The following is a 115,343-nucleotide window of genomic DNA, read 5'->3' as shown; positions in this document are numbered from 1 at the left end:
TATTCGTCGTGTAGGTCAGGTTAAAGAAGGTGACGAAATTATTGGTTCAGAAACCAAAGTTAAAGTCGTAAAAAATAAAATGGCTCCTCCATTTAAAGAAGCGTTATTCCAAATTCTTTATGGTAAAGGCGTTAACCACTTGGGCGAGCTGGTCGATTTAGCCGTTCAACAAAATATCGTACAAAAAGCAGGTGCTTGGTATTCTTATCAAGGTGATAAAATTGGTCAAGGTAAAAACAACACCATTCGCCACCTTGAAGAGCATCCTGAGCTTGCAAAAGGCATTGAAGAGATTATTCGTGAACAACTGTTGACTACAGGTCAAGCTGCACCAGTAGAAGATAAAGACGAAGAAGAGTTTGACTTACTTGATGTTTAAGATGACCAACAAACCGATTTAAATAAAACGCTCTACGGGGCGTTTTATTGTATATGGATACCCCTTATTATGTCTGAGCCCAAATTCCCAAAACTGATTGATTATGCTGCGCTAAAACAACAATTTGGCGAAGATGAACTATCATGCAGCCAAACTAAGCAGGCATATTCAGAAACAACATCTGCCCTGCATTTTGCTTTAAATTCTACGCCTAACATCAATAAACAATACCCTGCTCATACAGAAGCCATTGATGATCAAGAATACAATGAAGACCCTGACGGACAGCAAAGCAAACGCCTAGGACTCACGGGTTCTCGTCTACGCAGCTACGCCTTTGCTGTCTTAACGCGTAAAGAATATTCTAAAAATGACTTAATTGAAAAACTGGCTTTATATGCAGAACATCGTGATGAAGTGATTGAATTAGTCAATGAACTGGCACGTGAAAATTATCAGAGTGATCAACGTCTTGCAGAAATGTTACTGGCTAGCCAAAAGCGGCAAGGTAAAGGGCCAAATCGTATTAAAATGGCACTCAAAAACAAAAAAGTGGATAGCAGTTTAATTTCAGAAGAACTTAAAGAAACTGATTGGACAGAACAAGCCTATCAACTAAAAGTAAAAAAATTCGGTACAGAAGTCGCAAATGAGCCAAAACTTAAAGCCAAACAAATTCGTTTTTTACAGTATCGAGGCTTTGATATGGATGCAATTATGAAAGCAATTCGTAGAAAAGAGCAAGATTTTTAAAATAATGGATATAAGATAAAAATAAGTAAAAGATAAATAGAATTATTATTTTAAAACTGGTGGCAACCCTACCAGCAAGCCTTCGGCACATCATAGTTCCACTACCGCTGCTACCTTCCGGTCCTGACGGGGTTCGTAGAGTACAATTGCGAAGTAACCAGCAGGGCTACCATTGCAAAAACAGAGTATAGAGATTTTTAACAAACTTGCAAGCGTTGTTCTGTATTTACTTTTACAAAGCTATCCAATTGATTATTTTAAAAACAATTGAAGACATTTATAAAATAACGTCACTTAAAACTAAAACTTGGCTATGCTGATATTTCTCAAATGGCTTGCGATGTAAGCTAAAACTTCTTCAGATTACGTTATGAGTCAGTCATATAGAATGACTAAATTTCCTGCCTCATGACTTATATCAGCTAAAAAATATGCGTTGTCGCAAACATAGACGAATGATCATCAGACTCTCAATCAACCATTGTAAAATTATTTTGAGATTCAAATCCTAGATTTACCCACATTGCGCTGTGATTGATGATAAGTTTGTAAAAGCTTATTGCAATTCCACGCGCGGACGTTTTAAATGTGGAAAATACCAAATCAACAGATTGAGTCTAAGACCCTTAAGGACTCAGCTACACAAGATTAAGATGGATATTCAATTATGCTAAAAAAGCATGCACTCTGTGCTCTTGCCCTACTGTGCGCAACGCCTGTATTTGCCAATATTCCAATTGAAAGCCATAACCTCAGCCAAAGCAGTGCTGGTTATGCTAATAGCCCTGCAATTGCAACGAGTAATATGGCACCTGCCAATGTATCGACCAATATCAATTGGCAATTGATGCAAAAAAACCAGCAACTCGAAAATGACATCCGTCAGTTACGTGGCAAAATTGAAGAACAAGACAATGAAATTGCACAGCTCAAACATGAATTGCAAAATCGTTATACCGATTTAGATCAACGTTTAGAACTGCTTCAACAAAAAATAGACCCTGAATCGGCTCCTGCCGCTGAGGAGGATAACCAAAAGGATACTGCACCCAGCGCCAGCAACAACCAGTTAAATAACAATACCCCGCAATCTGAGCAAAATACAACGCATGTTAGCCCAACAGCTCAAGGTTTAAATAACAATATTGAGCTAGAAAAAGCAGCCTATACCGTTGCATTAGATGCTTATAAACAAGGTGGTGCCAAAAAAGCGATTGCACCCATGCAAAACTTTATTAAAAACCACCCAAACAGTGTGTATATCAGCAATGCTTATTTTTGGTTAGCTGAGTTTAATTTAGCGATTGAACCGACCAATTACACCGAAGCCAAAAAAAATTTTGAAATTGTCGCAATGAAGTATCCTCAATCTGCAAAAGCATCAAGTGCCTTGTATCGCTTATATAGCATTGCGCAAGACGTAGATAAAAAACCTGCTTTGGCAACGCAATACAAAAGTAAAATTTTGAGCCAGTACCCAAAGTCTGAAGAAGCAACTTTCTTTAAATAAGTCAAAAAAAAGACATCCGAGGATGTCTTTTAATATTCTGATGCTAGAAACTCAAAACTTAACGCACAATACCACGTTCAGATTGTTCTAAAGAATCAATTAAACGCTGCGCTTCTGCCACATTTGGCAAAATATCACTGCGAATTTGCTGAATGGCTTGCTCAGTGGTTAATCCAGATTTGTAAATGAGTTTAAAGGCTTCACGAAGACCTTGAATCACATCCTTCGACCAACCTTTACGACGCATTCCTTCGACATTCATTGCAAATGCATGTGCAGGATTACCAGAAACCATGACATACGCAGGCACATCTTTAAGAATAAGCGATGCACCACCAATCATGCTATAAGAGTCAATTTTACAAAACTGGTGAATCCCTGAGTTTCCACCGACAACCACATAATCCCCAACGTGCACGTGACCTGCCACACCCACGTTATTGGCAAAAATATTGTGATCACCCACCATACAGTCATGCGCGATATGCGTATTGACCATAAGTAAGTTATGACTACCAATTTTGGTCAGACTATTATCTTGCACCGTACCACGATGCAAACTGCAGTGTTCACGAATTTTGTTGTGATCGCCAATTTCTAGCCAAGTTTCCTCACCTGCATATTTCAAGTCCTGACAGACCTCACCTACGCTAGCGAACTGGAAAATTTCATTGTGCTGACCAATACGGGTGTAACCACCAATCACTACATGCGAATGAAGTTTTGTACCCTCACCAATCGTTACATTTGGTCCAATAATACAATATGGACCGATCGTGACATCTGAAGCAATTACTGCAGATGAGTCAATAATAGCGGTTGGATGAATGAGTGGGTTATTGCTCATGCTTGCTCTGTTTTCTGATGCGAAACCATAATTTCCGCGGTTGCTGCGACGACGCCATCTACGGTGGCGATACAATTATATTTGTAAATGCCTCGTTTTTGCATAACTAATTCGGATTTTAATACAAGTTGATCGCCTGCAACGACTTGTTTTTTAAATCTAACTTTTTCTGCGCCTGCAAAAAGGAATAAAGAACCTGCGCTAGGTTTCTCATTATTCATGATAAAACCTAGAATACCCGACACTTGTGCCATCGCTTCAACGATTAAAACACCTGGCATGATCGGATAATTTGGGAAGTGTCCTTGCAAGAATTCTTCATTGATTGATACGTTTTTATAACCCACGATACCGTTATCAGTGACTTCTACAATGCGGTCAACCAATAAAAACGGATAACGATGGGGTAAATATTCACGAATGGTTTGAATGTGCATTGGCAATTCAGGTTTAGTGAAGGTGCTAGAATTCGACTCAGTCATCATAATTATTTACGCAATTTAAAAGTTGATTCAAGGGACTCAATTTGAGATTGCATATCATCAAGTCTTTTCACCAATTGGGTCAATGGCACATCTGCTAATTGTCTAAGCCGCACAACAGTACGTTTCCACTTTTGATTTTCAAACAAGCCAATACCAGAGGAATATTTTCCTGATTCAGAAATATTGTTTGTGACCATTGACATTCCGGTCAAAGTCACATTATCGGCAATATTCAAGTGCCCAGAAATCGCACTTCCACCACCAATGATACAGTTTTTGCCAATTGTCACACTTCCAGCCACGGCTGTTTTTGCTGCTATTGCCGTATGAGCACCTAATTTGACGTTATGCGCGATTTGCACAAGGTTATCAATAATGACACCATCTTCCAAAATTGTATCATTTAGCGCACCACGATCTACGCTGCAATTCGAGCCAATACGAACATCATTACCAATAATCACAGAACCCAATTGCGCAATTCTGTGCCATTTACCTTGATAAGGCGCAAAACCAAAGCCTTCACCACCAATTACAGTATTGGCATGTATACGCACGCGATTGCCAAGTTTAGCTTCGCCTGTTAAGGTCACGTGCGAATCAATAAAACACTGTTGACCAATTTCGACAAAGTCATCAATTTTACAGTGCGATTGCACAATCGTATTGTCACCCACCACGCAATTTTCACCAATCACCACATAATGACCAATATAAGCACTCTCCGCAATGATGGCTGAAGGATGGATTTGTGCTGTACTTTCTATACCGCGTTGCGTATGTTTACGCTCAAATACATGAGTCAGAATTGCAAAAGCCAGATACGGATTCTCAACCACAATAAAGTTGTGATGATTGTCTAACTCAGCTTGTAGTGAAGCGGTCACAATTAAAGCCCCCGCTTGGGAGCTACGTGCTTGTGCTAAATACTTATCGCCATTTACGAATGTAAGTTGATCTGCTTGAGCACACTCAAGGCTTGCCAAACCTCGCAAACGTAAATCGGCCTGTCCAATGTATTGACCTTGAACTAGAGCAGCAATGTCTTCTAAGCGATAATATTGAGAACTCATTGATTATTTAATTGCGTTAACCTTTTGAATCATTTTATCAGTTAAATCATACTTCGGGTCATAGGCAAGTGCTGAGTTTTTATTCAAAACCACATCCAAACCATTTTCTTTACGCAATTGTTCAGCAACTTGCTTTAAACGAGTTTCAAAACCGTCGTTAATTTTGTGCAATTCTGACTGGACACGGGTTTGTACAGTTTGTTGCAAACTATTAAATTCTTTCAATTTGGCTTGAAACTGTGTATTCATTTTTTGCTTTTGAGCGTCTGATAAATTCGTAGCCTGCTGCGCGCGTTGCTGCATGGTTTCTAATTCTTTTGTCAGTTGCTCAAGCTTAGTGGTTTGTGGTTTGACCGACTGCTGCAAAGCCAGATTTTGCTGTTTGAGATAACTGCTATTTTCTACAACACGCTCTAAACTTACCACACCATAGCCTGCAGCATGTGTCACTGTAGCCAGTGTAGATAAACCAAACAATGCCAAACTCAATATTGTTTTTTTCATATGCTACATCCTGTGTTTAAACGATCCAACACGGGTCGTACTTAAAAAGTACGACCAATTTCGAATTGGATATTTTTAGTGTCATCGCCATCTTTATCATTCAACGGATACGCATAGCTGAGTGACAATGGGCCAATCATGGTAATCCAAGTAAAGCCTACACCTACGCTATAACGCATTTCACCGAAGTCGAAGCCGTAATTGTCTTTACAGTACTTTCTTAAGTCAGCAGATGAAGAAATATCGCACTGAGTATCAAAGACTTGTGCGCCTTCTGCAAAAATCACTGGACGAACTTGACGTGTCCAATCCCCTTTAAATGGCACTGGTAACGCCAATTCTGTACCGAATTGGACTAAAGCATTACCGCCCACTTCTTCCAAATCGTAATTTTCCAATGAATTATGTTCTGCATAAACACTGTCATATTTAGGCCCAAGCGTGCTGTTGTCATAACCACGCACCGAACCATAACCACCCGCATAGAAGTTTTTATAGAACGGCAAATCATTACCAAAACCTAACTTACCATAGCCACGTAAGACAAAATCCTTGCCTAATGGGAAATAAGCCTGTGCATCATAAGTCACTTTTTGGAATTCTACATCACTACCAGGCAAAGCAATTTCAGCATTAACACGATGCGACATACCATTGGTTGGGAAAATTGGACGGTTTAAGGTGTTATACGACCATCCCAAGTTTAGATTGTAAGTTAAATAATCACCAGAAAAACGATCAGCTTTAAGTTCTGTTGTACAAGGATCATTATTATCTACACAATAATTTGATGAACCAATTTCTTTACCACCATTTTCCAATAAATAGTCACGAATATACGTTGAAACTCGATTACCCGTTGTAACTTCAGTCTGGTCAATGTTTAAACCTGCGCTAATACTTTGGTTTTCATCAATTGGGTAACCGAAGTTAATGCCACCACCAAAACTGTCTGTCACATAGTTATTAACGTTATAGTCATCATCTAGTTTGGTTTTACGGTAGTACATGTTGTAACCACGACGCACACCATCAATTGTGAAGTATGGGTCTGTCACACTGAGGTTATAGTAATCCTGCGTTTCAGAACGTGATAAATCAATCGAAACTGCGTTACCTGTACCCAAAAAGTTGGTTTGGCTTAAACCCGCTTGGAATGTCACACCACCGCTTTGCGAGAAACCTACCGCCAAAGTACTGGTACCTGAGTGCTGTTCTTCTACATTAACATTTAAGTCAATTTGGTCAGGCACGTTGGGAATACGCACTGGCTTAACATCAACAGTTTTAAAGAAACCTGTACGTTCTAAACGGACTTTAGATAAGTCGATTTTTTCATTACTTGCCAATGCGCCTTCCATTTGACGCATTTCACGACGGAGCACTTCATCGGCAGTTTTACTGTTACCTGCGAAGTTAATACGACGCACTGTAACTTGCTGACCTGGGTTAATGTAGTAGTTTAAATCGACCAGTTTCGTTTCTTTGTCAATTTGCGGCACAATATTAACTTCGGCATAGTAATAGCCTGCATTGCCATATTTACGTAGCAACAATTGTTTCACCGCATTCACTTTTTCTTGTGAATAGGTTTCACCATCTTTATAAATTTGCAGTGCGGTCAGTTCTTCAGGTTTGTATAAAGCATCACCCAAAAACTTGCTTTCGCCAAACTTGAATTGCTCGCCTTCATCCACCGAAACTTCAACAAAAATATGCTTTTTGTCTTCGCTCAAGTTCAAGCTAGAGTTAGTGATATTGAAGTTGATATAGCCTTTATTAAGATATAACGCACGTAATGCTTCCAAGCTTGCTGCCATTTTTTCGCGTGCGTAGCGGTCATTACGGGTAACAATCGAACTCCAGCTACTTTCTTTAACAGCAAATGCCTGCTTAATATCGCTTTCTTTAAATACCGTATTGCCAATAATGTTGATATCCACCACTTTGGCAGCTTTGCCTTCAACAAATTCTACGGTTAAATCTACACGGTTATTTGGGCGTGCTGTGGTAATGACGCGTACATCTGCATCATAACGACCTTGCTGCATATACTGCTGTTCAAGCTCAGATTCTAAAGTTTGTAGTGCAGACTTTTTCAGCACTTCACCTTCAGCAACCCCCATTTTCTTTAAACCATCTTCCAATGCTTCTTTTGGAATAAGTTTGTTGCCTTTAAATTCAACCTTAGAAATGATTGGGCGCTCAACCACTTTAAACACTAAAGTGTCCGCTTCGCGACTGGCCTGAATGTCATCAAACAAACCTGTGGCATAGAGTGAGCGAATCGCATTGGCCAACACTGCTTCATTGACACGATCACCACTATTGACTGGAATCATTCCATAGACATTGGCTGGCGTTAAACGAACAAGACCATCTATTTTTATATCTCGCGCAATAAATTCATCTGCTGCATATACTTGTTGTGTTGCCGCCATTGCACTAACCAGTGCCAAGGGCATAAATAAATGTGTGTGCTGCATGCCAGTCTTTTCCAGTGTTAAATTTATTTCGTTTCTACGTTGTTACAAACGCATAATGTCATTAAATAATGCGAGGAACATCATACTTCCAAGCAGTACCATACCAATTTTTAAACCAACTAATTGTATTTGTTCAGAAACAGGTTTTCCACGAATCAGCTCGATAAAATAATAAACTAAATGCCCGCCATCCAACATTGGAATGGGCAATAAATTTAGAATTCCTAAGCTTACGCTCATAAGTGCCATAAAGGAAATAAAAGTTTGCCACCCCATTTCCGCACTTTGCCCTGCGACTTTGGCAATAGTAATTGGGCCAGATAAGTTATCTAAACCAATTAAACCACGCACCATTTTGACAATAGAATTCAAAATCATGCTAGACAGCTGACCTGTTTTATCTACCGCCATCAATAAAGCTTCACTCGGGCTATATTGAATGGTTTGCTTATAATCTTCTGGAATAACAATTTTCCCAGGATCACTTTGCACACCCAACACCCCCGAAACATTGCCCATATTGTCACGTTTGCCTTGCGGCATAACTTCCAGTTGCTGCACTTGATTGTTACGCAGCACATCTACTTTCAATAGTTTTTCTGGCGATGCCTGAACCACTTGCACAACATCGTACCAGTCATTCATTTTGACGCCATCAATCGCGATAATTTGATCGCCGACTTGCATACCTTGACGAATGGCCGCACCATCTTCACTTAACTTACTAACAATTGCAGGAATTTGTGGGCGATACGGTGTAAAACCCAAGACATCTAAAGGTGATTGGGATTGATCATTTAAGAAATTTTGAATGGGTAAGCTAAATGTTTTGATTTCACCTGCGCGTTCCGCCTGTACCTGAATCTTGCCTGATTCACCTACACGATCTACCAAGGCAAAGTTCAGCTTTTCCCATGTCGTCACAGGCGTACCATCAATGGCGGTAATCTTATCACCTAATTGCATTTGCGCTGCCGCCGCAGGTGTATCTTCCAGTACCTTACCCACACGGGTATTCAACTGTTCTTGAGAGGGTAAAAATAATACCCAGAACAATAATATGGCAAAAATCAGGTTGATTAACGGACCTGCTGCCACAATCGCAATACGTTTCCACGGATGCTGACGATTAAAGGCATAAGGTAGGTCTGCTTCTGCAACGTTTTCTTCGCGTTCATCTAGCATTTTGACATAGCCACCCAAAGGCAGTGCCGAAAGCTGATATTGAATCCCCGATTTTTTAGACGTCCATTTTAAAATGGTTGGGCCAAAGCCTATGGAATACACCAAAACTTTGACGCCTAATTTACGTGCAACAAAGTAGTGCCCAAACTCATGAATTGCAATTAAAGGTCCTAGCAAAAGAATCGCTGCAACCACAATAAATAAGGCACTCATGCTTTACCTTCCTTTATTCAACACAAAATGCTGTGCAACAGTACGGGCATTTTGGTCTGCCTGCAAAATCAGTTCAATACTTTCTGCAGCTGAATTTTGTATTTGGTTCAAAGTATGCTCAACCACTGTCGCAATTTCGGTAAAACGAATTTTTTTCTGCAAGAATGCTGCAACTGCGATTTCATTTGCTGCATTTAAAATAGCAGGCGCCAGACCACCTTCTTGCATGGCTTGACGTGCCAGACTTAACGCAGGAAAACGTGTGGTATCAGGTGCTTGAAAATCAAGCCGATGATTGACAAACAAATCTAAAGGCGGAACATGCGTTTGGATACGCTGCGGCCATGCCAAAGCATGCGCAATTGGCGTACACATATCAGGATTACCCATTTGTGCCAAAGTTGAACCATCCACATATTGAACCATGGAATGAATAATACTCTGTGGATGAACCACAACTGTAACAAAGTGTTCTGAAATTGCAAAAAGATGACACGCTTCGATTAATTCCAAACCTTTATTCATTAAGGTCGCAGAATCTACCGAAATTTTTTGTCCCATAGACCAATTTGGATGTTTGCAGGCTTGTGCAGGGGTAACGTGTTGCAGTTCTTCTAGGCTATGATTTAAAAATGGACCGCCTGAAGCAGTCAGTAAAATTTGTGATACGCCTAGCTGAGGTTGTCCATTTCTTTCGGTTTGTAAATAATGTTCAGGCAAACATTGAAAAATCGCGTTATGTTCAGAATCTACAGGCAATAACAAAGCACGATGTTCACGTGCTGCCTGCATCATGATGTCGCCCGACATCACCAAAGCTTCTTTATTGGCCAATAACACGCGCTTACCCGCTTTAACCGCAGCCAGTGTAGGCAATAAACCTGCCGCACCGACAATGGCTGCCATCACCACATCCACTTCAGGATGTTCGGCAACTGCGATTAAACCCGCCTCATCACTTAAAATTTCAATCCCTGAAATGTGTTGCTGTGCAAGTAACTGCTGCAATTCATCAACCTTTGCCGCAGGTACAACCACAATTTTAGGATGATACTGTTTGCATATTTGAACCAGTTCTTGAATTCGGCTATGTGCCGTCATGGCAAAAACTGAATACTGCTCAGGATGTTGTTGCAGTACTTTTAGGGTGCTTTGTCCAATTGAACCTGTCACACCCAAGATACAAACAGCTTGTGACATTTATAAATCTACGCCAATAAGTTTTAAAACATACATACCTGCAGCAAAAATTGGAGCTGCGGCAAGTAAAGAATCAATCCGATCTAGCACACCACCATGACCTGGCAAAACTCGCCCAGAGTCTTTAATACCTGCACGGCGCTTAATCATGGATTCAAATAAATCGCCCAATACTGAGCTAAATACCGTAAATACCGAAAGAATCAAAAATAAAATATGTTGTGCCAAAGTTAGGTCCAAATACACCACTTCGACAACAATCACAATTAGCATGGCAGTAAACACACCGCCATATAAGCCTTCTACTGACTTATTTGGACTGACATTTGGTGCAAGTTTTTTCTTGCCTAGTTTGCGCCCAACAAAATAAGCACCCGAGTCTGCACCCCAAACCAACAAGAACAGGTACATTAACCACCACGGTGAACTGTTCCATACGGAAAAAATTGCAGTTACTGCAGCAGAAATCAAAATAAAACCAATAAAGCTTAAGCTTGGGTTATACCATGCATCGTATTCTGGGTAAGACTTGACCCAATAAATGCTGAGTAACCATGTCAAAATAGAAGCTGCCCAAAGTAACAAGGCAATATCACTAAAATAAAGTGCCATTGCTGCCAAAGCGGCAGTCAATAGACCAAAACCCCAAGCCACAGGCTTGAGGACGTATTTCGTTTTTCTTGGCATGAGTTTAAACCACTCATAGCCTGCAACCCCTGCTGCAACAATCATCAGCATAAACATTGGATAGTGCGACTGAGTTGCAAACATGCAACTCAAAACCACAGCAACCAATACCAATGCGGTAATAATCCGCTCTAACATGTATTAATTCTCAATTTTCTCTTGTTGAATTTGCTCAGAAGTTTTACCAAAACGGCGTTCACGACCACCAAATACTGCTAGTGCATCGTCAAATTCTTCTATGCTAAATTCAGGCCACAAGGTTTGGGTAAAATACAATTCAGCATACGCAGCTTGCCAAAGTAAAAAGTTGGACAATCTAAAATCGCCACCTGTACGAATCAACAGATCGACAGGTGGTAGGTCTGCCAGACTGACATATTGACCAAAAAGTTGTGTATCTATTTGTTCAATATCAATTTTATGCGACACAACATCTGCTGCAATTTGTTTTGCAGCTTGTGCCATATCCCACATACCACCATAACTAATGGCAATTGTGAGTGTCATGCTGTTGAAATTAGCAGTCCTTTGTTCGGCATGCAACATTAACTCACGCAAATGCGGCGACAAACGCGAACGGTCACCAATAAAACGTAAGGCAATATTGAATTTTTCCATGCGTGGTAATTGCTCATGAATTGTGGTTTCCAGCAATTGCATGAGTAAATCCACTTCAAACTGCGGACGATTCCAGTTTTCACTCGAAAAAGCAAAAACGGTTAAAGCTTGAATGTGTTTTTTTCTACAATGTTCAACAATCGGGTCAAGTACATCTTTACCAGAGCGATGTCCTTCCCCTTTTTGCATTTGATTTTTTTTTGCAAAACGATTGTTGCCATCCATAATGATGGCAACATGTTTTGGCAAAGACGCGCTGTCTTCCGATGTGGTCATTGATTAGACCTTCATCAACTCAGCTTCTTTTGCAGCAAGACGCTTGTCAACTTCTGCAACGTATTTGTCTGTGATTTTTTGAATGTCATCTGCTGCACGACGTTCATCATCTTCAGAAATTTCTTTTTCTTTCAATAATGCTTTGATGTCGCCCAATACATCACGACGGATGTTACGAATGGCAACTTTGGCATTTTCTGCTTCAGAACGCGCAACTTTTTGCATGTCACGACGAGTTTCTTCAGTCAATGCTGCAAGCGGTACACGAATTGCATCGGCTGTAATTGGGTTTAAACCCAAATCTGACTCACGAATTGCTTTATCAATTGCAGACACCATTGAACGCTCAAATGGCTGAACTAATAAAGTCCGTGAGTCTTCTACACCAATGTTCGCTACTTGGTTAAGTGGCACATCGGAACCGTAGTAAGAAACCATCACACCATTTAAAATTGATGGATGTGCACGACCTGTACGTACTTTGGCAAAACCATGTTCTAAAGACTCTAAAGTCTTGCTCATACGTTCTTCGCTGTCTTTTTTAAGATCGTTAATCATAAGATCTTCCTTACTGTATTCTAAAATTTGAGTCAAAATATAGGGTTAAATTAGACCGTAGTATAAAGAGCTTTGTGGCTCACGTACATTAGTTCGTAACGTGAGTTCCTTCTTTTTCGCCCATCACTACAGAAAGCAAAGCACCTGCTTTATTCATATCAAAAACTTGCAACGGCACATTGTGGTCGCGGCATAAGCAAATTGCAGTTAAATCCATCACACCTAATTTTTCATCTAAAACTTGGTCAAAGCTAAGTGTGTCGTATTTCACCGCATCTTCGTATTTACTTGGATCTTTGTTATACACGCCATCAACTTTGGTCGCTTTTAAAATCAAGTTAGCTTCAATTTCGATACCACGTAAACACGCTGCAGTATCTGTGGTAAAGAATGGATTACCTGTACCCGCAACAAATACGCACACTTCACCTTGCGTCAGGTGGCGAATCGCATCACGGCTTGAGTATGACTCAACCACTGTACCAATAGGCAATGCCGACATTAAACGGGTCTTAATGTTACGGCGCACCAAAGCATCACGCATGGCTAAACCATTCATCACCGTTGCTAACATCCCCATTTGGTCGCCTGTTACACGGCCAACCAAACCATCTTTTTGTAATTGGCTGCCGCGGTATAAGTTACCACCACCGACAACAATACCCACTTGCACACCTAAACCAACCAAGTGTGCAATCGCCAAAGACATTTGATCGAGCACTTGCGCATCAATCCCCATGTCTTTATTACCCGCAAGCGCTTCACCCGATAATTTCAACAAGATACGTGCATAACGTGGCTTTTTTGAATCTAACATTGTTATTACTCCAATTCTAAATTCTAAACTTTAATTTTTTACAATCTGTATAGCTTGTAGCTTGCAAGCCAAATCTGCAAAGCATTATGCAGATTTGACCTGAATCAGCTTGGCAAATAAGTCGTATTCATCGGCATCGGTGATTTCAACCTCAAGCAAGTCACCTGCTTTAATCACGCTCTTGTCAATATCTTCTACAAAGACGTTGCCATCAATTTCTGGCGCATCTGCATAAGAACGTGCCACTGCGACTGGAAACTCTTCTTCCAAATCATCTACCAACACAGTCATGGTTTGACCAATACGTTTTTGCAGTTTGGCTGCCGAAATTTCTTGCTGCACCTGCATAAAACGCTCATAGCGTTCTTGCTTGACTTCTTCTGGAACATGATCAGGCAAATCATTTGCTGCCGCACCTTCAACAGGTGAGTATGTAAAACAACCCACGCGGTCTAATTGCGCTTCTTTAAGCCAATCAAGCAAAATTTGGAAATCTTCTTCTGTTTCGCCAGGAAAACCCACCACAAAGGTTGAACGAATTACCAGCTCAGGGCATTTTTCACGCCAGAGTTTTAAACGCTCTAAGGTGTTTTCGCTGTGTGCAGGTCGTTTCATCAACTTTAATACTTTTGGGCTGGCGTGCTGGAATGGAATATCCAAATAAGGCAAAATTTTGCCTTGTGCCATTAAATCAATTACAGCATCGACATGCGGATATGGATAAACATAGTGCAAACGCACCCAAATACCCAATTGGCCTAAGGCTTCACACATATCATAGAATTTGGTTTTAACAGGCTGACCATTCCAAAAGTCCAATTTGTATTTGGTATCTACGCCGTAGGCAGAAGTATCTTGCGAAATCACCAATACTTCTTTTACACCTGCACGCTTCAGAGCCGCAGCTTCTTCTAATACTGAACCCACAGGACGCGAAACCAAATCGCCACGCATGCTTGGAATGATGCAGAAAGTACAGCGATGGTTACAACCTTCTGAAATTTTAAGATAAGCATAATGTTTAGGCGTCAAACGAATGCCTTGTTCAGGTACCAAATCAATAAATGGATTATGCTTTGGTGGTTCAGGAACATATTGATGCACCGCTTCCATCACGTCCTGATAAGCCGCTGCACCAGTAACTTTGAGTACATTCGGATGCATTTGACGAATTTTATCTTCATCTTTACCCAAGCAACCCGTCACAATGACACGACCATTGGCATTCATGGCTTCGCCAATCGCATCTAAAGACTCTTGTACTGCAGATTCAATAAAACCACATGTATTGACAACAACTAAGTCGGCACCTTCATAATCAGATGCGACATCATAACCTTCAGTTTTTAACTGAGTTAAAATTCGTTCGGAATCTACCAATGCCTTAGGACAACCTAAAGAAACAAAACCGACTTTGGGGGATTTCATAGAATCTGCACTCCACTAGAATGCGCGTATTGTATGACTTTTCTTTGCATAAAAATAGAGAAATAGCCGACTCTTTGCATAATGCACCAAAATACAACCATTCAGGCTAAATGATGTAAGTATTGCACCATTTTAATGCATTTTTTATTTACAGTGTTTCAGTTATCCGTTATATCTTGAAAATTCAGTCCAGTTCCTGCGCATTTTTCTGATTCTTCGGTGATGAATGCACTAAAAATGAAAAGTTGGCGTGCATTTTGCTTAATTCGCCTCAATTCGATCCTAATTTGGAACATGGCTGACACATGACAATGCCCTTGCACAATATTTCATACAGGAAGCATTCACGAATGGATCAGACCCAGCGCATCGACTACCGTCTTTTGGTGGATAACCTTAGCACTGCAATTTTACTGGTTGATCGTGACCTGAATATTTTTTATTTAAACTCATCTTGTGAAGCTTTATTTGATATCAGTTTAATTCGGGCTTCAGGGCAACCTGTTTTAAATTTGCTGCACACGCCTGATGATGAGTTCAATACTCAAGAGGCGTTTCTAAATACCATTAAAACAGGTCAGCCCTACACTCGCCGTGAAGCAACCATTAACGTCAATTTTAAAGACATTCATGTCGATTATACTGCATCACAGTTAAATGCAGGCAAACCGTATCATCCACTTTTGCTAATTGAATTAAATCCGATTGATCGGATGCTCAAAATTTCCAAAGAAGAAAACTTTATTCAACAGCATCAAGTCGCGCGTCAACTAATTCGAGGTGTAGCCCATGAAATTAAAAACCCGCTTGCAGGAATTCGTGGTGCGACACAATTGTTAGCGCGAAGTTTAAATGACTCGAAGTATGATGAATTTACCGACATTATTATTAGCGAAGTGGATCGTTTAAGAAACTTAGCCGACACCATGCTCGGTTCACGCCAACTTCCAAGCTATGAACCGGTCAATATTCACGAGCCTTTAGAGCGGGTACGGAGCCTGATTGTCAATCAAACTAAAAACAAAATAAATATTATCCGCGACTATGACCTTTCTTTACCCGAAGTCATGGCAGACCGCGATCAATTGATTCAAGTCATGCTGAATATTTGTGCCAATGCAGTACAAGCCATGACCGAACAACCTGATTTCTTTGTAGAGCATCGACCTGAATTAATTTTAAGAACTCGTATTCAACGCTTGGTCACCATTAATGGTGTGCTGAATCGTTCCACCGTACGTGTTGATATTGAAGATAACGGCCCAGGCGTACCTGAAGACATTTTAGAGTCTGTGTTTTATCCGTTAGTGACTGGTCGCGCAAACGGTACAGGACTTGGTTTAAGCATCGCACAAAATATTATGCATCAACATAACGGAATGATTGAATGTCAATCTATTCCAGGAAAAACAGTATTTAGCTTATATTTACCTTGGGAGGCGAGTCATGTCGCGAAATAAAATTTGGGTGATTGATGATGACCGTGCAATGCGCTGGGTACTTGAAAAAACTTTTAGAGAAGAAGGATTTGAAGTTACCAGTTTTGAAGAAGCACAGTCTGCGCTAGATGAGTTAAACCAAGATGCACCCGATGTAATTTTGACTGACATTCGTATGCCTGGAATTGATGGTTTAACTTTTCTTGGCAAAGTCAAATCCAGTTATCCTGACTTACCTGTAATTATTATGACAGCACACTCCGATTTAGAATCGGCAGTATCAAGCTATCAAACTGGTGCATTTGAATACTTACCCAAGCCTTTTGATATTGATGAAGCACTTGCTTTAGTCAATCGTGCCATTTTACATATCACCAAATTACAACAGCAAGAATCTGCAAAATCGACAGTGCAGCCAATTCAATCGACAGAAATAATTGGTGAATCACCTGCCATGCAGGAAGTGTTTCGTGCAATTGGTCGTTTGTCGCAATCACACATTACTGTGCTCATTAATGGTGAATCAGGTACAGGGAAAGAATTGGTGGCGCATGCACTGCATCGCCACTCACCACGTAGCAGCAAACCTTTTATTGCGCTGAATATGGCTGCCATTCCTAAAGATTTGATTGAAACCGAACTTTTTGGACACGAAAAAGGTGCATTTACAGGTGCAAATACACAACGTCAGGGCCGTTTTGAACAAGCCAACGGCGGCACCCTGTTTTTAGATGAAATTGGCGATATGCCTTTTGAAACCCAAACCCGTTTATTGCGCGTATTGGCAGATGGTGAATTTTATCGGGTTGGTGGGCATATTCCTGTCAAAGTGGATGTGCGAATTGTCGCAGCAACGCATCAGGATTTGGAAAAACTGGTACAGGATGGACGTTTCCGTGAAGACTTATATCATCGTCTAAACGTTATTCGGATTCATATTCCTAAACTGGCGCATCGCAGTGAAGATATTCCAATGTTAGCACAGCACTTTTTGGCACGTGCAGGCAAAGAATTAGGCGTGAGTCCAAAAATATTGCGTCCTGAAACAGTTGAGTATATGCAGCAATTGCCATGGCAAGGTAACGTGCGCCAACTGGAAAACACCTGTCGCTGGCTTACAGTAATGATTACAGGACGTGAAGTCTATCCTGAAGATTTACCAACTGAACTCAAGCAAATTCCTATTGATAAATTAGCTGAACATTCTGCGCTTCATGTGGCAGATCGGGTATCTATACAGCATTGGGATGAGTTACTTGGACAATGGGCAGTACAAAAGCTAAAAAATGGCGAAATGAAACTTCTAGATATCGCCATTCCAATGTTTGAACGCACCTTGATTAATGCCGCACTGCAACAAACCCGTGGACGTAAACGTCATGCCGCCGAGCTACTCGGTTGGGGACGTAACACGTTGACGCGAAAACTCAAAGAGTTAGGAATGGACAGTGCTGAAGATGAAATTGAAGAAGATATTGAGGGCTAAGCGCGAACCAAATATCTAAAGTTTCTTGATAATTCATGATCACCATCTAGGGAAATTCAGTTGTTGAATTTCCCTCTTTTTTATATCTTTCATTCTCAAATGAAGTGTAATTAAGCACCGGTAAATCCGACATAACGTGATAAACCTTGCACGCCTAAATCCGTTTTATAAATCAGATATTGTGGATAGCGGCTTGAAGTCAGTTCTTGCCACATATCTAATTGATCATCATGTGCATGAATGTCATCGACGCTGCGTGGCATGCTTTGTTCAAACACATCCGAGGCATATTCAAAACCCAAATCCATTGCGACAAACAAAGTATGTTCACAAGGTTGAATATATTGTTCTTCTGCCCAGTCAATGACAGCATGTTGGCAATGCGGGCAAAGCAAATTTTCAGTTGCAGGCGTATTCAGTTCAATGAGTTGATATGGCATAGAGCAGCATCACCAATATAAAATAGATAAATAGAAAGTCTGTTTTGCATCATAACAAGCAATTTCTATATTTTGCGCTAGGCACAGCTTATAATTATAGAAAATTTTTTAATTGTACTTATGTCAACTCTAAAAAATGCAATTACACTTGCAGTACAACAACATGCAGGACAGCTAGATAAAGGTGATCAGCCATATATTTTGCATCCCTTACGGGTAATGTTGCAGTTACAGCAGCCTGATCAGCAAATTGTCGCCGTCCTGCACGACATTCTTGAAGATACCCACACCACAGCACAAGACCTTCAAAATTTAGGATTTCAAACGCATATTATTCAAGCGATTCAGGCGCTCACCAAACTGCCACATGAAACTCGTGTCCAAGCGGCTATGCGTACTGCACAAAACCGGCTTGCGTGTGCCGTAAAAATTGCAGATGTGAAAGACAACATGAATTTAGCGCGGATTCCCAATCCTACAGCACGTGATTTAGCTCGTTTAGAAGAATACCGACAAGTTTTAGATATTCTGCAAAAAGCACAGCAACAAAGCATGATTAAAGATTGACAACATGCAACGATAACACTTTAATTTAAGTATTGTTGCACAAATGGAATTTATTCATGCTTACAGATTTGGATGATTTTTATTGCTTTGCCCAAGTGGTCGAACACGGTGGATTTAGTGCAGCAGAACGCGCCACCGATATTCCAAAATCCAAACTTAGCCGACGCGTACACAACCTAGAAGAACGCTTAGGCGTACGCTTAATTCAACGCAGTTCACGTCATTTTGCAGTCACAGAAATTGGTATGAATGTGTATCGTCATGCGCAAGTGATGATGAATGCGGCCCAAGCCGCACACAATTTGGTCGATCATTTTAGCATTGAACCAAGGGGTGTGATTAAAGTCAGCTTACCTGTTTCAATTGCGCAAAATGAAATTGCCAAAATTTTGCCTGAATTTTTGAAAGCCTACCCTGAAATTAAAGTACAGCTAATTGTCAGCAACCGTCGTGTCGACATCGTCAACGAAGGGATTGATATTGCACTGCGTGTCCGCTCCAATCTAGATGACGATCCAAGTTTGGTGATTCGCAAATTCAGTAAAATCGAACAACATTTATTTGCCAGTCAAGCTTATTTAAACGAATTTGGTGATTTGAAAAAACCTGAAGATTTAAGTCAGCATAAAATTTTAAGCATGTCGGATGAGCATTTAGATCAATTCATGGTCGTACATAACCAACAACAGCAACCAAAAAAAATTAAGGTCAATCCTACGGTTATGGGTTCAGACTTAATGATGTTGGCGCAATTGGCACGACAAAATTGCGGCATTGTGCTATTGCCTGACACTATTGTTGAAGATTATGTTGCATCGGGTGAATTAGTTCGCGTTTTATCCGACTGGCATGCGCCTCACGGCATTTTCCATGCGGTCTACCCTTCACGCAGGGGTTTATTACCTGCTGTACGTGTATTTATTGACTATTTGGTCGAAAAACTGACCATTCGTTAGTACAAGACCTATAGGATTTCAGATACTCAACAGCAAAAAAAAAAAGCTTATCTAAGACAGATAAGCTTTGAAAATTACAATCTAAAATAAGAAAGTTGAAACAAAGAAACTACAGCAAGTATCTTTGATTTAAATTATAGCGATTGTTTATTTTCTAACAAGGCGTTTAAAACTAAAGTCTAATGTTTTATCTAGCAGTCTTAACTTGAAAGCATTCGCTTATCAAATTTCAGGATAACTCCCCGTACCTTCTGGCCAAGGTGATAACACTTCAAAACCAGTATCAGTCACGGCAACCATGTGTTCCCATTGTGCAGAAAGCGATTGATCAGTAGTCACCACCGTCCAGCCGTCTTTCAGCTCTTTCACACGTGCTTTACCCGCATTCACCATCGGCTCAATGGTAAATACCATACCTTTTTCAAGCACCAAACCTTGTCCAGGCTGACCATAGTGCAGCACACTTGGATGTTCATGATAAACCTTTCCAATACCATGTCCGCAATATTCACGCACAATGCTATATCCTTCACGATGCGCCACACTTTGAATGGCATAGCCGATATCCCCCAAAGTCGCACCTGGTTTCACCGCATGAATGCCTGCACGCATCGCCTCATAAGTGGTATCCACCAGTTTTTTGGCTTCTAGTTTCACCTGTCCCACGTAGTACATACGACTGGTATCACCATAAAAACCATCTTTAATCACCGCCACATCAATATTGATGATGTCACCATCTTTAAGGACAGTTTTGGTTGATGGAATACCATGACAGACCACTTCATTCGGTGAAATACAGGTGGTTTTGGTATAACCGTGATAACCCACATTGGCAGGAATTACTTTTAGGGTATTTACTATATAATCGTGACACAAATCATCTAAATATGCTGTTGTGACACCCGGTTTGACATGTTCACCAATCATCTGTAACACCTGAGCCGCCAAACGCCCCGAAATGCGTAATTTCTCGATATCTTGCTCTGATTTAATACTGACTCTAAGGGCGCGCATGATGAACTCCTAACCTGAAGCCTAAGATTATAGCCCTTTCAGCTTGTAAAATCCGCTTAATTTGCCAAACATGTATCCATCTTCATGTAACCAACAGTTTTTTGTTTAAAAACCAACCTTTTAAAATCGCAATTAAAACTCACACCAGATCAGCAAACCATATTATCGGGATCAGTTCTTTTTAAAAAGTATCTGAATAAACAGCAAGTTATCTAATTTTTTATATTGAAGATTACAACAGCAAAAACACACATACCATATAAACTATGAATACAACCCGTAAAATCAATTAGAAAATTAGAGCTCGATCTACTAAAATCGCTTTCTTTTGTTTACACCTCATTTTCTCTCCCATGACGAATTTACGCACACGGGATATTATTGCCTTGGGTTTTATGACCTTTGCACTGTTCATTGGTGCAGGTAATATTATTTTCCCACCTATCGTGGCACAACAAGCGGGCGAACACGTCTGGCTTGCTGCGTTCGGTTTCCTTATTACCGCCGTTGGCTTACCCGTCATTACCATCATGGCGTTGTCACGTGTTGAAGGTTCTATACAAATTTTAAGTTCGCCTTTGGGCAAAACCGCGAGCTTAATTTTAACAGTCATCTGTTATTTAGCAGTCGGTCCACTTTTCGCCACGCCACGTACAGCAACAGTATCTTATGAAATTGGTTTTTCAGCCTATTTTGGCGATTCCACCAGCGCCTTATTCATATATAGCTTCGTTTATTTTGCTTTGGTGATGCTGATTTCACTGTATCCACACAAAATTTTAGACACAGTGGGGTATGTGCTTTCCCCACTTAAAATTTTGTCACTACTCATTTTAGGCATCACTGCCTTTATTATTCCAACAGGTACAATTTCACCTGCAATTCACAATTATGTGAACAGTCCTGTATCTGAAGGATTTATTAATGGTTATCTCACCATGGATACTTTAGGTGCATTGGTATTCGGCATTGTTATCATTAATGCGATTCGCTCACGCGGGGTGACTGACAAAAAACTCGTCACCCGCTATGCCGTTTGGGCAAGTTTAATTTCAGGGGTGGGTTTAACTCTAGTTTATCTGAGTCTATTCAAACTGGGAATGGGCAGTCATGATGTTGCAGCCAATGCCAGTAATGGTGCGATAATTTTACACGCTTATGTACAACATGCCTTTGGCGGATTTGGCTCGGTATTTTTAGCTGCAATGATTTTTATTGCCTGCTTGGTTACTGCGATTGGACTAACATGCGCATGTGCAGGATATTTTGAACAAATTACTAAAATTCACTACCGCCGTTGGGTATTTATTTTAGTGGGCTTTGCTTTTGTCATTTCTAACCTTGGACTCACCAAGCTGATTGCAGTTTCAGTGCCCATTTTAAGTGCGATTTATCCACCAGCAATTGTAGTCATTTTACTCAGCTTTTTTTGGGGATTGTTCCGTATTCCAACCCGTGTGATTGCACCTACTGCGGCAGTTGCATTGCTCTTTGGTATCATTGATGCAATGAAGGCTGCAGACTTAGCCAGATTTTTGCCGACCTCACTGACCAATTTACCGCTGAGCGAACAAAACCTCGCTTGGTTGTTTCCTGCATTGCTGATTTTTATATTTGCTGCAATTCGTGATCGAATGAAAAAATAACCATTACGCATCTCGAGCTAGGCTATGTTTTCAAGTTGCGCTCTATTTTGAAGCTGCATTGTATTAAAGGCGTGTTTTATCCAAATACGAATTTAAGTTAGACAATAATTGTCAGGTTTTACCCAAACCCACACTTATTGTTTTTTTGACCAAAGCTGTTTTCTTTTTACAATTTATCAGCAAGGATCAGAACACATTCCATTAATCTTTAGGAATAATAAAGAATTGAAATTAAAATATTTTCAATAAAAAAATAAAACAAAATGAATCATTCACCAATCTTAAACACATCTCAAATTAACGCTAAAGTCGTATAGTCGCCTTCAAAAATAGCTGGCATAAAATATGCAAGTACCATTGTAATGTTATTTATATGACTTAAAAAACGCGCTAATTTTTATTATTTTTTATATAAATGATAGTAAATAGTGATATTTCTTACAGAAATGATGTTTTTTATCAAAATATGATTATAAGGACTTGAAATAGTTTCCAAAATAAGGTAGAACAATATAACCAATCTGACTAAAACGCTCTGATTTTAGTAATTTATAATAAGGAGGGATGGAGATGTTTTCACATTTCACTACGCAAGTCTTCATTAACGCTCTGAAGGCTAACCACAATCTAGTTACTTTTTTAAGCACAACTTTTGCACTAATGCTGACCCTATTGCTACAAGGCTCAATTCAAGGCAATTTGAAACCAACCTATTTTTTATATGCCTTATTGGTATGTATAGCCTTTGCGATTTGGACATCTATTGACCAAAAGTTTCGTAAACATAAAAACGTAGAAATTCATTAATTTTTACCCGAACACCCATTCATTTTAGCTTTTTTTCACTTTCACTTTGCGGCAGATGGATCACTCCTCTGCCGCCAAACTCATCAAATAGATTCTACTCACCACTTAACGGCAAACATCTGAAAATCTTCTCCCTCCCCTAAGAAAAATTAAACTGAGCAATTAGAATTACAACAATCCGTAGATTGCACCGAGCAATAACACACTCGTCCCGCCCAATTCAGCCATAATTAATAACAGCATTACCAAACTCATGCACCAACTTGGTAACGTCCATGCTGCAATTTGATGCGGTTGTTTAAATTGATTGGTGGTGTCTTTGAGCAATCCATGCAAGATATAACTCAGAATAGAAAAACTGAAAAATGCTAAATTTAGAATGACACAAATTAAAATAATAGTCGTATCCCAAATACAAAAATAAGCCAAGACCGCTAAAATTAAACTCGCAGGCGCATATAACAAGCTACTGCGATGTGCAATATCCACATAATAATGCGCACGCGCTTGGGCAGAAGCACGAATTTGCCAATATTTCCACACGCCTGTAAGTATCCCCACCCATAAAAATATGCCACTAAAGATAATCGCAAGGCGCACTGCCAAAGATAAACTTTCCATGCTGAACACTCTTTTTATTTTTCGTGCGGTTATTTAACTACACTCACAGACCACTCTGCTTGACTTTAGAGTCAGAATTAACGCAAGTCTCTTTTTAGAACTCGTGTAAATTAAATTTATTCTTATCATTTTTAAAAACATTATGAGCACTTTTGAAAGCTTAAATATTATTTGTGCAGATGGTTATACCCTAGCTGCCCGTTATTATCCAAATCAATATACGCAAGCACAGCGTCTACCTGTCTTGATTTGCCCCGCGACAGGCATTACCAAAAGTTTTTATCACGCTTTTGCCACATGGTTAAATGAACAAGGCTATGCTGTGCTGTGTTTTGATTTTCGTGGTATTGGTGATTCATTGCATGAACCATTAAAACAATGTCAAGCCAGCATTGTTGATTGGGGGCAGTTGGATATTCCTGCAGCAGTCAATACTTTACTGCAAAAAACACAAGCCGAACAGGTCGTTTTATTGGGACATAGTGCAGGCGGACAATTACTAGGGATTAATCCTGAATATCATAAAGTGGCAAAAGTGGTCGCTGTATCTGGCTCTACAGGCCACACAAAAGGTTTGAAAGGTCGTACTCGCCTACTAGCTCCAGTGATGTTTAATCTTATTTTCCCCCTTGCTAGAATTACACATGGTTATGGTCCAACCAATGCGATTGGTATGGGGGAAAACTTACCTAAAAATGTGGCTCGACAATGGGCACAATTTTGTAGCAAGCCTGGTTATGTGATCAATGCCGTTGGTAAAACAGTTACAGAGCATTATCACGATGATATTCGCTGCCCAATTACTTCTATTTGGAGTTCGGATGATGAAATTGCCACTAAAGCCAATGTACAAGATTTACTGCGTCTCTATCCTCAAGCACCGACCAGTATGATTGAACTCGAACCAGAGCGTTATCAACATAAAACCATTGGACACATGGCAATGTTTAAAAAATCACATCAAAATTTATGGGATGTGATTGCAAATCAATTGGAAGTTTAATTTTCAGTGATGACGTCACCTACAAATTAGACATTTTGTGGTTTTAGTTTCTCGCTTTTTGTTTTTTCACTGTTTAAGCAACCAAATTTGTAATCCTGTTTGGTTGCTTCTTTTTATACCATATTAAACGCTGCTCATGTTCAACTTTTAAAATCCAGATTTGTTGTTGATACAAATTTTCAGAATGGAATATCACCATCTTTTTATTGCGCCATAAAAAAAGCTCCACCATTTCAGCAGAGCTTTTTAAATGATAGATTTTTATGTTTAGCAATTAGCGTAATCGAATCAACACAGTTTTAATACGGTTGTCATCAAGTTCTGTCACTTCAAAGTGCACACCTTGATAATCCAACTGCGTACCTACCTGAACTTCGCCTTGGGTTTTATCTAAAATCAACCCTGCGACACTAATATAACCCGCATCTTCTTCAATCAGATCCATCATACCCAGTTCAAGTTCAAGCTGATATAAATCCAACATACCTGTTGCTTTCCATTCATTATCATTGATTTTAACCAAATCCAACTGCTCGTCTGCATCAGGGAATTCACCTGCAATCGCTTCAAACACATCCAGTGGTGAGATCAAACCTTGAACATTACCAAACTCATCACTGACTAAAACCAAAGAACCTTTAGAAGTACGCAACGTATTGATCGCATCAATCACTTTCATTTTTTCAAAAATGTAAATTGGACGCTGGCGTTTAATTAAAGCTTTGAGCTCTTCTTCTTCATCTAAGACATCCAACAGCTCTTTGGCACGTACAATGCTAATGACTTTATCCAAACTACCACGACACACTGGAAATAAGCTGTGTGGTACAGATAAAATCTGTTCACGAATTTGTTCAGGTGAATCTTCAATATTGACCCATGAAATTTGGCTACGTGGCGTCATAATTGATGCGACTGAACGTTCTGCCAATGTTAAGACACCACCAATCATGTAGCGCTCTTCATCCGCAAACGCTTCTTGGGCTTCGTTATGCATATCAGGGCTACTAGTTTCAACTCGACCACCCATCAATTTTAAAATTGAATCTGCAGTACGGTGACGTAACGGAATTTTTGCTTCATGCTTTGCAGCATTGCGCTGACCAAATTGGTTAAATGCTTCAATTGCAATCGCAACACCAATACCCGAATAGATATAACCTTTAGGAATATGAAAACCAAAACCTTCTGCAATCAAGCTAATACCAATTAACAATAAGAAGCTTAAACACAAAATCACCACTGTTGGATGACGGTTTACAAAAGCGGTTAATGGCTTAGATGCAAATAACATCACCAACATTGCAACCACCATCGCAACCATCATCACATAGATGTTGTCGACCATACCAATTGCGGTAATGACTGAGTCTAAAGAGAAAACTGCATCTAAAATAATAATTTGTACAACAACTGCCGTAAAACCTGCATAAACCACATTGGTCGTGACTTTGACTTCGGGTTTACCTTCCATCTTCTCATGCAGTTCTCCTACAGCCTTATAGACGAGGAACAAACCACCTCCCAAAAGAATAAGGTCACGCCCTGAGAAGGTTTTTTCAAATATGGTAATTAACGGTTCGGTTAAAGTAACCAACCAAGAGATTGCAAATAACAATCCTAAACGCATAAGCAACGCTAAAGATAAGCCGATGACACGGGCTTTATCACGCTGTTCTGGGGGTAATTTTTCTGCAAGAATTGCAATAAAGACTAGGTTATCAATACCTAATACGATTTCTAGAATAATAAGTGTAATTAAACCAACCCATATTCCCGGATCTAATAAAAACTCCATCAGTTCATATCTCCGAGATAGTTAGCAGAAATCGAAATATAAAGTAGACCTGCGCACGGCGACGGATCCATAAAAGTAACCTTTTTAGCAATAGATAGCTTAATTATGCACAATCTTGAACATTTGTAATTATATTTTTAATTTTTTTAAAAAAATAAACCATTTGATCTATAAGATGGTTTTTACTTTATTTTTCATATTCTTAATTTTTTTAGATCGATAACAGCAGCACAAAAATCCTGAGAATGGATTAAAAAATGTCAAATGAATTGTAATGTATTTTTAGACGCATTAGTCATAGATTAAAACCTCAAACCAATCTACACTTCAATACAAGTCTAACATAATGATAAACAAGAATTATTGATTATAAATTAGACCAAGGTTAATAAATTTTCCGTAAAATCCAGCGCAGTAGTCCGCACTTTCACCTAAAAGCCAAGTGTACAAATATATTTTTTTTAATAAAATGCAGCCTAAGCTGATGGTCAAATTGATAATTCAACTTACAAAACAGGATAATTCACTGATAATCCAAACTAAAACAATTCTATAGGATTAATTGATATGACACATGAATGTGGGTTGGACATAAACAAATGCCTACGCGCTTGGAAAAATAGCCATGGCAAAGCCAGCTTTTAAATCGATATTCATTATATTTCTTCAGATTTCAACCAAATTTAAGCCACTGAAAGCATCTTGCTAAGCACATGAGATTTCACATAAAATGTGAAACATCAAAAATACAATTAAAACAATGCAGGGAATATGCAATGTCCAAGAAATATTCAAAATTTCTACCATCAGCCGACCAATATGATATTGAACAGTTTCCGTATTATTGGGTCACACAAGTACATGCGCAATATGTACAAAATGTTGATCAGGCGCTTAAAAAGTATGGGTTAGATAATTCACGCCGTCGTATTTTATTGGCATTAAGGTCAAAAGCACATGCGAGTGTGTCTGATTTGTCAGACATGGTGGTGTCAAAAATGTCAACTACAACTAAAATTGTTTATCGTTTAAAAGATGAAGGTTTGGTTGAAACTTATTCTTGTGACGATGATGCGCGTATCACTCGTGTCGTGCTTACAGAAAAAGGCAATGAGATGACCAACAAAATTAATGATCTGACTAGCGTTGTTTTAGAGCAGTCTTTTGATGGTCTAACTCCCCTACAAATTGAAAAAATGATGGAAAGTTTACGTCATATTTTTAATAATTTAGCACGCTAAACATCGTATTATTTTTCTACTCTTTTCCAATTCCCAATTTAGGTTCAAAGTGCATTAAAAGATCGAAAACATTGAGCTGAAGGCGTCTTAATGTTTTCGATCTTTTTTTGTTTGTACATGCGAACACTCGAACTCATCTACAGGAAAGACCTGCACAAAGCAGTGTATGTGAGGTGGTTTCAGAGTCAGCACTTCATCTAAACGTGCAAGTAGAATAACAATAACACTGCGTTTAACAGACCTATGCACATGAAATTACTTCATCAAAACATGGTCAGAGGTATCCCTGCTAATGTAACTCGCAGATCCAATATTTTCTTCTTAACCCTGCCATCTCTTTAAACCGCAAATTTCATATATCGCTGAATACTTAATTTATCATCACCGCTAAAATCATAGTCGAAGCAGTTTTACACATATTTTCCTGTGCAAGTGATTTTAAATTTTGCTTTATTTGTCGTTTCGCAACATCTAAATTGGCTTTCATTCCACTCCTCAGCTTGACGTTTGGTGGCGTTTTCTAACAGAAAAAGTACATCCTGTACCCATGTAGCGATAAAATTATCACGAAAAATACTGCAAATACAGATAACAAAAAAGCCTCCGAAGAGGCTCATTTGTTTGGATTACACAATGAGTAAGTCAAATCCTTGGAGGATTAGTCACCTGTGTAACCTTTTAACTTTAAACGAGCTGCGTGTAAAAGTGGCTCTGTATAACCAGAAGGTTGCTCGCCACCTTTGAAGATCAAGTCAGAAGCAGCTTGGAACGCAATGCTGTTAGCAAAGTCTTTAGACATAGGCGTGTATAGTGGATCATCAGCATTTTGTTGATCTACAATTTTCGCCATGCGCTGCATCACTTCTTCAACCTGTGCACGTGTTACAATTCCGTGACGTAACCAGTTTGCTACATGTTGCGAAGAAATACGTAGAGTTGCACGGTCTTCCATTAAGCCTACATCGTTGATGTCTGGAACTTTTGAACAACCCACACCTAAGTCAACCCAACGAACCACATAACCCAAGATACCTTGACAGTTATTTTCCAGTTCTTTCAGTTTCTCTTCTTCAGTCCAGTTGGTGTCTGTTGCCAATGGTGGAGTCAATAGGTCATCTAGAGGTAGCGGCTCAGTTGCAAGTAATTCTTGCTGACGGTTTGCTACATTGATTTGATGGTAGTGAATCGCGTGAATCACTGCACCTGTTGGAGATGGTACCCATGCACAGCTTGCACCGGCTTCTGGATGCTCAGTCTTAGTTTTGTACATGTCTAACAGCATGTCTGGTTTAGGCCACATACCTTTACCAATCTGTGCCTTACCACGCAGACCAGTTTGCAGACCAATCATTACATTACGGTTTTCGTAAGCCGGGAACCATTTTTGGCCTTTAATTTCGCCTTTACGAACGAATGGACCTGCTTCCATGAAGGTATGGATTTCGTCACCGGTACGGTCCATGAAGCCTGTATTAATGAAAATAGTACGATCTTTCGCCTGAGCAATACAGTTCTTCAGGTTCACAGAGGTACGGCGCTCTTCATCCATGATCCCAATTTTGATTGATTTTGCTGGCAAGCCAAGCGCTTGTTCAGCACGCTCAAACAGTTCTACTGCAAATGCAACTTCTGCAGGACCGTGCATCTTCGGCTTCACGATGTACATAGAACCTTTACGAGAGTTCTTAATTGTATTTTCGCCACGAATATCAGCAATCGTAAGAAGCGGTGTTACCAACGCATCCATGATACCTTCATAGATTTCTTCGCCATCCACAAGGATTGCCGGGTTTGTCATCAAGTGACCCACGTTACGAAGAAGCATCAATGAACGGCCGTGAACTTTAGTTTCACCACCTTCCAAATTCTTGAAGGTACGGTCAGCATTTAGCTTACGAGTAATGGTCTTGCCATTTTTCTCGATAGACTCTTCAAGCGTACCGCGCATCAAGCCTAGCCAGTTACGGTAGCCTTCTACTTTTTCTTCAGCATCTACTGCTGCAACAGAGTCTTCCAAGTCTTGGATTGTTGTTACAGCGGCTTCAAGCACCACATCTTTCACGCCAGCTACATCAGTTTGACCAATCGGGCTGTTTGCATCGATTTGAATCAGCGCATGCAAGCCATTATTTTTCAGCACGATTTCAGTCGGTGCAGCAGCTTCGCCGTTATAGCCAACAAATTTAGATGCGTCAGCAAGAGTTGTAGTTGAGCCGTCCTTTAACGTTACAACCAGTGCATTGCCTTCAACTGCATATTGAGTGACATCGGCGTGTGAGCCTTGTGCCAATGGGAAAGTTTCGTCCAGGAAGTTTTTCGCGAATGCGATAACTTTTTCACCACGTTTCGGATTATAGCCTTTGCCTTTTTCCGCACCATCTTCTTCAGAGATGACATCGAAACCATAAAGTGCATCGTACAATGAACCCCAACGTGCGTTGGCTGCGTTCAAGCAGTAACGTGCGTTACGTACAGGTACTACGAGCTGTGGACCAGCCAATAATGCGATTTCTTCATCAACATTTTCGGTGGTAATTTGAAAATCTTCTACTTCTGGTAATAAGTAGCCAATTTCAGTCAAGAAAGCTTTGTAAGCTTCTAATTCAAATGTATTATTGCGGTGCCATTCATCAATTTTAGCCTGAAGCTCATCACGCTTTGCGAGTAATGTTTTGTTCTTAGGGCTAAGATCGACAACGACTTGCTCAAAGTTTTTCCAGTATGTATCACTGTCTAAACCAGAACCTGGTAATGCTTCATTTTCGATGAAATCGTAAAGTTCTTTAGCAATCGCTAACTTGCCTTTTTGAATACGTGCAGTCATTGTCTTTCCTGATATTGCTACTTTTTATACAAGAGATTCTAGTATACTGATTTATATTTAGCTGAATAGTATTATCACATTTCAAAATAACGATCATTTATTACAAGATGAATGCAACAATTATCATAAATCCTATTCAGAAACACGACACTATTACCAATCTAAATACACTTTTACAGTGTATAAAGTTTTTGAAATGTCGAAATTAGACTTAAGTTCAGATTTTGTTGTAAAAATCGGCGTCAGTCTTATTGCAACCTTTCAAGATTAAGCCATGTTTATGACAAAATGTCGATAAAACCAACATTCACATCTTTTCTATCATAAAAAAGCGCCTAGTTCTAGGCGCTTAAAAGATCAACTGATTTGATGTTTGGCTTCGGTGGCCTGTATCTGTCGATGTTCTTCATTTAAGTAATCATCAGACTGCATTTCCAATAAACGTGAACGCGTGCGTTCAATTTCAAATGCCAGTTTTTCGCCCTGATAAATTTCAATAATCGAATCTTCAGAAGTCAGTAATAACTTTACACCACGATCATAAAATTCATCGACCAAATAAATAAAACGACGTGTTCCTTCAGATAAGAAGTCGGTTAAATGTGGCACATTGCTCACCAAAACCGTATTGTAGATGTTGGCAATTTCAATAAAGTCTGCAGGACTACGCGGTTTAAAGCACAGTTCTGAAAATTCACACCACAAGACATCTTCAGTATGAGCAATTGTTTCAACAATACGCTGGTTGATAATAATTGGCTCAGAAGAATAATGTTGAGTATTACTCAAAGCACTGAAACGCTGTGCCATCCAGTTTTGATTATCGTGTGTTAAAGGCGATTTAAATAATTGCGCCTGTTTCAAAACACGTAAGCGATAATCTACACCAGCATCGACATTTAGCACTTGGCAATGTTTTTTGACCATTTCAATGGTTGGAATAAAACGATCTCGATGGATACCATTTTTATATAAACCGTCTGGCGCGATGTTAGAGGTTGCCACTAAAGTGATACCTCGATGGAATAATTTCTGGAACAATTCACTCAGAATCATCGCATCTGTCACGTTAGATACGAAAAATTCATCAAAACAAATCACCACAGCATCTTTATAAATTTGGTCTGCAACAGAATCGAGCGGATTACGCTGCCCTGAAAGTTTATTCAGTTCACGATGCACATGCTGCATAAAGTGATGAAAGTGCATACGTGTTTTACGTCTAAATGGAATCGAGTCGTAAAACTGATCCATAAGCCATGTTTTACCACGCCCCACACCACCCCACATATAAACACCCTGTGGTGCTGTCTGGCGGCGGAAACGTCGGAACGCTTTTTTTGATGCTTTATAGCGTTGAATTAATTCCTGCCACACACGCTCAAGTTCGTGTACAGCCTGTGCCTGCGCATCATCTGGCATAAATTGTCCAGAGGCTAAAGCTTGTGCATAACGCTCAGCAGGCGATAATGGAGTAAAGGCTGTAGTTTGTGGTGAATTAAAATCAGACATATTCATCAGTACTTATTGGGGCTTTTAGATTATAACGAAGATCGAATCGGGTGATATAGCACTTTCGCATAGTTTGCAAAATACTTAGGCTATTTCGTATATTGGCGTGGACTTTGTCCAAACCATCGCTTAAAGGCATGGTTAAATGCGGCGGGTTCTGAATAACCAAGTAACTCTGCAATCATTTCAATTGAATATTCCTGATATTCAATTAATCTCAATGCTTTATCTTTGATGAGATCTTCACGAATTTGTTTATAACTGGTGTTCTGTTGTTGCAGTTGATGGCGCAATGTCCGTTCCGGAATTTGCAAAGCATGAGCTGTTTCTGCCATGCTTGGCATACTGCCCTGTTGTAATTCCAAATAATCTTTTACGCGCTGTACCACCGAAGGCGTATCATCTTCAAGTTTAAGTCGCTCTAACTCAATTATACACTTGGCTTCATAACTGCTAAAAGTGACTGCATCGGCAGATGGAATACGTGCGGTGAGTACAGCATCATCAAACCAAAATGCTGCTTGTGGTTGATTAAAAACAATATCTTGACCGTAATAATCATAAAAAGTTTGTAAAACTTCACTTTGCTGCGGCTGTGCAAATGGCAATTCTATGCGAATACGTGGCGCACTCATCCCCATCATTTTATATAGGTCTTGAATAAATTTGAAGGTGCCTGAAATTTCACACTGTGCGCGCAACAAACCTAAATTATTGTGTAAATCATTGGGTTGATAACACAATGCCACGTGTGGCTTGCTATGTTGTAAACTCAGTTTACCGCTTAAATGCGTCAATCCCTGATATTGAATCCCTTTTTTTAGTGCAGTGGCAATATCTGGACTGGTTACCAATAACATCAATAAAGGGCCATAACCTGCCAAAGCATAATGCTGTCCAATAAACAGCCCCATTTCAGGTTCAACATCTGCACCAATAACGTTTAAAATATCCCACTCCAGACTTGGATGAATCACCGAACTGGTGTCAAGCGCATCTGCATGCAAGCCGATACTTTCCAATTTTGCATCGACATCAACGCCTGCTTTACGCATGCCTTGTATTAAATACATCAAGCCAAGTATGGATCTTTTCATAAAATGAACAGTGTGACACGGAATATCCTTTTTACCCGATTCGTCCACAGATAGAAATTGCCGAAAATATCAATTTTTATGTCAGCACGATCATGTTCGCGCATGCTGGCTTATTCTATCCTGACATTGACAAACCTAAGTTAAATAGACCTGAGTCAAACAAACTCAAGTCAAACAAAATAAATATAAGGATACCTTCATGCAGGATGCAGCAGCACATTATCAAGTCGCAATTATTGGTGCAGGCTTTGGTGGATTGGCCATGGCGATTCGACTATTACAACGCAATATTCATAACTTTGTGATTTTAGAAAAGACTAATGAAGTGGGTGGAACTTGGCGTGAAAATCAATACCCAGGTGCGGCTTGTGATGTACAGTCGCATCTGTATTCATTGTCCTTTGCACCCAAAACTGACTGGTCAAAACGTTATGCCGAAGCGCCAGAAATTTTTCAGTATATTCAAGATGTGGTGCAACAGTTTAATCTTCGTGAATATTGCCAATTTAACAGTGAAGTGGTGCATACCGAATACCATGAAAAAGACTGTGCGTGGCACATTGCTTTAAAAGATGGCAAACAATTAAGTTGCCAATATTTAATCTTTGCTTCTGGTCCACTGCATGTACCGCAAATCCCTCACATTCAAGGGATTGAAAAGTTTCAGGGCAAGGTTTTTCATTCTTCGCAATGGGATCATCAATACAACTTAAACGGCAAAGTGGTGGCCTCTATTGGCACAGGCGGTAGCGCCATTCAATATATTCCCGAAATTGCACCCACAGTCAAACAATTGTATGTGATGCAACGGACCGCAGCTTGGGTTATTCCAAGGGATGAACGTAAATATTTAGCTTTAGAGAAAAAAATCTTTCAACGACTGGACTGGTTTAGAAAGCTGCATCGCGCTCGTTTATATTGGTCAAATGAATCACGCGCAATTCCAATCATGCAACCTAGCGTGATGAAATATACCCAAAAACTGGCACAAGCATTTATTCGTTTTCAAGTCAAAGACAAGCAATTGGCACAAAAACTCACCCCTGACTACATTATGGGATGTAAACGTATTTTAGTGTCCAATAAATACTTCCCGACTTTTAACTGTGACAATGTCGAATTAGTGACTGATGCAATACAGGAATTGACCGCAGACAGTATCATCACCAAAGATGGTAAAATGCGAAAAATTGATTGTCTGATTTATGGCACAGGCTTTATTACCGATCCGCGTATCTATATACAGCCATTTAGCTGCATTGGTGAACATGGCGTTGAATTAAAACAGGCATGGAAAGATGGCGCAGAAAGCTATTACGGCATTAGCCACAAAGGTTTTCCGAACCTGTTTCAGTTGCTTGGGCCAAATACAGTTTTGGCGCATAACTCGGTTATTTTTATGATCGAATCGCAAGTCGATTACATTCTGCAAATGATGGATTTAGTGTCACAATCACAGAGCAATGCAATTGTAGTGAAAGATCAAGTACAAGATCAATTTAACCACGATGTGCAAGATATGCTGAATAACACAGTTTGGCAATCAGGATGTGTAAGTTGGTATCAACAAGAAGGTGGAAAAAACTTTGCCCTTTGGCCAACCTATACTTGGAAATATTGGCTAAAAACCAAGTCGCTGCATCCTAGTGATTTTAGATTAATCAGCAAAGCGGTATAAATTTCCGCTTTTAAAAGCAAACTGGCATAATCAACAGGTTTTTATCCTCCTCCTACCTGTTGATCTCATGCAATCTCTTTGGCTGATTTTTCAATTACTCTGCTGTTTATGCCTTGGCTTTGTACTGGCAAAACGCCTTCCACGAATAATCGAAAAAATTGCGTTTAAACTGCTTCCATATTTTAGCTATATCCTGCTGATTGCAATTGCGATGGAATTTTCGCACACGCTCAGTTCACTACAACAACCATCCTATATTCTCATGACCGCTTTACAGATTGCTTTTGCTACTTCAATCGGTGCTTTTCTGTGTTGCTATTTGCTTTACAAAGGTTTGGTGCTGCAAGCAACGAAAGGCAAAGTTTCATTACAATTGTTGATTCAATCATGCATCAATATCAGCTATGCATTTTTTGCACTATTAGCAGGCTACTTGCTCCATCTAGTTTTCAGTTTTATGGAGTTCCAAGTTCAGATCAACACTTGGTATTTGCTGTTGCTGTTTATGTGGATGATTGGACTCGATCTTGCTTATTCGCCTTTAGATCGATCTTGGCTGAATTGGAAAATTTTAATGGTGCCCGTAGGCTGTATTTTCGGTTCAGTTGCTGGGGTACTACTTTGCGCACTTTGGCTCCCCATCACTCTACAAGACTTGCTTATGCTCTCACAAGGTTATGGATTTTATTCCATGAGCGGGATTGTCGTGTCTGAACTACGCAATGCCGAACTGGGTAGTATCGCCTTGATGAATGATTTATTCAGAGAGATTTTTGCGATATTGCTGATGTATATCTTGGGATGGCGTTATCCACGTGCTGCAATTTCTGCTGCAGGCGCAACTGCAATGGATGTTACTTTGCCCATGGTCAAACAAGCCTGTGGCAACGATTATATTCCGCATGCCATGGTTAGTGGATTTGTATTGTCAATCCTTGCACCCATTGCTGTAAGTGTGTTGGCAGTGATTTAACAAGAATCAACAATTGTTCTGTTTCACTCTGAGAGAAAGTTAGTGAGAAGATTTACATAACTGTCCTCTCTCCCTCTGGCAGAGAGATTGAGAGGATTTATCTCCCTTTGAAAAGAGTTACAGATGTTAAATTTAAAGCGTCACTAAAATATCTTTCAAAGTCTGACGCGGATTTTCAGATTTTGTAATTGGCCGACCAATGACCAAATGCGTAGAACCATCTAGCATGGCTTGTTTTGGAGTCACAATACGTTTTTGATCATCAGCATTTGAACCTTCAGGACGAATCCCTGGGGTCACTAAGGCGAAATCTTGTCCTAAAGTTTCACGTAGCATTTTGGCTTCTTGTGCAGAACACACCACACCATCTAAACCACTTTCTTGAGTGAGTTTGGCTAAACGCTGAACTTGTTCAAACGGCTCAATATCTAAACCTAAATCTTTTAAATCCTCATGTCCCATAGAAGTGAGCACTGTCACCGCAATCAGTTGGGTCTGATAATTCCCTGCTTTTAAACGCTCCACACAGGTTTCCATCATTTTTCGACCACCTGAAGCATGCACGTTGACCATCCACACACCCAAGTCTGCTGCAGCACATACTGCCTGAGCTGTGGTGTTTGGAATATCGTGAAATTTCAAATCCAGAAAAACTTCAAAACCTTTGTCATGTAAGGCTTTCACGACGGTTGGACCTTCATGGGTAAATAACTCTTTACCAACTTTTACTCGACATAATTCAGGGTCTAATTGTTCTGCAATGGTTAAGGCGTCATATTGGCTTTTAGCATCGAGGGCAACAATGATACTCAAGAGAATTACCTATGGATTTGACAAAGAGTCACTATTATAAAGTGATTCGTGCCACGCAGATAGTCAAAAGAAAGCTTATCGCTCATCGCAACAATATGCTCAACGATACACATAAAAAAACACCCCAAAAAGAACCTTGAGGTGTTGATGATCAATTCGCTCAACAGAGTAATTTAAAGTGCATTAGAAGAACGATCCTCAGTATGCACATCTAATACCGTTTTTTCATGACGAGTATGCGCAGCAGCTTCAGCAGCAGCAAGTTGAGCTGCATGAATTTGCTCTTTACGCAGATATTCAATATCTTTACGTAGTCGCTTAATTTCCCAGCTATTTTGGAATACACGAAATACTTGCACGCCCAACAATAACCCTAGCACCAAACCGAGCGCCAATGTAATCAGAAGCAATAAACCCAAACGCATTGCAGGCACTTGAGTAAATAACAGGTCTACTGAAAGTTCAGTGCCGTTTTGCAAAACCAATGCCAGAGAATATCCAAACAGAATAACTAAAATAGCGACGAGAACGTAACGCATAAACACCCCTAGGAATTTTATTTATTTACAGACTCGTTTACTGCATCACGTAGTGCTTTACCTGGTTTAAAATGCGGTACAGCTTTAGCAGCAACCTCTACAGACTTACCTGTTTTTGGGTTACGACCTACACGTGGTTCACGGTGATGCAATGCAAAACTACCGAATCCACGAATTTCAATTCGGTTATCTGCCGATAGTGATGCAATCATTTGATCTATCATTATCTTAACAGCTTCTTCCACCAATGGCTCAGCCAGATGTGGATTTTTCAAAGCAATTCGTTCTATCAAGTCAGACTTATTAAGTGCTTCAATAGTCATCTGCGACCTCTTTAATTATCAAGCTACTTTTACCTAAAACTGATAATAACCTGTTTAAATACAAAACGGTAGCGTAATAATTGAATACTACGCTACCGTTTACAGTATTTGTGTAAAAAGTATTAGTTAATTTACATTAACAATACAGTTTACCCGCAACTTAGTTGCCCATTTGAGCTTTGATCAAATCACCAATAGTCTTAGGACCATTGTCTTGACCGCTAGCTGCTGTTTTCAAGTTAGCAACTGCTTCTTTCTCTTCAGCTTCGTCTTTCGCTTTGATAGACAAGTTGATAGAGCGAGATTTACGATCTACGTTGATGATTTTCGCTTCAACTTCTTGACCAACTTCTAAGAACTTAGTTGCATCTTCAACGCGATCACGGTTGATTTCAGATGCTTTAAGAGTTGCTTCAACTTCGTCAGCTAACTTAACAGTTGCGCCACGAGCGTCAACAGCAGTTACTGTACCTTTAACCAAAGCACCACGTTCGTTAGCAGCTAAGAAATCGTTGAATGGATCACTGTTCAATTGCTTGATACCAAGGCTGATACGGTTGCCTTCAGCGTCTACAGAAAGGATAACTGCTTCAACAGTGTCACCTTTCTTGTAACGACGGATAGCTTCTTCGCCTTGCTCGTTCCAAGAAATGTCAGACAAGTGAACTAGACCATCGATACCGCCTGGTAAACCGATGAAGATACCGAAGTCAGTGATTGACTTGATAGTACCTGAAACTTTTTCACCTTTGTCGTGGTTCTTAGCAAACTCTTCCCATGGGTTAGCACGAGTTTGTTTGATACCAAGAGAAATACGACGACGCTCTTCGTCAACTTCAAGAACCATAACATCAACTTCATCACCAATCTGAACAACTTTAGATGGGTGGATGTTTTTGTTTGTGTGGTCCATTTCTGAAACGTGAACTAAACCTTCAACGCCTTCAGCGATTTCTGCGAAACAGCCGTAGTCAGTTAAGTTAGTTACGCGAGCTTTAACGATAGAACCTTTAGGATAACGGCTCATGATCGCTAACCATGGATCTTCGCCTAATTGCTTAAGACCTAAAGATACGCGGTTACGCTCTTTGTCAAATTTAAGTACTTTAACAGTAACTTCTTGACCCACTTCAACCACTTCTGATGGATGCTTGATACGTTTCCAAGCCATGTCAGTGATGTGAAGAAGACCATCAATACCGCCAAGGTCAACGAATGCACCGTAGTCAGTAAGGTTCTTGATTGTACCAGTAACAGTTTGACCTTCTTCAAGCTGAGCAAGAAGTGCTTCACGGTCAGCTGAAGATTCAGCTTCCATCACTGCACGACGAGATACAACAACGTTGTTACGTTTAGCATCAAGTTTGATAACTTTGAACTCTAACTCTTTGCCTTCAAGGTGAGTTGTGTCACGGATAGGACGAGTGTCTACCAAAGAACCTGGTAAGAACGCACGAACTGGACCGATGTCTACAGTGAAACCGCCTTTAACTTTACCAGAGATAACACCAGTAACGATTTCGCCGTCTTCAAAGATTTTTTCAAGTTTAGTCCAAGTTTCAGCACGTTTTGCTTTTTCACGTGATAAAACAGTTTGGCCCATACCGTTGTCAAGTGCTTCAACAACAACATCAACGGTGTCACCAACTTGAACTTCAAGTTCGCGTTGTTCGTTTAAGAATTCAGCGCGGTCTACAACGCCTTCTGATTTAAGGCCAGTATCAACTGTTACCCAGTCAGAGTCGATGCTTACTACAACGCCTTGGATGACAGCACCCTTTTCAACGTTAAGGTTTAATTCGCTTTCTTCAAAGAGGGCTGCAAAAGATTCGGTCATGATATACCTGATAAAGTCAGCGGTCTTGGATCAGACAAGGCCGGTTTAGTTAAGCGTCTACATAGTCCGTATAAAACTGATCAAGCTATGCGTTCGCTGAATATATTGGGTTCGCGCCTATTAAGCGCGGCTAATACCAAGCTTCTGATCGACATAAGTCGTCATTAATGCAAATACTTCATCAATGTTCAGTTCAGAACTATCAATGATGTAAGCATCATCTGCCGGCTTAAGCGGAGCAACAGTGCGCTCCATGTCACGTTTATCGCGAGCTTGGATATTCGCTAAAATGTCGCTTATTTTAGCATCCAGCCCCATACCCTGCAACTGTTTTACACGTCTTTGTGCACGTGACTCTGCCGAAGCCGTTAAATAGATTTTGGCTTGCGCTGCAGGAAAAATACTGGTTGCCATATCTCGCCCATCTGCCACCAAGCCTGGCGCTTGGGCAAAAGCGTGCTGGCGGGCAAGCAATGCACTTCTTAGTTCTGGCACAGCTGCCACTTTAGAAGCATACTCACCTACACGTTCAGTACGAATAGTTTGGCTAACATCTTCACCATCTAGTAGCACTTGAGTTGCGTCTGATTGGGTTACGAATTGAATATTTAAGTGCGTTGCGATGTTAATGCACGCTTGCAACTCTGTATCTAAACGATCTAACAGATTTTGCTTATGCAAAGCCAAACCAAGCAAACGATACAAAGCGCCTGAATCAAGTAAATGAAATTGATAATGTGCTGCCAGTTTTGCAGCTAAGGTACCCTTACCTGAGCCACTTGGGCCATCTATGGTAATAATTTGAACGGTCATGATGTTTCCGTAATGATTTAGAGAGATTTGGCCAGTTTAGACAAGCCAATTTTAATTGCAGTTTTTAGCTGAGCCAAAATAGCCTTACTCACAAATGGCACACGAGTTTGCAACTCAATGCTGTAGGTCACCAAAGTTTTATTATCAGCCATATCCTGAAATTCAATTACCCCCAAATGATGTTTGATCAATGGGTTTTTAATGATTTTATATTCAATACGCTGATTCGGTTCGAGCAAAGTAATTTGCTCCTGCAAAGGCTTAATTGGCCCAATACCCATGCGACGTACAGAACCTACTCCATCAGGGCGCTCAGGATCAGCTGAATCTTTCACACGTACTACCTGCATAGGCGCAAAGGCAATGTTATATGTCGCATGTTTAGACAGTAATTCAAAAACCTGCGACACAGGCGCATTAAATTCTTTTTTGATTTGAATGGCATTCATGGTAAGACCTGAGAATAAATTATTAAATGATCTGTCATTCAGTTTAACGCAAATCAGCAGTAAAACTCAGGTTTGCTTTTGATCATCTAGGTCATTTATTAGCTGTTGCTGCTTTTGTTGTTTCTTTTGTGCACGACGCATTTTAAAAAAATCACTTAACTGACTCGAGCATTGTTGCTCTAAACAACCTGATTGATATTCAAAAATATGATTGTAATAACCCGATTCTAAAAGCTTTCTGGCACTGATTAATGAACCCGCTTTGGGTTCTGTCGCGCCAAACACTACCCGTTTAATTCGCGCATGAATCAATGCCCCCACACACATGGTGCAAGGCTCTAAGGTGACATATAAGGTTGCGTCTTCAGGTAAACGATAGTTTTTAATATTGGCGCAAGCAGCACGAATAGCCACAATTTCAGCATGTGCAGTTGCATCATGTAAAGAAATAGGTGCGTTATAGCCCGCACCGATTACTTGATTTTGACTCACAATCACTGCACCCACAGGAATTTCTCCCTGTGCCGCAGCCAATGCAGCCTGCGCATAAGCAAGCTGCATCCAATCTTCATCACTATAGTGTTGTTCTGACATTCAAAATAACAGCGAAATAGAATGAAAAATTAAATAATTTCGTATTGCTTTAACAATTCATTCCAGCTTTCAATAGTGGTCACAGGTGGATTATCTACAAAAATATTTTTGAGATTAATCTTGCCGTTTTGTTGCCATGCAGGTGCCAAGTCTTTATCAACTAAACGCGCACGCACACCTTCTACAAAATCTGCGTGACGGATTTTCCAGTCGGAAATTTGAGTTTCAAGTTCAAAAACTTCATTCCAAGAATGAACTTGCTTGCCCCATTGCCATAACAACCAAGTTAAAGCCGCTGTGGTTGGTGAACCTTTTTGTAGATTTTCGCTGGCTTGGCGCAACCAGTCACTACGCGCATCACTCAAACCAATAATCGACTCGTAATCACTTTCAAAACTCACACCACGGCACACGCTTTGAATCACATCCAAAGAGTTTTGTAACGGACCCGGCCCTACAGGACGATGCATACTGTTCAAGGTGTCATCAATGGCTCGAAAATCCCCTGCAGGGTAATGATTCCAATCAATATTAATGACTTTTTCTAAGACTGTAGCACGTGGTGCATCACAAATATGCGTTGCCCAACCAATACCATAAGCACCCGCTGCAGTCATGATTGAACCTGTTAAACCAGTGAACAAACCAATCGCACCACGGTCTGCCAAGAAACGGGTTGCACCTACATCTGGGTATAAACCAATATTAATTTCTGGCATAGCTAAACGCGAATAAGGTGTCACCAAACGAAATGGTGCAGCCATAAATAGACCTAAACCACCACCCATGACATAACCTTCACCCCACACTAAAACAGGCTTAGCATAGTTATGTAGCAACAAGTCCAACGCATATTCTTGTTCAAAGAACTTATTTGCAGTTGCAACTTCATCATTAATGACAAGCTGACGTAACTTGCGCACATCACCACCTGCACAAAATGCTTTTGGTGTGGTCGAATCAAGCCAAATAGCTTTTACGCTATCGTCTGTATGGAAGTCTTGGAATACTGCCAATAATGCAGAAACAATAGATTCATCTAAAGCATGTAAAGATTTTGGGCGATTCAAACGAACAATGCGCCAACCATTATTTGCTTCTTCGACAATTAAATCCGGATGATATTCTTTAGAAATGGGAGAATGTGTCATGCGTCCAGCTGCCAGTTTATAGGCTCAATGCCATTTTGTTTAAGATAATTATTAGATTTTGAAAATACTTTACATCCAAAGAAACCCCCACGGTTTGCTGCCAATGGTGATGGATGCGCTGCCTTCAAAATCAGATGTTTATTTGGATCTATACGTTGTCCTTTACGTTGTGCATATGCGCCCCACAAAATAAACACAATATGCTCACGTTGTTGATTTAACACATCAATCACATGATCTGTAAAATCTTCCCAACCCTGCTTTTGGTGCGAGGTCGGTTGTCCTGCCTCTACAGTTAACACGCTGTTGAGCAGCAATACCCCTTGCTCTGCCCAATGCGTTAAATCACCGTGTCTTGGAATAGGCACACCTAAATCTGTATGTAACTCATGGAAAATATTACGCAAAGATGGAGGTAATGCAACCCCTCTTTGTACAGAAAAGCTAAGTCCATGCGCCTGGTTAGGTCCGTGATAAGGATCTTGCCCAATAATCACGACTTTCACCTGGTTTAAAGGCGTGGTATTTAGAGCATTAAATATCAGTGAACTTGGTGGATAAATCACCTTATTCAGTTGTTTTTCTTGCAACAAAAAATCGCGTAGCGCATCCATTTTTGGACTCAATAAAAATTCGGTTAGATTATATTTCCAACTCTCATCTAACTGAATTTTATTTAAGCTCGCATATTGCTGCTCAGTAAAAGACATACCGCTATCAATCCTTGTTGATGTCTAATGATGTGATTTAAAGTTTAACTTGTAACTCAACATTCGGGTTTTGGAATGTCATCCCCTGTTTTAATTTTTCATACATCTGTGGATCTGACCACTCTATCTGTACTTGCTCAGAAAAATGAATTTGATCAAGACTCAGTAATCCCATCTGTGCATTTTCAATATCTTCCAAAAAGCTTTGTGCATAGCCTGTATCAGTTTCATGCACAATCACCGAATAAACCTCCACATCACCTTCCCCATTTTGTGTGATGGTCGATGCCAAAACTTGCTGCGCCAAATAAAAGAAAATACGTGAAAACTGCTCTGCCGATGGCGATACGGGTAAAGAAACCCAGCGTGCGCTGAATGTTTTGCAGGCTTGAATATATGCAGGATCGTCCTGATCCCAAAAACAAATGGCATGATCGAAGGCATCAAATAATTCTTTGATTACGCCTTTAAGCAAACCAAAGTCATACACCATTTGTCCATGATCAAGTTTTGAAGCTTTCAGTAATAATTCTACTTTATAGCTATGACCATGAATCGAGCGCTTACAGCGGTCTGAAGTACAATTACGCACAATATGCGCATTTTCAAACTTAAATAACTTTCGAATTAACATGGGTCTTAACGTCTTCAAAATATTTGGGGGATATTCTTTTTAATTATAATGCAAAACGTGAACAATAAGCCAATTTTAGCCCGCAGATTGCCAGACAAAAATCGTAATGATCAGTTTCAGTACAGACCTGCAAGGCATTTACATCCAAATGATAATAACTAAGTCAAGGTCGATGATAAATACTTAAAATGGCGCCAGACTTCGTCCACTAACATTGACAGATTTTTCGCTACGCACCAAATCACTGCTAAATTGACGTTTGCGCTCGCCCAAAACCACTTCAATTTTGGCTTTGAAATATTGTGATTGCACACCCAATAAACTTGTAAATTCATTGCGGAGCGCGCTATCGACAGTTTGAAAGCCATCTAGCTCCCACAAAGCATTTACATTGCTAAAGTGCTCCAAATTGGCATTCCGACGATCAAGTAGATTTTGCACTGTAACCACATCCAGTTTTTCATCTAAGCTCGCCAAAACCAAACCAGGTGCAGTATTAATATTGATAGTTGTATCCCGTTTTGGCAGGGCAGCTACATAAGGCGCAATTTGCTGATACTTCGCTCCTTCAAAGCCACGAACTTGTTTTAATTCTTCAACACTATGAAATAAGCTATTCGGCGGTAAATAAGGGGTTGGCAAACCTTGGTAATAACTCGACTCTGCCCCCATTGCGCCACTCGGTGCATCATCTGCATCTTGCCAGTCAATCACGGCTTCACTTAATTGCGCAGGTAGTCCGACACGCTGCAACAGTTTTTCAAAATATTTTTTTGCGTTTTCATTTACTTGGTCTTCGGTTGTCAGCAAACTATTTAAATTAAATTTCCCCGACTCATCTTGCAGCACACCCGATACATAACCATCTTCGACTGGAAATGGCGGCATTGGTTTTGCCCAGTTTTCTTGTAAGTAATCGACTTGGCCTGCATTTTCAGCATCATCTTGTAGTAATTCTGCAAAAAACACTTCGGCACTTTTGGCATATAACAATGCCTGATTTTGACGCATCAAATACGCGGTATTTTCACTGGTGTACATTTGCCGCTTGGCAATGGTCGCTGCCAAAATCGTGGCTAAAGCAACCAACATCAAAATCGTAATCAAGGCGATGCCTTGTTGTGATTTGATGATGCTACCTAAGCGCTGAGTCGATTTCGAATACATTGCCATTGTGCCTTTAATTGTCTTTCTTCTTTAAAAAATCAGTCTGCAATAAGCTAAATATCCATTCATATTGCACGTCACGCACGGTTAAATTTATTTTTATTCCTTTCGGAAGCAGTCTTAATTGTTCAGTTTGTTGCGAATCGACACTACTTTCAGGCCAACTACTTAATTCATTTGGATTCAATACCATAATCTCAAAGGCTTCGACTTCATCCAACATCACGCTCGACTCAGGCTGATCATTGCCCGTTTGATGCAAATTACGATATTTTAAACGATACAATTTTTTTTCATCGGCACGATATTGATATTCTACGCGCTCATGGGGTGAAATACCCTGCTGCAAGGGATCGGTCACACCAGTTTTACTGAAATTAAAACGTCCATTTTGTAAAACCAAAGCAGGTTGTTGCTGCCCTTTGACATTGGCCGTTAATGGAACAGCCTGCATCGTGTCACGTAATATTTGTTGATAGCTTTCTTGCAACTGTTCTAGATTGGCTTCATGCATCGCATTGCGATCTTTGACTTTGGCGAGATAATCAAATACTTTCCAACCCAAAGCAGACAGCACTGCAAAAATTGCAATAGCGACTAGCAACTCAACTAAAGTGAAGCCTTTCTTTGTACTCATGATTGCTGCTCACGGGCATTAAAAAACACCAAAGAAGTCACTCCTGCTTCAACTTGTCCTGTGTCTTGATTATATAAACTGATTTGAAGATCGACACGTTGCACATTCGGACTAATGGTTGGCTGTGTGGACTTGTCAATTTGCCATGTTTCGCCCTGTTGTGTCACTTGCTTTGACTCTGTTCCACTTAACCATTGCCGATTCATTTCCATCAATGCCACTTCATTCAAAGCCACAAATTGTGCTTTGGTTCTTAAAATTGCATTGGCGGTGGATTGGGTATATTGCATCGCCACTTTGGTCATTGCCATAGCTGCTGTTGCAAAAATTGCCAAAGCCACCATAACTTCAAGTAGTGTAAATCCTTTAGCTTTCATGGATTTTTCCTAAATGATCGACCTCTATTTCCGCACCTACAGGACGCTGTTCTAAATAGAACTGAATACGCACAGGTTTGGCTTCACCATTGCCCAGCCAAATCAGTGCGGGTGCATTACCTTGCAGCAACTCACTATTGTTAGCATTCGGATAGCTTTGTTCTAAAGATAAAATTTGGATAGAAACTTGTTCAGGCAACGTTCTGCTTTTAAATTCGCCATAGTTTTGCCATTTTTGATTATTTTGCAGGCTTAATTGTTGTTCTGTGGCATAAGGCTGATATTCCAACACATCATAACGCGCAGCTGAAACATCGGTTGCTTGATGCAAATTGAGTGCAAAAATACGCGCTTGATCATTGGCTTCACGATTCAGTTTACGCAAATCCAATAAAAACACTTCCCGCGCCTGCATGGCTTTACGCTGATCAACACCACCGATATTCATTAAAACCAGCGATGCCATAATCGCCATAATGACTATCACCACCATCAATTCAATGAGCGTAAAACCGCGAACCGAAGATAGTGGTGTGTTCATAGCGTATTAATTCAATTGCTCGAAAGATTGTGCTTGTTTGGGCATCGCCAACGCTTGGTCGATATAGGCGACGCGCAGAGTATCCCGTGAACCCAAATAACGCTGATAGAAACTTGAGTTTAAAATAGCCGCTGCACCATGCGTAAGTGCCCAAATTGAAGCCAGATAATCACGCACTTCCATCTTGCTGTGAATGGATTCTAAATATTGTTCAGTCATACGAATAATGATGCGTAATCGGCTTTTGCGGACTTGGTATAGTTCACTAAATAACAAACCAATGCCAACACCTGTTGTAGAAAGGCGTTCTTCAATTTGGTGAAAAAGTACGGTACGCTCAGGATGATGTAAGTGATGCAGCATAAAAAATGCTAGATGTTCAGAAAACTGTTTTTCAGCGTCTTTAATCATTTCTAGCAACATGCGCTCATTACGAATAATGAGCAACATATAGAGTTCATCTTTACTTTGAAAGTGTTTATATAGAGTACCTTTGGCCAAGTCCAGTTCTGCTGCCAAAGCATCAAGGGTCATTCCTGCTTCACCATTTTCCAAAAGCAACTGCTCTGCCACTTGAAAAATTAACGTTTCTCTTGCTCGAAACTGAGCCTGACGATCCATCTTCACCCGATAAACTCTCTTTACACGATTCAATCAATTGAAATTTTTAATATACCACCACAACATTCGGTATTTACTTTGCTCCACAATACAAATTAATGTCCTTTGAGCAGGTTTTCAAAGTTTTGTGTTGTTATGAAAGCAATTTCCTCTAAGGACTTATCATATACATCACATAGGGCTTTGGCTACATATGGAACGTATTTTGGCTCATTTGTCTTACCGCGATATGGCACAGGTGCCAAATATGGACTATCAGTTTCAATTAAGACACGATCTAAAGGCACTTGCCTGGCAACATCACGTAAATCTTGTGCATTTTTGAAGGAAATAATGCCTGAAAACGACACATAATAACCGCAATCTAACACCGCTTTTGCGGTTGCCCAGTCTTCTGTAAAGCAATGTAATATGCCATGCGTCGATTTTTCTGCACGGATAATATCCACTGTATCATGCTTAGCCGCACGAGTATGAACTACCACTGGTTTTTTTACGGCTTGTGACGCATGAATATGTCGTGCAAAACAGGCTTTTTGCTCTGCGACAAAATCGGTACTGTGAAAATAGTCCAGACCTGTTTCGCCCAAAGCCCAAACCTTGTCTGCTTGTGCCAAAGCAATCAGTTTTTCGGTAGTGGCGTGTGCCATATTTTCAGCGTTTTCACAAGGATGTACACCCACGCTATAACCGACATCGGCATGACGTGCTGCAATTTTTGACAATGCAATATGATCGTCTAAATCAACAGAGATACCCATAATTTTAGACACACCCGCTAGGCGTGCCTGTGCAATTGCTGCATCTAAGTCGCCATCATAAGGGCTTAAATCCAGCATCGTTAAATGACAATGTGTATCTACAAACACAGTTTCTTCCTAAAAGCAAACAACCTACATAGTGTAACTGTTACGATTGTCAGACTTAAGCCCCGCAAGGATTCTTTCGGCTTCAGATTTGTAATAAACGCCTTTTTCACCGCTCAGTTGAATGCCAAAGCCTTGCATTTTAATGCCATTTTGCTTTTGCGAAATCCAGATGACTTTTCCTGTGAGTGGAATTTTTTGTGATTGTTCGGGCAATGTTGCAAGCACGAAGATTTCTTCACCCATTTTCACAGGCTGTTTTGAGGGTACAAATAAGCCACCGCCCACAACATATGGCATATAACTTAAATATAGCGTTTCGACATCAGGAATATTGGCCTGAATAATACCGCCCATACGTGGTTGCATCATGTTCCCCCTTAAATATTCATTAACTTAATACAGAGCTGATCAAGCACTAGATTACTTTGCACGTTTTGCTCAAGCATTGGCTTGGCTTGCTGTAATTCTGCATATAAACCAAACAGACGTTCCAAGTCATATTGTTCAGCCAAATGCTGCAAAGCGGTGCTTAAATCCAAATTTTTAATGCTTTGGTTTAGCTTGACACAAATTAAATCACACAACAAGTATTCAAACATCTGACTAAAATCAGTAAAGCTCAACGCCTTGTTCCACTTGGTTGCAATTGCCATGGGCATATTTTTTTGCGTCACCAGTTTATACCAATCTTTCAGAAAATCTGTACGCTGCTCTAACCATTCTGCCTGTGCTAACTGCAGAGCCTGCAACGGCATTTGATTGGACAAATTCATCAATAATTGCTGTTTATTTACTTCTAAATCAGGCAAATGCTGCTGCAAATATGCCGTAACCTGTGCTGCATCAATACGGTCTAAAGCAAAGTGCTGTAAACGACTGCGAATGGTTGCAGGCAATTTAAGATAGTGATCTGCCAGCAAAATAATCACAATGCGATCACCCGGTTCTTCTAGGGTTTTCAGCAAGGCATTGGAAGATGCAATATTTAAGGCCTCAGCAGGTTCAATCACAACTACCCGCCACCCATCTACCGTTTGCTGGACAAAAGGTAATAAATCACGGATCTTCTCGATCTTAATTTTCGCGTTTTGCTTTTTATTCTCTTCATCGGTGCTGATATAGACATAATTCGGATGCGTATCTGATTTTAACCACTGACAACTGCTACATTCACCACAAGGCTGTGACTGCACATCACGCTGCTGGCATAAAATCCAAGCCACAAATTGCTGTGCAAAGGCTTCTTTACCACACCCCTCTTTGCCAAAAAACAATAAACCATGCCCCATTTTGGGAAATCGACCAGTTAGATTTTCCCAAACTTGTTGTTGCCATGGATACACTTGTCCAATTACATCACGTTGCATGGTAGGTGATTCACTTACTCAAAATGGGCAATATCCATTGCATTTAAACGGTCTAAGTCTGCTTGGGTGTCTACACCTGGGGGTAAATTGGCTTCTGCAACAGCAATAGCAATACGGTGTCCATTTTCTAAGACACGCAATTGCTCTAAGCTTTCTAGCTTTTCCAATGTTCCCATTTCCCAAGTCACATATTCTTGCAGCAATTCCACACGGTAAGCATACAACCCTAAATGACGATAAGCATGTTCATGCAATTGTGGTGTCGCTTCTTTCGCACCATCACGGTCATAAGGAATCGTAGCACGGCTGAAATACAAAGCCTGATTGTGTTTAGACATGACCACTTTAACAATGCTATCGCGGGTAAATTCATCTAGTTGTTGAATCGGCTCACACAGCGTAGACATCGAACATTCAGGTTGAGCTTCGAGCAACTGCGCCACTTGTTGTACCAATTGTGCAGGTAAAAGTGGTTCATCGCCCTGCACATTGACAATAATATCGTGTTTATCCCAACCTTTAATACGCGCCACTTCGCTTAATCGGTCTGTGCCAGAGGGGTGATCTGCCGAAGTCAAGACCACATCCACACCTTCAGCACGGCACAATGCTGCAATACGAGCATCATCGGTGGCCACACACAAATCATCAAAACCTGCCACTTTTTTTGCCTGATCAACCACACGTAAAATCATGGCGCGACCATGAATTTCCAGTAAAGGTTTGCATGGCAGGCGTGAACTGGCATAACGTGCAGGGATAACAATGTGCTTCATAATTTTCCTTATCATGTTTTTTCAGGCAGGTTTAAACCCAAGTGTTTCAATTGTTGATGTAAGGTGACGTAGCAGCCCGATGACAATACAGCATCTACAGGTACAACCCAAATTTCACGCTGAAAATCTGGATATTGCCTTAACAGTGGCAATAATTTGACGGCATCTTTCTCTGTGGTAATGATCGGTTGCGAGTCGTCAAACTGCAAATCGGTAATTTCATAGTCATGGTGATCTGGAAACTCATGGCATTGAAACTGGGTCACACCCATCGATTCTAACGTTTTATAAAACCGTTCAGGAAAGCCAATGCCCACGACAGCATAAAAAATTTGGGTCGGATCAAAAATTAATTCTTGTGCGGGATGCAATACATATGGCTCTGCAACAGCCAAATGCATATTTAGTTCAGAACTCGGGTGCGTTGCATGCTCAATCACCGTGGCATGCTCTAATCGAGATTTTGGTTCACGCAAATAACCTTCAGGTAATATTTTCTCATTGCCCAAACCACGATTATTATCTAAAACAATCCATTCCAATTGACGGTTTAAAGCCAAATGCTGCAAACCATCATCACTGATAATTAAATCCAATTCATGCTGTGAAAGCAGCAATTCAATACTTTTTTGACGATTTGGCCCCACTGCCATCGGCACACCCGTAGATTGCACAATTAGAGTCGGTTCATCGCCCACGACCTCTACATTCGCATCGATACTGACATAAACTGGAAATGGTCCTTTGCCGCCATAACCACGGCTAATCACGCCGACACGAATATCTAAACTTCGTAGATATTTAACCAAATGAATCAACAAAGGAGTTTTGCCACTGCCCCCAACGGTAATATTACCAATCACCATCACAGGTACGGGAGCGGTATAAGCGGTTTTAATCCCTGAACGATATAAGTTCTGATTGAGTAAGCTCACGCCACGGTACAATAAAGACAAGGGTCTAAGCACAACCAGCCATTTGGCTTGTTGCTGCCAAGCGTCCTGAATAAATTGTGCCAAAGACATGAATTAATGTTCCTCGAAGTTACGTTGATGCAACTGGAAGTACGCGCCTTTTTGCGCTATGAGTTCCTGATGGGTACCTTGCTCTAAAATACGCCCTTGATCCATCACCACAATACGGTCAGCATTTTCAATGGTAGATAGACGGTGTGCAATGACAATGGTGGTACGGTCTTGCATGGCCGCATCAAATGCACGTTGAATAAAGTATTCAGATTCATTGTCTAAAGCACTGGTGGCTTCATCTAAAATTAAAATTGGTGCATTTTTTAAAATAGCACGGGCAATCGCAATACGCTGGCGTTGACCGCCTGACAAATTCAAACCTTGCGCACCGAGTGGTGTATCGTAGCCTTGCGGTAAAGCCATAATAAAGTCATGAGCATAAGCTGCTTTGGCTGCAGCAATCACTGCTTCATCACTCGCACCTTCAAGCTGACCATAGGCAATATTTTCTCGTACCGTACGGTTAAATAACACCACTTGCTGATTAACCATGGCGATTTGTGAGCGTAAGCTATTTAACTCAATATCACGAATATCTTGCTGATCAAATAAAATTTGCCCCGAAGATACTTCTTGAAAACGTACTAACAGATTGACTAGAGAGGTTTTGCCCGCACCTGAACGTCCGACCAAAGCTACAGTTTCACCTGCTTTAACATCTAGATTGAAATCATGAATGGCATGGTGTCCATCGGAATATACTAAATTCACATTTTTAAATTGCAAATTACCTTTTAGCTCTGGTGTAAGCGTACCGTGATTGTCCTCTTCAGGCATATCTAGCAATTCAAAAACTGAATGCGCTGCTGCCAAACCTCGTTGTAATTTTTCATTAATATCAGTAAGAGCTTTAATTGGCTTACTCAACATACCTGCGGCAGTGATATACGCCACGAACTCACCTGCTGAAATATCACGTAGAATTTCTGGGCGTAAGGCAATCCAGATAATAATTGCCAAAGCAATGGACATAATGAACTGCACCACAGGGCTGTTCAATTGTTGCACTGCCACCATTTTTAGACCGCGACGTAGGTTTTCTAAAGAATTTTCTTTAAAACGGCTTTGTTCATAGGTCTGACCAACAAAACCTTTGACGACCAAATTACCATTCACAGTTTCTTGCACCACGTGGTTTACATCTCCCATGGTGTCTTGTACTTGAATAGATAAACGACGCATACGTTTCGCAGCTTTACGAATCAGCAAGCCAATTAATGGGCCAAATACCAAAATACATAAGGTCAAACGCCAGTTGGTATACAGCAAATAGCCCAGTAAGCCGAGTGTAATTAAACCCTGTTGTACCAATGTACGCAGCGATTCTGTAGATGCAGCGGTCAACTGCTCTACGTTATACATAATTTTGGCAGTAATGTGCCCACTGGTATTATCTAAGTAATACTGTGCAGGTAAACGCAGCAATTTAGCAAAGACTTCCTGACGGATATTGAATACCAAATTACGTGAAATCACTGCTGTATAGTAACCGCCAATAAAAGTTCCCAAACCACGGAAAAACATCAGTGCAATGACTAATAGCGGAAATAGTGTGGTGAAAGATTGGTCACGCTCCTGAATGGCATTAATAATTTTTTCCAAGAGTTTTGCCACAGATACTTCTGTAGCTGCATTAATGGCGAAACCGATAATCACCAAGATTGCCAAGCCCCAAAATGGGAGCAAATATCTCAGAAGACGGCGATAGACCTGTAAATCCTTCTTCACTAATAACCTCGAGTTGGGACTTTCGTACTGATATTGATGTTGACGAAACCAAGTTGTCCTGCGACATCCATCACTCGAATCACATCTTGATGAGTGGCTTTGGCATCTGCAGCAATAATAAACATTAAATCTCGTCGATCTTGAGAAATTTGTTTAATTGCTGTGCTTAAATCTGCCACTTCCTTAGTCGAAAGTGCCTGACCATTGACAGAATAATGCCCTGAAGAATCTACCACGACTTCAATTTTATGTTCATAAGATTTTGGTGGTACGCCTTGCGCATCTGGCAAAGTTAAATTCATACGGCTAAATTGGTTAAATGTGGTCGAAAGCAACAAAAACACCAAGATGAACAGTAAACAGTCAATCATTGGAGTCAGGTTAATATGAATATCTTCAACTTGCGAGCGTTTGAATTTCATAAACTCACCTTAGCTTACTTTTTTCACATCTTGCACATCCGCATCAAGCTGATGAGGTTGACTCTGATGAAATAATCCTGCGTGAAACAAAGTCGCTTGCTGCTCTAACTCAGCCGTATATTCTTGCACCAAACGCTGAAAATAACGATAGGCAAATAAGGCTGGAATTGCAATTAACATACCTGCAGCAGTGGTAATTAAGGCTTTAGAAATCCCTGGAATCATTAAGGTTGGATTACTTGCACCCACATCAATCACTAAAAATGATTCAATAATCCCAAGCACTGTACCCAATAAACCCAATAATGGCGCAACTGCACTGAGCGTACCCAAGAAGTTGATATTTTTTTCTAAATAAACAATTTCTTGTGAAGCTGTCGCTTCCATTTGTGCACGCGCATAGTGTTCTGATTGTTGTTTGTTACGCGCACCCGCCTCAAAAATACGGCCTAATGTACTGTTTTTTAAGTTGGCACTTTGATTCAGTTGTTGCAACACAGTCGCTAAACTTTGCCCGCGGTTGAGCAACAACGCATTGGGCAAAATACCTGCTCTCTTTAAACGCATAAAACGCTCAATGGTAATTGCAACGGTAAATACCGAGCACAATACCAACGGCAGCATCAGCCAGCCACCTGCTTTTACCAATTCCCACATTCGCTTTTCCCCAATAAAATACGAATTAAAATTAATCGGACAGGCAAATATTTAAAATACCATCCAGCTCTTCCAGAGAGTGATAACTGATGGTCAATTTACCCTTACCTTGCTTGTTATAATCAATTTTAACATCTGCACTAAAACGCTCAGAAAGACGTTGCGTGAGTTGTTGAATATCAGGTGCAATAACCGTTTTCGGCTTTTCTTGTTTTGGCGCATTAAAGTCACGTACCAACTGTTCGGTTTGACGTACCGATAAATTCTTTTCAATTACATGCTGCGCGACTTTGAGCTGATCTTTAGCTTTCAAAGTTAAAATAGCACGTGCATGACCCATATCTAGCAAGCCTTGCTGCATCAACTCTTTAACAGGCTCTGCCAAAGTGAGTAAACGCAATAAATTACTGACCGTGGTACGTGCTTTACCTACTGTTTCGGCAATTTCCTGATGACTCAAGCCAAACTCATCGTGAAAGCGTTGTAACGCCATTGCCTGATCAATTGGGTTGAGGTCTTGACGCTGAATGTTTTCAATTAATGCCAAAGCAATCGCGACCTGATCGGTCAAATCACGCACAATTGCAGGAATTTCAGTTAAACCTGCCAACTGTGCAGCACGCCAGCGACGCTCACCTGCAATAATTTCATAAGGATGTTGTTCGTCATCTATCGGACGAATCACAATCGGCTGCATTACACCATGTTTTTCAATAGATGCCGCCAGTTCCTGCAAATCTTGTTCTTGAATAAAACGACGCGGTTGATATTCACCACGTTTTAATAAATTGACATCAATTTGTTTGAGCTGACCATGATCTAAAGATTGCACTTCAAGTTGTAATTTTTCTTTCTGGATTGACCCCAATAAGGCATCCAAACCACGACCTTTGGCTAATCCGCGTTTTTTTGTGGTCATGCTTTACTTCCTTTTTTCACTTTGCTTTTTTTCAACATTTCAGCTGCTAAATTCAGGTAGGCAACTGCACCCTTTGAGCTTTTTTCAAAATAAATGACGGGTAAACCGTGTGCAGGCGCTTCTGCTAAGCGCACATTGCGCGGAATCACGGTATCGTATAATTTTTTACCAAAATAGTGTGATAATTCTTCAGACACGTCACGGGTTAAGGCATTACGCGCATCATACATGGTACGCAATACGCCAATAATTTCTAAATCAGGATTGAGTGCTTGTTGAATACGATCAATGGTTTGTGTCAGGTCTGCCAAACCTTCAAGTGCATAATATTCGCACTGCATTGGAATGATTACACTTTGCACTGCTGCTAAAGCGTTTACTGTAATTAAGCTTAAACTTGGTGCACAGTCGACAATAATATAATCAAAGTCTTTGTCAACTTCTTGCAAGGCATTGCGCAAAATAAACTCGCGCCCTTCTTGCTCAGCAATCACCAATTCAACCCCTGCCAAATCACGATTGGCACCCAAGACTTTATAACCAACTTCTGCCTTGCTAATTGCGGTTTCAATCGGCACTTCGCCCAACAATACATCGGTCACTGAATACAGCAAATCATTTTTTTGAATGCCTGAACCCATGGTCGCATTGCCTTGTGAGTCCATATCAACCAATAAAACGCGCTTTTTCAAAACAGCCAAAGATGCTGCCAAATTAACTGCGGTTGTGGTTTTCCCGACGCCACCTTTTTGGTTCGCAATCGCAATAATTTGTGCCATGATCACCCCAGTCCTTTGAAAATTAAATACGTTTTAATAAAAGTAAATGACGTTGTTCGTCTAAGCGCGGAACTTTAAGCTCGATAATTTCACAGCTGAATTCATCTTTCACTGCTTCCACTTCTTCGGCAGGAATCAAACCTTTCATTGATGCAATAATACTTTGCTCATGCATAAATGGTTTGGACGCGGCAACAAAGTCAGTTAAAGATGCAAAAGCACGGCTCGTAATCACATCAAAATGACCTAACTCACGGATGCTGTCTTCATTTTCAACACGAGTTTGAACGGCCACTACATTTTTCAGTTTTAAATCGGCAATAAACTGTTTTAAAAATCGAATCTTTTTACCATTTGAATCCAACAACACGCAATCGCGTTCAGGCTGACACAAGGCAATAATCATGCCTGGCATACCGCCGCCTGTCCCAATATCCAATAAACGACCTGCAGGTAAATCTTTGAGGATGCTCAGACTATCGAGCAAATGCTTAACCAGCATTTCTTTCGGGTCACGAATTGCAGTGAGGTTGAACGCTTTATTCCATAGCACCAGAGCATCTTGGTATTTGAGTAATAAATTTAAAGCCTCATCACTGAGCTCTAAACCTAAAGCCTGACTACCTTGCTTGAGTTCCTGAAAAAACGAATGCATCACAATTCACATCTCGAAAAAGTTAATGGAAGTATACCGATTTATAGTTACAGTCATAGGGGCGAACGCTTAGTGAATATGCACTTAAGCGTACACCCCCTGCTGAATTTGTTGATCTAACGCATTTAATCGTTCAGGAGTGCCAACATCCACCCAAACACCCTGTAATTTATGTGCTGAAATTTTTCCTTGCTGCATGGCTTGTTTAAGCAATGGTGCAAGCGGTCGTTTGCCCGATTCTAAACCGACGAACATTTGCGGATGGATCACCGCTACGCCACTATAAGTCAGATTTTCACCCGAGCGTGCTTGCTCAAAAGTATAGGCTTTGTTTGCAGCCAGAGTGAAATCACCTTGCGGATGCTGTAATGGATTTTCCACTAAAACCAAATGTGCCAAGTCGTTTTCAAGTTGCACATTTAATAGTGGCGCAAAATCCATGGTAGTCCAAACATCACCATTCACTAATATAAAAGGTTCATAGCCCAATAATGGCAAGGCTTTGATGATACCCCCTGCTGTTTCCAAACCTTCGCCTTCATGCGACCACAAAATTTTTACACCAAACTGAGAACCATCGCCCAAAGCTTCTGCGAGTTTTTCACCTAGCCATGCGGTATTAATAACAATTTCCTGCACACCAATCTTTTGTAATTTTTCGATGTGCCACACAATTAAAGGTTTGCCACCGACTTCCAATAAAGGTTTAGGCGTATGCAGCGTTAAAGGACGCATACGATTGCCCATTCCTGCGGCAAGAATCATAGCTTTCATTTAGGCAAGCACCTCATACTGACCATATTTTGCTGTAAATTTTGGCATTACTGTCGTGTGAATGAAGTGCATAAATGGTTGTAATTCTGGATAAGGCTTACTTTCTTCTAGTAAATACCACATCACGCGCGGTAAATCTTTGAGATAACCCGATTTGCCATCACGCTCAAATAAACGCACAAAAATACCTAAAATTTTGATATGACGCTGAATCGCCATCATGTCGGCATCTTTTTTAAATTGTTCAAAATCGCGTTCCTGTTTAGATGTTTCTGGCATTAAGTCATAAAATATTTTAAACCAACGATAGACACGATCCGCATTCCACTGTACATAAGCATCGCGGGTAATCGAAATTAAATCGTATGTATCTGCACCAATGACCGCATCCTGAAAATCAATCACACCAAGTTCTTTGTCATCGCCTACTTTCATTAAGTTTCGACTATGAAAATCACGATGCACAATCACTTGCGGCTGGGCCACGGCGGCATTGGCTAAAATAGCAAAAGTGCGTTTAATTAAGGCACTTTGTTCCGCACTTGGCTGAATTTGCAAGGCTGGCAATAACCAGTCAGTCAGCAGCTCCATTTCACTGATCAGTTTGTCATAGGAATATTCAGGGAAATGTGCGGTACCATCAATATCTTGCAATTGAATTAACTGTTTAAAACACTGCGCATAATAGTTATCTACAGTCTGATCATTCAGCAAGGTCGATAACAAAACATCGCCAAAATCTTCGAGCAACAAAAAGCCTTGTGTCAAGTCTTTGGCTATAATTTTTGGCACGCGCACGCCATGGGCAGCAAAAAATTCATCAATCGTCACAAAAGGACCACAATCTTCTTTTTCTGGTGGTGCATCCATGAGCATAAATGTTTTATTATTCAAATTGATTCGTGCGTAACGACGAAAACTTGCATCGCCTGCTAAAAAATGAGTTTCAAATTGATCTGAACCAAGTACAGATGTTATCCATGTTTGTATCAATTGTTCGCGTTGTGTATTCATTTGCAATAAATTCTAATACAGGCTGAGTTTTTAAAGTGCTAAGTGTAGCTACTTCTGCGCTTTTTCTCTATGATGCGACAATAATTAATTGCGATTAAGCACTCTTGGTTGATGAGATAAATGAAGCATCAGTTTAAATTTAATCCTTTAGCGACTGCGGTCTTAACTCTGTTATGTGGTCACTCTGTTTCCAGCTATGCGCAGACCACAGATCAGACTTCATCTGTCACAAATCTCAATAACCAGCAGCTTAAGCACACCATTCAAGAAGCTTATCCTGGGCAGCAGTTCTTTGAGCAATATTATGTTGATAAAGCCGCACCTGAAGCACAACAATTTGGTCACAGCCAAAGTTCTGCCTATTGTGAAGGCGCATGGCTAACGCCGATTAGCTCAGGTACTGTTGCGGTAGATGCTGCAAATGCAACTTCTACAGTGACTGCCGATTATGGTCACTATGATCCAAATGGCGATTCAGTCTTAGAAGGCAACGTGGTGATTGACCAAGAAGGTCGTCAAATTCGTGCCGATAAAATTACCATTGATCAAACTCAGACCTTTGCCAAAGCCGAAGGTCGGGTACAAATGGCGCAAGCGGGTTTACTGGCGCAAAGTGATGAAATTAATTACAACCTAAAAACCCAGCAAGGTGACTTAAACAACAGTTTTTATATTGCAGAAGAACAACATGCACACGGCATGGCAGAAAAAATTTCACGCACCTCAACCAATACGATGGTGCTGAATAATGCCACTTACAGTACTTGCCCGCCTGAACAAGCCCCGACTTGGAAAATTCAAGCCAATGAAATTAAGCTGAATCAGGAAACGGGACGCGGTGAAACACGCGGCACCAAATTGTATGTGAAAAATGTACCAGTTTTAGCTGTACCCTACTTCAATTTCCCAATTGATGACCGCCGCACCACAGGTATTTTGACACCTAGTTTTGGCTTTACCAATGATGGTGGGGTTGAGCTATCTGTACCTGTGTATTTGAACCTAGCACCTAATTACGATGCAACCGTTAGCCCGCGTTATATTGGCGATCGTGGTGCAATGCTAGAGGGTGAATTCCGTTATTTAACTGAAAATTTTGGTTCAGGCCAAATCTGGGGTGGTTATTTAGCTTCAGATGCCAAATATGATGATCAAGACCGTAAAGACTTGCACTTTTTACACAACTGGCAAATTAACAATCAGTTTTCGACTAATCTTGAATACAACTATGCTTCAGACAAAGATTACTTTGCCGATTTAAATAATAACCCGAACTCCAAAACCGATCTTAATTTACGTCGTGCTTGGGAGTTAAATTATCGTAACGGCATTCCGGGTTTAAAAGCACAGCTCAAAGTTGAAGATTTCCAAACCCTTGATTCATCTATTGAGTATGAAAAACGCCCTTATGCACGTTTACCACAATTTTTATTGAACTATAAAACAGGTAATCCTCAAGGTTTCCAAGTCGAGTTTAATAACGACACGGCTTACTTCAAAAAAGACATTGGTGCATTAGATGTAGGCGAACCAAGCGGCACCCGTATTTATAACGACTTTGCAGTGCGTTATAACTACCGCAATCCGTGGTCATTTGTTATTCCAGAAGTGTCTTTACGCAACATTAACACCTTCTATGACAAAGACACTCGAAATGCGTTGAATCAATATAACTCATCTAGTGAAAGTGAATCTGTCACTGTGCCACAATTTACATTGGACACAGGGATTACCTTTGAAAAAAATGGTCGCTTCCTACAAACGATTACGCCACGTGCATTCTATGCCTATGCACCGTATAAAAATCAAAATGATCACCCTAACTTTGATTCTGCAACAGCATCAATCAATTATGATCAATTATTCAGTCCAAACCGTTTCTATGGACATGACCGTTTAGAAGATAATAATTTCCTATCTTTAGGCTTAAGCTACAGCCTGTTTGATGAAATTGGTTTGGAACGTATTAAGGCAGGCATTGGTCAAAGTTTCTATTTTGAAGACCGCCGTGTCACACTAGAAAATACCAGCGATGATTTTGACACGCAAAGCCGTACAGGGCCAATTGTCAGCCTCACCAGCCAATTAAGCCAAAATCTCAGCATCGGTGCCAATGCTGCTTGGATGTCTAATGGCGACAATGCTCAGCGTAATGTAAATCTGCTTTACGCTGGCGATCAGGGTAACTTATATAACTTTGGCTATATTAACCGTCGTTATATTCCAAACCGCCAAGACCATTATGATCAAGTGGTTGCATCATTCATTCAACCCATTCACAACAACTGGCGTATTTTAGGTCATGCGCAATATGACCTAGACAATAGCGTAGCGCGTGAGTATTTACTGGGTGTAAATTACGAATCATGCTGCTGGGGTATTTCAGTCTATGGTCGCTCTTACTATAACGACTTGGACGATGTGACAGATACAGGTGTTAAACCAAAACGTGCCATTATGGCAGAGCTAAATTTAAAAGGTTTAGGCAGTTTCAATAATAAACTTGCTTCTTTGCTTGAAAACCGTATTTTAGGTTTTAATAAAATTAATCAATCTTGGACACAACGTTAATGAAGACAGTACAGTTAAAACGATTTTTAAAAGCATCTACCTTGGCACTGAGCATGGCTGTTAGCCTGCCTGCATTTGCCGCTGCGAATGATCAAATTGTGGCTGTAGTTGACAATAGTGTCATTTTAAAAAGTGATTTAGCGCAAAGCGTGGTTGAACTCAAACAACAACTGGAAATGCAAAAGCGTCCTGTTCCACCGCAACACATTTTAGAACAACAAGCTTTAGAGCAACTGATTGTACGCCAAGCACAATTAGAACAAGTCAAACGCTATAATATTAAAGCCGATGAAAAATCTTTAAATGAAGCAGTTTTAAAAGTTGCACAGCAAAATGGGGCAAACAGCCTAGAAGCTTTTCAGCAAAAATTAGATCAATCCGCGCCAGGCAGTTATGCATTTTTACGTAACCGTATTGCTGAAGATTTAGCAATCAATCGCCTACGTCAACAAGTCGTAATGTCACGTATTCAAATTAGCGACCAAGATGTTGATAATTTCCTGAAAACCCCGCAAGGTCAAGCAGCATTAGGCAATCAAGTACATATTTTGCATGTGCGTGTTTCAGGAACAGAAAATGCCGCACAAGTTGCGCAAAAAGTAAAAGCTGAATTAGCACAAAGCAATGATGTTCAAACCATTAGCAAAAAATACACAGGCAATGGTGTAACCGTACAGTCTGCAGACTTGGGTTTACGTAACCTAACAGATATTCCTGCAGAACTTGCTGCACGCATTACACCGTTAGATGTGGGTCAAACCAGTGAACTGATTGAAGTCCGTGATGGTATTCATGTGGTCAAGGTCTTAGAGCGTAAAAGCACTGAACAACGCGCATTGGTACCTCAATATCAAACCCGCCACATCCTCATTCAACCGACAGAAGTGGTTAGCCCTGAAAATGCCAAACACATGATTGAAAGCATTTACAACCGCTTAAAAGCAGGTGAAGATTTTGCAACCTTGGCAGCAACGTTCTCTAACGATGCAGGCTCTGCACGTGATGGTGGCAGCTTAGGTTGGGTCAACCCTGGGGTGATGGTACCTGAATTTGAAAACCAAATGAAAAACACCGCCAAAGGCGAAATTAGCGCACCATTCCAGACTCAGTTTGGCTGGCATGTATTGCAAGTCACCGATATCCGTCAACAAGATATGACACGTGAATACCAAGAACGTATGGCACGTCAAATTTTAGGTGAACGTCAATTTGATACTGAACTAGACAGCTGGTTACGTGAAACACGCAACAATGCTTTTGTAGAAATCAAAGACCCAAGCTTAGATCGTAAAAAGAACTCCTAAGCGCGTAGAGCTTTTAGATCTTTAGATCACAATCAAAACCAGTGCCACCGCACTGGTTTTTTACTTTCAAGCGTAGCTGCTCAAACTTATGTCTCATCCGTTCGACTTTCATCAAGAAAAGTTTTTATTATCTATTAGTTCCAATGGTAGCTGCAATTCTCCACACTCTTCTTCTGGCTCAGATGGGATGGTAATTTTGACTTGATTATTTAACTGCCATACTCCTTTTACAGGTTCAAATAACTTGTATTTTAGCTGAAAAATACGCTCTTCATCTGGCATTAATTCAACTTTTCTAATAATGGAACACTGCATCTCAGGAAATAATTGATCTTTTGTTTCAGTATTATAAAAATCTAAAGGCACATTGCAATCAGGATATTCTAATATCACTTTATCCGAATAATTATTAAGAAAAGATAATTTAATCTCTATAGGAATACCTTTATCTTTATCAACTTTTCGATCATATGATTTATCTTTACGTAAATCTGTTTTTTGGTTTAAATCCAAAAATTGAATTTCGCGAACGACTAGACCACACAAATCAGTTGCAGCCCCAGATAGTCTTAACGTATATTGATCCTGATTAAAGACATCATCAGTATTGCTGTCGTTAGCATTCCCAAGACCAGGTGGAGGTGGAAGCCCATTACCTGTACCTTCTAAACTAGCTCCCCCTACACTAAAATCCTGTCCGCAACCGATCATTGTTAAAAATAAAATATTAAAGCAAAATAGCTTAACCATTTTCTTCACGGTCATGTTGATAAACCCCAAATATAAAAGTTTTAGTACCATCTAGCTTGCCTTCATCCTCTGTACATTTTTCAGAAGCTAGCTTGAGTAGTTGTAGTGAATATTCGTGCCACAATTTTAGACTTTGATCACGTAAAAACTGAACAGATGCTTCTGTTAATCCATCCGCACACACAGCTTGTTCTAAAAAGTTTGTCTGATTATTTTCAAATAAATTATGTAAACCTGCAGCCAGATGGGATTGTAAATTTTTAATCAAAATTTTACGAGCTTCTTGTAAAGAAGGATCAGGAATAAACTGTCCTTTTTGCAAGAAAATATTACCGTCTTTTTCAAGTACTATGCCTAATCGGATCAACTCATTTAACACAGACCTAGGATGGCGTTCAGTAGATACTCTTTTTACCAGAATTTCGAAATTATTTTCTTCATCACTACTGAATGGTAAACACTCTCCCCAGCCTTCTGCTAACCACAAACCTATAACCCGAGAAGGAACACTAATTGGTTCAGAGATATTTGCTTCAGTCAAAGGCTTACCCGCCAGCTTTGTCTCTTTATATGCACTCACATCCTTACGGTGTAAACCAGATAATAAACTAATAGCAGAAATAGTAGGCTTTTGATCAATCCTTTCTAATTCTTGAAGAGCCTGTTGATAAAAAATTGGTTTTAAAGCAGCTGAAAATTCAGTATATCCAACACCAGAACGAATTAACCATTGGCTAAGATAATCCATGAGTGCAAGCACTTGCTTTAAATTAAACTCAGCATCATTAGTAGGAAGTTTAGTCATTACACCAACAGCAATAGAATTACAATTGAAATTTTCTCACTATTTTTAGTCTCTTACAAATTATATCAGATGAATTTTCGTATCTTGTAAATAAAAATACTCACAACCTGGCTCTCAATCTATGACTTTTTAATTTTTTACTATTTAACGTTCATCTATTTACAACTGTTAATTAAATATTCTATCATAAAAATGCGAAGTTTTCGCATTCTTTGATAAAGTATTAAATTTAAATAATCATCGTTAAGGTGTAAGTATGATGAAAATTTCACCCCTGATTCTTGTATTTACCATTTATGCTAGTTCAACGTCTTCTTATGCTGGCTTTGCAGACAGTTTAAGAGACCTAAGAGGAACCTTAAGTCAAATTAATGAAACGACCAAAGAAGTAGCAGGTACAGCCAAAGAAATGACTAAGTTTCGTGGTAATAATGAAACATCTAAAGATATTGAACGTACTATAGGACAAAAATTAACCCCAAAACTAAACAACTTACCGCTTTATGAAACGCCTAATAAATCAAGCAAAGTAAAAACTAAGCTTTCTAAAAATTCTGACATTATTTATGCAGGTAATGTCAGCTCAAATGGATTAATCGAAGTAACAACAGAATATGGAAATGGATGGGTAGAGTCTCATTTAATTCATTAATTCTTAAAATGGGGGCGATAGTGATAACATAGCTATCAGAATGTTGATGGCTATCTCTGAGAAAAATATTTCTAGCGAGTAGCTTATTATGAACAAGATAATTAAAAGTGGCTTTGTGACTGTAATAATTACTGCTTTGGTTGGTTGTAACAGTGACAGCTCAGATAATTCCAATACACCAACACCAACACCAACTCCAACTCCAACACCAACTCCAACTCCAACTCCAACTCCAACTCCAACACCAACTCCAACTCCAACTCCAACTCCAACTCCAACAACAGTAGCAGATAAATTGGCTGGAGAGTGGATTCAAGGCTCATCTAATTTAGGTATTTCTGATTGTAGTTTAGCTCAGATTGAAATTCTTAAAACTGGGGATAATTCAGTAGAAGGTAGTAATGAAGGGATCCAATATTCTCAATATAATTCATCATTAAAAACGTGTGGAGGTGAATTAGTTAGCAAGCGTTATCAATTACTTGGAGATCTAATACTAAAAGACATTCAAACTGGTATCAAATATGATAACTTCTTTTACTATCCTATTAAATATCAAAAATATAGCACAACCTCAGAAGAGAATAGAGTCTTAACTTTTTTAGATGATGACTCATTTTGTATTATTAATTCAACTAGTAATAATCCTGCTTACATTAAGTTAGAAAGGAATTCCATATCTAACCCCTACAAGGATAATCGCTGTTATGTAAAAAGTAATATCGGATTATTTACTGCAGAAAAACCTAAGATCCTTATTACAACAGCAAATTTTTTAAATGTAGATGCGGTTAATTCAACCAGTAGTACTGCATTCCTATCTCAGCTTAATGAAATGGGGAAAAATGGATATAAAATTGTCGCATACAATAATAAGGTGTATGGAAATCAGAGATGGTCCCACTTGTTTGAACAACTAAAAGCTTATTTATAAGTGATATTCTGCTCTAGTTAAGCTACCTTATTTTGTTGTGGTAGCTGGTCATAGTAAAACTCATCTGGAGTCATTTTGTCCAGACTCGAATGAGGTCGTTTCAAATTATAAAATTCAAAATAGGCATTTAATTGCTTTTTCGCATCAAAAACATTGCTGTAGGCTTTGAGATAAACCTCCTCGTATTTAACGCTCCGCCATAATCGTTCAATCATCACATTATCAACCCAACGACCTTTACCATCCATGCTGATTTGGATGTCATTTGATTTTAACACTTCAATAAATGCATCACTGGTAAATTGACTGCCTTGGTCTGTATTAAAGATTTCAGGTCGGCCATATTTTTCAATAGCTTCATTTAATGTTTCTATACAAAATGCAACCTCCATACTAATCGATACGCTATGGGCAAGCACCTTACGGCTGTGCCAATCAATCACAGCACATAAGTAGACAAAGCCTTTTGCCATAGGGATATACGTTATATCCGTTGCCCACACTTGATTACTCCGTTGAATATTCAATCCTTTGAGCAGATATGGATATTTACGGTGAGCTTGATTGGCCTGACTTAGATTTGGTTTACGATATAACGCATTAATGCCCATTTTCTTCATTAAAGTACGTGTATGACGTCGTCCTATATGATGTCCTTGACGGTTCAATAAATCACGCATCATACGGCTACCTGCAAAAGGGTATTGCATATGTAATTCATCAATACAGCGCATCAGCTTCAGATCTGATGCACTCACAGGTTTTGGGCGATAGTAATAACAACCACGGGAGACTTTCAGTAGCTTAGCTTGCTTAGATACTGAAATCTGAAGTGAGTCGTCGATTAACTTTTGTGGTTGAAGCGGCCCAGTTTCTTCAACACACCTTCTAAAAAATCAATTTCTAATGCCTGCTCACCGATTTTTGCATGTAGTTTCTTTAGATCAATGGGCGGTTCTGCTGGAGCTTTTGATTGATCGAAGGCTTGCGAGGAAGCTGAAAGCAATTGATTTTTCCAGTCGATAATTTGGTTTTGATGAACATCAAATTCAGCACTCAATTCAGCAAGTGTTTTTTCTGCTTTAATCGCAGCAAGCGCTACCTTAGCTTTAAAGTCATTTGAATGATTTCTTCTTGGTCTACGTGCCATAAAATACTCCATATATCGATGTTTATAACATCATTTGGGGAGCAAAATATCACTTATAGGAGTTGTTCAAATTTACGGAGCCATCTCTATCAAACTGTAAATAGCTATATGAAGTTAGCTAATCAGAATACTCGCTACTCTGCTATTGTGTCTGATCGAACTGCAAGCTCTATTAGCAATATCTATTTTTCATGGTTAAGTAATCTTAATGAGAATGGAAAATCTGGATACCAATTTCTTCATTCTGTAAGGCCTTCTACTGACTTAAATTTTAAAGACTATTTTTTAAAAAATGAAAATGATAATGCATCATACACTTACGATAGTGGTTATCTTTCCCCACTTGTTGACACTAATCAATTAATAAATGTACTTAATAAATTAGGTCAAGAAGGTTGTCGCATTATTCAATTTAAACAATACTTTACAGGAAATCATGTAGAAATTTTAGATAATAAAGAAAATCAACCTAAGATAGCAACTTGTATAAATAGTAGTAAACATAATGGTACCTACACATATCGATACAAAGACTATCCAACAGAGAGTACAAAACTTGAACGCGCTTTAGCATTGCAAAATATGATAAATGCTCAGGCTAAAGATGGGTATCGTTTAGTTAGTCGCTCTTTGTAAGCGTCCGCTGAATCCCATACCTATTTTTTAATTTTGGTCGGATTTCCAGCGGTGTGGCAGTAATTCTTCTATTTGGGTCACTTTATGTGTCGGCAACCTTTTCAGAACATCACTTAAATAGGCATACGGATCCAGCCCATTCAGCTTTGCTGACTGGATTAATGTCATGATATTGGCTGCTCGCTGACCGCTGCGCAGCGAACCTGCAAATAGCCAATTCTTACGTCCCAACGCCCAAGGTCGCATCTGGTTTTCCACCCAATTATTATCTATAGGTAGATTGCCATCATCCAGATAGCGGCTTAAAGCTGGCCAACGCTTCAGAGTGTAATTGATGGCCTTGGCGGTTGGAGAACTCGATGGCACAGTCAGTTGATGTTGGTTAAGCCATTCATACAGTTGTTGCATCACCGGTTGACTATGCTGTTGTCGGTATTCGCGGCGGTCTTCCGCTGTACCATCGGTCTTTTTCCTGAGTTCTGCTTCTATCGCATACAGTTTCTGAATCAGCACTAAGGCCTGTTCAGCGACCTGACTTTTCCCGGTCACATGCAGTTCATGGAATTTACGACGTGCATGGGCCATGCAGCCCACCTCTATGACCTGGCCTGATTTAAAGCGTGCTTTATAACCACTGTAATCATCACAGACCAGATGGCCCTGCCAGCCTTTCAAGAACTCTTCAGCATGCTGGCCTGAACGACTATCCTGAAAGTCATAGATCACCGCCTGAACTGGATTGTACTGTGTAGTGGCATAGGCCCAGACATAACCTTTCTTCGGTTTTTTATCATTCTCACCCATCCGCATGATGGTGACCGGTGTTTCATCTGCATGCAGCACCTGCTGTTGTAGTACCACCTCTTTTAAGGCATTGGCCAGAGGTTCCAGTTCTACACCGCAGCGACCTATCCAGTCAGATAAAGTTGATCTAGAAAGTTCGATTCCCGCCCGCTGATAGATCAGACGTTGACGGTACAGCGGCAAATGATCGGCATATTTCGATACCAAAACATGGCTGAGCAGTTCAGGTGAAGCAATGCCTTTATCAATCACATAGGCGGGCATCGCTTGCTGAGTCAGAGTGTCACACTGATCACAGACCCATTTACCACGCACATGCTGTTCCTTATAGAACTGTGCCGGTCTGAAATGCAGTTTTTCACTGACATCTTCGCCGATACGACGGAGTTGGCAGCCACAAGCACAACATTGGGTTGATGCAGGTTCATGCTCAATACGGATGGTGTGTAGATGATCTGGCAGTGGTCGACGTTTAGGTTTATTGGTTTTGGCTTTCTGTGTCACTGCATCGGTTTTATCTGCATTTAGCCGTTCCAGTTCTAGATCAACCGCGGCAATATCTTCTTCAACCGCTTCATCCCACAGGTGGATTTGTTTTGCAGTGAGATGTTCGTTTTTACTGCCGAATTTGTGCTGTTTAAATAGTGCGAGTTCATGCTCGTATTTTTGATTGAGAATAGAAAGATGTTGAACTTTAGAATCTAATTGCTGATTGGTGACTTCAAGATGTTGAACTCTGGCATCTAATTGCTGGTTTGATTTTTCTAATTCTTGATTTGATTGTGCCAGAGACTGATGCTGCATCGCCAACTGCCTGGTGAATTCCAGCAGTTGTTCATGGGTCAGTTGGCTTAAGTCAGGCAGCGTATTCATGACCGCAGTATGCCTGAGGTCATGAGAAGAATGAAATAGAACGTTTGGAGAATAGCAGAATGGAACAGCCTGGTTTAAAGCATCGTCACCACCTGCTGTCGTCCAATGCGCTGCCAAGGCAAACCCTGGATCAGTGCCTGTAACTGTTCCGGGCTGAGGGCTACGCTTTCACCCTGGTGAACTTTAGCCCAGTGAAATTTGCCCTGTTCCAACCGCCGGGCACACAGCCAGATGCCCAGTCCATCATGTACCAGCACTTTCATGCGATGGCCACGTTTATTACAGAACAGGTAGGCGCAATGCGGTTTAATGTAGCCAAAGGCTTTCATAATCTGCGCCATGACCGTATCCATCCCTGCTCGCATATCCAGAGGTTGGGTAGAAAGCCAGATTTCATCAATGCGGATCATGTTGCAAGTGCCTTGAGTAATTCTGCTAAAGCAGATATTTCTGATACTTGCCATTTCAAGCCAATTTCTGCTTTTGAGTGGGGTAAAGTAATTTGAACCGTTAACATGTCAGTAGGAGTAGGATCTAATGGTGCAGAGCAAGATAAGGCAATAAATGCAGGTTTATTCGGTAGTGGTGAGCGATCATTCCCTGGCTTAGCATCAATTAAGCGAATCCATTTGGATACAAGATTTGTATTCAATCCATGTTGCAAAGCGACTGAAGCAATTGAAACGTCCGGTGCTTTACAAGCCTGAACGATCTGCTGTTTAAATTCAGCACTGTATGTTCTTCGTTTTTTCGCAAGAGATGCGATGGATGTCTGGTGATTTGTAGTCATAAATTTTAGTCCCCACTTGTTTTTAAGTGGGGACTAAATTAAGGCTTATAGGATGAATTCATAAGGTGTGTTCAGCGGACGCTTACCGCTCTTTGTAAGCGTCCGCTGAATCCCATACCTATTTTTTAATTTTGGTCGGATTTCCAGCGGTGTGGCAGTAATTCTTCTATTTGGGTCACTTTATGTGTCGGCAACCTTTTCAGAACATCACTTAAATAGGCATACGGATCCAGCCCATTCAGCTTTGCTGACTGGATTAATGTCATGATATTGGCTGCTCGCTGACCGCTGCGCAGCGAACCTGCAAATAGCCAATTCTTACGTCCCAACGCCCAAGGTCGCATCTGGTTTTCCACCCAATTATTATCTATAGGTAGATTGCCATCATCCAGATAGCGGCTTAAAGCTGGCCAACGCTTCAGAGTGTAATTGATGGCCTTGGCGGTTGGAGAACTCGATGGCACAGTCAGTTGATGTTGGTTAAGCCATTCATACAGTTGTTGCATCACCGGTTGACTATGCTGTTGTCGGTATTCGCGGCGGTCTTCCGCTGTACCATCGGTCTTTTTCCTGAGTTCTGCTTCTATCGCATACAGTTTCTGAATCAGCACTAAGGCCTGTTCAGCGACCTGACTTTTCCCGGTCACATGCAGTTCATGGAATTTACGACGTGCATGGGCCATGCAGCCCACCTCTATGACCTGGCCTGATTTAAAGCGTGCTTTATAACCACTGTAATCATCACAGACCAGATGGCCCTGCCAGCCTTTCAAGAACTCTGCAGCATGCTGGCCTGAACGACTATCCTGAAAGTCATAGATCACCGCCTGAACTGGATTGTACTGTGTAGTGGCATAGGCCCAGACATAACCTTTTTTCGGTTTTTTCTCATTCTCACCCATCCGCATAATGGTGACTGGTGTTTCATCTGCATGCAGCACCTGCTGTTGCAGCACCACCTCTTTTAAGGCATTGGCCAGAGGTTCCAGTTCTACACCGCAGCGACCTATCCAGTCAGATAAAGTTGATCTAGAAAGTTCGATTCCCGCCCGCTGATAGATCAGACGTTGACGGTACAGCGGCAAATGATCGGCATATTTCGATACCAAAACATGGCTGAGCAGTTCAGGTGAAGCAATGCCTTTATCAATCACATAGGCGGGCATCGCTTGCTGAGTCAGGGTGTCACACTGATCACAGACCCATTTACCACGCACATGCTGTTCCTTATAGAACTGTGCCGGTCTGAAATGCAGTTTTTCACTGACATCTTCGCCGATACGACGAAGTTGGCAGCCACAAGCACATTGGGTTGATGCAGGTTCATGCTCAATACGGATGGTGTGTAGATGATCTGGCAGTGGTCGACGTTTAGGTTTATTGGTTTTGGCTTTGTGTGTCACTGCATCGGTTTTATCTGCATTCAGCCGTTCCAGTTCTAGATCAACCGCGGCAATATCTTCTTCAACCGCTTCATCCCACAGGTGGATTTGTTTTGCAGTGAGATGTTCGTTTTTACTGCCGAATTTGTGCTTTTTAAACAGCGCAAGTTCATGCTCGTATTTTTGATTGAGAATGGAAAGATGTTGAACTTGAGCATCTAATTGCTGATTGGATACTTCAAGATGCTGAACTTTGGTATCTAATTGTTGGTTTGATTTTTCTAATTCTTGATTTGATTGTGCCAGAGACTGATGCTGCATTGCCAACTGTCTGGTAAATTCCAGCAGTTGTTCATGGGTCAGTTGGCTTAAATCAGGCAGCGTATTCATGACCGCAGTATGCCTGAGGTCATGAGAAGAATGAAATACAACATTTGGAGAATAGCAGAATGGACCAAGCTAGTTTAGAGCATTGTGACCACTTGCTGTCGTCCAATGCGCTGCCAAGGCAAACCCTGGATCAGTGCCTGTAACTGTTCCGGGCTGAGGGCTACGCTTTCACCCTGGTGAACTTTAGCCCAGTGAAATTTGCCCTGTTCCAACCGCCGGGCACACAGCCAGATGCCCAGTCCATCATGTACCAGCACTTTCATGCGATGGCCACGTTTATTACAGAACAGGTAGGCGCAATGCGGTTTAATGTAGCCAAAGGCTTTCATAATCTGCGCCATGACCGTATCCATCCCTGCTCGCATATCCAGAGGTTGGGTAGAAAGCCAGATTTCATCAATGCGGATCATGTTGCAAGTGCCTTGAGTAATTCTGCTAAAGCAGATATTTCTGATACTTGCCATTTCAAGCCAATTTCTGCTTTTGAGTGGGGTAAAGTAATTTGAACCGTTAACATGTCAGTAGGAGTAGGATCTAATGGTGCAGAGCAAGATAAGGCAATAAATGCAGGTTTATTCGGTAGTGGTGAGCGATCATTCCCTGGCTTAGCATCAATTAAGCGAATCCATTTGGATACAAGATTTGTATTCAATCCATGTTGCAAAGCGACTGAAGCAATTGAAACGTCCGGTGCTTTACAAGCCTGAACGATCTGCTGTTTAAATTCAGCACTGTATGTTCTTCGTTTTTTCGCAAGAGATGCGATGGATGTCTGGTGATTTGTAGTCATAAATTTTAGTCCCCACTTGTTTTTAAGTGGGGACTAAATTAAGGCTTATAGGATGAATTCATAAGGTGTGTTCAGCGGACGCTTACCGCTCTTTAGATATATCTGCCACTAAAAAAAATGGCTTATTATTTATGAAAGATAGTGAAGCGCTAGATGTAGGAGAATTTAAAGTATTTTCAGAAGAGATTTTCTCAAATACTCCTATCCTTAAATATTTGAATAAACGCTTTAATCAGCAAGGTCAAATAGGCTGGTTGTATACAAATGCAGAATTTATATACGCAAATAATCCAAAATCTATTCAGGCAGATCTCAATGATTTTCAAATAATTGAATAATTTTAGATGGGCACTATTGCATAAAGAGACTATAAGCAGTAAGCATCCAGTGCCCCCCCACTTTCGCTAAAATGCAATGCCCCAATAGTGTCCACTTAAATTTTAGTGGGCACTTATTTATGGGAGGATTACCCTGCCACATCAGTGGCAACCCGATCAAAATCAAAAAATAGGTTTGAGGTTCAGCACACGCTTACACTTAAGCTTATAAATCATAGTATGTAAATTGACCAGGAAAAGAGTAAGACATAAAAAAGCCTCTCAGAATGAGAGGCTTTTTGTTCAGAAAATCAATTAACGATTGTTCTCGTCTTCTTGAGATTCTTCAAATTTAGAATCGTTGTCAAAGCCACCTGCAGATTGACCACCGAAGCCACCTTGACCACCGAAGCCGCCGCCTTGACCACCGAAGCCACCTTGACCGCCGAAGCCGCCGCCTTGACCACCGAAGCCACCTTGACCACCGAAGCCACCTTGACCGCCGAAACCGCCACCTTGACCACCGAAGCCACCTTGACCACCGAAGCCACCACTTTGACCACCGAAGCCACCACCTTGACCACTGAAGCCTGCGCTTTGACCGCCCGCTGGTGCACCCGCTGGACGTGGGTTACGTGCAGGAACAACTGTAGAAATTGCGTGTTTGTAAACCATTTGGCTTACTGTATTTTTCAATAAAACAACATATTGGTCAAAAGATTCAATATGACCTTGTAGTTTAATACCGTTCACAAGGAAGATGGAAACAGGAATACGTTCTTTACGGAGAGAATTTAAGAACGGATCTTGTAAAGTTTGACCTTTAGACATGTTATAACTCCAAAAATAATTAAAAATCAGCGCAAAAACTATCTTTATTTTTCAATTAAAAATTATAAAAAAGTCAGTGTGTAAATTGTGCTTTATCCGTACCAGTTTCGCAAGTCTTCTTGAGCCTGCTTTATCGTAAAATGTGTGTGAAATTTATGCGATTCTTGCAACGATCTAAGCCAAGTATATTGACGTTTCGCAAGTTGTCGTGTTGCGAATAGCGCCTTATCCTCCATTTCCTGCATTTTTTCGCGACTTTCATCACCTTTTTGCAAAAACTCTAAAGCTTGACGATAACCGACAGAGCGCATGGAAGGTAAATTTGCATCTAAATCGTATTTTTCAATAAGATGACGCACCTCATTCAAAAAACCCATTTCCCACATAATCTTTAAGCGTTTTTCAATACGCTGATGTAATTCTACCCGATCAGGCACTAAGGCGTGGTTATGAAAAGTGTAACGATATGGTACATTTTTAGGTTGTTCCGCTTGCAGTTGGGTAATTGGTGTACCTGTTAATTTGTAAACTTCCAAAGCGCGAATAATACGTTGCTTATCGGAAACTTTAAATTTTTGTCCCGCCAATTTATCTGCCGCACATAATTCTGCATAGACGGCTTCCCAACCTTCACGTGCAGCTTTTTCTTCAATTTCAGCACGCACTTGGTAATTTGCACTGGGTAAATTTGAAGATAAACCTTCAAGCAATGCCTTAAAATACAGCATGGTTCCGCCCACTAAAATTGGGGTTTTTCCTCTCGCATGCATATCGTCAATCAAAGCACAGGCATCTTCAACAAACTGCGCAGCAGAATACACTTCAAGCGGGCTGATAATATCAATCAAGTGGTGCGGATAGCGCGCCTGTTCCGCTTTGGTCGGTTTGGCTGTACCAATATCCATATCTCGATAAACTAGCGCAGAGTCGACTGAAATCAGCTCAAAATGCCCCAGTTCATACAACTCACATGCCAAAGCAGTTTTACCGCTTGCAGTTGGTCCCATTAAATTGATGACCGGCAATTGATTTGACATGTAACGCTACTCTCCTCGAGCAAAAAGTTTATCTAGTTGTGCCAGTGGAAAAGCACGCCAAGTCGGGCGACCATGATTACATTGACTGGCAAATTCGGTTTGTTCCATTTGACGCAATAAGGCATTCATTTCAGAAAGACTTAGCATCCGATGTGCCCGTACTGCGCTATGGCATGCCATTCCCGCCAAAATATGATCACGCTTTTGCAACAAGGCTTGCGCTTCATCATTCGGGTCTAAATCATCAAGGAGTTCAGGAATTAATTCAGCAAAATCTGCCTTATGCAAAATCGCAGGCACACCGCGCACGATGACCTGTTCATCGCCATATTGGTCTATTTCCAATCCCAGTCTTGCTAATTGATCTTTTAAATCATCCACTCGCATGGCTTGCATACGACTGATGCTGATAACTTTTGGTATTAGCAATTGCTGCGAAGTCCAAAACTCAGGTTTATCCCAAGCGGCTTTCATCTGTTGCAACACAATTCGTTCATGCGCGGCGTGCATATCTACAATAATCAAGCCTTCACTGTTTTGCGCCAAAATGTAGATACCATGCAGTTGCGCGATTGCGATGCCGAGTGGATGCTCATCCACCGCAGGTGATGTGGTTGTTTGCGCAAGATTAGCTGAGTCTTGATCCAGTTCACGTAAAGGGGCGAGATAGTTTTTTAAAGCATTGTTGAGCTGTTGCGAACCTTGATAATTACTCTGCACAGGTCTGTTATATTGAACTGTCTGCGGCTGGCTCTGATTAAAATCGGTAAGTAGATCAATTCCCGCTTGTAAGTCAGACTGCGTAGTGTGCGCATCTACTGAATATTCTGCGGAATTTTGAGGATTCGCCTCAACATGTTTATGCAGTAAAAATTGTTCCTGATAACGCGGTTGCACCACATAAGGCGCAGCTTGTTCGACGGGATCGGCTTTCATGGCAGTGGCTAAATCTGCAGTTGCAGTCTGAAATTGCGCCAAAGTTTCTTTAGCATAATGTCGTACAAACTCATGCACTTCCCGCTGATTTAAAAACCGAATTTCATGCTTGGTCGGATGCACATTGACATCAATATTTTCAGGCTCAACTTCTAAAAATAGCAAATACGCGGCATGTTGATGTCCATGCAAAATACCTTCGTATGCCATACGCAACGCATGTGAGATAGTCTTGTCTTTTACAATACGTCCATTTACATATACATACTGCAAGTCGGCTTGTGAACGTGCATCGGAAGGGTGACCCAACCAACCCGATAAGCGCATGGTGACACTGTCAGCATCAATCCAATAGGCATTTTCAACAAAGTTTCGCCCTAAAAGTTGCTGCACGCGCTGAAAACGCAATTCGCCACTATCTGCAATGGGTAGATTCAGTTTAATGCTGTCGTTGTGTTCTAGCACAAACCGAATATCAAAATGTGTCAGCGCCAAACGACGGACAATTTCTTCAATATGCCCAAATTCTGTACCTGCTTTTTTCAGAAACTTACGACGTGCAGGCACATTAAAAAATAAATCCTGTACCCGTATATGCGTGCCTTTTGGTGCAGCGACAGCTTGAATTTGTTGGTGATCAAAAGCAGTACCATTGACTTCAACCTGATAGCCTACACCATCTTCAGTTTGGCTACTGACCAAAGTCAAACGCGATACCGCTGCAATTGAAGCCAACGCCTCACCACGGAAGCCTAAACTAACGATGGCGTGTAAATCATCGGCCGTTTGAATTTTACTGGTCGCGTGACGAGTCACCGCCAAAGGTAGGTCTTCGGCATGAATGCCACGACCGTTATCAATAATTTCAATGAGTGTACTACCACCTTGAGCCACACGGATAATCAACTCGGTTGCCCCTGCGTCTATCGAGTTTTCGAGTAACTCTTTGACCACAGAGGCAGGACGCTCAATCACTTCACCCGCAGCAATTTGGTTGGCTAAGGCAGGTTCAAGCGTGTGGATCCGACGTAGTAACACATCATTAGGCATGATTAAATTTTTGCTCCATAGCTTGTTGTAATTCAGCCGAAGATGAAGTTAGGGTGGCGGTACGGCTGAGTTCATCTTCCGATTTTTTAATTGCAATGATCAGATCTGGAGGTGGAATTTCATCACCACCTTTTGATGGCCATTCAAATAAAAACAAGGCATTTGGGGTTTCTAAATAATCACGAATGCCCATCAGCTCTAATTCATAAGGATCATTCAAACGATATAAATCAAAATGAAAAATATCTTGTCCCTGAATTTGATAAGGTTCTACCAAAGTGTAAGTCGGGCTTTTAACCGCACCTTGATGCCCCAAATGCTGTAGAAAATAACGCGATAAAGTGGTTTTTCCTGCACCTAAATCACCAATTAAATAAATCACACCCGAACGAAAATGCGTTGCCAAAACCTGCGCCAAATTTTGGGTATCTTGCTCATTATTTAAAGCCAAATTAAATGAATACTGCATAACGCTCACGACATGATTCAAAAGACCAATTATGATAGCATCGCACTGCTTTAAAGCCTATGTACTGATGGATAAAACTGTGTAAATGTGGAAAATTTATAACAGGTTGAGACACGGCTATGACTCAATATTATTCAGCTTAGCACCCAAGCTGCTTAGGCTATTCACTATATGACGAAAAAGAAACTCTCCCACCTGAATATGAGCAATTTGTAGATGACGTCAACTTATTCCAACACCTTTGTTCCACCCATGCTCGATGGTGTGAGCGCCAGCAAATTGCATTTACCCAAATTAAGCACACAACCTGACTCAATTTTTCATTATTTATGTAGCCTGTTTGCCCATATTTCTATGCAGGAATGGCAACAACGCTTTGAGGATGGTTTAGTTTATGATGCCCAAGGTAAGCGTTTAGATTTAGATACACCATATAGCGCGCATCAGGATATTTATTATTATCGCTTTTTAGCATATGAATTTGCTGTACCTTTTCAGCATCAAATTTTATTTGAAAATGAACATTTATTGGTTGTAGATAAACCGCATTTTTTAACCATGAGCCCTACAGGGCAATATGTGCAAGAAACCCTGTTAGTACGCCTGAAAAAACAAACACAGAATGAACAACTCACGCCTATTCATCGTTTAGACCGTGAAACTGCGGGTGTGGTGCTCTTTTCCAAACAACCTGAAACTCGGGCAGTGTATCAGCAATTATTTGCAGCACGTCAGGTGCAAAAAACCTACCATGCAATTGCGCCTTATCAAGCAGATTTATCCCTACCATGTACCGTGCAATTACGCATGGAAAAAGGCGAACCTTTTTATTTGATGCAAGTCGTGGCAGGAACACCAAACAGCAAAACAGAAATTCGTTTGCTTGAACATAATCAGACTTGGGCAAAATATGAATTAAAGCCTACAACAGGCAAGCAACACCAACTACGTGTGCATTTAAATAGCTTAGGTATTGCGATTAAAAACGACCCGTTTTATCCCATTTTACAGCACAAACAAGCAGATGATTTTTCTGCACCGCTACAACTGCTTGCTAAGCATTTAAGTTTTTTTGACCCGATTAGCCAGCAACAATTTCACTTTAGCGCACAGCAAGAACTGACATTGTAATATATTTGTCATTACATATTAAGGATTTTCGTTGTAGTCATATTGAAATTACAAATGGATTGTTTACAATATTGCTAAAATTTAAATCTATTTCCTTATATTAAAAATTATGAGAAAAACTGAAGTCTACCAAGTACGCTTGGACTCTCAAGAGAAAAAACAGGCCTTTGCTGTGTTTAAACAGTTGGGGATTACGCCTGCACAAGCGGTGCGTTTGTTCTTTAAGCAAGTCGTGCTGACTAAATCAATCCCCTTTTCAATTGAAAATCAGAATATTAATCTGGAACAATTGATTAAGTTACGCAAATTAAAGCAAGAGCAAAAAGCAACGCTAGTGGATGTAAATCCAAATACTGAAGCAGCTGTAACTGGCAATAATAGTGTGGAAGATTTTGAACTTGATGATGAACATTTAGACTTGTTTGATGAACTCAATGCTATTTTGGGTGAAACTGACAAAAATTAACAGTGTTGCATTTTTAAACAATTCTTTAAAAATTTACTTTAAAAACTTAGCTATGCTTCATGCAAGGACAAAAAAAGCATGGAGTATCGTAATGATTGTAAAACGCGCCACTTTAGAAGACTTAGACCAACTTGCTGTATTGTTCGATGAGTATCGTCAGTTTTATGGTGCATCCTCGAATTTAAGCCTTTCAGCAGCATTCTTAAAACAGCGTTTTGAAAATCAGGAAAGTGTGATTTTCATTCATATCAAAGATCAAAAAATCACTGGATTTGTATTACTTTATTTAGGCTTTTCTTCGGTTGCCTGCTCGACCTACTATATTTTAGATGACGTTTATGTCACCCCTGTTTTTAGACGACAAGGTTCGGCCAAACAGCTCATTGATACTGCAATTTTATTTGCACGACATGAAAATGCGCTACGGATTAGCCTTGAAACACAAAAAAGTAATTACCAATCCCACCAATTGTATGAAAAGATGGGCTTTGTCAAAGATGATGAATTCCAGACTTATCACTGCTTTTTAAAATAGTCACCTGATCTGACGATTACGGCTTTAGGCAAAGGGTTTAAATTTAATCTGACGTAAGCCATTGATCATAAGCTATTGATGAAAGTTCAGCAGAACCTCATTTATTCCATACGGTTTTTTGCCAATTCGACTTGTTCAGGGCTTAAATACATCCATTCACCCACATCTAAAGCCAAATCAGTCAAGTTTAATGCACCAACTTGCTGACGATGTAATTGTTCTACTTTATTGCCCACTGCTGCCAGCATACGTTTAACTTGGTGATAAACACCTTGATGAATGGTCATCTGCAATTCATGTTCAGCAAGCTGTTTTACCTCTGTTGCAGCAAATGTCCCTGATTCATTGCGCAATGCGACACCCTGCTCAAGTTGCTGGATTTGTGTTGCATTAATCGGGTCTGCGGTGTGCATAGCATACACTTTTGCCACATGCTTTTTAGGATGGGTCAATGCTTGTAAAAACTGTCCATCATCCGCCAGCAATAACAGCCCTGTGGTGTCCTGATCTAAGCGTCCAACACACTGCAAACCACGATTCAGCAATACATCATCAAACAAGTCAAACACACTAAAATGATGGGTCGCCTGATGCGAACACTCATAGCCTTGTGGTTTATGTAAGGCGATATAGACCTTTTCACGATATTGATAATTTTGCCCATACACCGAAAATTGCAAAACCGTTTCAGGCGCAATTTTTATCGCGAATTTAGGATTGGTCTGGGTTTCGCCCATAATGGTGACTGCACCATTTTTAATGAGTTGTTGGCAATGTTTACGTGATCCAAAGCCTTGTGATTGCAACATTTTTTCCAACAACATGATGAGCGACCTAATGATAAAAAGTATAAATATATTTGCTGCTATTCTAAACCAAATACACCGTAAATTCTGAACACATTGCGTACCTTGCCCGCTTGTAGTTCAAAACAGTTACAATAACTGCTCTTTTCCAATTTATTTCCCCTTTTATGGATCACCATGCTCTCTCAATTAGACCTTAACCTGATGGTGCTGATCGTTCTACTCGCATGCGGTATTTTTAGCCAAAATACGGCTGTGACCATTGCCGCAGCAGTACTGATTGTTTTTAGAATTACGCCGCTAAGTGAATTTTTCCCACTATTGCAGCAGCATGGCTTAAATCTGGGCATTATCATTCTCACCATTGGCGTACTGACACCCATTGCCAGTGGCAAACTTCCAGGCGAAGCAATTCTAAAATCTTTCCTGAGTTGGAAATCTTTACTTGCGATTGCAATTGGTGTTTTTGTGGCATGGTTAGGCGGGCGTGGTGTCAAGCTCATGACCAATCAGCCTGATGTGGTCGCAGGCTTATTGATTGGTACAGTCGCAGGTGTTGCTGTGCTACGTGGCGTGCCTGTGGGACCACTGATTGCAGCAGGAATTCTCACCTTGTTTATTGGCTATTCTTAACATAGATTTAGGGACGCTTGGTTTAGATGATTATATTTAGATTAACCATCTTACATCACCCAATTTCAATAAATGCAGGGTCACTAAATGTAGTCAGGAAAAACCTGCTTGAACAAGACTAACTCCGAGTTCAGCACGTAGGATGGGCACAATCGGTGGCAATTTGCATTGCTGCCATAAAACCCTTAGCAACAATCCAAAATCCTTTGTCAGCCTACATACTAAACTCACTGCGCTCTACCATAATTGTCGCAAGGCAAGGTCAGCAAGAGCATCTCACTGGTTTTAATCAAGATTTAGATGAGCTGTGTGTTTTTAGTGATTCATTCGCAGCCACTTTACAATGCGGATATTAGTACATCTAACTCGAATAATACTGCGTACGTTTTTGGGAAAATTTCTCCAATTGCTTCAAAAAGCCTTCAAAATAACTCTTTTCTTTTTCTTCGCTACGATAACCCGCATACAAAGTACGACGTAATCCTCCCGCAGCAACACAGTCTAAACGACGTGAAGTCACCCAGCCTTTTTGCTCATATTCATTCACCACCCAATCTGGCAATGCACCAATACCCCGCCCACTCGCCACCAGTTGAATCAACATTTGGGTTAAATCTGTGGTGCGAATGGCTTTAGGCTGAATATTGGCTGGAATGAATAGTTTAGACATAATATCTAAACGATGCTTATCGACAGGATAAGTAATCAGGGTTTCTTCTGCCAACTCTTGTACGGTAATGCGCTCAGCACGTACGAGTGGATGAGTATTTGACAACACCAAACGCGACTCATATTCAAAAATTGGAAAATATTCGATACCTTTTAAAGCAATCGGATCTGCAGTAATCAATAAATCAAATTCTGCAGTTTGCAATAATTCATGCGGATTGGCTTCAAAACCTGAAGCAAAATCTAAGTCTACATCTGGGTATTGCTGTCGATATTGATTCAGTAGCGGCATCAACCAGTCAAAACAACTATGACATTCCGAAGAAAAAATAATCCGTCCCGTTTGCCCATGCACAATGCGGGTAATATCGGTTTGGGTAATTTGAATTTGTGGCAAGACGTCATCGGCCAGTTTCAATAAACGCTGCCCGACATTTGAAAATGTCACAGGGCGACTACGGCGATTCACCACTTCTACACCATACCAATGATCTAACTCTTTGAGTTGATGAGAAATGGCAGATGGCGTCAGACATAAATCATTGGCGGCAGCAACCAAAGAACCATGTTCACGCAGGGCTGACAGCGTTTTTAAGTGGCGAATTTCAAGCATTGCTTGTTCCTAGTTTTCAAGTTATTGAATGCATGTTTAGACCTAGGTCGTATTTTTATTTCCAAAATAAAAAAACAAAGCCAAACATGATTCAATTTAATAATGAATTAATTTAATCTTAGCATGTAAATAATGAGTTTTCTTCATCTTTATTTTTATTCGATGATATTTACTACGAAATCAATACAATTCCATAAAAATAGTATGGCTTTCAGCATGCAGATTAGTGAGTCAAACCGTAAATTTTTAGAATCATCACTCACATTGTCGAAATAGATGAATAAATAGTGAAATTAATTCGCTGTTGTATTATTTTTTTGTATTAAATCTCATTAAAAACAACCAGTAACACGCACTTGGCAGTAAGACCATTAGAATAGTAATGATATCACGATACATCTTCCACCACTCGCTCGAAACCGTACCTGTATGTGCCCATCCCAGTAACATAAAAAAGGGGGTGGCGAAAACAAAAGCACTGATACAAATCGTCAATAAATTCAAAGCGTGGTAACGGTTTAAAAGTAGCGAAAGTAAAAAAGTGAATGGCACAATTAAAATGCAATACACTAAATACACAAGCAAATGCCCCAAAAAAACCACCGAAATAGCGTATAAGCTATATTCACGGTTCACCACGATGAAAAACAGCGCCATACAAAAAAGTAATGGCAAAGGGGCAAGAAATAAAGCTTTCGCTATCGTATTTTTTGAATATTGCATACACCCTCCCTTTGCTTGCCTAGTTCAGATATTAGCTTACTCCGACAATTTCTCTCCGCAATGCGGGCAGTATTTATAAGGCTCTTGTTCTAAACGCAGCTCTTCTTCACGACGTTCACGAATTAACTGCAATAAAATATCTTGGGTTTGTTCAGTGGTTAAACCGACTTGTTTGCGTAAATCTTCAATTTTTTCCTGATCATTTAACAAATCAATCTCACTATTTTGCAATAGCTCTCTAAATTTCAACCCTAAATGCTGCTTGCGTTGTTCAAGTTCGTTGGCTAAACCTGTGGCTAAAATACCTGCAGGCAATGCTGCCAAACCGACACCCAATACCGTAATTAACGCACCTAAAATTCTGCCCCAAGGCGTAATTGGTGTGACATCGCCATAACCAACAGTGGTTAAGGTCACTACTGCCCACCACATCGAAGCAGGAATCGAGCTAAAGGCTTCAGGCTGTGCCTTACTTTCCACGACATAGACACCTGCAGCAGACATCACAATCATAATAGAGAGAATAAAAATGACTGCCTGGAATGACCCTTTTTCGCGCTCGATCACTCTTAATAGAATTTGCAATGATACAAAGTAACGTGTCAGTTTTAACAAACGAAGTAAACGTAAGATTCTTAGGAAACGTAAATCTAGATGTACAAAGAAGTTAATATAAGCAGGTAAAATTGCCAATAAATCTATAATTGCACCACCACTGGTCAGCCATTTTAGCCGCTGTTTCCATGGCGAAATAAAAGGATCTTTTTCGGCAATACTCCAAATCCGCAGCAAATATTCAAGCGTAAACACTGCAATGGAAAAGTTTTCAAAATGGTCAAAAAATACCTGATAGGCAAGATAGACATCATTCACTGACTCTAAAATAACCGCACTGGCGTTGCCTAAAATCAGTAAAATTAAAAAATAGTTAATGCAACGACTAAACCATGTTTCATAATCATCGTCGTGTAAGTTGTTATAGACAAATTTTCGTAAGGTGTACCACGGTGTAAATGCCATACCGAATATTATATTTAAGGCTTACAGTAATGGCAGTTTAACCGAAGTTTTTCTCAAAACGATAATATTTTATGTGACGTTAAGCGAGCATTTTTAATGCAAAATTGCAATATAAGTCATCATTATCCAAGTAAATAAATTACTGAATAAACAGCAATGCTAAACGCACTTGATCATAGCCCATGCGTGGGCTGGTCGCTTCAACAATCGGACGCAATTTAATTGCACCATCATCGCTAAAGTGCTCGGCATTTTGACGTTTCATTAAACGCTTATAAATTTTACGAACTTCTTCCACCACTTCTTCACCTGGATGTGCCACTGAAATATCCAGATTTTGTTCTTTTTGCAAACGTGCCAAATGGTTGATAATGGTTGCAGGAGTTAAACCACGCTCTACTGCAATATCCTGAATATCATAGCCTTCTTCAAATAGAGCACGGGTTTCATCCAATGTAGCAGTTGCATAGTTGGTTTTGCCACCTTTGGCAATTTTCTTTTCATTGCGCAAAATTTCGGTTTCGTTCAACGTGCCACCACAATGACGAATAAATGCATTATGTTGTGGTGTTAAATCCATCAGCTCATAGTGCGTTTCAGCTTCTTCAGACAATTCCTGAAAACGGCGGTCAGCCTTAATCGCCAAACTGTCCAATTCTAAAGCTTGGCTATTAAAGCCCAATAAACGCAAACCGCTTAACGATTTTAAACGTGACAAAGCCACATAACCCTGCCCTTTTTCAAAAGTATGGCTAAGATTAATTTCAGCAGCTTCTAAAGTCATGCCTTGTGATTTGTGAATGGTAATCGCCCATGCCAAACGCAGTGGAATCTGCTGAAAACTGGCAATGGTTTTACCTGCATCATTCTCCACCGACCAAGTTTCAGGCTCGACCAGTAATACCGTACCATCCGTCAATTTTACTTTAGGCAAAATACCGTGATCGTCATCATCTTCAAAGCCAATCACCTCGCCCAAGCTGCCGTTGATATACCCCATATCGAAGTTGTTTTTAACAAACATCACTTTGGCATGTTTTTTTAGATTTAAAATTTCAGGCGCACGTACCGATGATTTTAGAGTCTCAATCAACTTTTGATTGCCATCACACACGGCATCAAACTGCTTGCTCTCAGTTTCAATTTCATTCAGATGCTTAAAATTAATATTGTCTACGTCCATATTGTGCGTATATAGACGTGTAAAAGTATCACCTATATCTTGATGGCGGGTATGTTCCAAAGCCTGAATATGTTGATGATCAATACTTTGTGCACGAATTGCATTGAGAATGTCATTTAAATAGTCATCGCCCTGACGGTGCTGCTCGGTTAAATAACAAACGCGAAATTTAGCTTCAACCCACGCATCTGACATAAAACAGAACTTGTCACGATTGCGCTCATCGTTTTTACCTACAGGCGGTAGCTGGAAAAAATCTCCCGCGACAATCACCTGAATACCACCAAAAGCGTCATCACTGTCTTTAAAATATTTTAAAACCTGATTGACCAAATTGAGTTGCTTGGCATGCAACATCGAAATTTCATCAATAATCAGCACTTGTGCATTTTCTAAATGTTCTTTGAGATATTTGCGCTCTTTCATGTTTTTTAGGTCGGCATCGGACAAAAAATCTTTAATGCCTATGCCTGCCCATGTATGAATGGTCATGCCATTCATGTGCGTTGCAGCAATACCTGTAGATGCAGTGATGGCTACAGGTACTTTACGTGCTTTTAAATAATTGATGTATTGATTCAGGGTATAGGTTTTACCCGCACCAGCAGAGCCTGTTAAAAAGACATTTTCGCCTGCTTTTAAAAGTTTAAGTGCAGTTTCCTGTTTCATAAGACCTATACCATTGCTGAACGGCTATAGCCTAACGAGTTTTTGCCCAAAAGTTAAGGCTCAAGTCTGCGAATACGACAACTGTTGTCTTATGCTTTAGCTTGCAATTGTGGATTCACCCATGCAATAAACTGCTCTGCAATGGTCACCAATAACTGTTCCGCTTTTTGATTATTCGGATATTCCAACTGATCAAATTCAAGCTGTCCTTGCCGAAAATGACACCCCAAGGTCAATTGCTGCGCATAATGTGGCGATGCCATGTGAAAAGCCACATATTGCCCTTCACTCATTAGCTTGGCATAGCTAAGTGCCAAACAGTGTTTAAAGTTTTGTGATTCTTCAATAATACGATCTAGATGAGTCATTTCCTCAAAGCACCAGCCTGAAAATTTTAGCGTCGGCAGAGGGCTTTTGGCCTGCCATGCACTGCACAGAATTTCCTTTTTTAATTTAGCCATCAGCTCTGCTTTGTAGACCTGTTGATGCCAACGCACCGCCTGATGAAATAATCCCAACCAACTCAGACTCTTAGGAATATGTGTATGCGCTGCAAAATATTCCAGTAAATAGTCACGTACATAACTGTCAAACACTGAAACTCGCGTATGCTGCGCCCGTAAATAAAAACGCTGCCGAAAATCATCGGGTTGAAGCTGATAACACTGCAACACCGTATAAAAGTCACGCTGCTGCTGACTCTCGGGCTGAATATAATCCAACAAAGCGAGCGGTAAATCCTGTGTGATTTGCTGCAAATAAGTCATATAACTTTGCATGACACGACTTAAACGCCGAAATACATGCTTGACCAAATGCTCATCATGTTGTGCCACGGTTTTCAGCAAAGTCATCCACTCATCCAAATACAAAATAGAAGGACTAATGGCAACTCGCGGATCATCCAACGATTGTTTTTCGCCATGCGGCATTAAACTGACATTATGCGCATGTGCGAACCACGCTTGCTGTGTCGCATATACATTACAGCTTTGAATGAACATACGTGCGGCTGAATATTGAAAATATTGCAAAGTTGCCAAAATAATCCGTGGATGTGCCTGACTACAATCGACAAAACTGAGCGCAGTCACTGCCACCCGCACACTGGTATGATGAATATTTAAACTAAGCCAATCCAACACTTGTGCAGACTGTTTAAACAGCCAATTCACCGCACGTGGATAATCAAATAACGGCAGTTTGGCGACTTTCTTTTGCCAAATTAAAGGGCAAGATTTTAAAAAATGCGGTTTCGCCAAAGCATCGGAACGCTGCCACACCTCACGGTGCATTAAACGCGCAAAACCCAATAAATGCCCATGTTCTTCGGCATGTCGATACAACAACCGAATATCATCCTGATGATCGATTAAATCCTGCAAATTAAATCGTTCAGGAAATGAAATACTTAAAATACGATGCATGGCTTTAGGTAAAAATTCTGCCGCACTAAAACAAAAATCATCATAACTTTGCATCAGTGCTTGCACTGGTAAAAAGGTTTCACCCTCTACAAATTCCAAAGCACACAGCATCGATAAGTTAGTTAAAACATCTTCAGGAATGTGCTGCCCTTGCTGCACAAATTTGGTCAATACTGGTTGATACTGATCGTCTGCCTGCATTAATGCCTGATCTAAAATTTGTGCCTGCATTGCATCTAAATGCAATAACAATTGCTTAACCCTTGCTGCACCATCTACCCACAGGTAAACTTGCTGCAGAATCAATTGTCGCAATTGCTGCGCCTGATTACGCAAAAATAAAGAATGCTGCGGTTTTAAATCCCCAGTCAAAAAATGCAGATCATGTAAGAAAAAATCTTCAAATGCTTCTTGCTGTTTCCCCGCAAATTCGAAGTGAGTTTCTATTAAATTTGTATGCGATTTTGGCGGATAAAATTCAAGACTAAACAGACCATTCAGCAATTCGACCCGATGCTGCAAAGGATCGATCCGAAACAAATTTTGTGCTGTAAAATGTCCAACCAAATCCATTTGATCTTGATAGATTTCTGCGGCCACACTGGAAATACGAAACAATTGCTGTGCAACGGCATGCAACTGGCTATGCTGGCAAATTGGCTGCATATACGCTCCTCATGCTTAAGTGCGGTCTATCTAAGTGTCATCTTATTTTTATTTGATTGCACCGACTAGACCCATCACGTGATACATCCCTATTTTTTGTTTTTTATTTCCATCTGCAAAAAGTGGACAATTCTTCAATCGAGCTTAAGCCACTTATTAATTGAATTACACCTGAAATTTATGTGAACGGTATCTACACCTTAAAATTAGAGATACAAAAACACTATAAACAAGATTTAAGCCCTTGCCTATAGCCTGCGCACAACTTCAGAAAAAATAAAAACCCATTAAAAAACAGATAAATTTCAATTGATTAGTTTGCATTATTTACTCAGAAAATAGGGTTGGTGTTTGGTAGGTAGGATTTCACCACAAAGCATTGTATAAATTGTATACTCAAATCACGGTTCAACACCGCGATAACAACACATTATTCCAATACCCAATGCAAGAAGGAATCTGAGCATGGCTTTTAAAAATATTGCAGATCAAACCAACGGTTTTTATATTCCTTGTGTGTCTCTCTTCGGCCCTGGTTGTGCCAAAGAAATTGGCGTAAGAGCACAAAATTTAGGCGCTAAAAAAGCCCTGATTGTGACAGATGAAGGACTGTTTAAATTTGGCGTAGCCGATACCATTGCAGGCTATCTCACCGAAGCAGGCGTTGCCAGTCATATCTTTGCAGGTGCAGAGCCAAATCCAACCGACATTAACGTACATAAAGGTGTCGATGCCTACAATGCCAATCAATGCGACTTTATTGTGTCTTTAGGTGGTGGTTCTTCACATGACTGCGCCAAAGGCATTGGCTTAGTTACCGCAGGTGGTGGGCATATTCGTGATTATGAAGGCATTGATAAAAGTACCGTGCCAATGACCCCGCTAATTGCCATTAACACCACAGCAGGTACAGCATCGGAAATGACCCGTTTCTGTATCATTACCAACACTGACACGCACGTTAAAATGGCAATTGTCGATTGGCGCTGTACACCACTCATCGCCATTGATGATCCAAAACTCATGATTGCCAAACCTGCAGGTTTAACCGCAGCAACAGGCATGGATGCCTTAACTCATGCTGTAGAAGCCTACGTTTCAACTGCAGCCAATCCTATTACGGATGCTTGTGCTGAAAAAGCTATTCGTATGATTAGTCAATGGCTGAGTCCTGCAGTGGCAAATGGTGAAAATATTGAAGCACGTGATGCCATGAGCTATGCGCAGTACTTGGCCGGTATGGCATTCAATAATGCATCATTAGGCTATGTACATGCGATGGCGCATCAATTGGGTGGTTTTTATAACTTGCCACACGGTGTCTGTAATGCAATTTTACTGCCGCATGTTTGCGAATTTAACCTGATTGCCTGCCCTGAGCGTTATGCAGATATTGCAGAATTGATGGGAGTCAATACTGACGGATTAACCACCACAGAAGCCGCCTATGCCGCGATTGATGCTATTCGTGAACTATCTAGCTCGATTGGTATTCCAACAGGTTTAGCAGAGTTAGGCGTGAAAGAAGATGACTTGGCGATTATGGCTGAAAATGCACAAAAAGATGCCTGCATGCTCACCAACCCACGTAAAGCCAATCATGCACAAGTGGTCGAAATTTTTAAAGCCGCGATGTAATTTGAATCTCCTGCTGAGTGAATCAAGATTTGCTCAGCATCTCCCATCCTTTTTTTTCAATTTTCCTCTTTTGCTGTTTTATTTTTATCCTTCCCTTTGGTAGAACCATCTCAGATGCGTTCTGCTTTTTTTTGCTGTTCAGAACAAAATGAACTCGCAGCATAAAACTAAAGCGATGTAGATGCAGAGGGTTTGCATAATTCAATTTGACAAATGCGCACAGCTCATCAAGGATATAGTCAAAATAAAATGGATGACGAACACCTTATGCTGTTAAGTAAAAAACAAAAAACAACACCAAGCTATCAACCCGATATTTTGGGTGCCGATTACCAACAAATGACGCTGGATTTTCCTTCGGATTATGAAGGCAAAGTCATTGCTACCTTGGTACGCAAAAAAGCCGAACAGAAAACCCGTAAAGCCGTACTTTATATTCATGGTTTTATTGACTATTTTTTTCAAACAAAAATGGCAGACCAGTTTAATCAGAACGGTTATGACTTTTATGCCCTAGATTTACGTAAATATGGGCGTTCGCATTTGTCACATCAACATTGGTACAATGTGCGCAGCTTGTCTGAATATGATGCAGACATTTCCGCTGCACTTGAGCAAATTGCCACAGAAGAACATGACTCAGTGATTTTGGCGGGACATTCAACAGGTGGATTAATCACCACGTTATATGTGGCACATCATCCCAATCATCCACTGATTCGTGGTTTATGGTGCAACAGCCCTTTTTATGATTTCAATATGAGCGAGATTGAGAAAAAATTCGGCATTCCTCGTTTAAGCCAATTGGGCAAATTGCTGCCAGAAATGAAATTTCCAAGCCGCCTTAATCCATTTTATGTACCAAGTCTACACAAACAATATCATGGTGAATGGTTATTTAATTTGGAATGGAAGAAACCGCGCTATCCTAAAGTGCGATTAAGTTTTGTACGTGCAATTCATGAAGCACAAAAAGAAATTCATGCCAGTGTGCATTTGGGTGTACCAACCTTAATTATGCATGCGAGTCAAAGTAGTTATCCACGCCAATGGAATGAGATTGCGCAACGTACTGACGTAATTTTAGATGTTGCGGATATGCAAAAATATGGGCATCACATGCATGGTGATATTCAGCTTTGCCAAATTGAAGATGGCGTGCATGATTTGGTGCTTTCTGCGCCAGAAGTCCGTGCGGAAGTGTATCAGTCCTTGTTTGACTGGTTAAACCGCAAGGGGCTATAAAACTAAAAACTAGAACTAAAGGAAGTGAATTAACGGCTAAATGACTTGATGCATCCCTTAAGCTGTGTATTTTAATAAAATTTGATGTGCAGGATGCCCCTTTGGCATCAATTCAATTAAACGCTCCACTGCGTCAATCGCTTCAGGGCTGCGTGCCAAATGTTTTAGTAATACATCGGTATCTTGTGCATTAAAAATGGCATCACTCAGGCGTGATTCTAAGCAATCTCGCCATGCACATAAAAATGGACTTTCAGTTTTCGCCAAAAATACCCCTGCACACGTTTGCAAGGCAGACTGCACATAACCTGCATCTAAAGCCTGCTCAGCTTGTAAAAAATCGGCTTCAATATGCGCCAAAATTCGGTAAGGACGCGAGCCGAGCATCCCCCCTAAAATATCGCGTAATTGAGACATCTCAGCTTTAAGCGTGCCCATACTGACTTTACGCTCACCATATAGAGCTTGGTGTAAAGTATCTAAACTCATGCCTTGTGGACAAAGTGCTAAAATCACCAATATTTCAATTTGACGCGGTGTCATCACCACCACTTTGCCATTAAATAACACTTGTGGCACGCGAAACGCGCGAATATAAAGCTGCTGTTTTTGCTGATCAAGCAGTGCATTTTGAATCAAAGAAGCACAGCGCTCTGCTGCCAACACCCCCAAACTGTTATGGTTTTTCCAAGTAGTCGATAAATCAATTACGCCCAATACTTGTTTGGAATAAGGGTCTAAAATAGGCGCTGCATAACAAACCCAGTCATGTAATGATGACATAAAATGTTCACTGGAAAACACACAACTTGCTTGCTGAGTTTTAAGTGACAAAGCCAAAGCATTGGTACCTACCAACTCCTCACGCCACTGCCCGCCTTCTACAAAATGCACCTGTTCCGCCACATTACGCATTTGCGCGCTCGCTGCCGTCCAAATAATTGTACTGCCCACATCGCCCACGGCTGCCACCATGTCGGACTGCTGTGCGATATGTCTTAAATCTTCTGCACAGTTTTGCACAGCACGTTGTAAGGCCGAACCACCATGTGTATGCGTTAGACTATAATTTAACGGGGCTGCCAACCGATCAACAGGAATTTCAGCAATTTGAGAGCGTTGCCAAGATTTTAAAATACTCTGCTGAATTTGCTCAGCATGCAGCGGCGATAAACTGCTGCTTTGTCTAAACTGTTCAATATGCTGCCTTTTTTCCAATAGGTCTTGTTTTTTCATCATGACTGATTCTCACAATCCTGTGGGCATTACATCCATTGTACCGCTTACTTTTGTAAGGATTTGTTCGCTGCTTGTAAACCTGCAACTTTCCAACCTTTTTCCAACCTTATATTGGTATGCTAAACAAATAACGTACTAAAGTACCTTATACCTTAGCCGTAAATTTAACCTGATTTTAGACACAGGATTGTGCTAAAAGGTAAAGATGACGGCAGATTATAAAAAACCATCAAAGGAAGAGAATTATGCGTTACGTAGATCCCAATCAACCCGGTTCAAAAGTTCAATTTAAAGCACAATACGAAAACTTTATTGGTGGCGAGTGGGTCGCCCCTGTAAAAGGCGAATACTTTGAAAATATCTCTCCTGTAGATGGCAAAGTATTTACCAAAGTCCCACGTTCATCGGTAGAAGACATTGAACTGGCTTTAGATGCAGCCCATAAAGCCAAAGCACAATGGAACAGCTCATCTCCAACCACACGCTCCAACATTCTGCTTAAAATTGCAGATCGTTTAGAACAAAATCTGGAATTATTGGCAGTAGCCGAAACTTGGGATAATGGTAAGCCTGTCCGTGAAACATTGGCTGCCGACATTCCATTGGCAATTGACCATTTCCGTTATTTCGCAGGCTGTATTCGTGCCCAAGAAGGCGGAATTTCTGAAATTGATGAAGATACCATTGCCTATCACTTTCATGAGCCGTTGGGCGTTGTGGGACAAATTATTCCATGGAACTTCCCAATTTTAATGGCAACATGGAAACTTGCACCTGCTTTGGCTGCGGGTAACTGTATTGTACTTAAACCTGCGGAGCAAACCCCTGCTAGTATTTTAGTTTTGGTCGAGCTGATTCAAGATTTATTGCCTGCAGGCGTACTAAACGTAGTCAATGGTTACGGCGTAGAAGTCGGTCGCCCATTGGCAACTAATCCACGTATTGCCAAAATTGCATTCACAGGTTCGACTCAAGTCGGTCAATTGATCATGCAATATGCCACTGAAAACATCATTCCAGTGACTTTGGAACTTGGTGGTAAATCTCCAAATATTTTCTTTGAAGATATTATGGCGCAAGATGACGACTACCTAGATAAAGCGCTTGAGGGCTTTGCCATGTTCGCGCTGAATCAGGGTGAAATTTGTACTTGTCCATCACGTGCGCTCGTGCAGGAAAGTATTGCTGACCGTTTCCTTGAAAAAGCTATCGAACGTGTTAAACGTATTAAAACAGGTCACCCGCTTGATACTGAAACGATGATTGGTGCGCAGGCGTCACAAGAACAACAAGACAAAATCTTGGGTTGTATTGCGACAGGTCGTGCCGAGGGCGCGCAAGTCTTAACGGGTGGCGGTGAACGTCATGAAGTTGGCAGTGGTTTCTATATTGAGCCGACAATTTTCAAAGGCACCAATGACATGAAAATTTTCCAAGAAGAAATTTTCGGCCCAGTGCTTTCTGTGACTACATTTAAAGACTTTGATGAAGCCATTAAAATTGCCAATGACACCATTTACGGTTTAGGTGCAGGTGTTTGGTCACGTTCTGCGCACACTTCTTACCGTGCAGGTCGTGCTATTCAATCTGGTCGCGTTTGGACGAACTGTTACCACATCTACCCTGCGCATGCCGCTTTCGGTGGTTATAAAAAATCAGGTATTGGCCGTGAAAACCACAAGATGATGTTAGAACATTATCAACAAACCAAAAACTTGTTGGTGAGCTACTCAACTAAACCTGCTGGATTCTTCTAAAGACTCGTCTTTAGAATTCCAACAGCGTTGAAGTTACCGTTTCAAGCTGCGCCCGATGTATTTGCATCGGGCGTTTTTATTGCGACATAAAATGCTATGACTTTCGCAGCACGCTCTTTCAGCGTGGTATAAACCGGAAGATCAAATTAAAAATCTATCCTTTATTTAAGTATTACACTTTAGTTAAGAATTATTTCACGTTACATTAAATCTCCCTTTCAGCCTGAAGTATCTGCCATGTTCGATTTACCCGACACTGTCTATGCCATTCAACATCTTGCATTTGAAGACCTCGGCGCGTGGGAAGATGTCCTGTATGAACAAGGTTTACGGGTACGGTATTTTGAAGCTGGTGTGGAAAATCTAGAAAAGACGTTTGCACATGAAGGATTAGTGATTATTTTAGGTGGCCCAATTGGCGTTTATGAAATCACAGACTATCCTTTCTTACAACAAGAAATAGACTTACTAAAAGTACGTTTAGAAAAGAATTTACCAACCATTGGTATTTGTTTGGGTGCACAGCTCATTGCTCATGCCTTGGGTGCCAAAGTCTATGCCGGCCATACCAAAGAAATTGGCTGGAGTACGCTCAGTCTGGCAGATGCCGTCCATCATCCACTGGCGGCATTAGCCGATACACCGGTTTTGCATTGGCACGGCGATACTTTTGATTTACCAGCACAGGCTGAATTACTGGCCAGCTCCGACCTGTATCCGAATCAGGCCTTTCGGGTCGGACCACATATTCTGGCGTTACAATTTCACGCTGAAGTTGCTGCAGACAGTTTAGAAAAATGGCTGATTGGCCATACCTGTGAATTACGTCAGGCCCAGATTGATATTCCCGCCTTACGCGCCAATCATCAGCAATACGCGCCGCAACTGCAACAGGTCAGCGCGACGATTCTGAGTCAGTTTCTGGCCGGCTTAAAATCTCAAAGCTGACCGGAAGCTTTAGATTGCCCTTACATTTATCATCGTCATAAAAAAAGCACCCTGAAGCGGGTGCTTTTTTAGCTGTTCTTGCGATTATTTTTTCGCAGCAACAGAAGCTTCAGTCGTGATGTTTACAGTAATTTTATCACCTACATTAGGTACAAAACCAGCGATACCAAATGCTGAACGGTCAAATGACGTGGTAGCATTAAAACCAACCGTTGCCGCTTTGGTCATTGGATGTGGACCTTGTTTGTTCAGTACCGCATCCAGAACTACAGGTTTCGTTACACCTTTCACGGTTAAATCACCTGTGATTTTAAAGTTCTTTTTGTCCTGAGTTTCAACTTTGGTACTTTTAAAAGTAATGGTTGGATATTTTGCTGCATCAAACCAATCTGCTGCCATTAAGTGCTCATCTAAAGCTTTTACGTTGGTGTTGATGCTGCTTAATGGAATCGTCACATTCACAGATGAGTTAGCTGGTTTTTTCTCATCAATGTTGATGGTACCTTGAATGTTTGAGAAGTTCCCTGATGGCGTAGAAAAACCGAAGTGATCCCAAGTAAACACAGTAGCAGTATGCGTTGGGTCAATTTGATAAGCCACTGGTTTAGCCATTGTCATGGTTGCTGCAGATGCAATAGCCAAACCTAAAGCAAGTGATTTCATGTTCATATTGTTCATCTCTAAAAGTGTTGATACGTTTTAATGAAGTTTAGTTTATAGATTTTTGCTGCAAATACAGGATTAAAGATAAAACGATATGTTGCATGACTGAAACGATAAATTTGTAAAAATATGCGTGTGTGTTTTATATCGCAGTTAGATGACTATGATATTGAATAAAAAAGCTTTACCCTACGCATAGAATAAAGCTATTTTGGATGATACATCCACTAAGGGCCCGAATGCATCGCAATAGATTAAAGCTTCTCAATCAAAATGCGGTCAACCTGCTTTAAACCTGATTGCTTTTCATGGTTCTTACGGCGAATTTTGATTTGCTGATCTTCAGCTAAATCCTGTAATAACAACTCTACTGCCACCATAGCTTCAAGTGGTAAGTCTTGTCCAATCCACTTTTGCTCACCCGCATCCATTAAAGTGACTTCATCATTAATTTGCTCGTACAAACTCATTTCTCATCTCACTCAATTACACAGAGGTTTATTCACAAACCTGACTACACTGACAAAATTTGTTGGATCATCGCATTGAACACCAAACAAATTTGCAAAATAAAAGACGTCCCTTTGCAGGAACGCCTTTAGAAACACTTAAATTAAAAAATTAAGCTGTTAATTCTTTTACTGCAGCAACAACCGCGTCAGTGGTAATACCAAAGTACTGATACAAGTCTTTTGCAGGTGCAGATTCACCATAAGTTGTCATACCAATGACTTTACCGTCTAAGCCAACAAACTTCCACCAGTAGTCTACATGTGCTGCTTCAACCGCAACACGTGCACGAATTTGGGATGGCAATACTGCTTCACGATACGCTGTATCTTGCTTCACAAATTCTTCTGCACACGGCATAGACACGACACGTACACCTTCAAGCTGTGCGTATGCTTCCATTGCCAAGCCCACTTCTGAACCTGTTGCAATAATAATTGCTTTCAATTCACCTTTTTCTTCAGCCAAGACATAACCACCTTTCGCCACGTTCTCAATTTGTGCTTGAGTACGGGTCTGGAATGGCAGGTTTTGACGTGAGAAAATTAATGCCGTTGGGCCTTCTGAACGCATTAAAGCAGATTTCCAGGAAATAGCCGCTTCAACGGTGTCTGCAGGACGCCATGTATTTAAGTTTGGCGTACCACGTAAAGATGCAATTTGCTCAATCGGTTGGTGTGTTGGACCATCTTCACCCAAACCAATTGAGTCGTGAGTATACACATGAATTACGCGTTGCTTCATTAATGCAGACATACGTACTGCATTACGTGCGTATTCCATAAACATTAAGAAAGTTGCCACGTATGGAATAAAGCCACCGTGAAGGGCCACACCATTTGCAATAGCAGTCATACCAAACTCACGTACACCGTAATGCACATAGTTGCCTGCTGCATTGTCCTGAACGCCTTGGCACCCTTTCCAAAGAGTTAGGTTTGAACCTGCCAAGTCTGCAGAACCACCCAACAATTCAGGCAATAATGGACCAAATGCCTGTAAAGTATTTTGGCTGGCTTTACGGGTTGCAATCGTTTCTGCTTTAGCATTGGTTTCTGCAATAAATGCATCTGCTTGCGCAACAAATTCTGCTGGCAATTCACCGCTTAAACGACGTTTAAGTTCAGCAGCTTCAGTTGGATATTTTGCTGCATAAGCCTCAAAAGTCGTATTCCATGCTGCTTCTGATTCTGCACCTTTAGCTTTCGCATCCCAAGCGGCATATACATCTTCAGGAATTACAAACGCTTCATCTGTCCAACCTAATGCTTCACGAGTCAATGCAATTTCGTCATGACCTAATGGCGCACCGTGACAGTCTTCTTTACCTTGTTTGTTTGGCGAACCTAAACCAATCACTGTTTTACAAATAATAATGGTTGGCTTTTGCGTTTCAGCTTTTGCTTCAACTGTTGCCGCACGAATTGCATCTGCATCGTGACCATCAACTTTTAGTACTTGCCAGCCATAAGACAAGAAACGTTGTTCTGTATCATCAGAGAACCAGCCTTCTACTTCACCATCAATAGAAATGCCGTTGTCATCATAATAAACAACCAGTTTGCCTAAACCTAAAGTACCTGCCAATGAACATGCTTCGTGTGAAACACCTTCCATTAAACAGCCATCACCCAAGAAACAGTAAGTGAAATGGTCTACAACTTGAATATCTTCTTTATTAAATTGTGCTGCCAAAGTTTTTTCAGCCAAGGCAAAACCTACGGCATTGGCAATACCCTGACCCAAAGGACCAGTGGTGGTTTCAATTCCTGGTGCATAGCCCAATTCTGGGTGACCTGGAGTTTTTGAATGTAACTGACGGAATGCTTTTAAATCTTCAATCGAAAGATCATAACCTGTTAAATGTAACAACGCATATTGCAACATTGAACCATGACCATTAGACAGTACAAAACGGTCGCGGTTTGCCCATTGTGGATTGGTTGGGTTGTGATTTAAAAATTCACGCCACACCACATCGGCAATATCTGCCATCCCCATCGGAGCACCTGGATGTCCTGAATTTGCTTTTTGCACAGCATCCATTGCCAATACACGAATTGCGTTTGCAATACGACGTTCGTTAAGCGGGGTCGTCATAGGTCAGAGTCCACAAAAAATCGTTAAATAGAAGAAGATGAATAAAATTCAAAACAGCCGCTATTCTCTCAAAAAAAAGCCTGAGGGGTAAAGCCTATGCAAAAATATTTCCGCATTAATTCCCATTCAGCGTACTTTTCGTGCAGATTCAGGACAGTTTCAGCATTTGTTTTAAGAGAAATGAGGCCAGCCATTCAGCAAAGCAAGTTTTAAGCCGCAGCTTTACAGATTTTAAAACATAGATATTTCAGTTTATAGAATTGCACATGATCGAAGAGCGAGTTTGATAGCCGACTCACACTTTAGATGCAATTCATCTCGTTTAACTACATATATCATCCAATCTTGATCTAACCAAATACTGAAATAATAGACAATTTTACAGCCACCCTGAATATTATTCACTTTTCACACAATAAATTGAATCACAGCCATCGTTCAAAACTTTAAAATAGCTTTTAAAAATGCAGAATTATGCAGATAAACTCAATTCAACGTCTTTAAAACATCCATCTAAAATATTGTTTTTAAATACAATTAACTATTTAAAAATAAAGTGTTTCTTAGTTTAAAATTATGACGGCATGCTTTAGCCAACATGAATATTTTTGAGTCAAAATATAGTCATACCGATACTTTATCTATTTTTTAGCAAAAGATATGCGATAAAAAGTCATTGAATTGAAATAAATTCAGCCATTTTAGTCGTAATGCGCTAGTCCTAAAGTCTAACTCGATGTAACATATTGCGTCTTTTGAATTTAACTGTGATAGGACTTATGCGCGAGTACGCTGTATTTACCTCGGAATCTGTAAGCGAAGGCCATCCAGATAAAATGGCTGACCAAATCAGTGATGCCATTTTGGATGCAATCTTAAAAGAAGACCCTTATGCGCGGGTTGCTTGTGAAACGCTTGTAAAAACGGGTGCGGTTGTACTGGCAGGAGAAATCACAACAACTGCAAATGTTGATTTTGAAGCCATTGTTCGTCAAACCGTAAACGGTATTGGTTATCATCATTCAGATCTTGGCTTTGATGGTTCTACCTGTGCGGTCATTAATATGATTGGTAAACAATCACCTGAAATTGCGCAAGGTGTAGACCGCCAAAAACCTGAAGATCAGGGTGCGGGTGACCAAGGTTTGATGTTTGGTTATGCCAGCCGTGAAACTGATGTATTAATGCCTGCCCCAATTTCTTACGCACACCGCTTAATGGAAAAGCAAGCTGAATTACGTCGCAGTGGTGCTTTACCATGGTTACGCCCAGATGCAAAAAGTCAGGTAACTTTTGCGTATGAAAATGGTGTGCCTGTACGTTTGGACGCAGTAGTTTTATCGACTCAGCATGATCCTGAAATTTCTCAAATTCAGCTCAAAGAAGCTGTAATTGAAGAAATTGTGAAAAAAGTGATTCCTGCCGAAATGTTCCATGCAGACACCAAATTCCACATCAACCCAACAGGGATGTTTGTAATTGGCGGCCCTGTAGGTGACTGCGGTCTAACAGGTCGTAAAATCATTGTCGATACTTACGGCGGTATGGCGCGTCATGGTGGCGGTGCATTCTCTGGTAAAGACCCATCTAAAGTTGACCGTTCTGCTGCTTATGCAGGGCGTTATGTTGCCAAAAATATTGTCGCAGCGGGTTTGGCAGACAAATGTGAAATTCAGGTGTCTTATGCTATTGGTGTGGCAGAGCCGACTTCAATTTCCATAAATACTTTCAATACTGCAAAAGTAGCAGATGAGTTGATTATTGCTTTGGTGCGTGAACACTTCGATTTACGCCCATACGGCATTACCAACATGCTGAACCTGTTACAGCCGATGTATAAACAAACTGCGGCTTATGGTCACTTTGGTCGTCAAGGTTCTGACACTGCATTTACATGGGAAAAAACTGATAAAGTCGAAGCATTAAAAGCTTCTGCGGGTCTGTAATGTAAAACTTTTCAGTGTGATCAAGCTCACTTCGGTGGGCTTTTTTTGTGGCTAAAATTTAGCTGCCAAACCACAATATCCAAAAAAATAATATGTTTTGGTAAATCACTCATGAAATTTTAAAATGCCAATCTAAGATAATGATGTAGAAGCTTAACATGGCGGTTATTCTTCAACTCGATTCCCTTATGGAGGCTCATTTAGCGAGAGCATGAGCGTAGCGTAGCGTGAAATTGCAGAAGGTATTAAGCTAGAAACTGGCATGCTTTGGAAAATTTCGACATTGAATAGTCAAGCTCTGGAAGCAAGCGCAATCTATCTATTGAATAATGGAACTAATGCTGAACGCTATTTAAAAATGCATCGCCCACGTTTATAAAGTTTTGGCGTGAAGAATAGACATGGCAAGATTTTTTGAGGTGAATGCTTCCCTGTCTGCCATTAACTAAGTTGACTTTTAAATTCGCTCATTTTTAAATTATTCATCTAGATTGAAAAATAAAAAAGTTAATTTTCTTAAATGATGAATTGAAAAAGCAGTTCAATAAATTCTGAGCCATTTTAAGACTCAGAATTTATTGAATCGTGTATAGACTAAATAAGCGTTAAGTTAGATGCAGGACTTATTGTGTACGAATCACTTCAAGCACCGTTTGTTGCACAGGCACTTCTTGATAATCTTGCAAATAAATATGCACCACTTTAAAGACAACGGCTGCCGCTAAACATGCCAAAATACACAATAACCAGAAACTAGACAGGCTGCGAATATTGTGTGAACCACAAGTACCACATACTTTTTTTGATGATTCCACCACCCGATTGCAACATGCGCAACGATACTGATGATATTGCATAGGTATTCTCCTACTTCACTGTAATTCTTGTTTTTATTGTTACACTATCTACCCTGATGCAGTGTAATTATGATTAAGCAACTGTGAATTGTAGCCTACATTTTTTAGATGATTTAGCCGACACAATTGTTTCTAAATTAGAATGTCAAAGTTCTGTTCTTCACGCAAATCGTATTTTTGAATAATCAGTCACTTTATCCATCTAAAATAAGTATGCCATACTAAAATTATGCATACTCGATTATTTGATGTTTAGACTCAAGCTTGGCTTTCAACGCATATTTTTTATCACGCGGAGTAAAATTAAAGTGATACAACTCATCAAAAAAGGCGGCTTGCGAGAACGTGCCAACCGTAGCCGTAAATACCAAGGTTCAGAAAATACAGAAGCAACTTTGCGATCAAACCGTATTTATCAACCCAATCATTTAGATAAAACTGAAAACACGACTGCAACTGAAATGCCGGACGAAAAATCATCAAATTTGGCTTTGGACGATATCAAAGTGTCTGATTAATTGGCATCAAAACTTATTTTTAAAACATACGCAGTGCATCTAAGCACAACCACACAGCAAATATTAAAAATAATGCACCCGTCACCATATCAATATAACTACCTGAATGCTGATATAACTTTTTCATTTTTGGTGTAGAAAGTAGCAACATAAATACTGCAAATGTCACAAAGGTTTGGATTGGAATAATCACTGCCAATTGGGCTTTTAAAGATGCACTTGCCGATGAACTCAGCGCCAAGGCGAATACACTACTAAAATAAATTAAGGTTTTCGGATTAGATAAATTGGTGAATAGACCCAATAAAAAGTAGTTTTTCGCAGCTGGAATTTGTACTTGAGTATCATCAAACTGTTTGCGCTGCTGCCAGCTTTGGCAACCACCCGACAACATGCCCCATCCCATTTTGGCAAGAAATAAACCGCCAATCAGCATTAAGACTTGCTGAATCCAAGGAAACTGCTGCACCAAAACCGTAAAACCCAACAGAGTCAGTATCACCCACACTACAATCCCAGATGAAATACCCGCAATAATCTGCAAGGTATTACGACGGGTAATGCTGGCTGCACTTTTGGCGATTAATAAAACATCGGGGCCTGGACTAAGCTGTGCCACAAAATGCAACGCACAAATGCTGAGTAACAAAGACATAAATACATCAGGAGAATTGAAAGTCTGATTATACCTTGTGCAGCAAGAGAATGAATAAAGCTTTAAATAGCCTCTCAATATTTGAACATTCACCAAAAACATTCATGAAAGCAACCATAAAAAAACCGAATCAGCGCGATTCGGTTTTATCTCAAGCGTCATCCATATTATTTAGGTGGATTAACATCTTTCATTTCAATTTTTTTCGCCTCAGGGGGAATTTCGCGAGCCTCACCATCAATAATACTGGAATCACGGCCACCGCTCTGCTGATTTTGCATGTCTTGCATTTGGCGCATTAGATCTGCAAACGGGTTTTGACCTGCTCTACCCGTGCTATTCATATCGCCCATCATGCCACCCATCATTTGATCCATCATGGCTTGCTGACGTTTCATCATGGCTTTCATCATTGCCGCTTTAAAGGCATTTTGTACGGCAGGAATCATCACCAGCAATGCTAAAACATCGCTAATTAATCCTGGAATCATCAATAAAAAACCCGCAAAAATTTTAGGTAAATTATTGCTCAGCGCAGGATCGGCACTCATCTGCCCCATTTGCATTTGCTGCATTTGTGGCATCACGCCTGCAGAATATTTACGAATCAAGTTCAAACCAATGAAGAAAGCAGCGACAAACCAAAAGAACACGTACCACATGCTCCCCACTAGGTCGCCCACACCAATCCAGACGAAGACTTCAAGAACTAAGCCAATTAGAACAATAAGAAATAATTTCATGAAAATTAATCTAATCTCAATAAAATAAATAAAATGCAGTAACCAAGTGCTTCATCGGGATCAAGCTTTTTTGATTCGCTGTTGTTTCAATATGGGCATTATTGTATTTTTAAAGGTTATATCTGTCATTAATATTTTCATCATTACCCAATAACAGACTTAATACGTCTATATATTTGAACGATAAAGATAAAAATACGCGGCATACGCTAACAGCAACCACAACGCAATAAAAACCGATGCTGCGATATAACTGCTGAGCTTTTAACTGATCGCATCTGCATGTAAACGACAGTGCTGGATTACTTCGGCAGGCACTAATACCAACATGATGCCGAATGGCACTAAAATCAGGTCATTTAAATAGCCCAAAACAGGTATAAAATCTGGAATCAAATCAATGGGAGAAATGGCATAAGCAGCGACCAACCATGCCAAAAGCTTTACAATGAAAGGCGTTTCAGGATCACGTGCTGCAAAGCAAACCGCATAAACATCTCGTTTGATTTACTTCACACACTGTTTAAACTAATGATCCGCTTCATGGCAGCTCTCATTTGCTACCGTATATAAAATATACGCCTCAAAACTTAAAATAAAATGAAGTCTAAAATTGAAAATGTGGCGAGGTAAACATTCTAATTGTTTAAATGGCATCTTACTGACCGAATGTTTTGAAATTACTCCACACAAAAGAGATTTAAACTCCTATAATTCAACTTGATGTAATTTTTAAGGCTTGGCATGTCACTTATTATTGGAATCGACCCTGGTTCTCGTCTAACGGGCTACGGCATTATTGAACGTGATGGTGCTAAATTACGTTTTGTAGATGCAGGAACCATTCGCACCGAAACCAGTGAAATGCCTGAGCGCTTAAAACGAATTTTTGCAGGGATTGAACGGATTGTGAAATTTCACGGCCCGACTGAAGCTGCAGTTGAACAAGTGTTTATGGCGCAAAACCCAGACTCAGCCTTGAAATTGGGACAGGCTCGTGGTGCAGCGATTGCCGCTTTAGTAAATTTAGATTTACAAGTGGCTGAATATACCGCACGCCAAATTAAACAGTCTGTCGTGGGTTATGGCGCTGCCGATAAAGAACAAGTGCAAATGATGGTCATGAAATTATTAAATCTAACCATCAAACCCCAACAAGATGCTGCCGATGCTTTGGCTGCTGCAATTTGTCATGCTCACGCATCGGGTAGCATGACCAAGTTCGCTGTGCTAAACGCCCTGGGCGGTATGGCACGTGGACGTAGTCGCTCAAATTCCAGACGTCGCTAAATCAGTGTCGTCATCGCTTATATTTTACTGATTTACAACTTGATAAATCGCTTGGCTCATGTGCTGTGCCTGCAAACCGCGCATGCCCTGCTGTGCCAACATATCCCCTGCCAAGGCATGTAACATGACAATTTCATGTAATTGAATTTGATTGTGAAACTGGGCTTTTAAACTGGCGATCATACCTGCCAACACATCCCCCATACCGCCTGTACCCATACCAGGATTGCCTGCAGTACAAATCCACAATGCGCTAGTTTGCGGTTCTGTAGATGCTGCTTGCAAAGTCAAACTGCCAGAACCTTTTAACACCCATTCGCCTGCATAGCGTTGCTGCAATTGCTGAATCGCGGCAATACGGTCTGCTTCAATGGCTGCAACCGTAGTATTCAGCAAAGTCGCAGCTTCACCTGAATGAGGTGTGGCATAACTATTTAGTTTTAATTGGGCTGGCTGATGCAATGAATGCGCTTGCTTGGCCAAAAACCATAAGGCATCTGCATCATAAACCACCTCAACATCTGACTGATTTAAAGCTGTAAACCAATTTGTATAATGTTGCTCCGCCCAAGCATCCCGACCAAGTCCCATGCCTAAACTTACGGCATCCACCTGTGAAATTAATTGCTGAATCTCTGCCTTAGACAGTGCATCAATATCACGCAGCATTAAATTTGGCGCACGGCTTAAAATCGCCACATGATGTTTAGCATGACAAACTACGGTCACTTTCCCTGCACCTGCGCTCGATGCGGCTTCTGCAGCCATCATTACAGCGCCCCCCATTTGTGCGTGCCCGCCCACAATCAACACATGCCCATAATTGCCCTTGTGTCCAAAAGCCTGCCGCGCGGGTAGTTGAATCGTCGTTGAAGTGAGTTTTGCCAAAGCTTTGAGTTCTGAATCGGCTGGAATCAAATCCAGCACATCGACTTGCCCCGTATATTCCTGTGCTTGCCCTGTAAATAGGCCTGCTTTCAAGCCTAAGGCTGTAAAGGTGTAATCAGCTTTAATCGCACACGGCAATGGCTGCCCCGTGTTGGAATTTAAACCGCTTGGAATATCAACGGCAATTTTTAAGCCTGCTTGTTGATTCATTGTGTGAATAATCGACTGCCATTCATCATTTAAAGGACGATCTAAACCAATCCCAAATAATGCATCAATGTAGCAGTCATATTTTTTCTGGAATACAAAACCTTGAATTATATTAACTTGTTCTGCCTCAGCTTCTAAAAAAGCCTGATGTAAATCTGACGATGTACCGCGCGTTATAGCATAAATATCGACTTGAAAACCTGCTTGTTTTAAATATTTTGCAGTTAAATAACCATCACCCGCGTTATTGCCTTGTCCACAACACACGGCAATTTTTTGTATTGTAGATGGCTGTGCGGCAAAAATTTTGCGAAGTTGTAAATGCAGTGTCCACGCTACTTGCTGCATTAAACCATAAGAACTGTTTTGGCGAGCAAACCAGCGTTGCTCCCATGCTTGAATACTTTGGCTATGATAAACAGGGCTATGGTACACTTGCTGCGGCATTTTCTTCCCTTCTATTTTGTTATGGCAAAATCCACCACTTCAGCACAAATTTCTCTGTATCAAGACGATCTAGTCGCCTTGAAAACGTGGATTAAAGCGCAAGCTTTGGCGCTTGGTTTTGCTGATTGTGTCATTGCCAAACCAGATGCTCAAGCAGAATTAGCACGTTTTCAGGAATATTTAAAACGTGGCTATCATGGCGATATGAAGTTTCTGGAAGAAAATTTAGACAAGCGCGCCAATCCCACACTATTAGTCCCGAATACCAAAAGCATTATTTGTGTGCGCATGAATTATTTGGTGGAAACACCACGTCCAAGGCATATTCCCGATGCACCTAACTCTGCAATTATAGCCCGTTATGCACGTGGACGCGATTATCACAAAGTCATGCGCGGACGCCTAAAAACCCTTGCGACACGTATTCGTGAAAAAGTGGGCGAGTTTGAATCACGCCCTTTTGCCGACTCAGCCCCAATTTTTGAAAAGCCGCTTGCAGAAAGTGCAGGCATGGGTTGGACAGGCAAACACACCTTACTAATTCATAAAAAATCTGGATCTTTTTTTGTATTGGGTGAGTTGTTTACTTCACTAGATTTACCTTTTGATGCACCTGCAACTTCGCATTGCGGTTCTTGCACAGCCTGCATCGACATTTGCCCAACACAGGCCATTGTTGAACCTTATATGTTGGATGCGCGCAAATGTATCGCTTATTTAACCATTGAATATCAAGGTGTGATTCCTGAAGAATTACGCCGTGGCATTGGTAATCGTGTGTTTGGTTGTGATGATTGCCAACTGATTTGCCCGTGGAATAGCTTTGCCCAAGTCACCACGGTGGATGATTTTCATCCTCGACATGCCTTAGATCAGGTCAGCTTGCTAGATTTATGGCAATGGGATGAAAGTACGTTTTTAGCCAAAACTGAAGGTAGTCCATTGCGTCGCACAGGCTATCAAAGTTTTATGCGTAATATTGCCATCGGGCTTGGAAATGCCCCTTTTTCAGCACAGATTTTGCAAACTTTGCAGCAAACGGGAGCACAGCATGATGAGATTGTGCAAATCCATATGGATTGGGCCATTCAGGAACAATTGCTTAAACAGCCTAAAATTTAAACAAAAATAACAACCAAAATAGTGCGATATTTTGAGTGCAGCTTTCTTGCCAATTTATGCAATTAACTAAATTTTAGCAACCAATTCATAGCAAAATAATAATCCATAAAAATAAATTTTGCAGCGAAATATCAGAAAAATTGCTTAAGTTTGCAACTAAATAGACTGCATGATTTTATTTTTATTCTGTTGAATATTTACTATGAAATTGGGAGATTATGCCTTTCTGATTCAAACTATTTGTGTATGATACAGACTATGAATAATAGGGATCATGGACTTTTACTTATGTCAGTACGCAATGATTGGACTCGAGAAGAAATTCAGCAGTTATACGAACAGCCTTTTCTGGATTTAGTCTTTGAAGCACAGCGTGTGCATCGCCAACATTTTGCTGCCAATACTGTACAAGTCAGTACCTTATTGTCGATTAAAACAGGTAAATGCCCTGAGGACTGCAAATATTGCTCGCAGTCTGCACATTATAATTCACAGCTTGAAGCTGAAAAACGCATTGCGGTTGATAAAGTCATTCAAGAGGCTAAAGAAGCTTTAGCATCAGGTTCTTCACGTTTTTGTATGGGCGCTGCATGGCGTAATCCGCATGAACGCGATATGCCGTATGTTTTAGAAATGGTGCGTGAAGTCAAAGCACTCGGCTTAGAAACTTGCATGACTTTGGGGATGTTAAACCAATCTCAGGCAGAACGTTTAAAAGATGCGGGCTTAGATTATTACAACCACAACCTAGACACCTCGCGTGAATATTATCCTAATGTCATCAGTACCCGCAGCTTTGATGACCGCCTAAATACGTTGGATATTGTCCGTCAAACAGGTATGAAAGTGTGCAGTGGCGGTATTGTTGGTTTAGGTGAAGACACTCAAGACCGTATTGGTTTATTGCATGAATTGGCAACTTTGCCGTTGCACCCTGAATCTGTGCCAATCAATATGTTGGTTCCAATTGAAGGCACACCACTGGCTAAAGTCGAAAAACTGGATGTCATTGAATGGATTCGTACTATTGCAGTGGCGCGTATTATTATGCCAAACAGTTATATTCGTTTATCTGCAGGACGTGAATCGTTGTCTGACTCAGATCAGGCACTGGCATTTATGGCAGGTGCGAACTCGTTATTCTCAGGTGAAAAACTGTTGACCACACCAAACGCAGGCGAAGGCAAAGACAAACAATTGTTCCAAAAACTAGGTTTAGTTCCTGAACGTGCCAAGCCAACGGTTTCGGAATTGTCGGTAGATGCGATGGCAATGGCTTAAAGTTCTTGGCTTCCATCCAAATATAAAAGTCCCGTAAAGGGACTTTGTTTTTTGTGTCACATTTAATCTTTATCCAGCAAAATAAGTCTGTTCGGCAATGCTTTTAAGAAGTGATTAAAATTCCGTAACTGGCATTCAAATACTGCCCTGCTTTAATGATATCTACCCCGTTGGCATGTTCTACCGTCAGTTGTTGCTGAATTGCATCATAATAAAACCGATCATAACAATCCTGATGATGCAGCAACCAAGTCAAAGTATCTGTCAGATTGTCATCTACAATATACGTTTTTTCTTGAAAGTTTTTAGTCATAGATACGGTCGGTTCAATATTTCTGATTACAAGATTTTAAGCGGAATACTTTGTCGGATAAAGTATGCAGAAGATAGAAAATTTAATCACGCTTGCATAAACCAAACCTCGCACAGGATAAAAAGTATCTCTAGCAAAAGCTGCAGGAATGATAAATCTAGTTTTAAGATGATTAAATGCAGGCAAGATTAAGCAAAATATTCAAGCTGTTAGCCTAAAATATAAAAGTGAGCCATAAAGACTCACTTGGTTTTAATACAGATTCAATACTTAAAATTATTGTGACTTAGAATCCCCACACTTGCGACACTCTAAATGCGCCCCGATTTCTTCCATTGCGTCATATTCATAAATATGGATACAGAAAATTTTCTTTAACAGTTTGATCATAAATGACATTCCTTTTGAAATTTATACATCACGTTTGCGATCTCATCCTGAGATACAAATGCCATCAAGGCTGATAGATATAAATTACTATTATCATAATTTAAAAAAATTGCAAATCTAATTTAGAAACTTTCCGACAAATGACAAATTCATCTACATGTTGGCTAAAATTGAGTGCATAAATACATGCAAATTCAATCACTTAATTTATATAAATTTTTAACGCTCTTGAAACAAGAAAAAAATGTTTAAAAGCTAATGTATTAAAAACCAAAGAATCGCAATAGCCAATAACATCATGCTTTCTGTTATTTCAATACTCGCGCCAACGGTATCGCCTGTAATTCCACCTAAACGCTGCATAAATTTATATCGCAAATACAAGGTGCTGAGAATAAAAGTCAGAACGGCTACCAAGCCCATCCATCCCCAAAACACAGTAGCAAACAAGGTCAATGCAATCACAATTTTTGTGCCTATTTTGGGTAAATTCGCCTGAATAGAAGTACCCAAACCGTTGGCACGCAAATAAGGCGTGCTTAAAAATAAAACCAAAGCACTTAATCGTCCCAATACAGGTACAAACAGCAAAAATGCTAAATACTGTTGCTCAAGCAATACATACACTGCAGACCATTTTAATAAGCAGCAGATCAGCAAACTCAATACCCCAATCGGGCCGCTGCTTGGGTCTTTCATGATGTCTAAGCTACGTTCAGGATCGCCAAAACCGCCGACCCATGCATCGGCAGTATCCGCCAGCCCATCTAAATGTAAACCGCCTGTTAGCCAAATCCATAGCACTAAAATTAAGCTGCTACTGAGCACCAAAGGCAGAAATTGCAATAAATGCGCCATTCCCCAAAGCACAGCCCCGATTAATAAGCCAACAAGCGGATAAAACAACAATGATTGTGCGTTTTGCGCTGCAGTTGGCATCTGTTTTAAAGAAACAGGAAAAGTGCTTAGAAATTGCAAAGCGATCCAAAAAGGTGTCATGTTTGTCCCTGCATAGCAATCTTTCCATTGGGATGTAATTGGAATGAACTCAATTGACCCAACGCTGCAGACATTTTTAAAATATCATCTAAGGGGCGTTTCTGCGCCAATACTTTGAGCAGTTTAATTACCCCGCCATGCGTGACCAATAGCACACGTTTAGGTTGTTGCTCAAGTTGTTGTAAATATTGGTTTAGATCGGACAAACCTTGCAAAACACGCTGCTGAAAATTGAGCAAAGATTCTGCTTGTGGTGGAACAAACTGAGTCGGTGTCATCCAAAATTTAGCTAAATCTTCAGGGTATTGTTCATATAAAGCTTGGGTGGAAATTGCTTCCCATTCACCAAAATGCATTTCCTGAAATTGTGCATCAATATACAGTGGTAATTGTTGTACTTGAGCAACGAACTGGGCAACCTGTAAGCAGCGCTGTAAAGGTGAACTCGCCACCATATCCCATCGTTGCCCTGTAGCTATTGCCGTGTCTAAAGTCCGCTGCATGTCTTGCCAACCTTCTAAAGTCAAAGCATCATCGGTTGAACCACGCAAAGTATGTCCCAACTCAGTTTCGCCATGTCTTAACAAATCCAACATGATCATGAAGATACTTTCTCACCTATAACCGCAGCTTCAGCAAAAGTCGCCATTTGATTATGCAAGGCGCAGGCCAGTTGGATGATGCCCAATGCAGCTCCCGCGCCACTCCCCTCACCTAAACGTAAATTTAGATGCAGCAAGGCTTGTGCATCTAAAGCTTCTAATAAACGACGATGTCCAAATTCAGCCGATTGGTGCCCAAATAACATCCATTCACGGACTTGAGGATTTAAACGCACGGCAACCAATGCAGCAGCACTACTGATAAAACCATCGACCACCATTGGCAAGCCCAACTGTGCACAGCGAATATACGCACCTACCATTGCAGCGATTTCCAATCCACCCACTGCACATAAAGCTTTAAAAGCATCATGTTGTACATAATTTTGATGCAGAGCTAAAGCAGCATCAATCACCTGTTTTTTATGTTGCAATTGCGCAGTGTCAATTCCTGTGCCTACTCCAGTCAAGGCTTCAGCAGGTTCTTGTAATAAAAAGCAAGATAAAGCTGATGCCGAACAAGTATTTCCGATGCCCATTTCACCTGCGACATAAATCGAGGCCTGCTGTGCAATGGCATCTTCCACACTTTGGCGTCCAAGTGCCATCGCATCTGCACACTCTTGTTCAGTCATGGCACAGGCTTTGGCAAAATTCGCTGTGCCTGCACGAATACAATGCCGTTCGACTCCTGCATATTCGTAGGCGTCCCCAACCGTACCGCAATCGACCACTTGCAAATGCGCCTGATATTGTCGGGCGATGACGCTGATACATGCCCCACCCGTAGCAAAATTTTGTAGCATCTGCCGAGTCACAGCTTGTGGATAGGCAGAAATATTTTCCTCCATCACGCCATGATCGCCCGCGAAAATACATATCCACAGACGTTCAATATTTGGCTGCGTTGTCCCTTGCAAAGCTGCCAATTGAATCGCAATATTTTCCAATGTTGCCAATGAACCTGTGGGTTTGGTCAATTGAAGTTGACGTGCAATTGCCTGCTGTTTCATGTGTTCGTTCGGCTTTTGACACGCTGCAAACCACCAAGTCATTAATTCTCTCCTTTTAAAAGCATTGGAAAACCTGCCACGCAAAACAGGACTTTGTCTGCAATTTTCCCCAATAGTTGATGTAATCTCCCTGTTTCATCGACAAATTTTCGGGTTATTTCGCCCATAGGCACAACGCCCAAACCTGTTTCATTACTCACTAAAATAATATCGGCTTGCAACTGAGGTAAAATTTCGAGCAATGCTGAAATTTGTTGTTCGGCAAAGTTTTCTGCAGATTGCATCAACAGATTACTCATCCACAAGGTTAGGCAATCCACTAAAATCACAGTATTAGGATGATCCAACACCTTTAATTGCTGCGCTAAATACAAAGGCTCTTCGCACAACTGCCAAGTCTGCGGACGCTGTTGTCGATGATGCTGAATCCGCGCCTGCATTTCTGCATCGCCCGCTTGGGCGGTTGCCACATAAATGACGGTTTTGCCAAGTTGCTGCGCGATTTGTTCAGCCAAACGGCTTTTACCTGAACGTGCACCACCCAAAATAAATTGAATCACATTTGCTCCAAAGGAAATTGATGCGTGCTAAATAACCGACCTTGTAAAGTGTGTGCCTGATAATAACCAAAATTTAAATACTGGATACCTAAATCGAAATAGTGAACAGGAAGATTTTGAATACGCTGCAAAATCAAATTAGTTGAACACGCTGTTTGATATAAGCCCAAAGTAATATGTGGATGATACTGCAAAGCTGCGATTTCAGCCCCGCCAACGCCAAGTGCCTGACGTATGTGTGCCAGTTGCTGTGATTGGTCCCGCACCTTTACAAATAAAGCACTATCAAAGCTATTAATGCCGCCCACTTTTAGTTGAAAAGGCTTGAGTTGCATCTGCCCTAAGGCCTGAACTTGTTGTTGAAACTGTGATTCGAGAAAGTCATCTTCCCAATATTTTTTTGCTGCATAAAATCCACAAATATATAAAGTGATATGAAACTGACGTGTATTGGGGCGAAATAACACGTCTGAAAATTGCTGTTTTAATTCTTGTAAATAGCACTCTAAAGCTAGATTTTGAACAGTCAAATACCAAAGTGCATAACGCTCACGCCCACGATGCCATTCAGGATAATCATGCTGCTGTGTTGGAATAACGTACTGATTGGCTTGAATAAACACGGAATAATTCAATGAATTTAAACGGCTTATGGTAAAACATTCACAACTGAATAGACATGAAAATCATGCAATTTATGGTGAATATTTTTCCAGTTTGGTATTTTTAACCATCAACGTTGTTTAAATAATTTTAGTTTTAATGAGATGAATAAAACTCAGAAGATAGCTGAAACAGGTCTGCAATGTTATGCTGAGATGTGGATGATATTTATCCATCTATATAAGACCCGAATCAATATGAAGTTTTACCTCATCAGAATTGGCTCAACTGGAGTTTATGATGCAACAAGAATTGATCTGTTATAAGCAACTTCCAATTTGGAATTATGACTCAATTCCACAAGGGTTCAAAAAACAACACAATACCCAAGTCGGCACATGGGCAAAGTTGACTATTTTAAAAGGTGAATTGCATTTTTCGATGCTGCAAGAATCTGGCGAAGTACAATCTGAGCATATTTTTTCTATGGAAAATCAACCACCTTTTATTGAACCACAAGTGTGGCATAAAATTGTATCTGCCAGTGATGATATTGAATGTCAGCTCAGTTTTTATTGTTTGCCTAAAGATTATTTTGTTAAAAAATACAAATTAAGCCCAACACATTCTGAAATTTTAGAGGCGCTTCCGCAGTTAAACGCGGGTAAAGCTTTGGATGTTGGCTGTGGTACAGGCCGAAATGCGCTGTATTTGAGCCAAAATGGTTTTCAAGTGGATGCTTGGGATGTGAACCCAGTGAGTATCCAAAAATTAAATGAAATTATTGCTGCAGAACAGATTTCATCTATTCAAACTGCTGTTCGGGACTTGAATCAGGATGCCACTATTACTGGTGAATATGACTTCATCAACTGTATAGTAGTAATGATGTTTTTGGCGCCTGAAACTATCCCTCCCCTTATTCAGCACATGCAGCAAGCGACCAAACCTCAAGGCTTTAACTTAATTGTTTGCGCAATGGATACTGAAGATTACCCCGTGCAACAGGACTTCCCTTTTAGTTTTAAAGCGGGTGAGTTAAGTGCTTATTATGCTGATTGGGATATTGTGAAATACAATGAAAATGTCGGTGAATTGCACCGTACGGATGCAGATGGTAATCGAATTAAACAGCGTTTTGCGACATTGTTGGCGAGGAAAAAGTAGAATTACAAAAGAAATTTGAAACAGATGATCTTTTTTAGCTGCTCGCAAACGAGGAGTTGTTTGTCCACGATACTGTCTAGGATCAAGGGTTCATATGTTATTATGTAGTGAGGTATACAATTATTAAGGTAACTTATGAAAATAGCGAATACGAAACTACTAGCTGGTGCTTGTATGGCTCTAACTTTAAGTATGCTTAACCCTGCCGTACTTGCAAATGATAACAATGATATACGAAAGACTGTTGTAGTTAAGTTTGCAAAAAAAGCTTATTCTGCAAATTATTACGGAAGGATAGATGGATACAAGTATGATTCCTACAAATTTTATGCTAAAAAAGGGCAAAAGTTAAAAGTGAAGTTGACTGGAGGAAATGTTGAAACTTACTTATGGGGTAATCAATTAAAAGACTCCATCAATCTTGGAGAATATTCTCCAGAGCTTGATGATAATGGTATTTATATTTTACCTGCGTCAGGTGAGTATGAAATTAGAGTATTTCAACCTAGATCACAAGCAAGAAAAGATAAAAAACCTCAATACTGGATGAGTATTAACATCAAATAAAGAATTGCTAGATTCGTTTAAGTTTTAATACAAGGATTCAAAAACTATTGCCAGTTAAACTGGGGCGTGATTTTTACATATATATGTTTATGTTAGTAAAATGATGTAGTTTACTTGTTTAATACTCCGAGGAATAATTTAATCTTGCTGGGTAATCCCCCCTAAAAATAATAGGATCTAAAAGTAGAATTTTCTCTTAAGATACGAGCAGGAGATTCTGCATGAAAACATCTAAATTTACTGACAGTCAGATCATGTCCATCTTGAAACAGGCAGAATCTGGCACACCTGTAGCGACCCTTTGCCGTGAACACGGCATGAGTAATGCTACCTTTTATAAATGGCGTGCCAAATATGGTGGTATGGATACATCATTAATGGCTCGACTGAAAGAGCTAGAAGCCGAAAATACCAGACTTAAAAAGATGTATGCGGAAGAGCGATTAAAATACCGAAATCATCCAGGAAGCGATGGCAATGAGCAGCACTGCTGCGCAAGGGTAAAGCCATCTTGCCGGCGTAAGATGGCACAACAGGCAGTTGCCCAGCATGCCATTAGTATTCGTTTGGCTTGTAAAGCATTTGGCATTAGTGAAACCTGCTACCGCTATCAAGCCAAACTCAGCGATGACAATGCACTCATTGCTGAACAGCTCATTGAACTCACTGAGGAAAATTCCGATTGGGGCTTTGGTTTGTGCTTCTCGTATTTACGGCATGTTGAGAGTTGCTGCTGGAATCACAAGCGGGTTTACCGCATTTACTGTGAGTTGGCACTGAATCTGCGTATTAAACCGAGAAGAAGACTAAAACGGCATGCGCCTGAACCATTGAAAGAACCAATCCGAGAAAATCAGGTTTGGTCATTAGATTTTATGCATGATCAGCTTTCCGATGGTCGCAAGTTTCGATTATTGAATGTGATTGATGATTACCGCCGCGAATTTATAGCCATTGACGCAGGGTTCTCATTGCCCACAATCAGGGTTATTCGTACGTTGAATCAATTGCTGGAGTGGAGAGAAAAACCGTTAGTGATCCGATGCGATAATGGTCCCGAATTTATCAGTCACGAATTTGTGCGCTGGGCTACTGAGCGCGGTATTCGTATTGAATATATTCAACCGGGTAAGCCACAGCAGAATGCGTATATTGAACGCTATAATCGGACCATACGTTATAGTTGGCTGAGCAAGCATTTATTTGATACTTTGGATGAAGTACAAGATTATGCAACAAACTGGTTGTGGCATTACAACCATGAAAGACCACATCAAGCTAACAAAGGAAAGCCACCTCTAATGGCTGCTTAACCTCTACTTTTAACTTCGGTTATTTATGGGAGGATTACCCTGCGATTCTAGAACGGGAATAGCATCTATTTTTGCTTTCATATAAGGAAGTTACCATAATTTTAAATATGCTTAACTTCCTAAGCCCCTATCAATATATGGCAGAGTGATATTTAATACATCGTGGTAAAGAAAGAATAATAGACTGAGTGCTCGTTTGTGGGTTGATTTGCTCACGCCGTTATTACTCACTAAATATGACAGATAACTTTTAATTTGTGTTTCGTTTAAAATACTTGGGTGTTGTTTGTTATGATAAAGGATGTAGCGTTTAATCCATTGGATATAAGCTCGTTCTGTTGATAGGCTTAAATGTCTGTATCGTCCTGTATAAGCGACTTTTTCTAATAATTTTGGTGGTTGCTTATGCGTGTAATTTTGGATTATCAC

Annotated in this window: 118 protein-coding genes and 1 other RNA gene (1 of these 119 running past the window's edge); 36 read left to right on the top strand and 83 right to left on the bottom strand. The window is 40.5% G+C overall.

Translation table 11 applies throughout. The annotated features are described in order from the left end of the window. Positions 1-379: the end of a recombinase RecA gene (gene recA, locus K1T76_RS06325; protein WP_230244732.1), read on the top strand. The gene continues 668 nt to the left of window position 1, outside the view; only the last 379 of its 1,047 coding nucleotides appear in the window; its start codon lies beyond the left edge, outside the window; its stop codon occupies positions 377-379. 69 nt (positions 380-448) lie between these two features. Beyond that, a complete protein-coding gene (locus K1T76_RS06320) occupies positions 449-1,132 on the top strand; it encodes a regulatory protein RecX (protein WP_230244724.1) in 684 nt (227 codons plus the stop codon). A gap of 66 nt (positions 1,133-1,198) precedes the next feature. Here the strand turns inward: K1T76_RS06320 and ffs are convergent. Continuing rightward, an RNA gene (gene ffs, locus K1T76_RS06315) (signal recognition particle sRNA small type) lies at positions 1,199-1,295 on the bottom strand. Between the two features lie 501 nt (positions 1,296-1,796). On the opposite strand from ffs, the gene K1T76_RS06310 reads away from it, so the two are divergent. Continuing rightward, positions 1,797-2,642, top strand: coding sequence for a YbgF trimerization domain-containing protein (locus K1T76_RS06310; RefSeq protein WP_230245634.1), 846 nt, complete (start codon positions 1,797-1,799; stop codon positions 2,640-2,642). A gap of 58 nt (positions 2,643-2,700) precedes the next feature. Here the strand turns inward: K1T76_RS06310 and lpxA are convergent, their stop codons facing one another. The 12 genes from lpxA to rimO form a co-directional block, all read right to left on the bottom strand. Further along, the gene (lpxA, locus tag K1T76_RS06305) at positions 2,701-3,489 is read right to left on the bottom strand and encodes an acyl-ACP--UDP-N-acetylglucosamine O-acyltransferase (RefSeq protein WP_019836491.1); all 789 of its coding nucleotides are present in this window, start codon (positions 3,487-3,489) and stop codon (positions 2,701-2,703) included. Continuing rightward, the gene (gene fabZ / locus K1T76_RS06300) at positions 3,486-3,974 is read right to left on the bottom strand and encodes a 3-hydroxyacyl-ACP dehydratase FabZ (protein WP_004976697.1); all 489 of its coding nucleotides are present in this window, start codon (positions 3,972-3,974) and stop codon (positions 3,486-3,488) included. The genes lpxA and fabZ overlap by 4 nt, the downstream gene beginning before the upstream one ends. Positions 3,975-3,976: 2 nt before the next feature. Beyond that, a complete protein-coding gene (gene lpxD / locus K1T76_RS06295) occupies positions 3,977-5,047 on the bottom strand; it encodes a UDP-3-O-(3-hydroxymyristoyl)glucosamine N-acyltransferase (protein WP_230244722.1) in 1,071 nt (356 codons plus the stop codon). A 3-nt stretch (positions 5,048-5,050) separates the two neighbouring features. Beyond that, positions 5,051-5,551 carry an OmpH family outer membrane protein gene (locus tag K1T76_RS06290; RefSeq protein WP_230244720.1) on the bottom strand — a complete coding sequence of 167 codons (501 nt, stop codon included), beginning with the start codon at positions 5,549-5,551 and terminating at the stop codon, positions 5,051-5,053. Positions 5,552-5,592: 41 nt separating this feature from the next. After that, a complete protein-coding gene (gene bamA, locus K1T76_RS06285) occupies positions 5,593-7,893 on the bottom strand; it encodes an outer membrane protein assembly factor BamA (RefSeq protein WP_442780696.1) in 2,301 nt (766 codons plus the stop codon). Positions 7,894-8,079: 186 nt separating this feature from the next. After that, positions 8,080-9,435, bottom strand: coding sequence for an RIP metalloprotease RseP (gene rseP / locus K1T76_RS06280; RefSeq protein WP_230244717.1), 1,356 nt, complete (start codon positions 9,433-9,435; stop codon positions 8,080-8,082). 3 nt (positions 9,436-9,438) lie between these two features. Then, the gene (gene ispC / locus K1T76_RS06275; RefSeq protein WP_230244715.1) at positions 9,439-10,635 is read right to left on the bottom strand and encodes a 1-deoxy-D-xylulose-5-phosphate reductoisomerase; all 1,197 of its coding nucleotides are present in this window, start codon (positions 10,633-10,635) and stop codon (positions 9,439-9,441) included. Then, a complete protein-coding gene (locus K1T76_RS06270; protein WP_230244706.1) occupies positions 10,636-11,460 on the bottom strand; it encodes a phosphatidate cytidylyltransferase in 825 nt (274 codons plus the stop codon). Between the two features lie 3 nt (positions 11,461-11,463). Continuing rightward, positions 11,464-12,216 carry a polyprenyl diphosphate synthase gene (gene uppS, locus K1T76_RS06265; RefSeq protein WP_230244699.1) on the bottom strand — a complete coding sequence of 251 codons (753 nt, stop codon included), beginning with the start codon at positions 12,214-12,216 and terminating at the stop codon, positions 11,464-11,466. Between the two features lie 3 nt (positions 12,217-12,219). Continuing rightward, entirely contained in the window at positions 12,220-12,774 is a 555-nt protein-coding gene (frr, locus tag K1T76_RS06260) for a ribosome recycling factor (protein ID WP_004976711.1), read from the bottom strand. 88 nt (positions 12,775-12,862) lie between these two features. Further along, positions 12,863-13,591: a UMP kinase gene (pyrH, locus tag K1T76_RS06255; protein WP_180169125.1), complete on the bottom strand. Its 729-nt coding sequence runs from the start codon at positions 13,589-13,591 to the stop codon at positions 12,863-12,865. Positions 13,592-13,675: 84 nt separating this feature from the next. After that, positions 13,676-15,019 carry a 30S ribosomal protein S12 methylthiotransferase RimO gene (rimO, locus tag K1T76_RS06250; protein ID WP_230244691.1) on the bottom strand — a complete coding sequence of 448 codons (1,344 nt, stop codon included), beginning with the start codon at positions 15,017-15,019 and terminating at the stop codon, positions 13,676-13,678. Positions 15,020-15,369: 350 nt separating this feature from the next. Here rimO and glnL point away from each other — a divergent pair, with 350 nt between their 5' ends. Both glnL and glnG read left to right on the top strand, forming a co-directional pair. Further along, entirely contained in the window at positions 15,370-16,479 is a 1,110-nt protein-coding gene (gene glnL, locus K1T76_RS06245) for a nitrogen regulation protein NR(II) (RefSeq protein ID WP_019836500.1), read from the top strand. Next, the gene (gene glnG / locus K1T76_RS06240) at positions 16,466-17,944 is read left to right on the top strand and encodes a nitrogen regulation protein NR(I) (RefSeq protein WP_230244689.1); all 1,479 of its coding nucleotides are present in this window, start codon (positions 16,466-16,468) and stop codon (positions 17,942-17,944) included. The genes glnL and glnG overlap by 14 nt, the downstream gene beginning before the upstream one ends. Positions 17,945-18,054: 110 nt before the next feature. Here the strand turns inward: glnG and K1T76_RS06235 are convergent, their stop codons facing one another. Beyond that, positions 18,055-18,384 carry a hypothetical protein gene (locus tag K1T76_RS06235; protein WP_230244687.1) on the bottom strand — a complete coding sequence of 110 codons (330 nt, stop codon included), beginning with the start codon at positions 18,382-18,384 and terminating at the stop codon, positions 18,055-18,057. A 120-nt stretch (positions 18,385-18,504) separates the two neighbouring features. Here K1T76_RS06235 and K1T76_RS06230 point away from each other — a divergent pair, with 120 nt between their 5' ends. Continuing rightward, positions 18,505-18,951, top strand: coding sequence for a guanosine-3',5'-bis(diphosphate) 3'-pyrophosphohydrolase (locus K1T76_RS06230; RefSeq protein WP_230244686.1), 447 nt, complete (start codon positions 18,505-18,507; stop codon positions 18,949-18,951). Between the two features lie 56 nt (positions 18,952-19,007). Continuing rightward, entirely contained in the window at positions 19,008-19,907 is a 900-nt protein-coding gene (locus K1T76_RS06225; protein WP_230244684.1) for a LysR substrate-binding domain-containing protein, read from the top strand. Between the two features lie 222 nt (positions 19,908-20,129). Here K1T76_RS06225 and map read toward each other — a convergent pair whose 3' ends face one another. Further along, positions 20,130-20,924: a type I methionyl aminopeptidase gene (map, locus tag K1T76_RS06220; protein WP_230244682.1), complete on the bottom strand. Its 795-nt coding sequence runs from the start codon at positions 20,922-20,924 to the stop codon at positions 20,130-20,132. Between the two features lie 353 nt (positions 20,925-21,277). On the opposite strand from map, the gene brnQ reads away from it, so the two are divergent. Both brnQ and K1T76_RS06210 read left to right on the top strand, forming a co-directional pair. Beyond that, positions 21,278-22,570, top strand: coding sequence for a branched-chain amino acid transport system II carrier protein (gene brnQ, locus K1T76_RS06215; RefSeq protein ID WP_230244680.1), 1,293 nt, complete (start codon positions 21,278-21,280; stop codon positions 22,568-22,570). Positions 22,571-23,140: 570 nt separating this feature from the next. Further along, positions 23,141-23,377: a hypothetical protein gene (locus K1T76_RS06210; protein WP_070154559.1), complete on the top strand. Its 237-nt coding sequence runs from the start codon at positions 23,141-23,143 to the stop codon at positions 23,375-23,377. A 168-nt stretch (positions 23,378-23,545) separates the two neighbouring features. Here K1T76_RS06210 and K1T76_RS06205 read toward each other — a convergent pair whose 3' ends face one another. Continuing rightward, the gene (locus K1T76_RS06205) at positions 23,546-23,998 is read right to left on the bottom strand and encodes a hypothetical protein (RefSeq protein WP_019836508.1); all 453 of its coding nucleotides are present in this window, start codon (positions 23,996-23,998) and stop codon (positions 23,546-23,548) included. A 142-nt stretch (positions 23,999-24,140) separates the two neighbouring features. On the opposite strand from K1T76_RS06205, the gene K1T76_RS06200 reads away from it, so the two are divergent. Continuing rightward, positions 24,141-25,001, top strand: a complete 861-nt coding sequence (locus tag K1T76_RS06200; RefSeq protein ID WP_230244678.1) for an alpha/beta hydrolase family protein — start codon at positions 24,141-24,143, stop codon at positions 24,999-25,001. 274 nt (positions 25,002-25,275) lie between these two features. Here K1T76_RS06200 and K1T76_RS06195 read toward each other — a convergent pair whose 3' ends face one another. Continuing rightward, positions 25,276-26,799, bottom strand: a complete 1,524-nt coding sequence (locus tag K1T76_RS06195) for a TerC family protein (RefSeq protein ID WP_230244676.1) — start codon at positions 26,797-26,799, stop codon at positions 25,276-25,278. A 776-nt stretch (positions 26,800-27,575) separates the two neighbouring features. Here K1T76_RS06195 and K1T76_RS06190 point away from each other — a divergent pair. Then, positions 27,576-28,040, top strand: coding sequence for a MarR family winged helix-turn-helix transcriptional regulator (locus K1T76_RS06190; protein WP_004976754.1), 465 nt, complete (start codon positions 27,576-27,578; stop codon positions 28,038-28,040). A gap of 658 nt (positions 28,041-28,698) precedes the next feature. Here K1T76_RS06190 and K1T76_RS06185 read toward each other — a convergent pair. The 3 genes from K1T76_RS06185 to K1T76_RS06175 form a co-directional block, all read right to left on the bottom strand. Then, positions 28,699-30,864 (bottom strand): malate synthase G, encoded by a 2,166-nt coding sequence (locus tag K1T76_RS06185; protein WP_230244674.1) that lies wholly within the window; start codon positions 30,862-30,864, stop codon positions 28,699-28,701. Between the two features lie 357 nt (positions 30,865-31,221). After that, the gene (zapE, locus tag K1T76_RS06180; RefSeq protein WP_230244672.1) at positions 31,222-32,376 is read right to left on the bottom strand and encodes a cell division protein ZapE; all 1,155 of its coding nucleotides are present in this window, start codon (positions 32,374-32,376) and stop codon (positions 31,222-31,224) included. 89 nt (positions 32,377-32,465) lie between these two features. Further along, positions 32,466-33,473 carry an AraC family transcriptional regulator gene (locus K1T76_RS06175; RefSeq protein WP_230244670.1) on the bottom strand — a complete coding sequence of 336 codons (1,008 nt, stop codon included), beginning with the start codon at positions 33,471-33,473 and terminating at the stop codon, positions 32,466-32,468. 199 nt (positions 33,474-33,672) lie between these two features. Here K1T76_RS06175 and K1T76_RS06170 point away from each other — a divergent pair, with 199 nt between their 5' ends. Further along, positions 33,673-35,151, top strand: a complete 1,479-nt coding sequence (locus tag K1T76_RS06170) for a flavin-containing monooxygenase (RefSeq protein ID WP_230244668.1) — start codon at positions 33,673-33,675, stop codon at positions 35,149-35,151. Positions 35,152-35,218: 67 nt separating this feature from the next. Continuing rightward, positions 35,219-36,124 carry a lysine exporter LysO family protein gene (locus K1T76_RS06165; protein ID WP_230244666.1) on the top strand — a complete coding sequence of 302 codons (906 nt, stop codon included), beginning with the start codon at positions 35,219-35,221 and terminating at the stop codon, positions 36,122-36,124. A 132-nt stretch (positions 36,125-36,256) separates the two neighbouring features. Here the strand turns inward: K1T76_RS06165 and pyrF are convergent, their stop codons facing one another. The 28 genes from pyrF to K1T76_RS06025 form a co-directional block, all read right to left on the bottom strand. After that, on the bottom strand, positions 36,257-36,937 hold the full coding sequence (gene pyrF, locus K1T76_RS06160) for an orotidine-5'-phosphate decarboxylase (protein ID WP_230244665.1): 681 nt from the start codon (positions 36,935-36,937) through the stop codon (positions 36,257-36,259). Between the two features lie 173 nt (positions 36,938-37,110). After that, positions 37,111-37,476, bottom strand: coding sequence for a lipopolysaccharide assembly protein LapA domain-containing protein (locus K1T76_RS06155; RefSeq protein ID WP_004976771.1), 366 nt, complete (start codon positions 37,474-37,476; stop codon positions 37,111-37,113). Between the two features lie 17 nt (positions 37,477-37,493). Beyond that, positions 37,494-37,799, bottom strand: a complete 306-nt coding sequence (locus tag K1T76_RS06150) for an integration host factor subunit beta (RefSeq protein WP_230244663.1) — start codon at positions 37,797-37,799, stop codon at positions 37,494-37,496. A gap of 160 nt (positions 37,800-37,959) precedes the next feature. Further along, positions 37,960-39,636, bottom strand: coding sequence for a 30S ribosomal protein S1 (gene rpsA / locus K1T76_RS06145; RefSeq protein ID WP_168419003.1), 1,677 nt, complete (start codon positions 39,634-39,636; stop codon positions 37,960-37,962). A gap of 120 nt (positions 39,637-39,756) precedes the next feature. Beyond that, positions 39,757-40,449 carry a (d)CMP kinase gene (gene cmk / locus K1T76_RS06140; RefSeq protein ID WP_230244661.1) on the bottom strand — a complete coding sequence of 231 codons (693 nt, stop codon included), beginning with the start codon at positions 40,447-40,449 and terminating at the stop codon, positions 39,757-39,759. Positions 40,450-40,466: 17 nt separating this feature from the next. Then, positions 40,467-40,898, bottom strand: coding sequence for an SRPBCC family protein (locus tag K1T76_RS06135; protein WP_168542463.1), 432 nt, complete (start codon positions 40,896-40,898; stop codon positions 40,467-40,469). Positions 40,899-40,964: 66 nt separating this feature from the next. Then, entirely contained in the window at positions 40,965-41,492 is a 528-nt protein-coding gene (tadA, locus tag K1T76_RS06130; protein ID WP_168460259.1) for a tRNA adenosine(34) deaminase TadA, read from the bottom strand. A 29-nt stretch (positions 41,493-41,521) separates the two neighbouring features. Then, positions 41,522-42,643, bottom strand: a complete 1,122-nt coding sequence (locus K1T76_RS06125; protein WP_230244660.1) for an enoyl-CoA hydratase/isomerase family protein — start codon at positions 42,641-42,643, stop codon at positions 41,522-41,524. Further along, complete coding sequence (gene ung / locus K1T76_RS06120) at positions 42,640-43,353, bottom strand: uracil-DNA glycosylase (RefSeq protein ID WP_230244658.1); 714 nt, start codon at positions 43,351-43,353, stop codon at positions 42,640-42,642. The genes K1T76_RS06125 and ung overlap by 4 nt, the downstream gene beginning before the upstream one ends. 37 nt (positions 43,354-43,390) lie before the next feature. Next, on the bottom strand, positions 43,391-43,987 hold the full coding sequence (locus K1T76_RS06115; RefSeq protein WP_230244656.1) for a 6-pyruvoyl trahydropterin synthase family protein: 597 nt from the start codon (positions 43,985-43,987) through the stop codon (positions 43,391-43,393). A 183-nt stretch (positions 43,988-44,170) separates the two neighbouring features. Beyond that, on the bottom strand, positions 44,171-45,154 hold the full coding sequence (gene gspK, locus K1T76_RS06110; protein WP_230244654.1) for a type II secretion system minor pseudopilin GspK: 984 nt from the start codon (positions 45,152-45,154) through the stop codon (positions 44,171-44,173). 13 nt (positions 45,155-45,167) lie between these two features. Then, positions 45,168-45,791 (bottom strand): type II secretion system minor pseudopilin GspJ, encoded by a 624-nt coding sequence (gene gspJ, locus K1T76_RS06105; protein ID WP_004976791.1) that lies wholly within the window; start codon positions 45,789-45,791, stop codon positions 45,168-45,170. Beyond that, the gene (gene gspI, locus K1T76_RS06100) at positions 45,788-46,168 is read right to left on the bottom strand and encodes a type II secretion system minor pseudopilin GspI (protein ID WP_004976793.1); all 381 of its coding nucleotides are present in this window, start codon (positions 46,166-46,168) and stop codon (positions 45,788-45,790) included. The genes gspJ and gspI overlap by 4 nt, the downstream gene beginning before the upstream one ends. Further along, positions 46,158-46,709, bottom strand: a complete 552-nt coding sequence (locus K1T76_RS06095; RefSeq protein ID WP_004976794.1) for a prepilin-type N-terminal cleavage/methylation domain-containing protein — start codon at positions 46,707-46,709, stop codon at positions 46,158-46,160. The genes gspI and K1T76_RS06095 overlap by 11 nt, the downstream gene beginning before the upstream one ends. Positions 46,710-46,715: 6 nt before the next feature. After that, positions 46,716-47,330, bottom strand: a complete 615-nt coding sequence (locus K1T76_RS06090; RefSeq protein WP_019836530.1) for a TetR/AcrR family transcriptional regulator — start codon at positions 47,328-47,330, stop codon at positions 46,716-46,718. A 95-nt stretch (positions 47,331-47,425) separates the two neighbouring features. Then, the gene (locus K1T76_RS06085) at positions 47,426-48,199 is read right to left on the bottom strand and encodes a TatD family hydrolase (RefSeq protein WP_230244652.1); all 774 of its coding nucleotides are present in this window, start codon (positions 48,197-48,199) and stop codon (positions 47,426-47,428) included. A 24-nt stretch (positions 48,200-48,223) separates the two neighbouring features. Then, complete coding sequence (locus K1T76_RS06080; protein ID WP_019836532.1) at positions 48,224-48,565, bottom strand: PilZ domain-containing protein; 342 nt, start codon at positions 48,563-48,565, stop codon at positions 48,224-48,226. 11 nt (positions 48,566-48,576) lie between these two features. Then, positions 48,577-49,566: a DNA polymerase III subunit delta' C-terminal domain-containing protein gene (locus K1T76_RS06075; RefSeq protein WP_230244650.1), complete on the bottom strand. Its 990-nt coding sequence runs from the start codon at positions 49,564-49,566 to the stop codon at positions 48,577-48,579. Positions 49,567-49,580: 14 nt separating this feature from the next. Further along, a complete protein-coding gene (kdsB, locus tag K1T76_RS06070) occupies positions 49,581-50,342 on the bottom strand; it encodes a 3-deoxy-manno-octulosonate cytidylyltransferase (RefSeq protein ID WP_230244648.1) in 762 nt (253 codons plus the stop codon). A gap of 11 nt (positions 50,343-50,353) precedes the next feature. Then, positions 50,354-51,367, bottom strand: coding sequence for a tetraacyldisaccharide 4'-kinase (lpxK, locus tag K1T76_RS06065; RefSeq protein ID WP_230244646.1), 1,014 nt, complete (start codon positions 51,365-51,367; stop codon positions 50,354-50,356). A 3-nt stretch (positions 51,368-51,370) separates the two neighbouring features. Next, a complete protein-coding gene (gene msbA, locus K1T76_RS06060; RefSeq protein ID WP_230244645.1) occupies positions 51,371-53,098 on the bottom strand; it encodes a lipid A export permease/ATP-binding protein MsbA in 1,728 nt (575 codons plus the stop codon). Next, positions 53,098-53,520 carry an ExbD/TolR family protein gene (locus K1T76_RS06055; protein ID WP_004976812.1) on the bottom strand — a complete coding sequence of 141 codons (423 nt, stop codon included), beginning with the start codon at positions 53,518-53,520 and terminating at the stop codon, positions 53,098-53,100. The genes msbA and K1T76_RS06055 overlap by 1 nt, the downstream gene beginning before the upstream one ends. A gap of 9 nt (positions 53,521-53,529) precedes the next feature. Next, positions 53,530-54,177, bottom strand: a complete 648-nt coding sequence (locus K1T76_RS06050; RefSeq protein WP_230244643.1) for a MotA/TolQ/ExbB proton channel family protein — start codon at positions 54,175-54,177, stop codon at positions 53,530-53,532. A gap of 31 nt (positions 54,178-54,208) precedes the next feature. Further along, the gene (locus K1T76_RS06045; RefSeq protein WP_230244641.1) at positions 54,209-55,096 is read right to left on the bottom strand and encodes a ParB/RepB/Spo0J family partition protein; all 888 of its coding nucleotides are present in this window, start codon (positions 55,094-55,096) and stop codon (positions 54,209-54,211) included. Beyond that, the gene (locus K1T76_RS06040; protein ID WP_230244640.1) at positions 55,093-55,875 is read right to left on the bottom strand and encodes a ParA family protein; all 783 of its coding nucleotides are present in this window, start codon (positions 55,873-55,875) and stop codon (positions 55,093-55,095) included. The genes K1T76_RS06045 and K1T76_RS06040 overlap by 4 nt, the downstream gene beginning before the upstream one ends. Positions 55,876-55,897: 22 nt before the next feature. Then, positions 55,898-56,530 (bottom strand): 16S rRNA (guanine(527)-N(7))-methyltransferase RsmG, encoded by a 633-nt coding sequence (rsmG, locus tag K1T76_RS06035; protein ID WP_230245633.1) that lies wholly within the window; start codon positions 56,528-56,530, stop codon positions 55,898-55,900. A gap of 84 nt (positions 56,531-56,614) precedes the next feature. Next, positions 56,615-57,304: an N-acetylmuramate alpha-1-phosphate uridylyltransferase MurU gene (murU, locus tag K1T76_RS06030; protein WP_230244638.1), complete on the bottom strand. Its 690-nt coding sequence runs from the start codon at positions 57,302-57,304 to the stop codon at positions 56,615-56,617. Next, complete coding sequence (locus tag K1T76_RS06025) at positions 57,305-58,318, bottom strand: aminoglycoside phosphotransferase family protein (protein WP_230244636.1); 1,014 nt, start codon at positions 58,316-58,318, stop codon at positions 57,305-57,307. Positions 58,319-58,438: 120 nt separating this feature from the next. Here K1T76_RS06025 and K1T76_RS06020 point away from each other — a divergent pair, with 120 nt between their 5' ends. Together K1T76_RS06020 and K1T76_RS06015 are read left to right on the top strand one after the other, a co-directional pair. After that, complete coding sequence (locus K1T76_RS06020) at positions 58,439-60,889, top strand: LPS-assembly protein LptD (protein ID WP_230244634.1); 2,451 nt, start codon at positions 58,439-58,441, stop codon at positions 60,887-60,889. Then, positions 60,889-62,193 (top strand): peptidylprolyl isomerase, encoded by a 1,305-nt coding sequence (locus K1T76_RS06015; protein ID WP_230244632.1) that lies wholly within the window; start codon positions 60,889-60,891, stop codon positions 62,191-62,193. Before K1T76_RS06020 ends, K1T76_RS06015 begins: the two co-directional genes overlap by 1 nt. A 111-nt stretch (positions 62,194-62,304) precedes the next feature. On the opposite strand, the gene K1T76_RS06010 is transcribed toward K1T76_RS06015, so the two are convergent. Beyond that, a complete protein-coding gene (locus K1T76_RS06010; RefSeq protein WP_230244630.1) occupies positions 62,305-62,958 on the bottom strand; it encodes a hypothetical protein in 654 nt (217 codons plus the stop codon). Beyond that, positions 62,936-63,748, bottom strand: a complete 813-nt coding sequence (locus K1T76_RS06005) for a DUF6502 family protein (RefSeq protein ID WP_230244628.1) — start codon at positions 63,746-63,748, stop codon at positions 62,936-62,938. The genes K1T76_RS06010 and K1T76_RS06005 overlap by 23 nt, the downstream gene beginning before the upstream one ends. Positions 63,749-64,004: 256 nt before the next feature. Between K1T76_RS06005 and K1T76_RS06000 the strand changes: the two genes are divergently transcribed. Beyond that, complete coding sequence (locus tag K1T76_RS06000) at positions 64,005-64,400, top strand: hypothetical protein (protein ID WP_230244626.1); 396 nt, start codon at positions 64,005-64,007, stop codon at positions 64,398-64,400. 88 nt (positions 64,401-64,488) lie between these two features. Continuing rightward, positions 64,489-65,334 carry a hypothetical protein gene (locus K1T76_RS05995; protein ID WP_230244625.1) on the top strand — a complete coding sequence of 282 codons (846 nt, stop codon included), beginning with the start codon at positions 64,489-64,491 and terminating at the stop codon, positions 65,332-65,334. A 17-nt stretch (positions 65,335-65,351) separates the two neighbouring features. Here the strand turns inward: K1T76_RS05995 and K1T76_RS05990 are convergent. Beyond that, a protein-coding gene (locus tag K1T76_RS05990) for an IS3 family transposase (protein WP_223287772.1) occupies positions 65,352-66,484 on the bottom strand; the annotation gives its coding sequence in 2 pieces (ribosomal slippage) (positions 65,352-66,232 and positions 66,232-66,484; 1,134 coding nt in all). 108 nt (positions 66,485-66,592) lie between these two features. Here K1T76_RS05990 and K1T76_RS05985 point away from each other — a divergent pair. Then, on the top strand, positions 66,593-67,120 hold the full coding sequence (locus K1T76_RS05985; protein WP_230244623.1) for a hypothetical protein: 528 nt from the start codon (positions 66,593-66,595) through the stop codon (positions 67,118-67,120). Positions 67,121-67,147: 27 nt separating this feature from the next. Here K1T76_RS05985 and tnpC (K1T76_RS05980) read toward each other — a convergent pair whose 3' ends face one another. From tnpC (K1T76_RS05980) to tnpA (K1T76_RS05955), 6 genes are all read right to left on the bottom strand, one after another. Beyond that, positions 67,148-68,797, bottom strand: coding sequence for an IS66 family transposase (tnpC, locus tag K1T76_RS05980; RefSeq protein ID WP_230244487.1), 1,650 nt, complete (start codon positions 68,795-68,797; stop codon positions 67,148-67,150). A gap of 74 nt (positions 68,798-68,871) precedes the next feature. After that, positions 68,872-69,207, bottom strand: coding sequence for an IS66 family insertion sequence element accessory protein TnpB (gene tnpB / locus K1T76_RS05975; RefSeq protein ID WP_171489061.1), 336 nt, complete (start codon positions 69,205-69,207; stop codon positions 68,872-68,874). Beyond that, complete coding sequence (tnpA, locus tag K1T76_RS05970; RefSeq protein ID WP_004691518.1) at positions 69,204-69,587, bottom strand: IS66-like element accessory protein TnpA; 384 nt, start codon at positions 69,585-69,587, stop codon at positions 69,204-69,206. The genes tnpB (K1T76_RS05975) and tnpA (K1T76_RS05970) overlap by 4 nt, the downstream gene beginning before the upstream one ends. Before the next feature lie 125 nt (positions 69,588-69,712). After that, entirely contained in the window at positions 69,713-71,359 is a 1,647-nt protein-coding gene (gene tnpC, locus K1T76_RS05965; protein ID WP_104915065.1) for an IS66 family transposase, read from the bottom strand. A gap of 74 nt (positions 71,360-71,433) precedes the next feature. Continuing rightward, entirely contained in the window at positions 71,434-71,769 is a 336-nt protein-coding gene (tnpB, locus tag K1T76_RS05960; RefSeq protein ID WP_171489061.1) for an IS66 family insertion sequence element accessory protein TnpB, read from the bottom strand. Next, positions 71,766-72,149, bottom strand: a complete 384-nt coding sequence (tnpA, locus tag K1T76_RS05955) for an IS66-like element accessory protein TnpA (protein WP_004691518.1) — start codon at positions 72,147-72,149, stop codon at positions 71,766-71,768. The genes tnpB (K1T76_RS05960) and tnpA (K1T76_RS05955) overlap by 4 nt, the downstream gene beginning before the upstream one ends. 131 nt (positions 72,150-72,280) lie before the next feature. Between tnpA (K1T76_RS05955) and K1T76_RS05950 the strand changes: the two genes are divergently transcribed. Next, positions 72,281-72,487: a hypothetical protein gene (locus K1T76_RS05950; protein ID WP_230244621.1), complete on the top strand. Its 207-nt coding sequence runs from the start codon at positions 72,281-72,283 to the stop codon at positions 72,485-72,487. A gap of 294 nt (positions 72,488-72,781) precedes the next feature. Here the strand turns inward: K1T76_RS05950 and hfq are convergent, their stop codons facing one another. The 4 genes from hfq to tsaE form a co-directional block, all read right to left on the bottom strand. Next, complete coding sequence (hfq, locus tag K1T76_RS05945; protein ID WP_230244619.1) at positions 72,782-73,297, bottom strand: RNA chaperone Hfq; 516 nt, start codon at positions 73,295-73,297, stop codon at positions 72,782-72,784. A gap of 92 nt (positions 73,298-73,389) precedes the next feature. Continuing rightward, positions 73,390-74,334, bottom strand: a complete 945-nt coding sequence (miaA, locus tag K1T76_RS05940; RefSeq protein ID WP_230244618.1) for a tRNA (adenosine(37)-N6)-dimethylallyltransferase MiaA — start codon at positions 74,332-74,334, stop codon at positions 73,390-73,392. 6 nt (positions 74,335-74,340) lie between these two features. Beyond that, entirely contained in the window at positions 74,341-76,320 is a 1,980-nt protein-coding gene (gene mutL / locus K1T76_RS05935) for a DNA mismatch repair endonuclease MutL (RefSeq protein WP_230244616.1), read from the bottom strand. Next, positions 76,313-76,789 carry a tRNA (adenosine(37)-N6)-threonylcarbamoyltransferase complex ATPase subunit type 1 TsaE gene (gene tsaE / locus K1T76_RS05930; RefSeq protein ID WP_230245632.1) on the bottom strand — a complete coding sequence of 159 codons (477 nt, stop codon included), beginning with the start codon at positions 76,787-76,789 and terminating at the stop codon, positions 76,313-76,315. Before tsaE ends, mutL begins: the two co-directional genes overlap by 8 nt. Before the next feature lie 216 nt (positions 76,790-77,005). Here tsaE and K1T76_RS05925 point away from each other — a divergent pair, with 216 nt between their 5' ends. The 3 genes from K1T76_RS05925 (at position 77,006) to K1T76_RS05915 (ending at position 78,921) form a co-directional block, all read left to right on the top strand. Next, on the top strand, positions 77,006-77,920 hold the full coding sequence (locus K1T76_RS05925; protein ID WP_230244615.1) for a pseudouridine synthase: 915 nt from the start codon (positions 77,006-77,008) through the stop codon (positions 77,918-77,920). 109 nt (positions 77,921-78,029) lie between these two features. Then, positions 78,030-78,386: a type II toxin-antitoxin system RelB/DinJ family antitoxin gene (locus K1T76_RS05920; protein WP_070155183.1), complete on the top strand. Its 357-nt coding sequence runs from the start codon at positions 78,030-78,032 to the stop codon at positions 78,384-78,386. Positions 78,387-78,477: 91 nt separating this feature from the next. Beyond that, positions 78,478-78,921 carry a GNAT family N-acetyltransferase gene (locus tag K1T76_RS05915; RefSeq protein WP_230244613.1) on the top strand — a complete coding sequence of 148 codons (444 nt, stop codon included), beginning with the start codon at positions 78,478-78,480 and terminating at the stop codon, positions 78,919-78,921. 101 nt (positions 78,922-79,022) lie between these two features. On the opposite strand, the gene K1T76_RS05910 is transcribed toward K1T76_RS05915, so the two are convergent. Beyond that, the gene (locus K1T76_RS05910; RefSeq protein WP_230244612.1) at positions 79,023-79,745 is read right to left on the bottom strand and encodes a pseudouridine synthase; all 723 of its coding nucleotides are present in this window, start codon (positions 79,743-79,745) and stop codon (positions 79,023-79,025) included. 159 nt (positions 79,746-79,904) lie between these two features. Between K1T76_RS05910 and K1T76_RS05905 the strand changes: the two genes are divergently transcribed. Beyond that, positions 79,905-80,360 (top strand): DUF441 domain-containing protein, encoded by a 456-nt coding sequence (locus tag K1T76_RS05905; RefSeq protein WP_004976854.1) that lies wholly within the window; start codon positions 79,905-79,907, stop codon positions 80,358-80,360. A gap of 361 nt (positions 80,361-80,721) precedes the next feature. On the opposite strand, the gene K1T76_RS05900 is transcribed toward K1T76_RS05905, so the two are convergent. The 5 genes from K1T76_RS05900 to K1T76_RS05880 form a co-directional block, all read right to left on the bottom strand. Continuing rightward, positions 80,722-81,642, bottom strand: a complete 921-nt coding sequence (locus K1T76_RS05900) for a LysR family transcriptional regulator (RefSeq protein ID WP_019837408.1) — start codon at positions 81,640-81,642, stop codon at positions 80,722-80,724. A 309-nt stretch (positions 81,643-81,951) separates the two neighbouring features. After that, positions 81,952-82,365 carry a hypothetical protein gene (locus tag K1T76_RS05895; protein WP_230244610.1) on the bottom strand — a complete coding sequence of 138 codons (414 nt, stop codon included), beginning with the start codon at positions 82,363-82,365 and terminating at the stop codon, positions 81,952-81,954. Between the two features lie 36 nt (positions 82,366-82,401). Next, entirely contained in the window at positions 82,402-83,385 is a 984-nt protein-coding gene (locus K1T76_RS05890) for an ion transporter (protein WP_230244609.1), read from the bottom strand. A gap of 139 nt (positions 83,386-83,524) precedes the next feature. Further along, a complete protein-coding gene (locus K1T76_RS05885) occupies positions 83,525-85,237 on the bottom strand; it encodes an AAA family ATPase (RefSeq protein WP_230244607.1) in 1,713 nt (570 codons plus the stop codon). Between the two features lie 89 nt (positions 85,238-85,326). After that, positions 85,327-87,330 (bottom strand): hypothetical protein, encoded by a 2,004-nt coding sequence (locus K1T76_RS05880; RefSeq protein ID WP_104851876.1) that lies wholly within the window; start codon positions 87,328-87,330, stop codon positions 85,327-85,329. Between the two features lie 465 nt (positions 87,331-87,795). On the opposite strand from K1T76_RS05880, the gene mdh reads away from it, so the two are divergent. Continuing rightward, a complete protein-coding gene (mdh, locus tag K1T76_RS05875) occupies positions 87,796-88,968 on the top strand; it encodes an iron-dependent methanol dehydrogenase (RefSeq protein WP_004976867.1) in 1,173 nt (390 codons plus the stop codon). A gap of 249 nt (positions 88,969-89,217) precedes the next feature. Further along, the gene (locus K1T76_RS05870; RefSeq protein WP_230245631.1) at positions 89,218-90,213 is read left to right on the top strand and encodes an alpha/beta hydrolase; all 996 of its coding nucleotides are present in this window, start codon (positions 89,218-89,220) and stop codon (positions 90,211-90,213) included. A gap of 57 nt (positions 90,214-90,270) precedes the next feature. Here K1T76_RS05870 and K1T76_RS05865 read toward each other — a convergent pair whose 3' ends face one another. Beyond that, positions 90,271-91,452: a transcriptional regulator gene (locus K1T76_RS05865; protein WP_230244605.1), complete on the bottom strand. Its 1,182-nt coding sequence runs from the start codon at positions 91,450-91,452 to the stop codon at positions 90,271-90,273. A 245-nt stretch (positions 91,453-91,697) separates the two neighbouring features. Here K1T76_RS05865 and exaC point away from each other — a divergent pair, with 245 nt between their 5' ends. Next, on the top strand, positions 91,698-93,209 hold the full coding sequence (gene exaC, locus K1T76_RS05860) for an acetaldehyde dehydrogenase ExaC (RefSeq protein WP_180112443.1): 1,512 nt from the start codon (positions 91,698-91,700) through the stop codon (positions 93,207-93,209). A 237-nt stretch (positions 93,210-93,446) separates the two neighbouring features. Then, a complete protein-coding gene (locus K1T76_RS05855) occupies positions 93,447-94,157 on the top strand; it encodes a glutamine amidotransferase (protein ID WP_230244603.1) in 711 nt (236 codons plus the stop codon). 84 nt (positions 94,158-94,241) lie between these two features. Here the strand turns inward: K1T76_RS05855 and K1T76_RS05850 are convergent, their stop codons facing one another. The 3 genes from K1T76_RS05850 to tkt form a co-directional block, all read right to left on the bottom strand. Continuing rightward, complete coding sequence (locus K1T76_RS05850) at positions 94,242-94,826, bottom strand: YceI family protein (RefSeq protein ID WP_019837398.1); 585 nt, start codon at positions 94,824-94,826, stop codon at positions 94,242-94,244. 248 nt (positions 94,827-95,074) lie between these two features. After that, positions 95,075-95,290, bottom strand: coding sequence for a hypothetical protein (locus tag K1T76_RS05845; protein WP_004976879.1), 216 nt, complete (start codon positions 95,288-95,290; stop codon positions 95,075-95,077). A 151-nt stretch (positions 95,291-95,441) separates the two neighbouring features. After that, a complete protein-coding gene (gene tkt, locus K1T76_RS05840) occupies positions 95,442-97,430 on the bottom strand; it encodes a transketolase (protein WP_230244595.1) in 1,989 nt (662 codons plus the stop codon). 779 nt (positions 97,431-98,209) lie between these two features. On the opposite strand from tkt, the gene metK reads away from it, so the two are divergent. Both metK and K1T76_RS05830 read left to right on the top strand, forming a co-directional pair. Next, positions 98,210-99,376 carry a methionine adenosyltransferase gene (metK, locus tag K1T76_RS05835; RefSeq protein ID WP_104851871.1) on the top strand — a complete coding sequence of 389 codons (1,167 nt, stop codon included), beginning with the start codon at positions 98,210-98,212 and terminating at the stop codon, positions 99,374-99,376. Between the two features lie 262 nt (positions 99,377-99,638). Further along, positions 99,639-99,755: a YdhR family protein gene (locus K1T76_RS05830; protein ID WP_230244594.1), complete on the top strand. Its 117-nt coding sequence runs from the start codon at positions 99,639-99,641 to the stop codon at positions 99,753-99,755. Positions 99,756-99,999: 244 nt separating this feature from the next. On the opposite strand, the gene K1T76_RS05825 is transcribed toward K1T76_RS05830, so the two are convergent. Continuing rightward, on the bottom strand, positions 100,000-100,233 hold the full coding sequence (locus K1T76_RS05825; protein WP_230244592.1) for a hypothetical protein: 234 nt from the start codon (positions 100,231-100,233) through the stop codon (positions 100,000-100,002). A gap of 308 nt (positions 100,234-100,541) precedes the next feature. Between K1T76_RS05825 and K1T76_RS05820 the strand changes: the two genes are divergently transcribed. Next, a complete protein-coding gene (locus tag K1T76_RS05820; RefSeq protein ID WP_230244590.1) occupies positions 100,542-100,751 on the top strand; it encodes a hypothetical protein in 210 nt (69 codons plus the stop codon). A gap of 19 nt (positions 100,752-100,770) precedes the next feature. Here K1T76_RS05820 and K1T76_RS05815 read toward each other — a convergent pair whose 3' ends face one another. The 3 genes from K1T76_RS05815 to K1T76_RS05805 form a co-directional block, all read right to left on the bottom strand. Continuing rightward, a complete protein-coding gene (locus K1T76_RS05815) occupies positions 100,771-101,406 on the bottom strand; it encodes a LysE family transporter (RefSeq protein ID WP_230244588.1) in 636 nt (211 codons plus the stop codon). 167 nt (positions 101,407-101,573) lie between these two features. Continuing rightward, the gene (locus K1T76_RS05810; RefSeq protein WP_230244586.1) at positions 101,574-102,149 is read right to left on the bottom strand and encodes an FxsA family protein; all 576 of its coding nucleotides are present in this window, start codon (positions 102,147-102,149) and stop codon (positions 101,574-101,576) included. A 264-nt stretch (positions 102,150-102,413) separates the two neighbouring features. Next, positions 102,414-102,587, bottom strand: a complete 174-nt coding sequence (locus K1T76_RS05805; RefSeq protein WP_230244584.1) for a YkvA family protein — start codon at positions 102,585-102,587, stop codon at positions 102,414-102,416. A gap of 306 nt (positions 102,588-102,893) precedes the next feature. On the opposite strand from K1T76_RS05805, the gene ruvC reads away from it, so the two are divergent. Then, positions 102,894-103,439, top strand: coding sequence for a crossover junction endodeoxyribonuclease RuvC (gene ruvC, locus K1T76_RS05800; protein ID WP_070155212.1), 546 nt, complete (start codon positions 102,894-102,896; stop codon positions 103,437-103,439). A 24-nt stretch (positions 103,440-103,463) separates the two neighbouring features. Here the strand turns inward: ruvC and K1T76_RS05795 are convergent, their stop codons facing one another. After that, complete coding sequence (locus K1T76_RS05795) at positions 103,464-104,984, bottom strand: NAD(P)H-hydrate dehydratase (protein ID WP_230244582.1); 1,521 nt, start codon at positions 104,982-104,984, stop codon at positions 103,464-103,466. A gap of 21 nt (positions 104,985-105,005) precedes the next feature. Here K1T76_RS05795 and queG point away from each other — a divergent pair, with 21 nt between their 5' ends. Together queG and bioB are read left to right on the top strand one after the other, a co-directional pair. Next, a complete protein-coding gene (gene queG / locus K1T76_RS05790) occupies positions 105,006-106,106 on the top strand; it encodes a tRNA epoxyqueuosine(34) reductase QueG (protein WP_230244580.1) in 1,101 nt (366 codons plus the stop codon). Between the two features lie 288 nt (positions 106,107-106,394). Next, positions 106,395-107,387: a biotin synthase BioB gene (bioB, locus tag K1T76_RS05785; RefSeq protein ID WP_230244578.1), complete on the top strand. Its 993-nt coding sequence runs from the start codon at positions 106,395-106,397 to the stop codon at positions 107,385-107,387. 103 nt (positions 107,388-107,490) lie between these two features. Here bioB and K1T76_RS05780 read toward each other — a convergent pair whose 3' ends face one another. The 6 genes from K1T76_RS05780 to K1T76_RS05755 all read right to left on the bottom strand — a co-directional run bounded on the left by K1T76_RS05780 (position 107,491) and on the right by K1T76_RS05755 (position 111,887). Beyond that, entirely contained in the window at positions 107,491-107,700 is a 210-nt protein-coding gene (locus K1T76_RS05780; protein ID WP_070155220.1) for a hypothetical protein, read from the bottom strand. Positions 107,701-108,345: 645 nt separating this feature from the next. After that, complete coding sequence (locus K1T76_RS05775) at positions 108,346-109,089, bottom strand: adenosylcobinamide-GDP ribazoletransferase (RefSeq protein WP_230244576.1); 744 nt, start codon at positions 109,087-109,089, stop codon at positions 108,346-108,348. Next, positions 109,086-109,691 carry a histidine phosphatase family protein gene (locus tag K1T76_RS05770; RefSeq protein ID WP_019837384.1) on the bottom strand — a complete coding sequence of 202 codons (606 nt, stop codon included), beginning with the start codon at positions 109,689-109,691 and terminating at the stop codon, positions 109,086-109,088. The genes K1T76_RS05775 and K1T76_RS05770 overlap by 4 nt, the downstream gene beginning before the upstream one ends. Continuing rightward, positions 109,688-110,746 carry a nicotinate-nucleotide--dimethylbenzimidazole phosphoribosyltransferase gene (cobT, locus tag K1T76_RS05765; protein WP_230244574.1) on the bottom strand — a complete coding sequence of 353 codons (1,059 nt, stop codon included), beginning with the start codon at positions 110,744-110,746 and terminating at the stop codon, positions 109,688-109,690. The genes K1T76_RS05770 and cobT overlap by 4 nt, the downstream gene beginning before the upstream one ends. Next, positions 110,746-111,264, bottom strand: coding sequence for a bifunctional adenosylcobinamide kinase/adenosylcobinamide-phosphate guanylyltransferase (cobU, locus tag K1T76_RS05760; protein ID WP_230244573.1), 519 nt, complete (start codon positions 111,262-111,264; stop codon positions 110,746-110,748). The genes cobT and cobU overlap by 1 nt, the downstream gene beginning before the upstream one ends. Continuing rightward, positions 111,261-111,887, bottom strand: coding sequence for a 2'-5' RNA ligase family protein (locus K1T76_RS05755; RefSeq protein WP_442780695.1), 627 nt, complete (start codon positions 111,885-111,887; stop codon positions 111,261-111,263). The genes cobU and K1T76_RS05755 overlap by 4 nt, the downstream gene beginning before the upstream one ends. 280 nt (positions 111,888-112,167) lie before the next feature. On the opposite strand from K1T76_RS05755, the gene tehB reads away from it, so the two are divergent. The 3 genes from tehB to K1T76_RS05740 all read left to right on the top strand — a co-directional run bounded on the left by tehB (position 112,168) and on the right by K1T76_RS05740 (position 114,914). Further along, positions 112,168-113,034: an SAM-dependent methyltransferase TehB gene (gene tehB, locus K1T76_RS05750; RefSeq protein ID WP_230245630.1), complete on the top strand. Its 867-nt coding sequence runs from the start codon at positions 112,168-112,170 to the stop codon at positions 113,032-113,034. Positions 113,035-113,169: 135 nt separating this feature from the next. Further along, a complete protein-coding gene (locus tag K1T76_RS05745) occupies positions 113,170-113,601 on the top strand; it encodes a PPC domain-containing protein (protein ID WP_230244557.1) in 432 nt (143 codons plus the stop codon). 221 nt (positions 113,602-113,822) lie between these two features. Next, complete coding sequence (locus tag K1T76_RS05740; RefSeq protein WP_230244555.1) at positions 113,823-114,914, top strand: IS3 family transposase; 1,092 nt, start codon at positions 113,823-113,825, stop codon at positions 114,912-114,914. A gap of 111 nt (positions 114,915-115,025) precedes the next feature. Here the strand turns inward: K1T76_RS05740 and K1T76_RS15115 are convergent, their stop codons facing one another. Further along, entirely contained in the window at positions 115,026-115,343 is a 318-nt protein-coding gene (locus tag K1T76_RS15115; RefSeq protein WP_227499388.1) for a site-specific integrase, read from the bottom strand.

Origin of the sequence: Acinetobacter sp. PW68 (genome assembly GCF_020982655.1) — a bacterium.
Taxonomy (GTDB): domain Bacteria; phylum Pseudomonadota; class Gammaproteobacteria; order Pseudomonadales; family Moraxellaceae; genus Acinetobacter; species Acinetobacter towneri_A.
This window is presented reverse-complemented; position numbering and strand designations above follow the sequence as displayed.

Bases quoted from the DNA above. Each gene is read 5' to 3' on its own strand.
- tkt (WP_230244595.1), bottom strand. From the start codon at position 97,430: ATGACGACCCCGCTTAACGAACGTCGTATTGCAAACGCAATTCGTGTA.
- K1T76_RS06015 (WP_230244632.1), top strand. From the start codon at position 60,889: ATGAAGACAGTACAGTTAAAACGATTTTTAAAAGCATCTACCTTGGCA.
- gspI (WP_004976793.1), bottom strand. From the start codon at position 46,168: ATGAAAGCTAAAGGATTTACACTACTTGAAGTTATGGTGGCTTTGGCA.
- K1T76_RS06055 (WP_004976812.1), bottom strand. From the start codon at position 53,520: ATGAAATTCAAACGCTCGCAAGTTGAAGATATTCATATTAACCTGACT.
- K1T76_RS05950 (WP_230244621.1), top strand. From the start codon at position 72,281: ATGAAAGATAGTGAAGCGCTAGATGTAGGAGAATTTAAAGTATTTTCA.
- K1T76_RS06195 (WP_230244676.1), bottom strand. From the start codon at position 26,799: ATGGAGTTTTTATTAGATCCGGGAATATGGGTTGGTTTAATTACACTT.
- mutL (WP_230244616.1), bottom strand. From the start codon at position 76,320: ATGCCTAATGATGTGTTACTACGTCGGATCCACACGCTTGAACCTGCC.
- rimO (WP_230244691.1), bottom strand. From the start codon at position 15,019: ATGAAATCCCCCAAAGTCGGTTTTGTTTCTTTAGGTTGTCCTAAGGCA.
- ung (WP_230244658.1), bottom strand. From the start codon at position 43,353: ATGTCTTTTACTGAGCAGCAATATGCGAGCTTAAATAAAATTCAGTTA.
- K1T76_RS05905 (WP_004976854.1), top strand. From the start codon at position 79,905: ATGCTCTCTCAATTAGACCTTAACCTGATGGTGCTGATCGTTCTACTC.
- K1T76_RS06210 (WP_070154559.1), top strand. From the start codon at position 23,141: ATGTTTTCACATTTCACTACGCAAGTCTTCATTAACGCTCTGAAGGCT.
- K1T76_RS05855 (WP_230244603.1), top strand. From the start codon at position 93,447: ATGTTCGATTTACCCGACACTGTCTATGCCATTCAACATCTTGCATTT.
- tehB (WP_230245630.1), top strand. From the start codon at position 112,168: ATGCAACAAGAATTGATCTGTTATAAGCAACTTCCAATTTGGAATTAT.
- K1T76_RS06020 (WP_230244634.1), top strand. From the start codon at position 58,439: ATGAAGCATCAGTTTAAATTTAATCCTTTAGCGACTGCGGTCTTAACT.
- hfq (WP_230244619.1), bottom strand. From the start codon at position 73,297: ATGTCTAAAGGTCAAACTTTACAAGATCCGTTCTTAAATTCTCTCCGT.
- K1T76_RS05740 (WP_230244555.1), top strand. From the start codon at position 113,823: ATGAAAACATCTAAATTTACTGACAGTCAGATCATGTCCATCTTGAAA.
- tadA (WP_168460259.1), bottom strand. From the start codon at position 41,492: ATGTCAGAACAACACTATAGTGATGAAGATTGGATGCAGCTTGCTTAT.
- tnpC (WP_104915065.1), bottom strand. From the start codon at position 71,359: ATGAATACGCTGCCTGATTTAAGCCAACTGACCCATGAACAACTGCTG.
- queG (WP_230244580.1), top strand. From the start codon at position 105,006: ATGGCAAAATCCACCACTTCAGCACAAATTTCTCTGTATCAAGACGAT.
- rpsA (WP_168419003.1), bottom strand. From the start codon at position 39,636: ATGACCGAATCTTTTGCAGCCCTCTTTGAAGAAAGCGAATTAAACCTT.
- K1T76_RS05810 (WP_230244586.1), bottom strand. From the start codon at position 102,149: ATGAAATTATTTCTTATTGTTCTAATTGGCTTAGTTCTTGAAGTCTTC.
- K1T76_RS05910 (WP_230244612.1), bottom strand. From the start codon at position 79,745: ATGTTGTTGGAAAAAATGTTGCAATCACAAGGCTTTGGATCACGTAAA.
- K1T76_RS05880 (WP_104851876.1), bottom strand. From the start codon at position 87,330: ATGCAGCCAATTTGCCAGCATAGCCAGTTGCATGCCGTTGCACAGCAA.
- K1T76_RS05870 (WP_230245631.1), top strand. From the start codon at position 89,218: ATGGATGACGAACACCTTATGCTGTTAAGTAAAAAACAAAAAACAACA.
- glnG (WP_230244689.1), top strand. From the start codon at position 16,466: ATGTCGCGAAATAAAATTTGGGTGATTGATGATGACCGTGCAATGCGC.
- K1T76_RS06150 (WP_230244663.1), bottom strand. From the start codon at position 37,799: ATGACTATTGAAGCACTTAATAAGTCTGACTTGATAGAACGAATTGCT.
- cmk (WP_230244661.1), bottom strand. From the start codon at position 40,449: ATGACCGTTCAAATTATTACCATAGATGGCCCAAGTGGCTCAGGTAAG.
- K1T76_RS05895 (WP_230244610.1), bottom strand. From the start codon at position 82,365: ATGCAATATTCAAAAAATACGATAGCGAAAGCTTTATTTCTTGCCCCT.
- frr (WP_004976711.1), bottom strand. From the start codon at position 12,774: ATGATTAACGATCTTAAAAAAGACAGCGAAGAACGTATGAGCAAGACT.
- K1T76_RS06165 (WP_230244666.1), top strand. From the start codon at position 35,219: ATGCAATCTCTTTGGCTGATTTTTCAATTACTCTGCTGTTTATGCCTT.
- K1T76_RS06095 (WP_004976794.1), bottom strand. From the start codon at position 46,709: ATGAACACACCACTATCTTCGGTTCGCGGTTTTACGCTCATTGAATTG.
- cobT (WP_230244574.1), bottom strand. From the start codon at position 110,746: ATGACTTGGTGGTTTGCAGCGTGTCAAAAGCCGAACGAACACATGAAA.
- miaA (WP_230244618.1), bottom strand. From the start codon at position 74,334: ATGTCAAATCAATTGCCGGTCATCAATTTAATGGGACCAACTGCAAGC.
- tnpA (WP_004691518.1), bottom strand. From the start codon at position 69,587: ATGACTACAAATCACCAGACATCCATCGCATCTCTTGCGAAAAAACGA.
- K1T76_RS06270 (WP_230244706.1), bottom strand. From the start codon at position 11,460: ATGTTAGAGCGGATTATTACCGCATTGGTATTGGTTGCTGTGGTTTTG.
- K1T76_RS05745 (WP_230244557.1), top strand. From the start codon at position 113,170: ATGAAAATAGCGAATACGAAACTACTAGCTGGTGCTTGTATGGCTCTA.
- K1T76_RS06000 (WP_230244626.1), top strand. From the start codon at position 64,005: ATGATGAAAATTTCACCCCTGATTCTTGTATTTACCATTTATGCTAGT.
- lpxK (WP_230244646.1), bottom strand. From the start codon at position 51,367: ATGTCTTTGGCACAATTTATTCAGGACGCTTGGCAGCAACAAGCCAAA.
- K1T76_RS05865 (WP_230244605.1), bottom strand. From the start codon at position 91,452: ATGATGAAAAAACAAGACCTATTGGAAAAAAGGCAGCATATTGAACAG.
- K1T76_RS06115 (WP_230244656.1), bottom strand. From the start codon at position 43,987: ATGTTAATTCGAAAGTTATTTAAGTTTGAAAATGCGCATATTGTGCGT.
- K1T76_RS05995 (WP_230244625.1), top strand. From the start codon at position 64,489: ATGAACAAGATAATTAAAAGTGGCTTTGTGACTGTAATAATTACTGCT.
- K1T76_RS05885 (WP_230244607.1), bottom strand. From the start codon at position 85,237: ATGAAACAGGAAACTGCACTTAAACTTTTAAAAGCAGGCGAAAATGTC.
- K1T76_RS05815 (WP_230244588.1), bottom strand. From the start codon at position 101,406: ATGTCTTTGTTACTCAGCATTTGTGCGTTGCATTTTGTGGCACAGCTT.
- K1T76_RS06230 (WP_230244686.1), top strand. From the start codon at position 18,505: ATGTCAACTCTAAAAAATGCAATTACACTTGCAGTACAACAACATGCA.
- K1T76_RS05795 (WP_230244582.1), bottom strand. From the start codon at position 104,984: ATGCCGCAGCAAGTGTACCATAGCCCTGTTTATCATAGCCAAAGTATT.
- gspJ (WP_004976791.1), bottom strand. From the start codon at position 45,791: ATGAGTACAAAGAAAGGCTTCACTTTAGTTGAGTTGCTAGTCGCTATT.
- K1T76_RS06225 (WP_230244684.1), top strand. From the start codon at position 19,008: ATGCTTACAGATTTGGATGATTTTTATTGCTTTGCCCAAGTGGTCGAA.
- K1T76_RS06045 (WP_230244641.1), bottom strand. From the start codon at position 55,096: ATGACCACAAAAAAACGCGGATTAGCCAAAGGTCGTGGTTTGGATGCC.
- K1T76_RS06155 (WP_004976771.1), bottom strand. From the start codon at position 37,476: ATGCGTTACGTTCTCGTCGCTATTTTAGTTATTCTGTTTGGATATTCT.
- uppS (WP_230244699.1), bottom strand. From the start codon at position 12,216: ATGACCACATCGGAAGACAGCGCGTCTTTGCCAAAACATGTTGCCATC.
- K1T76_RS06090 (WP_019836530.1), bottom strand. From the start codon at position 47,330: ATGGATCGTCAGGCTCAGTTTCGAGCAAGAGAAACGTTAATTTTTCAA.
- K1T76_RS05985 (WP_230244623.1), top strand. From the start codon at position 66,593: ATGAAGTTAGCTAATCAGAATACTCGCTACTCTGCTATTGTGTCTGAT.
- brnQ (WP_230244680.1), top strand. From the start codon at position 21,278: ATGACGAATTTACGCACACGGGATATTATTGCCTTGGGTTTTATGACC.
- K1T76_RS06050 (WP_230244643.1), bottom strand. From the start codon at position 54,177: ATGTGGGAATTGGTAAAAGCAGGTGGCTGGCTGATGCTGCCGTTGGTA.
- K1T76_RS06290 (WP_230244720.1), bottom strand. From the start codon at position 5,551: ATGAAAAAAACAATATTGAGTTTGGCATTGTTTGGTTTATCTACACTG.
- K1T76_RS06185 (WP_230244674.1), bottom strand. From the start codon at position 30,864: ATGACTGCACGTATTCAAAAAGGCAAGTTAGCGATTGCTAAAGAACTT.
- K1T76_RS05915 (WP_230244613.1), top strand. From the start codon at position 78,478: ATGATTGTAAAACGCGCCACTTTAGAAGACTTAGACCAACTTGCTGTA.
- K1T76_RS06175 (WP_230244670.1), bottom strand. From the start codon at position 33,473: ATGAAAAGATCCATACTTGGCTTGATGTATTTAATACAAGGCATGCGT.
- K1T76_RS05830 (WP_230244594.1), top strand. From the start codon at position 99,639: ATGCTTTGGAAAATTTCGACATTGAATAGTCAAGCTCTGGAAGCAAGC.
- ispC (WP_230244715.1), bottom strand. From the start codon at position 10,635: ATGTCACAAGCTGTTTGTATCTTGGGTGTGACAGGTTCAATTGGACAA.
- map (WP_230244682.1), bottom strand. From the start codon at position 20,924: ATGCGCGCCCTTAGAGTCAGTATTAAATCAGAGCAAGATATCGAGAAA.
- fabZ (WP_004976697.1), bottom strand. From the start codon at position 3,974: ATGATGACTGAGTCGAATTCTAGCACCTTCACTAAACCTGAATTGCCA.
- pyrH (WP_180169125.1), bottom strand. From the start codon at position 13,591: ATGTTAGATTCAAAAAAGCCACGTTATGCACGTATCTTGTTGAAATTA.
- K1T76_RS06080 (WP_019836532.1), bottom strand. From the start codon at position 48,565: ATGCAACCACGTATGGGCGGTATTATTCAGGCCAATATTCCTGATGTC.
- K1T76_RS05925 (WP_230244615.1), top strand. From the start codon at position 77,006: ATGACGTCAACTTATTCCAACACCTTTGTTCCACCCATGCTCGATGGT.
- lpxD (WP_230244722.1), bottom strand. From the start codon at position 5,047: ATGAGTTCTCAATATTATCGCTTAGAAGACATTGCTGCTCTAGTTCAA.
- tsaE (WP_230245632.1), bottom strand. From the start codon at position 76,789: ATGCAGTATTCATTTAATTTGGCTTTAAATAATGAGCAAGATACCCAA.
- K1T76_RS06010 (WP_230244630.1), bottom strand. From the start codon at position 62,958: ATGACCGTGAAGAAAATGGTTAAGCTATTTTGCTTTAATATTTTATTT.
- exaC (WP_180112443.1), top strand. From the start codon at position 91,698: ATGCGTTACGTAGATCCCAATCAACCCGGTTCAAAAGTTCAATTTAAA.
- K1T76_RS05850 (WP_019837398.1), bottom strand. From the start codon at position 94,826: ATGAACATGAAATCACTTGCTTTAGGTTTGGCTATTGCATCTGCAGCA.
- metK (WP_104851871.1), top strand. From the start codon at position 98,210: ATGCGCGAGTACGCTGTATTTACCTCGGAATCTGTAAGCGAAGGCCAT.
- K1T76_RS06125 (WP_230244660.1), bottom strand. From the start codon at position 42,643: ATGACACATTCTCCCATTTCTAAAGAATATCATCCGGATTTAATTGTC.
- K1T76_RS06025 (WP_230244636.1), bottom strand. From the start codon at position 58,318: ATGAATACACAACGCGAACAATTGATACAAACATGGATAACATCTGTA.
- K1T76_RS06170 (WP_230244668.1), top strand. From the start codon at position 33,673: ATGCAGGATGCAGCAGCACATTATCAAGTCGCAATTATTGGTGCAGGC.
- K1T76_RS05780 (WP_070155220.1), bottom strand. From the start codon at position 107,700: ATGACTAAAAACTTTCAAGAAAAAACGTATATTGTAGATGACAATCTG.
- K1T76_RS06320 (WP_230244724.1), top strand. From the start codon at position 449: ATGTCTGAGCCCAAATTCCCAAAACTGATTGATTATGCTGCGCTAAAA.
- K1T76_RS06205 (WP_019836508.1), bottom strand. From the start codon at position 23,998: ATGGAAAGTTTATCTTTGGCAGTGCGCCTTGCGATTATCTTTAGTGGC.
- rseP (WP_230244717.1), bottom strand. From the start codon at position 9,435: ATGAGTGCCTTATTTATTGTGGTTGCAGCGATTCTTTTGCTAGGACCT.
- mdh (WP_004976867.1), top strand. From the start codon at position 87,796: ATGGCTTTTAAAAATATTGCAGATCAAACCAACGGTTTTTATATTCCT.
- K1T76_RS05845 (WP_004976879.1), bottom strand. From the start codon at position 95,290: ATGAGTTTGTACGAGCAAATTAATGATGAAGTCACTTTAATGGATGCG.
- K1T76_RS06075 (WP_230244650.1), bottom strand. From the start codon at position 49,566: ATGCAACGTGATGTAATTGGACAAGTGTATCCATGGCAACAACAAGTT.
- ruvC (WP_070155212.1), top strand. From the start codon at position 102,894: ATGTCACTTATTATTGGAATCGACCCTGGTTCTCGTCTAACGGGCTAC.
- bioB (WP_230244578.1), top strand. From the start codon at position 106,395: ATGTCAGTACGCAATGATTGGACTCGAGAAGAAATTCAGCAGTTATAC.
- glnL (WP_019836500.1), top strand. From the start codon at position 15,370: ATGGATCAGACCCAGCGCATCGACTACCGTCTTTTGGTGGATAACCTT.
- tnpC (WP_230244487.1), bottom strand. From the start codon at position 68,797: ATGAATACGCTGCCTGACTTAAGCCAACTGACCCATGAACAACTGCTG.
- murU (WP_230244638.1), bottom strand. From the start codon at position 57,304: ATGAAAGCTATGATTCTTGCCGCAGGAATGGGCAATCGTATGCGTCCT.
- K1T76_RS05890 (WP_230244609.1), bottom strand. From the start codon at position 83,385: ATGGCATTTACACCGTGGTACACCTTACGAAAATTTGTCTATAACAAC.
- tnpB (WP_171489061.1), bottom strand. From the start codon at position 69,207: ATGATCCGCATTGATGAAATCTGGCTTTCTACCCAACCTCTGGATATG.
- K1T76_RS05900 (WP_019837408.1), bottom strand. From the start codon at position 81,642: ATGCTTGAAATTCGCCACTTAAAAACGCTGTCAGCCCTGCGTGAACAT.
- K1T76_RS06200 (WP_230244678.1), top strand. From the start codon at position 24,141: ATGAGCACTTTTGAAAGCTTAAATATTATTTGTGCAGATGGTTATACC.
- zapE (WP_230244672.1), bottom strand. From the start codon at position 32,376: ATGTCTGATTTTAATTCACCACAAACTACAGCCTTTACTCCATTATCG.
- K1T76_RS06135 (WP_168542463.1), bottom strand. From the start codon at position 40,898: ATGAATGCCATTCAAATCAAAAAAGAATTTAATGCGCCTGTGTCGCAG.
- bamA (WP_442780696.1), bottom strand. From the start codon at position 7,893: ATGATTCCAGTCAATAGTGGTGATCGTGTCAATGAAGCAGTGTTGGCC.
- kdsB (WP_230244648.1), bottom strand. From the start codon at position 50,342: ATGAAGCACATTGTTATCCCTGCACGTTATGCCAGTTCACGCCTGCCA.
- K1T76_RS06005 (WP_230244628.1), bottom strand. From the start codon at position 63,748: ATGACTAAACTTCCTACTAATGATGCTGAGTTTAATTTAAAGCAAGTG.
- gspK (WP_230244654.1), bottom strand. From the start codon at position 45,154: ATGTATTCGAAATCGACTCAGCGCTTAGGTAGCATCATCAAATCACAA.
- K1T76_RS06040 (WP_230244640.1), bottom strand. From the start codon at position 55,875: ATGGCACAAATTATTGCGATTGCGAACCAAAAAGGTGGCGTCGGGAAA.
- lpxA (WP_019836491.1), bottom strand. From the start codon at position 3,489: ATGAGCAATAACCCACTCATTCATCCAACCGCTATTATTGACTCATCT.
- K1T76_RS05770 (WP_019837384.1), bottom strand. From the start codon at position 109,691: ATGATCATGTTGGATTTGTTAAGACATGGCGAAACTGAGTTGGGACAT.
- K1T76_RS05775 (WP_230244576.1), bottom strand. From the start codon at position 109,089: ATGACACCTTTTTGGATCGCTTTGCAATTTCTAAGCACTTTTCCTGTT.
- K1T76_RS06190 (WP_004976754.1), top strand. From the start codon at position 27,576: ATGTCCAAGAAATATTCAAAATTTCTACCATCAGCCGACCAATATGAT.
- tnpA (WP_004691518.1), bottom strand. From the start codon at position 72,149: ATGACTACAAATCACCAGACATCCATCGCATCTCTTGCGAAAAAACGA.
- K1T76_RS05825 (WP_230244592.1), bottom strand. From the start codon at position 100,233: ATGCAATATCATCAGTATCGTTGCGCATGTTGCAATCGGGTGGTGGAA.
- tnpB (WP_171489061.1), bottom strand. From the start codon at position 71,769: ATGATCCGCATTGATGAAATCTGGCTTTCTACCCAACCTCTGGATATG.
- rsmG (WP_230245633.1), bottom strand. From the start codon at position 56,530: ATGCATTCGTTTTTTCAGGAACTCAAGCAAGGTAGTCAGGCTTTAGGT.
- K1T76_RS06235 (WP_230244687.1), bottom strand. From the start codon at position 18,384: ATGCCATATCAACTCATTGAACTGAATACGCCTGCAACTGAAAATTTG.
- K1T76_RS05920 (WP_070155183.1), top strand. From the start codon at position 78,030: ATGAGAAAAACTGAAGTCTACCAAGTACGCTTGGACTCTCAAGAGAAA.